Genomic DNA, 101,934 nt, shown 5'->3' with positions numbered 1-101,934 from the left:
TCCAGTGTTGCCCGGTTCGGACGGACCCCATCTCGGTCTTCGATCGTTCGGCTTGATCTGGTAGGTACCCCGAACGGCCGCCTCCCGGTCCAGCGCAGAACACCGTGAAAGGCGCTTCGCGCCTTTCGAACGACAGCGACCGACCGAAGGGAGGGAACGAGACGCGCAGGCGGTTGGGGAGGGTGAGGCTAAGGGCGGGACTGAAAGGGGCCGTGGCGCTCGACGCTGGCGCGGACCGACAAGCACCGCAGCCGAACGAGCCGCGCGAGTGAGGCGAGGAGCGTGGTTCGAGACGCCTTCGGCGTCTCGTCATCACGAAAGGCGCTTCACGCCTTTCGAACCACAGCGGCCGCACCGAGTCGAGCGCCACGGGGGCTTTCAAGGCATTCCGACCGTCCACAGAACCACAGCCTCCGACGACGACTCCGAACTCGAACACTCACGAACTCAGAACGGACAGAATCTCGGGCGCCTCGTACACCTTGTTCCGCTGCTTCCCGGTCGTCTCCAGGATGGTCCCCTCCGATTCCAGCGTGTCGATCGCGCCGTACACGGACGGCTTCGACCGGCCTGTCGCCTCCACCGCCCGCGGCCCCGTCAGGTACGGCTGCTCGAACAGGTAGTCGACCAGCTCCCGCGTCGTCGCCGACCCCGGGAACTTCCCCCGGTACTCCTCCCTCAGCCCCTTCAGCCGGACGCCGCAGTCGTAGCCGTCGATGGCCTGCTCGGCGATGGCGTTCAGCACGAACGTGATCCAGTCGTCCCACGCGCCGTCGGTGCTCACCGCGAGCAGCTTCTCGCGGTACTGCTGGCCGAACTGCTTGAAGTACGCGCTGAGGTAGAGGTACGGCCCCGGGAGCAGCCCGGCGTCGTACAGCTGGAGCATAATGAGCAGCCGCCCGAGTCGACCGTTGCCGTCCCGGAACGGGTGGATGGCCTCGAACTGGTAGTGACACAGCGCCACGTCCAGCAGCGGCGGGTACTCCCCCCGCCGGGCGTACGAGAACAGCTGTTCGAGCAGGAGCTCCACCAGGTCCGGTTTGGCGGGGATGAACGTCGCCGAGGTGGGGTCGCTCCCCCGCGCGCCGATGTAGACGGGGACGTCGCGGAGTTCGCCCGGTCGGTCCTCCTCGCCCCTGACGCCGCCGAGCAGCACCTCGTGGAGGTCGCGGACGAGGTCGATGTCGATGGGTTCACCGGCGTCGAGCCGGGCGAACCCCTGTTTCACGGCGTCGACGTAGTTGTACGCCTCGCGCACGTCTGCCCCCTCCGCGGCCGAGCGCGCCGGCGTCGAGCCGACCTCGTGCTGGTAGATGTCCGAGATGGTGACGTTCGTCCCCTCGACCTGCGAACTCATCGCGGCCTCGCGGTGGACGAACGGCGCGATGAGCAGGTTCGGGTTGTCCAGGTCGCGGTGCAGCGTCGTCAGCCGCCCCAGCGCGTACTGGGCGTCGCCGTACACCCGGAGCAGGTCGTCGCTGTACGCCAGCTCCGGCGGGAGGCTCGGCGGTCGGTAGCACGGTAGCCCGTCGTAGTCGTCGACGCTGCCCGGGCCGTTCGCGAAGTCCGCCGGATCCATGGTTAACGTAGCCTGGACCAGGCGCGCCATAAGTTAGGTGGTTCAAGTTTCTCCTAACTATGGCCCCGCCACAGATGGAGTAGGTAAGAGTAGAGGCGGTGAGTCTAACTGAACCGGGGCGGTTTCTGCGATAAGTAAGGCCGTTCTGCCATGTCCATCGGCCGAGCGGGACGTCCGAGCGCGTCACCTTCACCCCGTGACAGTTGTTTTCGTCGATCGCACCAGAGATTGTATCTACATTCCCCGGAACTGCTACGTGCAGCATGGGCCACCCGTTCGACATCGTGTCACGATCAGCCGAACCGACGACGAACGACACCTCGACCGCTCGCCGGGGCGTGCTCCGGGCGGGCGCGGGAGCGGCGGCGACGGCGGTGGGAATCGCGGCGTTCGGCGGGCTGGCAGCCGCCCACTTCCCCGCTGACCTCGACATCGACGTCGCGCCCGGGAGCGACGACGCCCCGATCAATCCCGACAGTCGCGGGCTGATTCCCGTCGCGGCGCTCGCGACCGACGAGTTCGACCCGACGACCGAGGACGTCCGCTACCGGTTCGGGGCACCCGACGTCGTCGGCGAGGGGGGCGGCGCGCGGCCGGCGCACGGCGGGCACGTCGAGGACGTGAACGGGGACGGGCGGGACGACCTCGTCCTCCACTTCCCGACGGGGGAGACCGGGTTCGACGGCGACGAGTCCGAGGCGAGACTCGAGTGGGAGCGCGATGAGGCCGGGGAACACGGACTCTCGGGGACGGACACCGTCACCATCGTCGGCCGGCGCTCGGACTGACCCCGGCCGACGCTCTCGCGACCCGACTCCCGCCCCCGACTCCCGATTCGGCTTCCCGCTGACTCACTCCTCCAGGCGTTCACGCCACTCCTGCACCGTCGCCATCAACTCGACCGGCGGCACCTCGTTCACGTCCGTCCCTTTCAGCTCCTCCAGCACCGACTCGGTGGCCGGGTCCAGGGGCTTCGCCCCTCCCCCATCCGCGCTCGCAGAACCCCGGAACTGCCCGCTCCCGAGGTCGAACACGGTCTGTTTCGTCACGCCGTCTCCCCTGTCGCTCCCGCCCGCCGATCCGCGCGCCTCGATCGCCTTCTCGTCGCGGAGTCGGTCGAGCACGTCGCCCGCGCGGTCGACCACCGGGCCGGGGACGCCCGCGAGGTCCGCCACGTGGACCCCGTAGCTCCGGTCCGTCGGGCCGTCGCGGACGCGCCGGAGGAAGGTGACGCCGCCGTCGCGCTCCTCGGCGGCGACGTGGACGTTCTCGACGCGGGGGAGGTGTTCGGCGAGCGCCGTGAGTTCGTGGTAGTGGGTCGCGAACAGCGTCTTCGCGCGCACCTCGTTGTGCAGGTACTCCGTCGCCGCCCAGGCGATGGAGATGCCGTCGTAGGTCGCGGTCCCGCGGCCGACCTCGTCGAGGATGACGAGCGATTCTTCGGTCGCCGAGTGGAGGATGTTCGACAGCTCCTGCATCTCGACCATGAACGTGGAGCGCCCCTGCGCGAGTTCGTCGAGCGCGCCGACGCGGGTGAACACGCCGTCGACGAGCGGGACGCGGGCGGCGTCGGCGGGCACGAAGCTCCCGACCTGCGCGAGCAGCACGATCAGCGCGCACTGGCGCATGTACGTGGACTTCCCGCTCATGTTCGGGCCGGTGACGACGAGGAACCCCCGGTCGCGGTCGAGTCGGAGGTCGTTCGGGACGAAGTCCGTCGTCCGCTCGACGACGGGGTGCCGACCGGCCTCGATGACGAGTTCGCCCCCGTCCGAGAGGTCGGGGCGGACCCAGTCGTTCGTGGCGGCGTGCTCCGCCAGCGATGCGAGCGCGTCGAGTTCGGCGAGCGTCCGCCCCACGTCCTGCAGGAGTTCGGCGTGCTCGACCACGCGCTCGCGGAGTTCCCGGAACAGTTCGTACTCCAGGTCGCCGCGGGCCTCCTCCAGCCTGAGGACCGTGCGCTCCCGGTCCTCCAGTTCGTCGGTGACGAACCGCTTCGAGTTCTTCAGCGTCTTGATCTCGCGGTAGTGTTCGGGCACCCCGTCGGCGACCGAGCGGCCGACCTGGATGTAGTAGCCGTCGGTGGTGTTCCGGTCGACCGTGACGTGCGAGAGGCCGTGCTGGCGCTTCTCCCGGTCCGCGAGCGTATCGAGCCACCGCTCCGCCTCCTCGTACTCCGCGACGAGTTCGTCGAGTTCCTCGTCGTAGCCGCGAGCGAGGATGCCGCCCTCGGTGACGGTCCCAGGCGGGTCGGCCGCGAGCGCCTCGTCGAGTTCGTCGTGGAGGCCGCGCGCGGCCGACTGGTCCGGCCGTGCGAGGACGTCCGCGACAGGCGAGTCGGCCAGTTCGGTGCCCTCGATGGCCGACGCGAGGCGGGGCAGGCGGCCGAGCGCGTCGCGGACGGCCGCGAGGTCGCGCGGGTCGGCGCTCCCGCTCGTTGCGCGCGCGGCCAGCCGTTCGAGGTCGGCGGCCCCGTCGAGTTCGTCGAGCAGGCGGTCGCGGGCGAGCGCGGCCGACGCGAACGCCGCGACGGCGTCGTGACGGCGTTCGATTTCCGCTCGGTCCCGACGCGGGCGGGTGACCCACTCGCGGAGCAGCCGCGACCCGGCGGCGGTCTCGGTGTGGTCGAGCGTGTCGAGCAGGGTTCCGTCGCGGTCGCCCCCCATCGTCTCGGTCAGTTCGAGGTTGCGCTGGGTGGTGGCGTCGAGCGCGACGCGGCCGCCGGGGTCGAGGGTGCCGAGGCGGGTCATCGACGCGAGCACGCCGACCCCGGTCTCGTCGACGTAGTGGAGGACCGCGCCGGCCGCGGCGACCGCGGCGTCGGCCACCAGCCCGACGGCGTCGAGCGTCTCGCGCCCGAACTGCTCGCGGAGGCGGTGGCGGGCGCGGCCCGGCGCGAACGCCTCCGTCTCGTGGAGCGTCAGGTGGGCGTCCGTGTCGTCCCGGAACGCGGCCAGCAGCGCGTCGTCCTCGCGCACGCCCGGCCCCGGGAGGATCTCGACCGGCGCGAAGCGGTGGAGTTCCGCGCGCACGTCGTCAGCGGAGTCGACCGCCGCCGCTCGGAAGCGGCCGGTCGTCACCTCGGCGAAGGCGACGCCGTACGCGCCGTCGACCTCCTCGACCGCCGCGAGGTAGCGGGCGGCCGAGCCGTCGGGGTCGACGACGGTTCCGGGCGAGACGACGCGTTCGATCCGGCGGGCGTGGCCGTCGTCGGTCTCGTACTGCTCGGCGACGGCGACGCGGAAGCCGCGCTCGACGAGCGCTTTCAGGTACGGGGTGAGCTCCGAGAGCGGGACGCCCGCCATCGGGTACGTGGAGCCGTGGGAGGACTTCTGGGACACCTTGAGGTCGAGTTCGTCGGCGACGAGTTCGGCGTCGTCCGCGAAGAACTCGTAGAAGTCGCCACACTGCATGGCGAGCACGTCGGCGTCGGTGGACGCCTTCAGCGAGAGGAACTCGCCCACGATGCCGCCCGGCTCGTTCGACATGGTGGAGAGTGGGGCCGTGGGTCGGTAAAACGCTACGGGTTGGTCGGCGGACGTAGTCCGTTCCCCGCCCGGCCGGTCACTCCGCGGGAACGACGCGGTGGAGGCCGCCGCCGTTCTCGCCGATCCCGAGCATGTACACCTCCCCGGCAGCGTCGCGGCCGAACGAGAGGATTCTGTCGAGTTTCTCGGCGTCGTCGTCGGTCACGGGGATCACCTCGGTCGACCACTGGCCGCCGTCGTCGGGGCGGGACGCGACGAACAGCCGACCCCCGGCCCCGAGGTCGCCGAAGACGTACCGCCCCTGCAGCCCCGGCATCGCGGATCCGCGGTAGATGTGGCCGCCGATCACGGAGACGCCGCTGACGCCGTCCCCGGAGTGGGGGTACTCGACGATGGGGTCGACGAGGGGTTCGCCGCCCCGGACGTCCCCCGGCGTCGCGTCCGGACAGGAGTCGGCCTCGAAGCAGTGGGTCCCCTCCTTCACGTTCCAGCCGTAGTTGCCGCCCGCCTCGACGAGGTTCACCTCCTCGTAGTGGTCCTGACCGACGTCGCCGACGAACAGGTCGTCGCCGTCGAAGGAAAACCTCCACGGGTTCCGGAGCCCCCAGGCGTAGTGCTCGTCGAGTCCCTCTCGCCCGACCAGCGGGTTGTCCTCGGGGACGGCGTACCCCTTCCCGTCCGACGCCTCGCCGTCCACGTCCATGCGGAGGATGCTCCCCAGGAGGTTCTCGGTCACGTCCTGGCCGTTCCCGCCGTCGACGCCGTCGTACCAGTCGTCGGCGTGGCCCGTTCCCCGGTCGCCGGCGCCGCCGCCGTCGCCGACGCCGACGTAGAGGTAGCCGTCGGGGCCGAACGCGAGCGACCCCGCGTTGTGGTTGCGCTGGGGTTCGGGGATCTCGAGCACGACGCGTTCCGAGTCCGCGGTCACGCCGCTCCCGTCGTCGGTCGCCGTGAACTCCGAGAGGACGAACGTGTGGCTGTAGGAGTCGGGCGTCCCCTCCCGCGACGGCGCGCTGTACCGGACGAACAACCGCCGGTTCTCCGCGAACTCCGGGTGCAACGCGATCCCCAGCAGCCCCTTCTCAGACCCGCCCTCCACGGAGTCACCGAGGTCGAGGAACGGCTCGTCGCGGAGCCCACCCGACTCGTGGACGTAGACGAAACCGGGCTGGTCCACGACGTACCGGCGGTCGGCGTCGGGCGCGAAGGCGATGTCGACGGGCGCCTCGAGGCCGGTGGCGAGCGTCTCGAGACCGACCGAGTCGGGCGGGTTGGCCGGGGACGGGGTGTCCGTGTCCTCGTCCATGACCGTGTCGGTCGGCGACGGGTCGGACGACCGGGGGGACGCTGTCGGGGACGGCTCGGTTCCGGAGGTCGCCTCCCCCCCGCACCCGGCCATCCCCGTCGCGCCGCCGGCGAACAGCGCGGCTACGACTCGCCGCCTGCTGGTCTCGTGGTCCATATCGGGACTATTCGAGCGCGAGACGGATATACGTGGATGCGAAGTTACGCCGCTCGAAAACACGTCCGGGCCGCCCCACCGACCGCTCGGTCGCATACGACGGTCGGCGACCGCCGCGCGGACGGGCGGGGGTCCCTACCCGGTAGCCGCCCTCCCGCGCGACGGTCGGTTCCCGCCGGCGTGGAGGCTTCTATGTTACGCTCGACCGGGGCCAACGATGGCTGCATCGGGACCGACCCCCGACGTCAGAGTCGAAAGAGCAGGCGTGCGACCCCCGCCCGGACGCCGGGGAACGCGGCGTTCTCGGGAACGAAGGCGACGACCGTCGATCGGTCGATGCCCGTCTCGGCGCCGGTCCAGTGGACGTCGCCGGTCGAGCCATCGGCCCTCCCGTCGTCGCCGGCGACGGCCCGGCCCTCCGGCGCGTGGAGCGCGACGGCGTCGGCGCCGAGGTAGATCGGCCCGGGGCCGCCCATCGCGAACGGCACGACCGGGCCGTTCTCGTGGAACGCGGTGAACAGCAGGACGCCCGTCTCGCGCTCGGTCGCGCCGTCGACGCGGTAGGAGACGACGAGCGTGTCGTCGTCCACCCTGCTCGCGACAGCACCCGGGTCCGCGACGGTGCGGCGGCGCGCGTCAGCCACCACCGCCTCGCGAAGCGAATCGTTCCGCAGCGCCTCGGCGCCCTGGGCGAGGGTCACGTGCGCGGTCCAGCGCGTCGAGCCGTTCTCCGCGACCCGGATCGTCAGATCCGAGCTCGCGCGTTCGAGCGCGACCCCGCGGTCGGCCGCGGCGTCGTCGAGCTGGTCGGTACACACCCCGCAGACGGCCTGGGCCGGCGCGCGGGCGTCGACGGCTGCGGGCACCGCGACGAGGGACGCGACGACGAGGAGGGCGAGCGCGAGTCGGGCGGTTTCGGTGGAGGGCGGCACGGGGCATAGCTCACAGCCGTCCGACAAGTACTTTCCTCCGTCGGGTGGGTTTTTCCCGGAGACGGGCGAAGGGCGGGGCATGAAGAAGCCGACGAGCGCTGTGCTGGGCGGCGCAGCGGGGAGCGCCGTCCTGTCCGTCGCGCTGTTGCTCATCGAGGTGGAGACGCGTTCGCGGATCGGGCTGTTCGAGGTCGCCGCGCGGTTCGTGGGGGTGCCGGGGAACCAGACGCTCGGGTTCGTGCTGTTCGTGGCGGCGGGGACGTTCGCCTGGCCGCTGCTGTTCGTCGCGCTGGAGGCGTACCTCCCGCTCGGCCCGGACCCCGCGATCCGGGGGATCGGGTTCTCGCTGCCGCTGTGGGTCGCGTTCGTCCTGCTCGGGCGGGGCGACCTCTCGGGCGCCATCCTCATCGTGTTCGGGGTGCTGACCCTGTTCGCCCACGTCGCATACGGCTTCACGCTCGGCGCCGTGTACGGCCGGCTGTCCGGGGAGACCGACGCGCGGCGCCCGATGCCGGCGTACCCGGAGGAGTGAGTCGACGGTGATGGGGACCCACTGTCACGGACCGGCGAGGCCTCGAACGGAAGGGGACCGCACGCCGAGATTCCGACCCGAAACGAGGGACGGCGCGACGACGCTGGGGACGGACGATCGGCCCCCACGGATAAGTCACGAGGGGGTGAACCCGTGAGCATGCTCCCTGCTTTTCCCGCTCCCCTCTCCGAGTCGGTCGGAGCCGCGGCCACGGCGGGCCTGTTGCTGCTCGGCGCGTGGTGGCTCTCCCACCGGGTCCGCCGTGATGCGCGTGGCTCGGGGCGACGCGTCCCCGATCGGACCGACGAAACCCGACCCGACGGCGGGACGCAAGCGTCCAGACTGACGCGACTTCGCGCCGCCCTCCCGTACGACCCGGTCAGGTGGCTGACGACCGTGAACCACCGCGACATCGGGATGCTGTACTTCGCGTTCGCCCTGGTCGCGGCGCTGTGGGGCGGGACGGACGCGCTGATGATCCGGACGGAGTTGATCACGCCCGGCGCGACCGTCTGGGACGAGGAGACGTACAACGCGCTGTTCACGACCCACGGGTTGACGATGCTGTTCTTCTTCGTGACGCCGGCGTTCACCGGCGTCGCGAACTACTTCCTCCCGCTGTTCGTGGGCGCCGACGAGATGGCGTTCCCCCGGGTGAACGCGCTCGCATTCTGGCTGCTGCCGCCGTCGCTGATGCTCGTCCGAGCTGGCCTCGTCACCGAGGTGTTCGGGAAGATGATCGAGGCGGTCGGCCCGCGTATCCCGGTGCTGTTCCTCCTCGAACCCCCCGCGACCGGGTGGACGCTGTACACGCCGCTGTCGATCGCGATCGAGAACCCGCAGATCGACCTCATGCTGCTCGGCCTCCACCTCTCGGGTATCGCGACCGTGCTCGGCGCCGTCAACATCATCGTGACCGTCTTCACCGAACGCGACCCCGACGTGACGTGGGCGAACCTCGACATCCTCACGTGGACGCTGTTCACCACCTCGGGCATCATCCTGTTCGCGTTCCCGATGCTCGGCAGCGCGCTCGTCATGCTGCTGCTCGACCGGAACTTCGGGACGACGTTCTTCCTCGTCGAGGGCGGTGGACCGCTCCTCTGGCAGCATCTGTTCTGGTTCTTCGGCCACCCTGAGGTGTACATCCTCGTCCTGCCGGCGTTCGGGCTGGTGAGCCTCATCCTCCCGAAGTTCGCCGGCCGGAAGCTGTTCGGGTTCAAGTTCATCGTCTACTCGACGCTGGCGATCGGGGTGCTCTCGTTCGGCGTCTGGGCCCACCACATGTTCGCGACGGGTATCGACCCACGCCTGCAGGCGTCGTTCATGGCCGTCTCGCTCGCCATCGCGGTTCCGAGCGCCGTGAAGACGTTCAACTGGATGACGACGATGTGGAACGGGAAGATCCGGCTCACCGCGCCGATGATCCTCTGTATCGGCGGTGTCGGCCTGTTCATCGTCGGCGGGGTGACGGGGGTCGTCCTCGCGTCGATCCCGGTGGACCGCGTGCTCCACGACACGTACTACGTCGTCGGCCACTTCCACTTCATCGTCATGGGCGTCATCGCGATGATGACGTTCGCGGCGTCGTACTACTGGTTCCCGCTCCTGACGCGCAGGATGTTCGACCAGCGCATGGCGCGTGTGCAGGCGTACACCCTCGTTCTCGGCGTCCTGGTCACGTTCTTCCCGATGATGTTCCTCGGCATGGACGGCCACCCCCGTCGTTGGGCATCCTACGCCATCGCAATGGACACGAACCCCCTGTGGATGTACCTCCACTGGGTCGCGACGGTCGGCGCCGCGATCATCGGGGTGAGCGTTACGCTCTGGCTGTTCAACCTGGTCCAGTCCGCCCGGATCGGTGCGCCGGTGACGACGGGGGACCCGTGGAACCTCAAGGAGACCGGACAGTTCTCCCGGGAGTGGGAGTGGTTCGAGGAGCAACTGGAGGAACGTCGTCGCAGGACGACGTCGGGCTTCGAGGACGAGTAGGGCTCGAGGCCGACTGGGGCCTCCGAACGATAGGGGGTGGGTCGTCGGTCGACGCGGGACTGTCAATCGTGTCCGATTGTCCCGCTCAGAGCCGCGGGATGCCGGTCGCGGAGAACCCGCCAACCCCGAGGCCCGCGAGCACCGAGAGGACGACCGCCGCCGCGATCCAGCCGACGAGCGCGATGCCTGCGGCCGTGAGCCACCCGCCGCGGTAGCGGGACTTGATGACCGCGAGGTAGGCGAGCCAGGTGAGGAGCCAGCCCACGACGCCGAGCCAGCCGAACAGCGCGTCGACGACGACCCAGACGAGCGCGCCGATCAGCGCGGTCCACACCGCGCGACCGTAGCTCCGCGACCCGGCCAGCAGGGCGGCGCCGACGTAGATGCCGAGCCCCCCGATGAGCGCGCTCACGACGAAGACGACGAGGCTATCGATGATCGCCATGGGAACCGGTTCCGCGAGCGCGGGGAAAAGGCTGGTCGCCAACTGGCGACCAAGCGGGAACGACGACCGGAGCTGGTCAGGGAGACTGTGAGGGTGGGACGGCTACTGCCGACGATTCCGTTCGACCGCCCCCTGCCGAACGTCCGCCTCGCGCTGGACGTCCTGGAGGGCGCGCTCCTGCTCGTCGCGGGTCAGCCCGCCCGACTCGACGTGCCGACCCGAGTACTGCCAGGACGGGATGGCGTTCCAGACCGAGCGGGTTCCGTCGCTCCCCCGCGACGAGCGGAGCTTCGACAGAACGGCGGCGACGACGACGACGATCACGGCCGCCAGCAAGGGCCGCCAGTAGAACAGCGCGATCGCCGAGGAGCCGAGGAGCAGGAACAGGGCGAGGACGACGAACGCCCGCGTCCACGCCGTTCCGGGGAGTCGTTCCCGTCCCATGATCGGTAAGATCGGCTACTCGCTGTTAATCGTTCGGCCCGAGTCCGTGGACGATGGCCAGGGGAACAGCGACGGGCGTCAGCCGACCCGTCGGCGGACGGTTCGAAGGGAAGCGGGAGGTCACCTCACTCGTCGTCGGCGTCGACCCGGAGGTCGTCCAGGTAGGCGTGCAGCGACTCCCTGATCGCCGCCGACGCGTCCGACCGATCCGTCGTCGCGCGGCCGAACATCCCGCCGGCGAGCGTCGCCTGGAGGTGCTTCGCCGTCCGCTCGAGGTCGACGTCCTCGACGACTCCCGCCTCGGCCGCCTCTTCGAGCAGGCCGCGAACGTGGGCGGCGAAGCGCTCGTCGCTCGCCGTCATCCGTTCTCGGAACGTCTCGTCGGTGACCGCCTGCATCCGCAGTTCGGTGATCGCGCGCTGCGCGTCCGCTTCCTCGCCGTCCAGTTCGGCCGGCAGCACCTTGTCCACCAGCCCGTGGAGCGACTCCATCGGATCGTCGCCGGTCTGCGCCTCGAGGTCCGCGAGGAAGTAGTCGATGGCGTACCCGAGGAACTCGGCGAGGAGGTCCTCCTTCGAGTCGTAGTGGTAGTACAGCAGCGACTTGCTCTTGTCGAACTCCTCGGCGATGTTCGCGATCGAGAGGTCCGCGTAGCCGTGCGTACACAGCGCACGGAACGTCGCGTCCATGATCTCCCGCTCCGTCTCCGAGGGGTTCGCCGCGGCCTCGTCCGTCACTCGACGCGCCCCCGCCGCTCGGTCTCGTCCTCCTCGTCCGGGGCGGCGAACTCCGTCGTACACCACTGACAGAACTCGAGTTCCTCGTCCACCTCGCGCCCGCAGTTCGGACAGACGACCGTGCCCTCGCCCGCGGCCGCCCGGAGCGCCTCGTCGCGCTCGGCGCGCGCGAGCAGATACGCGTCCGCGACGCTCCCGAGCGCGACGAGGAGCGGCGGGACGAACACCAGCGGGTCAACGGACGGCGGGAGCGTCGCCGATCCCCCGCGGATGCCTTGGGCAGCCACCTCGACGGCCTCCGACGGCACGAACAGCGCCAACGCCGCGTACACCAGTGCGAGCCAGGCGAACGCCCGGCCCCAGCGTCTGAGGTAGGCGTGGCCCAGGCCGGTCACGGCGAGCGCGAGCAGCGCCGCGAGCCACGGGCGCTTCGGGGAGCGTGTCTCGCCCATGGCCCTGACTGAACGGTCAGGTGTCAAAAGGTCGTCGGTCAGAGAACGTGTGGAGGTCGGGAGCGTGGGAACGGGGTATCGATAACGGATCCGACCGGCCGAAAACGGCGCTGTTCGGGACGTCGATCCGCCGTCGGAGGTATGTAAGATAGAAAGTAATTAAGCCATACCAGTCGAGCTCTGGACGGGTTGGTTCGGAATCATGTACTGGCCGCTGTATTGCGATTTTGCCGGTTCCGTACCTCATCGAAATCCGGTACTGTTTAATTCTCGGCTTTCGAGCATCTCGGACAGTCAACGCCAATGGCAATAGAATTCGCACACAGTCCGTTGTTGACGTTCGTCCTTGCGCTCGTGGCGGTGATCCTGTTGCTGGTCGTGCTGGACCTCCCTGCGTTCGTGGGGTTGATCATCGCCGCGTTCTTCGTCGGGATACTCAACGTCGCGTTCCTCCCGGACTTCGCCCCCCCGCAGGCGGCGGAGGAGGTAGCGGCCGCGTTCGGTGAGGGGATGGCGGGCATCGGCATCCCGATCCTGATGGCGGCGATCATCGGGAAGTCGATGCTCGAGAGCGGCGCGGCACAGCGGATCGTCCGGGCGTTCCAGAACCTCCTCGGCGAGGAGAACTCCGACATCGCGCTGTGGGGGAGCAGTTCCGTGCTGGCGATCCCGGTCTTCTTCGACAGCGTGTTCTACCTGATGGCGCCGCTCGCGCGGTCGATGCGCGCCCGCGTCGGTCGGGACTACACGCTGTTCATCGTCGTCGTCGGCGCCGGCGCAGCGACGACGCACGTGTTCGTGCCGCCGACGCCCGGCCCGCTCGCGGTCGCGACCGAACTCGGCGTCAACCTCGGCATGACGATCCTCGTCGGCATCGCCACGGCCATTCCCGCCGCGCTTGCCGCCGGACTCCTGTACGGTCGGTGGATCAACAAGCGGCTGGACATCCCGCTCCGTGACGCGATGGCGACTTCGACGGACGAACTGGAGGAGCTCGCCCAGCGGTCGACCGGGCAACTGCCGTCGGTCCTCGAGTCCGCGGCGCCCATCGTCCTTGCGGTCGTCCTCGTCGGCTCGCTGACCGCACTCGACACGTTCGAACAGGTGTACCCCTCGCTCGGGGTCGTCAGACCGTATATCAGCTTCCTCGGCGACAAGAACGTCGCGCTGACGATCGCCGCGCTGGCGGCCGCGTGGACGTTCTACCGCTACAGCGCCGAGGACCGCGAGGAGTGGACCGACGAACTGACCGAGGCGCTGAAGAGCGGCGGGAACATCGCGGCCATCACCGCGGCCGGCGGCGCGTTCGGCGCGCTTCTCGCGGCCTCGGGGATCGGCGACTACATCACCGGCGCGCTGAGCCAGGTCGGCATCCCGCTCATCGTCAGCGCGTGGCTGATCGCCGCCATCGTGCGGGTCGCGCAGGGGTCGGCGACGGCCGCGATGCTCACCACTGCGGGGATCATGGCGCCCCAGGTCCCGGAACTCGCCGTCCACCCGGCGTTCCTGGCGATGGCGATCGGCGCCGGCGGGAACATCTTCTCGTGGTACAACGACAGCGGGTTCTGGCTGGTGAAGGAGATCGGCGGGCTCACCCAGGCCGAGACGCTGAAGACCTGGACGGTCCTCACAACCATCATCTCGGTCACGGGCCTCATCGTGACGCTGGTCTACACGACGGTCCTCCCGATGGCCTGATCGGTCGGGTCGTCGGACCGAATCACTCGTTCTCTTCGTCCCTCGAAACGTACCGCGGAGTTACACCGACGCCCGCGTCAGGTCCCCTCGACCAGGCGTTCGAGGTGCTCCGGCGGAACCGCGCCGCGCGCGGCGTGATTGTCGTACACGAACGTCGGGACGCCCGTGACGCCCCGCTGCCGGGCCTCGGTGAACCGCTCACGTACCTCCTCGCGCAGGGTCTCGTCCTCGAGGGCCGAGCGGATCTCGTCCCCCTCCACCCCAGCCTCCTCCGCGAGTTCGACGAGCACGTCCACCTCGCCGATGTCCCGGCCGTCCTGCCACAGCGCCTCGAAGACGGCGACGTCGAACGTCAGCCACGTCTCGTACGGGTAGTGCTGGTCCACGTAGTACGACGCGACCTGCGCGGGAAGCGAGTCCACGTCTGTGGAGAGCTCCTGCGTCATCTCGGCGTCGTATCGCTCCCGGAGTCTGCGGACGTTCTCGGCGGCCTGCTCGTAGTAGCCGTCGTCCTTCCCGTCGTCGGCGTCGTGGTCGATGGTCCCGTCCGGACCTCGCTTCCCGGCGCGCAGGTCGAACGGCCGCCACTCGATGGCGAGCGGCTCCTCGCGCGTCTCCTGGTACCGACGGAGCGACTCGCGACCGAGATAGCAGAACGGGCACACGTAGTCCGAGTAGACCGTGATCGGGTCGGGTGAGGACTGACTCATTCGCGCTCCCGTTCGGACGGCGGGTACTTAAGGGGCCGATCGTCGTGAGCGCCGGGCGCACGACCGCGCCCGTCGAGAATCAGATCCGAGAAACGGACGCGTAGGTTCTTCCGTGGACCGGGCGAGGCCGCATCTATGAGCGCAAAGAAGGCGCGGGTTCGCCTCGGCTTCGCGACCGTCACCGTGCTCGGCGTGACGGCGACGGCCGCGATGGTGCTGGCGAGTATCGCGATCTAGGTCTCGGGGAGTTCCTCGCTCGGCGGGACGCCCTCGGCGGTCACCGTCTGGCCCGTGAGGTACGACGAGGCGTCGGCTGCGAGGAACTGCGCGACGTCAGCGATCTCCTCGCTCGTGCCGATGCGGCGATCCACGTCCCCCCTGTCGATGTTCTCGGCCGAGACGCCCATCTGCGACTCGACGCCCGGGGTCGCCACGTAGCCCGGCGCGATGCAGTTGACGCGCACGTCGCGGCCCGCCCACTCCACCGCGAGCGTCTTCGTGAAGTGCTCCAGCGCGGCCTTCGCCGCGCCGTAGTGGCTCATGTACGGCGCCGCACGCTGGCCGGCGACGGAGGCGACGTTGATGACGGTCCCGCCGTCCTCCGCGAGCGGTTCCGCGGCGGCCTGGGTGCAGTGGTAGGCGCCGTGGAGGTTGATGTCGACGATCGTCTTCCACCCGTTCTCGGAGATGTCCTCGAACGGCGCCATGAACGACGCGCCGGCGTTGTTGACGAGGACGTCCAGCCCCCCGAACTCCTCGACGGTCGCGTCAACGAGCGCGCCCACCGCGTCGGCGTCGGTCACGTCGCACTCGACCGCGAGACACCGGCCGGTGTCGCCGTGCTCGGCGTCCGCAAGGTCGAACGCCTCGCCGGAGTTGATCCCCTCGGCGACCGGGTCGACGTTCCCCTGCTCGCGCGAACACACCACGACGTCCGCGCCGCCGGCGGCGAACGTCTCCGCGATGACCCGCCCGATCCCGCTGGACGCGCCGGTGACGACGGCCGTCCGTCCCTCGACCGAGAACCTGTCGAGACTCACGCGCTCCACCTCGTCCGCCCGCGGTTCGATCGCAGTGACTCCATCGACCATGTGTGGGTCCGGGACCCATATCAAACCCAGGTGAGATTCCCGACGTGACTTTACAACGTTAACTTCTCCCCGTGGAGTTATGCCTGCGGTCGCCCATCGGTCGTGTATGCCGAGAGACGGGATCGACCACGTGACGGTTCTGGGCGCCGGGAACATGGGTCACGGGATCGCCGAGGTCGCCGCCATCGCCGGGTACGACGTGACGATGCGCGACATCGAGGAGGGTATCGTCACCGACGGGTACGGGGACATCGAGTGGAGCCTCGGGAAACTCGCGGAGAGCGGGGATATCGAGGAGTCCCCGGACGCCGTCCTCGATCGCATCGACACGACCGTCGATCTGGCCGAAGCCGTCGACGGCACGGACTTCGTCGTCGAGGCCGGACCCGAGCGGATGGACGTCAAGCGGGACATCTTCGGCGACCTGGACGAGTTCGCGCCCGCCGACGCCATCCTCGCGACGAACACCTCCAGCCTCTCCATCACGGATATCTCGGATGCGACCGACTCTCCGGAGCGGGTCGTCGGCACGCACTTCTTCAACCCGCCCGTGCGGATGGAGCTCGTCGAGGTGATCTACGGCGCGGAGACGAGCGACGAAACCGCGGAGACCGCCGCCGCGCTCGTGGAGTCGTTCGGCAAGACGACCATCTACGTCCGGAAGGACGTGAACGGGTTCGTCGTCAACAGCGTCCTCGGGCCGTACATGCAGGAACCGGCGTGGATGGTCTCGGCCGAGGAGGCGACGGTCCGGGGCGCGGACGCGACGCTGGTCCACGAGCGCGACTACCCGATGGGTCCGTTCGAACTCGGCGACCTCACGGGAATCGACATCGGCTACCACGTCCGGCGGGAGGCCGGGCGGCCGGTCCCGCCGATCATCGAGGAGAAGGTCGAGGCGGACGACCTCGGCCGGAAGACGGGGACGGGCTACTACGAGTACGAGGACTGTCCCGGGACCGACTACACCGCAGAGGACGCCGGGGAGTTCGACTGGTTCCGCGTCGAGGCCCGGATGGTCAACGAGGCGGCGAAGCTCGTCGGCGACGACGTCGCGGCCCCGGAGGCCGTCGACACCGGGATGCGACTCGGGACGGGCTTCCCCGAGGGGCCGTGTCGACGCGGCGACCGCCTCGGACTCGAGAGGGCCCTCGAGACGCTCCGCGCCCTCCACGGCGAGACGGGCGAGGACCGATACGAACCCGCCGACCACCTCGTCGAACTCGTCGAGTCGGGGAACACCGGGGAGGAGGCCGGCCGGGGGTTCCACGGCTACGACGGGGGGACGTAGGGCGGGATGACGTACGCGGACCGGACCGTCGGCGACTCGTGGGAGACGGCGGCGCGGACCGTCACCGAGGCCGACGTGGTGAACTTCGCGGGCGTCAGCGGCGACTTCAACGACCTCCACCTCGACGCCGAAGGGATGGCGAACTCCGAGTACGGCGAGCGCATCGCCCACGGCGCGCTCGTCTTCTCGGTGCTCACCGGACTCGTCTGGCAGGGCCGGCCCGACGCCGACCGCGAGGACCTCGTCGCCCTCTACGGCGTCGACGACCTCCGGTTCCGGTCCCCGGTGTTCGTCGGCGACACGGTCCACGTCGAACTGGAGGTGACCGACAAACGGCCGAATGACCACCCGATCGCCGAGGGCGTCGTCCACACCGACGCCGAGGTCGTGAAGGCCGACAGCACCGTCGCGCTCTCGTGTACCCTGCTCTCACTGGAGAAGTGACCACCCGCAGCGACGATACCCGGCCACTGGCTGACGACGACGACCGTCCATCCTTCGGGCGGGAATGAAAGGGGGCCGGGCGCTCGCGAGCCGCAGGCCGCGAGCGCCCGGGGGCTTTCGCGGTCGTCGCGGACAGGTCATCCGCACCGCTTCCCTCATCAAATCCGTCCTCGACGCGACCGGCGACTCAGCCCGACTCCTCCCGGAGCGTCCGGAATATCTCGGGGTCGGTCCGGAACTTGATGACGTTGTGGACGACGTGGTTCCGGAGGTTCGAGACGACCTTGCCGTGCTCCTTGTAGAACTCGTGGATCCACCGGGACTCCGACTCCCGCGTCGGGAACATCATCACCGACTTCCACTGGTACTCGCCGTCCGAGAGGAAGTAGAAGAGGGTGTGGGGGTCGTCGCGGATGTACGCCATCGCGTCGCGCCACTCCTCGGCGAAGTGGGTCGGGTCGAACTTGAACTCGAACAGTCCGAAGATGAAGTACTCCTCGTTCGGGACGATGGCGTCGCGGAACACGCCCTCCTCGCGCATCTTCCGGATCGTCTCCGAGACGGTGACGTGCGAGACGTCGATGCCGTACTGCGTCTCAAGGACGTCAGCCAGTTCGCGGGAGGAGATGCCGGGGTTGGCAGCGAGTTCCTCCAGGATGACGACGTCGCGCTCCGAGAACTCCCAGTCCGGGGCCGCTTCGTTCATACGAGTGAGGTCTGTCGGCCGAGTGGGGTGTCGGTTTCGGTTGTCCCGACTCAGCCGAGCAACTGGTCCGCGACGATGTTCTTCTGGATCTCGGAGGTCCCCTCGTAGATCTTCGTGATGCGGGCGTCGCGGAAGAACCGCTCGACGGGGTGGTCCGTGACGTAGCCGGCCCCGCCGTGGACCTGGATGGCGTCGTCCGCGACCTCGACGGCGCGCTCGGAGGCGAACAGTTTCGCCATCGAGGCGAACCGCGCGGCCGCCTCGTCCTCGCCCCCCTCGACGTGGGTTGCGGCCCGGTACGTCAGCGACCGCGCCGCCTCCACCTTCGTCGCCATCTCCGAGAGCATGTGACGGATCGCCTGGTACTCCGAGATGGGCTGGCCGCCCTGCTCGCGTTCCAGGGCGTACGCCTTCGCAGCGTCGAGCGCGCCCTGGGCGGAGCCGACGGCCTGCGCGGCGACCGAGGTGCGACCCTCCGCGAAGAACGCCATCAGCTGGTAGAACCCCTCGTCGATGCCGCCGACGACGTGGTCCTCGGGGATGCGCACGTCGTCGATCACGATCTCCGCGAGGTCCGACGCGCGGATGCCGAGCTTGTTGTCGATCTTCGTCGGCTCGAAGCCGTCGCGGTCCGTCTCGACGAGGAACGCGGTGATGCCGCGGTGGCCCTCGCCGGGCGACGTCTTCGCCATCACGACCGCGACGTCGGCCACGGTCCCGTTCGTGATCCACATCTTGTTCCCGTTCAGCACCCACTCGTTCCCGTCCCGCTCCGCGGTGGTCTCGATACCCGCGACCTCCGAACCGTGTCCCGGCTCGGAGATGCACGAGCAGGTGGCCGACTCGCCGGACGTGACGCGGGGGAGCCACTCCTCCTTCATCCACTCGTCCCCGAACGCCTCGATCATCGTCGACCCGAACCCCCGTGAGCCGATTGCGCTCCCGATGCCGCCGTCCGCCCGCCAGAGCTCCTCGGTGACGATCGAGGATGTGAGGAGGTCCATCCCCGCGCCGCCGTACTCCTCGGAGATGCTCGGCGCGACCAGGTCGTACCGGGCCGCCTGCTCGACGAGGTCGTGGGGGTACTCCCCGGCTTCGTCGTGTTCACGTGCGACCAGCCTAATTTCGTTCTCGCCGAACTCGCGGACCACGTCGCGGATCGCCTCCTGCTCGCTCGTAAGCTGGAACCTCATATCCCTCCGTTACTTTCCAATGCTAAGTAATCGTCGACGGCGCGGGTGACTGGCGCCGCCATGGTGTCCGCGAACCGCCCACGGATTCCGCCTCAGTCGGACAGGAAGTCGAGCAGGTGCTCGCGGTACGCCTCCGGTCTATCCTGCGTGACCCAGTGGTACGCCTCGTCGAGCGCGACCACCTCGCCGTCGCCCGCCGTCTCCGCTACCAGTCGCTCACCGTTCTCGGCCGGCTGGAGCACGTCCTCGCCGCCCCAGAGGCAGAGCAGGTCCGCCGTGATGTCGCCGTACTCGATCTCCGTGGTGTGGTTCGTGTTCGTCGATACCGCCGCCCGGGCGAGGGCCGTCCGTCCCCCGTCGCGCTTCCAGGGCGCCTTCATCCCCGCGAGCCACTCGGGGTCGGCCTCGTCGTAGGCGCCCTCCGCGAACAGGAAGTCAAGTTTGTCGTCCAGTTCCTCGTCGTCCCAGCCCTCGGTCTCGCCCGGCACGCCCAGCGAGTTGACGAACTCGACCGGCCAGGAATCGAAGCAGGCGGCGTTCGAGAGCACCATCCGCCCGACGGCCTCGGGTCGGGCGGCGGCGTATCGAAGCGCGACGGCGCCGCCGATGTCGTGGGCGACGAAGTCGACGTCGTTCCCCGGCCGCTCGGCGAGGAAGTCCGCGAGCGCGACCGTCTGTGCACGCACCGACCGGTCGAAGCCGTCGCGGTTAGACGAGTTTCCGTAGCCGACGAAGTCGGGTGCGAGGACGTGCCGGTGCTCGGCGAGCGCGGGGGCGGCGTCCCGCCAGAGGTACGACCACGTCGGGATGCCGTGGAGGAACACGACCGGCGGCCCGTCGTTGTCCGCCCCGGCCTCGTAGACGGCGTAGTCGAGGTCGTGTCGGTCCACCGCCACGGTCCTCTCGACCTGCGCGTCCGCCCAGTCGTGATGGTCCATACCACACCATCGACGGCGAGGGGCTTCAGCCCGGCGGCGGGCGGGGAACGCACGACGGTTTCTGGACGACGGGACCGCGGGTCAGCCGTCGTAGCGCGTGACGTTCGCCAGCTCGTCGGGATCGACGTCCGCGAACGCCTCGCGGGCGACGACCCGCCTGTGCACCTCGTCGGCGCCGTCGACCAGCCGGAACCGCCTGACGGCCTCGTAGAAGTCCGAGATGGGGAGGTCCTTCCCGATCCCGTTGGCGCCACACGCCTGGAGACACGTGTCCACCACGTCCTGGACGACGTTTGCGGCGAACGTCTTGCTCATCGAGACGTGGACGCGCGCCTCCTCGCCCCGGGCGATGCGGTCGGCCGCGTCGCGTACGGTCGTCCGGACGGCGTGGAGCCGCGTCTCCGCGTCGGCGACGTCGTACCGAAGTGACTGCTTCTCGGCCAGCGGGCCGTCGAACCCCTCGCGCTCGCTGGCGTACGCCGTCGCCACGTCGAGCGCGCGCTCGGCCATCCCGGAGTAGCGCATGCAGTGGGTGAGCCGCGCGGGGCCGAGCCGCTCTTGGGCGTGTCGGAACCCCTCGTTCAACTCGCCGAGGAGGTTCTCCTCGGGTACGCGCACGCCGTCGAACGTGATCTCCGCGTGGCCCGTTCCGGTGACGCCGCCCCCGAGGTGGGGGATGTCGCGCTCGACCGTGAGCCCGTCCGCGTCGGCGTCGACGAGCAGCAGCGAACAGCCCGCGTAGGGGTGCGCGTCCGGGTCGGTCCGAGCCATCACGATGAGGAAGTCCGCCTCCGTCCCGCCGGTCGTCCACCACTTGTGGCCGTCGATCACCCACTCGTCGCCCTCCGCTCTCGCCTCGGTCTTCAGCATCTTCGGATCGGAGCCGGCGCCCTGCATCGGCTCGGTCATCGAGAAACCCGAGGAGAGTTCGCCGGCGACCAGGGGGCGGAGGTACTCCTCCTGCTGGTCGTCGGTGCCGAGCAGCTCCAGCGTGTGCATGTTCCCCTCGTCGGGCGCGTCGACGCGGCAGGCGGCCGGGCCAAGCAGCGAGCGCCCGGCGACCTCGAACATCGGGAGCGCGTCGCGGAAGTCCACGCCCATGCCGCCGAACTCCTCGCCGATCTGCGGGCAGTAGACGTCGTACTCGCGGGCCACTGCGCGGAGGTCGGCCACCTGCTCGGCCGTGACCGGGTCGCCGCCGAGGACCTCGCGCTCGACGGGGATCACCTCCTCGTCGAGGAACTCCCGCGCCCTGTCGGCGAGTTCGCGGGCGGCCTCGCTGTCGTCGTAGCTGATGTCCATACGCCGGCCTCGGACGGGCCGGACAAAACGGTATCCCCGGACCGCGTCGGTCGAAACCGCGATCCGTTCCACGCCTGATCCCTTCGACCACGGACGCACCCCGGGCGTTTTTGCGGCCGCCCGCGGAACGAACCCACATGACCGACGAAGCGGACGGCCGCGACGACTACCTCGCCCGGCTCGTCGACCCCGAACGCCTCCGCGAGTTCCTCGATGCCGAACTCGGCCCCGCGGCGGAGTTCGCGGTCGAGCGCCACCCGAAGGGCCACTCGAACGAGACGCTGTTCGTGACCCACGGCGACCGCGACCTGGTGGTCCGCCGGCCGCCGCCGGGGGAGACGGCCGACACGGCCCACGACGTGCTCCGGGAGTACCGGGTCATGGACGCCCTGCAGGACACGCCGGTTCCCCTTCCGGAGACGGTGTGCGCCTGCGAGGACGAGTCGGTGCTCGGCGCGGAGTTCTTCGTGATGGCACGGAGCGAGGGCGACGTCCTGCGCGACGCGGAGCCGGAGCGGTTTGCGGCCCCCGAGCACCGCCGCCGAATCGGCGAGGAACTGGTCGACACCCTCGCGGCGATCCACTCGGTCGACCCCGAGTCGGTCGGCCTCGGCGACTTCGGCCGGCCGGCCGGGTTCACCGAGCGCCAGGCCGACCGCTGGTCGAAGCAGTTCCAGTGGGCGTTCGAGGTGACCGCCGACGAGCGCGAGGTGCCCGCCATCCACGAGACGACGACGTGGCTGAAGGAGCACGTCCCAGACACGCACCCGGAGACGCTGGTCCACGGCGACTACAAGCTCGACAACGTCATGTTCGGGCCCGGCACGCCACCGGAGCTGGTGGGCGTGTTCGACTGGGAGCTGTCGACGCTCGGGGACCCGCTGACGGACCTCGGCTGGATGCTGTCGTTCTGGCGCGACCCCGGCGATCCGGAGCCGGCGACCCCCGAACTGCGGTCGACGTTCATGGAGCGCGAGGGGTACCCCCGCCGGCGCGACCTGGTGGACCGCTACGAGGCCGCGACGGGGATCGAGTACGACCACGACCGCTTCTACCGGACGCTCGCGGTGTACAAGCTCGCGGCGCTCGGCGAGATGTTCTTCCGGCGGTACCTGGAGGGGAACAGCGACGACCCGGTGTACCCGAAGATGGAGGAGGGCGTTCCTGCGCTCGGTGAACGGTGTCTCCGGATCATCGACGGTGAGGAGGGTTTGTAGGTCGGCCTCTCACGCCCACACTTCGACGCTCCTTACCCAGTGAACCAGTAGCGGATAGCTGATCTCGTCAGTGGCCGTCGTCCGTTGCCGTCTCCGTCTCCGTCTCGTCGTCGTCCGTTGCCGTCTCCGTCTCACCGTCGTCCTCCTCGGACGAGTCGGAGACGATGAACTGGCTAGCCGCTTCGAGCACGGCGTCCCTGGGCAGGGGTTCGTCGAACGCGTCGGGGAACCCGATCTGTCCGCCGAGTTCGCGCACGAACGAGGCGTGGCGGGCCTCGACGCTGTGGATGCTGAGGGCTGGCGGGACGAGATCCTCGTCCTCGATCGATGGCGCGGCGCCCGCGTACGCGGCGACGCCGGTGTCCTCGAGCACTGCAGCGGTTCGGATGAACTCGACTGGCTCTTCGACTGCCGACCCGAAGTCGAACTCCGGTTCCTCGGCGGGTTCGCCACCGAGGTCGGTGATCACCTCGGTGAGGAACTCGACGTGGATCTCCTCGTGTTCCTGGATGACGGTGAGTTGCTCGAAGATCCGCTCTCGGACCGACTCGGGCAGTTCGTCGAGGCGGTCGGACAGCAGGTCGTTCCGGTTCAGATTGTCGAGGGCTCGTCGGTAGAAGGCCGCCTCCAGATACTCGAGGGTCAGTGCGTAGTTGAGGATGGCGACGTCGTCCTCGAACGCATCCTCCGTCTGTTCTTCGGTGTCAGTCCCGTGATCGTCGCCGCTAGCCAGCACCGATTGGGCGCCGAACGCGCTCCCGAGTGCCAGGGCACCGATCGCGCCTGCGGAACCGGTGAGAAATCGTCGACGGCCGTCGTCGGTTTCCGATCGTTGCGTCTGCTCGTGCTCGTCGTCTCGATTTTCGAGAGCCACACCGCATCTACCGGCTTAACCGGCTTTGTAATTAGACCGATACGCCGAATCGGTGGTTGGTTTATATACTGAAATTGAGGTATGACGATCGCCATAACCCCGTCGTGTGCGGCGGAGTTACCTCGTCTGGGACGACTAAGATGGGGTTAGGTCCGAGTAATGATACGCCAGATAGATGGTTGCCAGGGACACACGAGCCCGAGACGGCGTGAGGGTGGATAGTACAGGATCGACGACCGGAATCGCCGGAGGATTCGAACTTCGAAGGCAGCTATTCGTCCCTGTACGAAACGTCGTGTACGAGGGCAGGTATCCGGGAAGTCGACCGAACCTGTATCCCGGCCAGTCGCGAAGCAAGCACCACGGGAGCGAGGCGGAGTTCTCGTGAGCGATGCTCTCCCGGACGACGACGAGGTCCCCGACGCGATGGCCCCGAGGCTTTCAGGTACTCCTCGTTGGCGGAGTCCAGTGAGGAACGAGACCTCGGAAGAAAACCTCGAAGTCGAATCGCTCTAAACGTACGTGAACCAGTCGTCGTGCTCGTCCGTCCGGCGCTCCACGAGGTCGAAGAACGCCTGCTGGAGTTCCTCGGTCACCGGCCCGCGCGACCCGTTCCCGATCACGACGTTGTCCACCTGGCGGATCGGCGTGACCTCGGCCGCCGAGCCGGTGAAGAACAGTTCGTCCGCCGTGTTCAGTTCGCCCCGCGAGATGCTCGTGGTGTCGTTGACCTCGTAGCCGCGCTCCTCGGCGAGCGTGATGACCGTGTCGCGGGTGATGCCGTCAAGGATGGACTCGCTCAGGCCGGGCGTGTAGATGGTGTCGTCGCGCACGAGGAAGAGGTTCTCGCCGGGACCCTCCGCCACGTTGCCCTCCTTGTTCAGGACGATCGCCTCCGCGAAGCCGTTGCGGCGAGCCTCCTCGCCCGCGAGCATCGAGTTCACGTACAGCCCCGTCGTCTTCGCGTTCGTCGGGATCTGGCTGGAGGCGTGCTTGCGCCACGAGGAGACCATCACCTCGATGCCCTCCTCCAGCGCCTCCTCGCCGAGGTACGCGCCCCACGGCCACGCGGCGACGACGACGTCCGTCGGGCAGTCGCCCGGCGAGACGCCGAGGCTGTGGTAGCCGTAGAAGGCGATCGGCCGGACGTACGCCGACTCGAGGTCGTTCCGGCGGATCGTCGCCAGGGTGGCCTCGGTGAGTTCCTCGCGCGAGTACTCGATCTCCATGTCGTACGGCTTGGCCGACTGGTAGAAGCGGTCGAGGTGCTCGTCCCAGCGGAAGAGCGCGGTGCCCTGTTCGGTGTCGTACGCGCGGACACCCTCGAAGATACCCGTTCCGTAGTGGAGGCCGTGCGTGAGGACGTGGGTCGTCGCGTCGGCCCAGTCGACGAACTCGCCGTTCTGCCAGATGACCCCGTCCTCCGCCATCTCCTCGAAGACGGTCATACGCGAGGGTAGCCCCGTCCGGACTTAAAATCATGAGAAACGCGCGGGGTGGGACTGGCGGTGTCGGACGGGGGTCGAGGAGGCCGGGAGCCGGAGCACCGCGCCCGCATCGAAGTCGACCGGGGCGGCCTACGAGAGCGCCTCGACGAGTTCCTCGCCCTCGACGTAGGGGACGCCGGTTCGACGGGCGTACTCGCGGGCGGCGTCCGGGGAGAGCGCCGCGCCGCTCTCGTCGTCGAGCATCTCGCAGACGACGACGGCGGGCGCACGCCCCGCCTCCGCCGCGAGCGCCAGGCCGAGTTCGGTGTGGCCGACCCGGTCGGCGAGGAGGCCGGGCGCCCCCCGCAGGAGGTGGACGTGACCCGGCGAGCGGAACTCGGCGGCGAACTCCTCGGGACCGTAGTCGACGCCGGCGTCGACGGCGTCCGCCATCGAGGCGAGTTCCGTGATGGTGCGCGCGCGGTCCTCGTCGGTGATTCCGGTGTACGTGTCGCGGTGGTTCACCGGGAGCGAGAACGACGACCGGTCGTCGTAGCCGAGGTCGTGGTCGCCGGCCGCCGGGTGGTCGACCGCGTCGTCGAGGAAGGGGAGGTCGACCGCACGGGCGACCGCGTCCGAGAGCGCCAGGCAGACGAGGCCGCCGGCGTCGTTGCGCATTCGCGCCACGTCGGCCGGCGTGACGGCCTCGGCGGGGTAGACGATGTCGGTCTCGCCCTCCCGGTCCGCGAAGTCGTGGATCAACACGGGGTCGCCCGCGCGGAACGCCGCCAGCGCGCGGTCGAACTGCGCCGCCTGCTTGCGGCTCATTCGTGCGCCCCCGGGCCGGACGCGTCCGCCTCGTTCGTCGACGTCCCGGTCGACGACGCGCCGTCGGTCTCGTCCGCAAGGATGACGGTGAGTTCGTCACCGTCCTCGAGGTCGAGCTCCTCCCGGAGCTTCAGCGGCGCGATGATCTCCAGCTGCTCCTCGTCGTGGTGGGTCCGTTCGGGGACGATGACGTGGGTCGGCTCGAACGAGCCGTCGCCCGTCTCGACGCGCGCCGGGTAGCACGTCGCCGGGCCGAACGTCCGCTCCTCGTCCTCCCATCCGTCGATGTGGATGCCGTCCACCGAGCCGAGCCCCGCGACGGCCCGCACGGACGCCTCCGTCAGTTCGACGTTCAGCGTCCCCGGGAACGGCTCGTAGCCGAGGCGCTCGCGGAACTGACTCATGTACCCGTCGAGGGAGATGTAGTGGCGACCCTCGCCCATGCCGCCGGTGACCGAGCCGGTGAGCGTGAGGCCGGTACCGTCCTCGAACAGACGGCGGTAGTCGGCGTACTCGGTGCGTAACCGACGCTCGCCGCGGTCGGTCACGGAGACCCACTGGCCGTCGCTCACCACGTCGCGGTCGAGCAGGCCCGCCTCGTCGAGCCGCTGGAGGCGGCGGGAGGCGGTCTGGCTCGACGCGCCGAGTTGCTCGCCGAGCGCCGAACAGGAGACCTTGACGGGCTCGCGCAGCCCGCCGCGGAGGGCGACCGTCTTCAGGGCGGCCACCTCGTCGTGGCCGACGGTCCTCGCACTGGTTGCCATTACTCGAAATTCCGCCCCGACGGACTAAAGCGTATCGAAGGTGAGACGCGTTCCAGAATCGTTACGCACCGTCCCGGCTTCGTGAAGCGTACCGATACGGAGGCGCTCCGCCGTGAAAAGTCGCCGGGTCGCGGCGACCGGCGGACGACCGGACTAGTCGGGTCGGTCCGGGCGACGCGTTCGTCACGGTGGGCACAGGAAGCACGGTCGGCGGGGTCCCGGCAGTCGTCGCGGACGGCACGGTTCGGAAACCCCTTTATCGGCGGCCGCGGAAGCCCCGCGCATGTTCAGACAGTTCCGGTCGGCCGTCGAGGCGGCGCTGACGGAGGCGCTCGCCGACCTCGGGTACCCGACCGACGACCTCGGCATCGAGGAGCCGCCGGGCGACGTGGACGCGACGCTCGCCTCGAGCGTGGCGTTCCGCCTGGCCGAGGAGGCGGGCGCCCCGCCGCCCCGGGTCGCCGGTGAGGTGGCGGATGCGCTCGACGTTGAGGGCACGGAGTACCTCGCGCGCGTCGAACCCGCGGGGCCGTACCTCAACTTCTTCACCGACGACGCGTACCTCGCGGACACGCTTCTGGCCGCACGCGCCGACGACTTCGGTTCGCTCCCCGACCGGGGGGAGTCGGTCGTCGTCGAGCACACGTCCGCGAACCCGACCGGGCCCGTCCACGTCGGCCGCGCGCGCAACCCCATCGTCGGCGACGCGGTGGCGAACACCCTCGAGTACGCCGGGTACGACGTGGAGCGCCACTACTACGTGAACGACGCCGGCCGGCAGATGGCCGTGTTCACCTGGGCGTTCGAGACGTTCGACGAGTCCGACCTCCCCGACCCGGACCGCGACAAGCCCGACTACGACCTCGTGCGCTACTACCGCAAGGGGAACAGCTTCCTCGAGGAGGGCGACGAGGACGAGGTCACCGAGGCCGAGGCGGAGATCGAGACGATCATGCGTGGGCTCGAATCCGGCGAGGAGGACGCCCACGAGCGCGTAAGCGAGGTCGTCGACACGGTGCTCTCGGGGATGCGGGAGACGCTCTCGCGGCTCCCCGCGGAGTTCGACGAGTTCGTGAAGGAGACGCGGTTCATCCGCGACGGAAGCGCGGCCGAGGCGGTCGAGCGCCTCAAGGACAGCGAGTACGCCGAGATCGACGACGGCGCGTGGGTGCTCGACCTCTCCGAGTGGGACATCGACAAGGAGTTCGTCTTCCTCCGCTCGGACGGCACCTCGCTGTACACCACCCGCGACCTGGCCCACCACGAGTGGAAGTTCGACAACTACGACCGCGCGGTGACGGTGCTCGGCGAGGATCAGCGCCTGCACGCGAGCCAGCTCGAGGCCGCCCTCGAGGTCCTCGGCAACGATACGGACCGGCTCACCTCGATGTTCTACTCCTGGGTGAACCTCCCCGGGGGCGAGGGGATGAGCACCCGCCGCGGCACCGGCGTCGACCTCGACGACCTGCTGGACGAGGCGATCGACCGCGCCCGCGAGGAGGTCGAGACGCGGATGGACGACCGTATCCGCGACGACAACCTGTCCGAGGCCGACGTCGAGCGCATCGCGGAGCAGGTCGGCGTCGGCGCCGTGCGCTACGACATCGTCTCGAAGCAGCCGACCAAGACCATCACGTTCGAGTGGGACCACGCGCTCGACTTCGAGGCGCAGTCTGCACCGTACGTCCAGTACGTCCACGCGCGTTGTTGTGGCATCCTCGACGAGGCCGCGGCACAGGGCTCGACCCCGGCGGACGACGTAGACGCGTCCACGCTCTCGACGCCCGAGGAGCGGGCCCTGCTCGCGACGATCGCACGCCTCCCCGCCGTCGTCGAGGAGGCCGCCGAGGACCTCGAACCCCACCGCGTGGCGACGTACACCCGCGAGTTCGCGGAGACGTTCAACGCGTTCTACCGCGAGTGTCCGGTCCTCACCGCCGAGGACGAGGCGACCCGCGAGGCGCGCCTCGCGCTGGTCGCGGCCGCGCGGACGACGGTCGCGAACGCGCTCGACGTGCTCGGCGTCGCGGCTCCCGAGTCGATGTAGACTCCGATGGCGGCGTAGAACTGGGACCGTCCGGGCGGTTCAGGCGATGAGGGAACCGCCGGAGGACGTGATGGCGTACGCGCCGAGACCGAGCGCGAGCAGTACGAAGACGATGACCCACCACAGCGGAACGGAACCGTTCTGGGCGCGACTCATGGGTTCGGGTCGAGTCCGCGCGATGAAGAATGCCGCGGTTCGCCTCGGACGTGTTCGAGTCCCCTCGTTACGGCCGCCTCCTCAGCGGAACAGCCGACCGAGGATGCCACCGCGCTTCCCATTGTCGTCCTCGTCCACGTCGTCGTCGTCGCCCTCCTGCCCCTGCTTGGCCTGCTCGGAGCGCTCGCGGTTCTGCTCGGCGAAGGGGATGACGTCGTCGCCGATCTCGGCGGATTCGCCCGACTCGGCGTCCTCGACGGTGACCGGACCGTCGTCCTCGAACTCGTCGTCGCCGGGCACCGTTCGGCGCGCCGCCGCGGCGGCCCCCTCCTCGTCCGGCGTCTCGTTCTCGATGATGACCGCGTCGTCCGTCTCCGTCCCCCCCGTCTTATCCGCCTCCTCCTCGCCCGTCGCCTCCCGTTCCTCGGCATCCCCGTCACTGGTGGACTCGTCGACGTCGTCCTCGTCGGGAAGTTCCCCCACGTCCGTCGTGGGTTCGGCTTCGGTCACCTCGACTTCGCCGTCTTCATCGACGTCGTCCTCCTCGGCGTCGGCCGTCTCCGGTTCGTTCGCGTCGGCTTCGTCGTCTCCCGCGTCGTCCGCGTCGACCGCGGTCGCCTCCGCCTCGTCGATCTCGGCCCCGGCCGCTTCACCCTCGTCAACCTCGGCTTCGGCTGCTTCGTCCTCGCCCGCTTCAATCTCATCCCCTTCACCCTCGTCCGCTTCGACCTCGTCTTCCCCCGCGTCGGCTTCCGGTTCGACGGATTCTGCCTCCGTCTCGTCGGGCTTCGTCGGCTCCTGTTCACCCTCCTCGACCTCGTAGGAGAGCGGCGGGCGGATGGGCTCGCCGGTGAGCGAGGAGGCCAGCGAGCGGTACGCCGCCGCCGCGTCGCTGCCGGGGGCGTACTCCGTGAGCGGCTCCCGCGCCGCGACGGCCTCGGCGACGGCGGGGTCCTCGGGGATGCGCCCGAGCACAGGGACGTCGAACTCGTCGGGATCGATGTCCGCGGCGGCGAGCGCGGACGCGAGCCCGTCGTCCGGACCGACGCGGGTGAGCGTCAGGCCGGCCACCTCGCCGCCGAGTCGCTCGGTGAGCTGGAGCGTCTTCCCCGTGTCCACCAGGGCGTCGCGGGTCGGCGTCGAGACGAGCAGAACCTCGTCCGCGAGCGACAGCGGGAGCGCGCTCTCGTGGGTGAGTCCGGCGCCGGTGTCGACGACGACGTAGTCGGCGTTCGTGATGGAGCCGAGCACCTCGCGGATGCGGGAGGGGTCGGCGGACCGGAACGCCGAGAGCGACTGATCGCCGGGGACGACCGAGAGGCCGTGCGGGCCGGCGTACGTCGCGTCCTCCGGGCTAGCCTCGCCAGCGAGGACGTCGTGGAGCGTCGCTCCGTCCTCGGGCACCTCGACGCCGAGCGCCGGCGCCAGGTTCGCCGTCCCGACGTCGCCGTCGACGGCCACGGTCTCGAACCCCGCGGCCGCCAGCGTGGCCGCGAGGTTCGCGGCGGTCGTCGTCTTTCCGACTCCCCCCTTCGCGCTCGCGACGGCGTATGTGGTAGGCATTTGCGAGGAATCGGAGGCACGGCGTTATAAAGGTGGGTCCCACTGCCGGGCGGTCGCACGTCGGACGGCCAAAATCGACCGTTTCCGTGCCGAGTCGCCGGGACGGAAGTCGGCTGCCCCGCCGTCGACCCCTCACCGCGGTATTCAACAGTTACTTACACGCACACCGGCGATAATCAGGTAATGAGTAGCAACGCCGAGGACGGGAGCGACACGCCCTCAGAGGACCGACGGAAGTACGAGTTCCGGAAGGTCCTCGACGAGCTCGACGAGTACGAGGGCTCGGGAACCCAGCTCGTCACCATCTACATCCCCGAGGACAGACAGATCTCCGACGTGGTCGCCCACGTCACCCAGGAGCACAGCGAGGCGTCCAACATCAAGTCGAAGCAGACCCGGACGAACGTCCAGGACGCGCTCACCTCAATCAAGGACCGCCTCCGCTACTACGACGTCTTCCCGCCGAAGAACGGGATCGTCATCTTCTCGGGTGCGGTGAACTCGGGCGGCGGCCAGACCGACATGGTGACCGAGGTGCTGGAGTCGCCACCGGAGCCGGTGCAGTCGTTCCGGTACCACTGCGACTCGGACTTCCTGACCGAGCCGCTCGAGGACATGATGGCCGACAAGGGCCTGTTCGGGCTCGTCGTCCTCGACCGCCGGGAGGCGAACGTCGGCTGGCTGAAGGGGAAACGCGTCGAGCCGGTCAAGTCGGCCTCCTCGCTCGTCCCCGGCAAGCAGCGGAAGGGTGGCCAGTCCGCCCAGCGGTTCGCCCGCCTGCGGCTCGAGGCCATCGACAACTTCTACCAGGAGGTCGCGGGGATGGCGAACGAGCTGTTCGTCCCCAAGCGGCACGAACTCGACGGCGTGCTCGTCGGCGGTCCCTCCCCGACGAAGGACGAGTTCCTCGACGGCGGCTACCTCCACCACGAGCTCCAGGACAAGGTGCTCGGCAAGTTCGACGTGGCCTACACCGACGAGTCGGGCCTGCACGACATCGTCGACGCCGCACAGGAGGTGCTCGCCGACCAGGAGGTCGTCAAGGACAAACGGGAGATGGAGGAGTTCTTCGAGAAGCTCCACACGGGCGAGGAGGCCACCTACGGCTTCGACGAGACCCGCCGGAACCTCGTGATGGGGTCGGTCGACCGCCTGCTGCTCTCGGAGGACCTCCACCACGACGTCGTCCCGTTCGAGTGCCCGAACGGCCACGACGAGTACGAGGTTGTCGAGCGTCGCCACTCGACGCCCGAGCACACCTGCACGACCTGCGGCGAGGAGGCCGAACCGGGCGAGCGCGAGGACGTGGTCGAGCACCTGATGAACATCGCCGACCAGCGCGGCACCGAGACGAAGTTCATCTCCACCGACTTCGAGAAGGGCGATCAGCTCATGGACGCCTTCGGCGGCATCGCGGGTATCTTGCGCTACCAGACCGGCGTCTAAACGCGGACCGTTCTCCCCGACGCCAGGGGGCATAATCGCTCGACAGGCACTGCCACGTCCCGGTCAGGGGGTGTCGAGACTGACCGAGGTTCCGCGGGTTCCGACGGCGATGGTCCCGTTCCGACGGACGCTGACCTCGAACCCCAGGAGGGCGAACTCGAACATCACGTCGTCGCCGGACCCGCCGTCGCTCCTGACCGAATCCTCGACCGAGAAGGTGAGCGCCTCGATCGCCGGGGTACCGCCGGCGATCGCCGCGAACGCCTCGCCCGGCACGCCCCGAATCACCCCCTCGACGGTGAACGCGATCGCGCCGGGAGTCGCGTCACCCGGGTTCGGGGCGCCCTCCGCCGCCGAACCGATCGAATCCGCGCCCGGAACCAGATCGTCCGGATCGGGTGTTTCCACTCCCACGTCTACGGTCTCGAGCCGGAGCGATGCCCCGTTCGAGAGGTCCACGTCGACGGTCCGTGAACCGTCGACCGAGAGCGAGACCTCCCCGGGGGTCAGCGTCGTTCCCTCGAACGCCCCCAGCAACTCCTCGGTCATCGTGAGGGTTCCCTTGGCCGTGAACGCGATCGTATCCGGCAGCCGCGTCCCGACGACCTGCTCCGTGAGGCGGATGGTCCGGTCCTCGGCGACGTTCACGGTCACGCTCATCGGTGTAGTTCGTCCGCTAATTTCCAGAATTCGCCGGCATGAAACCTTATCTAACGGATGACGTTCGAACGGTGGCCGGATAGTGACCGGCAGAGCACGTCCCCCGATTACTCTCTCGCAGTCTGGACCAGCACGACGCCGGCGAGGATCAACCCCGTCCCGAGGAGCATCTCGGGCGTGATCACCTCGCCGAGGAACGCCGCGCCGAGCGCCACGGCGACTGCGGGTTCCACGGTCGAGACGACGCCCGTGCGGCTCGCGCCGACCCGTTTCAGCCCGGCGAAGAACGCGAAGATGGCGAGCGCGGTGGTGACGGTGCCGAGCGCGAGGACGACGCCCCACCCGAACGGTGTCGTCGGAAGGGAGAACGTCCCGGTAGCCGCGCCTACCGCACCCATCGACGCAGCCGCCGCGGGGGCGACGTAGGCGGTCAGCACGCGCTCGTCCGCGGTTCGGAGCGCGACCCGAGAGGCGGTGATGTAACAGGCGTAAAGGAGGGCGGCCGCGAGAGTCGCTCCGGCGCCGAGCGGGTCGAACGCGGCTGCCCCGGTCCAGGAGACGAGGCCCACGCCGGCGAACGTGAGCACGGCTGCGACGGCGGTCCTGCCGCCGACTCGCTCGTCGAGGAATGCCGCGGCGAGCGCGACGACGAACAGCGGGTACGTGTACAGCAACACCGCGGCGAGCCCCACCGACGTCCGTTCGACGCCGACGAAGAAGCCGTAGCTGACGCCGGCGTAGCCGACGGCGCCGAGCGCGACCGCGACGACCCCGTCTCGCGTCGGGAGCCGCAGCCGGGGGTGGGGTGGCGAGGTGAGCAACCGGTGGGTGCCGAGCGCCGCCCAGACGACGGCCCCGCCGACGAGGAACCGGAGGGCGAGCGCGGCCGGCACCGAGAGCCCCGCGCGGAAAGCGAGTTCGCCGAGCACGCCGAGCGTGGCGAAACAGACCGCCGAGACGAGGACCAACAGCGTGCCGACGGTCCGGCTGTCGAGGCGACCCATCCGTCGTCGGCGATGCGGGGACGACGTATATCGCCCCCGGTACCGACCCGACGTTCGCCCCCGGTGCGGCCCCGCGCTACCCGAGCAGCGAATCGAGCTGGCTGACGCGCCGGTCGAGTTCGAAGTGCGGCTCGACGTCGGCTCCGACGAGCCTGTCGAGCGTCAGCGCGACGTCGACTCCCGCGGACTCGGCGCGTTCGCGCAGTTCCGCGATCGACGGCTTCTCGAGGGTGAGCTTCGGGAGTTTCCCGAGTAGCAGCGCGAACGCGACGCCGCCCTCGCCCCGCGGGAACGCGTCGTCGACGCGCCCGAACGCGGCGTCGGTGTCGGCCCCCGCGTTGACTCCGTTGGCGTCCGCGGCCGTGACGCGGAGACAGCGCGGACAGATGGCAGCCGCCGCGGCGCCGTCGGGCGCGTGTTCGCGGAGCGACTCGGGGACGGCGAAGACGACGAGGTCGACCTCGCAGTGTGGACAGGTGGGCATACCCGACGCTGGAGGGCGGGACCGAAAAAGCGAGCGGGTGAGAACGGGAGGGCGGCCGAGGTGGGCGGTCGGAGTCGAGGGCGGCGAATCGAGATGGGAGGGGAACTGCCGGCGGTCAGTCGTCGGCGTTGACCTGGCCGGGTTCGAGAACCTCCTCGGGGTCGCGGGCGGCCTCCTCCGCGGCCTCTTCGGCCTCCTTCTCCTCCTTCTTGGCCTTGATCTTCTTCAGCCGGAAGATCTCCTCGCGCTCCTGCTCCTCGAGCTTCTGCTCGATGTACTCCTGGTTCTCGTACAGCGTGGGCAGCAGCGTGAACTCCAGCGCGTTCACGCGGCGCTTCGTCGTCTCGATCTCGGTGAGCATCTTCTTCATCGCCGTCTCCACCTCGGCGGCGAGGATGATGGACTCGAGGAGTTCCTCGTAGTCGTCGGCCGCCTCGTCGATCCGCGCGGAGGAGCCGAGCAGGCCGTAGCCGCGCTCTTCGAGGTTCTTCCTCACCTTCGAGGACTCAATCTGCGGGACGACGACGCCCATGATGTTCTTCGACTGCGTTGTGATCTCGGGGTGCTCTTTCAGCGCCGCCGCGGCGCCGCGAACGGCCACGTCGCCCTCCATCGCGCGGGCCTTGTTGATGGTGTTCTGGGCGGACTCGTAGTCGGTCTCCAGTTTCGAGCGGACGTCCTGTGCCTGGTCGAGGATGTCCATGAACTCCATGATGAGCCCGTCACGCTTCTGTTCGAGCGTGTCGTGGCCCCGCTCGGAGAGTTCGATGCGGTCCTCGATCTCCATCAGGTTCTTGCGAGTCGGTTTGACGTCCTCGGCCATGGCTCTTGGTGGAGGGTAGCCCGTGGAGGGTGTTAATGCTTGTTAGTCCGCCCGCGATTCGCCGCGCCGGACGGCACCGAGTTCACCGGTACTCGGTCGATGACGACCTGGAAAGGTCCCTCGTGAGCTGCCGAGCCGATCGCCCCGAACATATCTCGACGAGCATCCGAACGGTGGTTTTTCGGCGTGACACGGAGTTGCCACCACCGTGACCCCTCCACCCCGCCTGGTCCACCTCTCGGACCTGGAGACGCTGTTCGACCGGCCGGCCGACGTCGGCCGGGTGGCGAGCGCCGTCGAGGCGCTCCGCGACGAGCGCACCATCGTCGTCGGCACCGGTGATACCACCGCGCTCGGGTCGCTGGCGCTCGCGACCGAGGCGGGCCGCGGCCACGCCCGCCCTTTCCTCGACGCCGTCGAACCGGTGGCGGACACGTTCGGCAACCACGACTTCGACCCCGGAATCGAGTGGGCGGCCGACTGGGCGCGCGACACGCCCGGAACCCACCTCGCGGCGAACCTCGACGGGTTCGACACGGACGCGTTCGAACCGGGCATCGTCGTCGACGTCGGCGACGTGCGAGTCGGCCTCGTCGGCGTCGTCAACCCCGAGACGGCGACGATCTGCCACGCCGCCGGGGCGCTGACGTTCACGGACCCGGTCGCTGCCGTCCTGGAAGAGACGGCCGCACTCCGCCAGCGGGGCGCCGAGCGCGTCGTCGTGCTCTCACACTGCGGCGAGGCGGACGCGGACATCGCCCGTGAAACCGACGTAGACGCGGTACTCGGTGCTCACGACCACGGGCGGGTGAACGAGGTCGTCGCGGGCACGCTCGTCACCCGGACACGCGGCGGACAGGCCGGCGAGTTCGGGGTCGTGACGCTCGGCGAGGAACCGGCCGCGGAGGTCCGCGACGTCGTCGACGCTCCGCCAGACGGCGCGATCACGGCGGAGTACCGCGATCGCCGCGAGGCCGCCTGCATCGACGCGGAGTTGTGCTCGTTCCCCGCGCCGCTCCCGGAGGGGGAGACGGCCCGGGCGGTCGCCGAGGCGTACCGGTCCCGCGGAGACGCCGACGTGGGCGTCGTCCTCGCGGCGACGGTCCGGGGAGGCCTCCCGGCGACCTGCTCGGCGTCGTCCCCTTCCCCTCGCACCTCCAGACGCTCGAGGTCCGGGGGGAGGACCTCGCCGCCGCCGTCCGCGCCGGTCGGGAGCAGTTCGACGACACCCACGGCCGGCTGTTCGTCTCCGGAGCGGCCGTTCGGTGGGACGACCCGAACGGGACGGTCGCCGTCGACGGCGAGGCGGTCGACCCGGACCGGACGTATCGCGTCGCCTGTACGAGCTACCTCCCGTCCGTCGGCCTCCCCCCCGGGTTCGAGCAGGAGTCCGTCGTCGAGGACCGCGGCCCACAGCATGAACACCTCCTCACGCACGCACGCGACGGGGAGTTTGGCCCCGCTGGGGAGTGACGACACGGTCAACGACCGCAGAATACTCCGTAGTCCGGGAGCGACGCTCCACGTCCCATCCAGAGGGCGGGAATGGAAGGGGGCCACAGATGCCTCCAGGCCGTTCCTGTCGACGTCGTAACACCCCAGGAATCGAGCCGACCCGAAAAGAACCGAAGCGAAAAACCCGACTAGTCCGCTGAGACTTCCTCGGCCGACTCCTCGTCGCCCGGGACGTCCCGGCGGTAGTGCTCCTTGATGAGGTCCTCGTCGATGCGGTTGAGTTCCTCCTCCGGCAGCGTCGAGAGGAGGTCCCAGCCGATCTCGAGGGTCTCGTCGATGCTGCGGTTCGTGTCGTACCCCTGCTCGACGAACTCCTCCTCGAAGCGGTCCGCGAAGTCGAGGTACTTGTTGTCGCGCTCGGAGAGCGCCTCGCGACCGACGATGTTCACGAGGTCGCGCAGGTCCTCGCCCTCCGCGTACGCCGCGTACATCTGGTCGGAGACGTCGCCGTGGTCCTCACGGGTGAGGCCCTCGCCGATCCCGTCGTCCATCAGGCGCGACAGGCTCGGCAGCACCTGCACCGGGGGCTGGATGCCCTGGCTGTGCAGGTCGCGGTCGACGTAGATCTGTCCCTCCGTGATGTACCCCGTCAGGTCGGGGATCGGGTGGGTGTCATCGTCGCCCGGCATCGTCAGGATGGGGATCTGCGTCACCGAGCCCTCGCGGCCCTCGATGCGGCCCGCGCGCTCGTACAGCTGCGCCAGGTCGGTGTACATGTACCCGGGGTAGCCACGCCGGCCCGGGACCTCCTCGCGGGCCGCGCCGATCTCGCGGAGCGCCTCGCAGTAGTTGGTCATGTCCGTCAGGATGACGAGCACGTGGTACCCCTTGTCGAACGCGAGGTACTCGGCGGTCGTCAGGGCCATCCGCGGGGTGACCGTCCGCTCGACTGCGGGGTCGTCCGCGAGGTTCATGAAGACGACGGAGCGCTCCAGCGCGCCCGTGCGCTCGAAGTCGTCCATGAACTCGTTGGCCTCCTCCTGGGTGATGCCCATCGCGCCGAAGATGACGGCGAACTCGGACGCCTCCTCACCCTCCTCGGCGGCCTCCTCCGGCACGGTCGCCTGTCGCGCGATCTGCAGCGCCAGGTCGTTGTGCGGGAGCCCCGACGCCGAGAAGATGGGGAGCTTCTGGCCGCGCACCAGCGTGTTCATGCCGTCGATCGACGACACGCCGGTCTGGATGAACTCCTCGGGGTACTCCCGGGAGACGGGGTTGATGGCTGCGCCGACGATGTCGCGCCGCTCGTCCGGGACGATGTCCGGGCCGCCGTCGATCGGCTGGCCGGAACCGTCGAGAACCCGACCGAGGAGGTCCTCGGTGACGGGCATCTTCAGCGTCTCGCCCAGGAAGCGGACGGACGCGTTGCGGTCGATACCGGTGGTCCCCTCGAACACCTGGATGGCGACGATGCCCTCCTCGCTCTCGAGGACCTGGCCGCGCTTGGTGTCGCCGCCGGGGGTCTCGATCTCGACGATCTCGTCGTAGCCAACGGGTTCGTCGACCTCGGCGTACACCAGGGGGCCGCTGATCTCCGTGATTGTCTGGTACTCTTTCATTGGTCTAGTAGAGCGAGCGAAGCTCCTCCGTGATCTCGGCTTTCAGCTCCTCGACGTACTCCTCCCAGTTCCCCTGGGTGGCGATACGGTTCAGCCGGGGTGCCGCGTCGATGCTCTGGATGTCCTCGACCGGGACGCCGGCGTCGAGGGCGTCGAACGCCTCGTCGTTGAACGTCTGGATGGTGGTGAGGATGGCGTACGTCTTCTCGGGGGGACAGTACATGTCCTCGTCGACGAACGCGTTCTGCTGGAGGTAGCCCTCGCGGAGGTAGCGCGCCACCTCGAGGGTGAGCTGCTGGTCCTCCGGTAGGGCGTCCTTGCCGACGAGCTGGACGATCTCCTGCAGCTCGCCCTCCTCGTCGAGGGTGTCGACGGCCCACTGGCGCTTGTCCGGCCAGTCCTCCGCGACCTCCTCCTGGAACCACGGGTCGAGCTGGTCCTGGTACAGCGAGTAGGACTCGTTCCAGTTGATCGCCGGGAAGTGCCGGCGCTCGGCCAGGTCGGCGTCGAGCGCCCAGAACGTCTTCACGATGCGCAGCGTGTTCTGGGTGACCGGCTCGGAGAAGTCGCCGCCGGGCGGCGAGACGGCCCCGATGACCGACACCGACCCCTCCGTGCCGTTGATGTTCTCGAAGTAGCCGGCGCGCTCGTAGAACTCCGCGAGCCGAGCGGAGAGGTACGCGGGGTACCCCTCCTCGCCGGGCATCTCCTCCAGCCTGGAGGAGATCTCGCGCATCGCCTCGGCCCACCGCGAGGTGGAGTCGGCCATGAGCGCCACGTCGTAGCCCATGTCGCGGTAGTACTCCGCGATGGTGATGCCCGTGTACACGCACGACTCGCGCGCCGCGACGGGCATGTTCGACGTGTTCGCGATGAGGCTCGTCCGGGCCATCAGCGGGTTCCCGTTCGCCGGGTCCTCCAGCTCGGGGAAGTCCTCGATGACCTCGGTCATCTCGTTGCCGCGCTCGCCACAGCCGACGTAGACGATGATGTCCGCGTCGGCGAACTTGGCGAGGCTGTGCTGGGTGACCGTCTTGCCGGAGCCGAACGGCCCCGGAATCGCGGCCGTCCCGCCCTTCGCGATGGGGAACAGGCCGTCGAGGATGCGCTGGCCCGACACCAGCGGGGTGCGCGGGGTGCGCTTCTCGACGGACGGGCGCTTCTCGCGCACCGGCCACTCCTGGCGCATCGTGATCTCCTCGCCGTTCTCCAGGGTGACGACCGGATCCTCGACCGTGAGCGATCCGGACTCGGTGCGCTCGACGACGCCACCCTCGTAGTCCGGCGGCACCATGACCTTGTGGTCGATGGTGACCGTCTCGGGCACGACGCCGACGATGTCGCCGGGTTCGACGACGTCGCCCGCCTCGACCTCCGGAGTGAACTCCCACTCCTTCTCGAGGTCGATGCCGGGCGCGTCGACCCCGCGGTCGAGGAACGCGCTGCCCATCTTCTCTTCGAGCACGTCGAGCGGGCGCTGCACGCCGTCGTAGATGGCGTCCAGCATGCCAGGGCCGAGGTCGACCGACAGCGGCTCGCCGGTGTTCTCGACCGGCTCGCCTGGGGCGATCCCCGAGGTCTCCTCGTACACCTGGACGGTCGTGACGTCGCCCTCGATCTCGATGACCTCGCCCATCAGCCCCTCCTCGCCGACGTAGACGACGTCGTTCATCCGGGCGTCGAGGTCGACGGCGGTCACGACCGGACCACTCACGCTCCTGATCCGTCCCGTTGTCTCCGTGACTTCTCGTTCGGTTGCTTGACTCATTGTCTAGTTGTCTTCCTCGTCGTCCTCCGCCATCAAGTCGATTCCGATGGCGCGCTTGATCTGTTCGCGCAGGCCGCTCCCGGCGCCGCCGCCGAGCGTGACGAGCACGGGCTCGACGCTCCCCTCGGCGGACCGGCGGACGGTCCGCGAGAGGTGATCGAGGTCCTCGTCGCGCATCACGACGATGCCGACGTCGTCGTCCTCGAGCGTGCGCTCAACGGCGTCGTCGAGCCGCTCGTCCTTCTCGTCGTCCGCGACGTTCTCGCACTTGCGGACGCCGGCGAGCCGGAAGCCCGTCGTGAACTCGGGGCTGCCGATGACCGCGATCTCCTGACTCATAGGATCACCAGTTCGTCCTCAATCTCGTCCTCGGAGAGCCCGGCCTCCTTCCCGCGGGCGATGGCGCGGATGTTGTCGACCTCCCGCTCCTTCGCGAGGATGTACGACACCACGGGCGTCACCGACAGCGGGTAGACGTGGCCGAGCGAGTCCGCGTACTCCAGCAACGCGGCCTCCAGTGCGTGCTCGAAACCGATGAGGCTCTCGGCCTCCTCGAGCTCCGTCAACGCCGCCGACAGGTCCTCCCCGTAGCGGCTGTCGCGGACGCGCTGGACGAGTTCGTCGGGGTTGCTCGCGAGCACTCGTAGCTCCTCGGCCGAGAACAGGACGCCGCCCTCGATGTAGTACTCCGAGGGGTCGACGTCGGCGCCCGACCGGGCGAGCCGAAGCGCGTTGATGGCGTTCCGGAAGTCGATCTCCGACTCCAGGAACTCGCGGTACTCGGCGAGCGCCTCGCCGGAGAGGTCGCTCGTCGAGAGCAGTTCGTAGTACGCGCGGTCGACCGCGTTCTCGAGCGGGACCAGCACGTCGCTGGACTCGTAGTCGCTGTACGCGTCCTCGAGCCCGGGACCGAACGGGGTGTCCGACAGCACTTCGACGGCCTCCTCGATGGTGCCGACGTCGAGCAGTCGCCCGATCCGGGCTTCGTCGAACTCGCCGGCGCGGATGAGGTCGGCCTCGACCGACTCGCGCTCCGCGTCGGCGTACAGCCCGCGGAGCACCGTCTTCACGTTCCACGCGTCGAACTTGCGGAGGTAGCGGGCCACCTGATCGTACAGCCGACCCTCGCACCAGTCGAGGATGTCCTCGAACTGCTCCGCGAGGTTGCGGTTCAGCGCGTACTCGATGAGGTCGACGCCGGAGTACCGGGAGCCCAGCTCGTTGATCTGCTCCTCGTAGGCGGAGTCCTCCATGAAGCGGGCGATCTCCGCGGGGCTCATCCGGACCAGCTTGCGGTAGTCGTCGTTGTCGTACAGCGCGCCGCGTCGGGAACGGACGCGGGCGTTCACGTACTCCGGATTGGACGTCCCGGCGCTGCTACTCATCGTCGAACAGTCGGTCGCTCAGTTCCTTGAGGTTGTCCTCCCAGACGCCCTCGAGCACCGAGTCGAACGTGTTGTTGACCCGGACGCGGGACTCCTCGCTCTCGACGACGACGCCGCCGAGACAGTCCCGGTCGCCGGCGTAGGACCAGCCCTCGTACTCCGAGAGGATCCGGGTGAGCAGTTCCTCGTCCTCGGCCCGGCCGTAGACGGAGACGGTCTCGTCCCCGTCGAACTCCCCGGCCGCCTGGTCCAGCAGCTCGCGGGTCAGCTCCTCGCGCCGTTCGCCCTCGAGGGAGGCGATCGCGGCCTCGACCTCGTCGCGAACGGACTGGAGCGCGTCGCGGCGGGCCTCGAGGCGCTCCTGCTTGGCCTCGAGCTTCGCGCTGGAGAGCGCCTGTTCGCGCTCCTGGGCGATCTGCCGCTCGACGCTTGCCTCGCGCTCCTCGCGGATGCGCTCGGCCTCGGCCTCAGCCTCGGCGACGATCTCGTCGGCGCGGTCCTCGCCCTCTCCGCGGATTTCCTCCGCACGCGCGCGGGCTTCTTCTCGAATGTCCTCGACGACAGTATCCAAACTCATGGTAAAGGAGGTGGTCGGGAGTTACACCAGGAAGAAGGTGACCAGCGCGAGGATGACGAGAGTCTCCGGCAGGACCGTGAAGATCAGGCCCGTGACGAACAGGTTCTCGTCCTCCGCGACGGCACCCACCGCGGCGGAACCGATGCCGCGCTCGGCGTATCCCGCACCGAAGGCAGCGAGCCCGACTGCGAGGGCGGCTGCTGCGGTCGGCGGGATGGCTGCTGCTCCACTGTCCTGCAGTACGACGTTTGCCAACTCGGGAATAGTGTCAATCATTGGTTTGTTTTGGCGGTGTGCCTGTCTCCGGACAGTCGGAATTTGCACCTACGGAGGCCATAAAGCTTCCCAATCACGTCGACCGAGGCGGCCGAATACGGGGGTCTAGGAGCAGTTGCTGCCCGCACCTGCGACGGAAAACGTGTCCCCGATCGAAGTTATTCTTCGGCGGTGTGGCTCCGCTCGTGACCGAACGGTTCGTACGCGGTGCCGCCGCCGTCGAAGAACTTCGTGAAGAACTCGTAGTACTGGAGACGGACGGCCTGCAGGCCGGCGGACGTGACGCCCAGCGCCAGCACCAGCAGGTGGCCGATGACCAGGATGAGCAGCCCGCCGACGAGCGACGCGACGCCCCCGTGCATGAGCCCGGGGAACATGACGCTCGTCACCTCGTGACCGTGGTACATCTCCCCAGGGTGGTACATGTGGCTCGTGGCGAAGTGCCACTCAGCGTGGTCGCCCGTGCCGGTGACGAACACGCCGAAGAACAGGAGGTTGACGACGAACGCCATCCCCGCCTTGGCGAGCAGCACCGCGGCGATCCGGGTGTACGAGAGCACGTTGACGAGCACGTCGAAGATCTCCAGCAGCTCCGCGGGGGCGCCGAGACCGAGCAGCACGGCGCCGCCCAGGAACATCGCGAGGCCGACCCAGCCGACGACGGCCGGGAAGCCCGTGAAGCCGAGTTCGAACGCGGCGCCGCTCCCCTCGTTGAACACCTGGAAGATGAAGTCGGGCTTCCGGCTCGTGAACAGCCGGCTGAACACGAACAGCCAGAGGCCGTTCATGCTGAGCAGCCACGACCCCTTCTCGGTCAGGGCCGCCCAGAAGCCGTGGAACTCTAGCTCCTCGATGAAGCCGAAGACGTACCCGATGTTGAGGTGGATCAGCGCGAGCATGACGCTCACGACGAGCCACGTCTGGGCCCAGTAGATGTTCGCCGGCTGGAGGCCCTTGTGGATGGGCGCGCTGCCGCCCCAGACGTACTCCGCGATCAGGTGGAGCCCGAAGACCTCGCCGTAGAGGATCCCGAACAGCATTGTGAACAGGCCGGAGGCGATCGTGACCCCGCCCATGCTCTTGAACGCCTTCGAGTCGAAGTTGCTGTAGAGGTAGTACCCGATGAGGGTGTAGAGCGCCCCGTAGCCGAGGTCCCCGATCATGAACCCGAAGAACGCCGGGAACGTGAGGAACAGGATGACCGTCGGGTCGAACTCCCTGTACTGGGGCCGACCGACCGCCTGCACGAGCACCTCGAACGGCCGGACGATGCTGGGGTTGTCCTGCACCACCGGGGGCTGGTCGTTCCGCATCACGACCGCGCCGCCGGAGCCGTCGGCGACCGCTCGCTGCGGCTCCTCCTCGGCCTCGTCCTCCTGCTCCTCCGCGTGTTGCGGCTCGCCCGCTTCCGTCGGGACGTCCTCGCGCAGTTGGACCTCGCCGTCGGCGCCGAACGCGGCGCGTTCGAGCTCCTCGACCTCGGCGTGGCTGCCGACCGCGTCCTGGATCGCGCTCGCGAACTCGGTGTACCGCTCGGTCGGGATCCACCCCTCAGCGACGAACGAGTTGTCGGTCGTCGCGAACGAGAGGGGCGCCTCGGTCTTCTGGACCTCGATGGTGAGCTGTTCCTCGGCGGCGAGCAGGAAGCCGGCCGTGTCCCGCTTCACCGTCTCGAGTTCGCCCTCGACCTCCTCGAGGTCCGACTCGAGTTCGCGGCGGCGCGACTCGAGTTCCTCAAGGTGCGCCGCGGGACTGACGCGCTCGCCCGTCACCTCGGGCACCTCGACGGTCGCGAACTCCGCGCTCACCAGCGCGTCGGCCAGCGCGCCCTCGTCCGCGGACGGCGTGGTCCGGGCGAACACGGCGATGGTACCGTCGCCCTCGTACACCTCGAACTCGTCGATGGCGTCCGCCTCGAGCAGCGTGCGCTCGACGGCGTCCCGGTCGCCCTCGCCGACGGCGACCTGCAGCGTGTCGTACCCCTGCAGGAGGTCCAGGTCGATGTCGAGGTCGGCGAACGGCTCGACCGCCTCGACGCGCTCCTCCACGTCGCGGAGTTCGCCCTGGATGCGGTCGCGTCGATCGTCGAGTTCGTTCACGCGCTCGCGGACGTCCGCGAGTTCCGACTCGAGCGCCTCGTCGTCGAGGACGCGGGCCGGACCGGCCTCGTCCTCGTCCACGCCGAGGATCGACTCGAGCGAGCGGACGGTCACCAGCTTGTCGGCCGCCGCTTCCGCGCCCTCGACCGGGTTCCCGGGTCTGAAGCCCTGCCACGAGTCGTTGTAGTCGGTGACGTGCAGCAGGTTCAGCTCGTGTACGGCCTCGATGACGGACTCCATGACGCGTTTGGAGCCGGTCACCGAGACCTTGCTCATCCGCTCAGGTCTGAGCATGTACCGCCTCCTCGAACCGCTCGACCGCGAACGCGACGGCCCCCTCGGTGTTGTCCTCGGCCTCCGCGACGAGCTCGGCCCGCCGGCGGCGGCCCTCCTCGAGGACCTCCTCGCGCTCCCGTTCGATCTCCTCGCGAGCCGTCGCGAGGCGTTCAGCCTCCATCTCCTCGGCCTCGCGCTCGGCCTCGGAGACGATCGCGTCCGCCCGTTCCCGGGCGTCCGCGAGCCGTTCCTCCCGATCGGCCTCCGCCTCCGCCACGATGTCCTTGGCGTCGGCTTCGGCCTCTTTCACGCGTTCGAGAACTTCGGGTCTCGGCATAGGTATTCGTCGTTTGGGGATTGTACGACCTGCGTATAAGGTGTTTGCGGAACTCCCCCGGTGCCGTCCGGCGGGCGGACGCGAATCGACGGGGGAGGGGACCGGACGTCAGCCCCAGGAACCGCGGACGCGCTCGAACGCCTCGAGCACGCGGCCGCGCGCCAGCACGAGTTCGGCGACCAGCCACCCGAGCACCACGAGCGCGCCGAGTACCGCGGAGACGAACGCCCACGGACCCATCCACACCGGGCGGATCCACGGCGTGACGTGTGCCCACGTGGTGGCGAACTCGGACGCGACGCCCGAGAGCGGCGTGCCTGCGAAGGTGTTCCGGACCGCCGCCGAGAACGTCATCGAGTCGCCTGTTCCGGCGATCAGCCCCGCGCTCCCGTGGATGCGGTACTCGCCGGAGACACCCTGGTCGGACATCGTCGGGCCGTTCGACCCGCCGCCGTGGGCGACCCGTTCGGCGTCGTACGGGCCCCACGTGGCGTAGTACTCCCAGACGATCCGCCCCTCGGGCGTCACCTCGATGACGCGGTGGTTCAGCGAGTCCGTGATGAGCGTGTTACCGTTGGGGAGCCTGTCGGCGTCGCGCGGCCACGAGAGCTGATCCGTCCCGACCTCCCAGACGCGTTCCCACTCGTCGCCCCGCTTCTCGTACTCGACCACGCGGTCGTTCTCCGAGTCGGCGACGAGGATGACGGGGTTCCCCTCCTCGCTCAGCAGCCAGTCGGGGTTGTGCTGTTCGTTCATCACGGAGTGGTCGCCGTCGGAGCCGAGCTGGTAGTCGATCTCCTTCGTCGACCGGTTGATGACGATGGCCTGGTCGAAGTTGCGCGGCGAGACGAGGTACTGGCCCTCGGCGATGCGCTCCACGTCGTTGACGTGGGTCCAGTCCTCGCTGTAGCCGCCGTCGGTCGACTCGGGGTAGTGGTTACGGAACGTCCACTCCCAGTCGATCTCCTCGGTCGAGCGGTTGTACACGAACACGCGGTCGTCCGACCGGCCGGTCGACTCGTTCCACTGGCGCATGTTCGCCACGAGCAGGTCGCCGTTCGGGAGCTTCTCTACGTCGTGGGTGTCGTGGATGTCGAACGTCTCCGTCCAGGCGCGCTCGCGCGTCTCCGGGTCGAGTTCGAAGACGGTCGTGCCGCGGGGGTTCGTGGAGACGACGAGGAGGTTCCCGTTCGGCAGCGGGTCGACGTCGTAGAACCACACGGCTCCGCGGCTCGTGCCGTCGTACACCCACTCTGTCGAGCCGTTCGGGGCGACCGAGACGAGCCGCGCGGGCTTCTTCGTCGACCCCTGGCCCTCGAAGTGGAAGCCCTGGATGCCGACGACCGTCGAGCCGTTCGCCTCCGACTCGACGGTCCCCGGTTCGAGGCCGACGGTGCCCGGTGTCCCGGACTCCTCAGGGACGACCGCCTGGCCGAGCGCGGGGAGGAACAGTCCGAGAACGCAACAGAGCACGACGACTCGCACGAGATTACGGCGCGAGACCGAGCGGAGGTCCATCGATACCGGAAGGGCCGGCGTCGGATGAAACTCTTGTGCTTCCCGGTTAGACGGCCGACGTGAGGACGCCGCCCGTGCGGACGACGAAGTAGAGGACGAACGCGCCCGCGAGCACCCAGTGGCCGGGACGCGTCTCGTCCACGCGGCCCGCCGCGAGCTTCACGATGGGGTAGGAGATGATGCCCGCGGCGATGCCGTAGGCGATGGAGAACGTGAACGGCATGACGAGCACCGTCATCCCCGCCGGGATGGCGTGGGTGAGGTCCTCCCAAGCGACCTCGACGACGTTGCGCAGCATGACGACGCCGATGACGACGAGCGCGATGTGGCTCGCGTACAGCGGCACCGCGGAGGCGAGCGGGACGATGAGGAGCGAGGCGAGGAACAGCGCCGCGACGACGAGGGCGGTCATGCCGGTCCGACCGCCCTCCTCCACGCCGGAGGCGGACTCGATGTACGTCGTCACCGTCGAGGTGCCGAGCATGCCGCCGACGGTGGTCCCGATCGCGTCGGCCATCAGCGGCCGCTCGATGTCCGGGAGGTTCCCGTCCTCGTCGAGGAAGCCCGCGACCTGCGAGACGCCGGTGAGCGTCCCCGCCGTGTCGAAGAAGTCGACGAAGAAGAACGTGAACACGATGAGCGAGAAGGCGAACGCGTCGACGTTCGTCAGCCCGCCGACGAACGCGCCGGCCAGCGGCGTGATGTCGTAGGTCGCGCTCGCGGAGAGGTTCCCGACCAGTCCGGCGTCGGCCGCGACCGGCCCGAACGCGGTGACGGCGTAGCCGAACAACGTGGTCGCGATGATGCCGATGACGATGGAGCCCTTCACCCCGCGGGCGTACAGCCCGAAGGTGAGGAACAGCCCGACGACCGAGAGGATGGCGATCGGTTCGGAGGCGACGTTTCCGAGGGTGACGTACGTCGCGGGGTCGGAGACGACGATGTGCATCTCCTCCAGGCCGATGAGCGCGAGGAAGAGGCCGATACCGGTCCCGACCGCGAGCTTCACCGGTTCCGGGAACACCCGGATGATGTACTCGCGGGCGCCGACCACGGTGAGGACGATGAAGAGGAGCCCCTCGACGACGACAGCCGCGAGGGCCGTCTGCCACGGAACGCCGAGCGCGCCGACCACGGTGAACGCGAAGAAGGCGTTCAGTCCCAGCCCCGGCGCCTGGCCGAAGGGGCGCTTCGCGTACAGGGCCATCACGAACGTCGCAACGGCGGCGGCGATGAGGGTGACGACGGCGACCATCTGGACGGTCTCCGCGTAGGACGCGCCCTGGACGATGATGCCGGGCTTCGGCCCGCCTTCGGCGCCCTCCCGGATGCCGACGAGGATGCTCGGGTTCACCACGACGATGTAACTCATCGTCAGGAACGTCGTGATCCCCGCCACGACCTCCGTCCGGAGGTCCGTGCCGTTCTCAGCGAAGTCGAAGTACGACGACAGCGAATCTGACAACGCCATATTGCACGCTTGTGAACACCATTCTTAAGCGTTTAGGTCCGCACCGACCATCCTTGCACAGGTGTGAGCAAAATTACGGGATAGAGCGGGATGAATCCCCCATTACCCTCACGTTCGTGCCCAGAACCAGGCTATTCGAACCGGGTCAGCGCGCCGACCGGCGCGTCGGTCATCGCGGCCGCCCGCTCGGTCCCCTCGTCGCCGACGGCGATGAGCGCGAAGACGCCGGTCACGTTCGCGTCCGCCTGCGCGGCGATGTCCAGCAGGAGCTCCTGCGTCTCGCCCGAACGGATGAGGTCGTCGACGACGAGCACGCGATCGCCGGCGTCGATCGCGCCCGCGGGGAGGTAGTACGTGAGTTCGATGCCCGAGGCGAGCCGCTGGCGCGACTCGATGAACTCCTGGACCGCGGTCTCCTTCGACTTCTTCGCGTACGCGACGCGGGCGTCGAAGTGGGATGCCATCGCGGCGCCGAGCGTGATGCCGTCCGTGGCGGCCGTGAGCACGACGTCCGGGGCGTCGAACGCCAGCGACTCCGCGGCGACGGGGGCGACGAGGTCGAGGAACGGCTGGTCGAAGACGACGCCCGAGTTGTCCACGTACCCCTCGTCGTCGAAGGCGACCCGCGCCTCGAGTTCCTCGGCGAGCGTCTCGCGCCCGATGCCGCCGACGACCTCGCGGGCCCGCTCGGCGCCCGGGAGGACGTGGCCGTTGACGTAGCGGTTCAGGTCCCCCGCCGGAAGGCCCGTGACCGCGGCGAGTTCCTCGTACGTCCGCGTCTCCTTCAGCGTCCGCAGGACGGCGACCGCCTGTAGCTGGAGGGCGGCCTTCTCGGCTCTGTTCATGACGGTATGCTCGTTCGTGCAAGTATGAACACTTCGGATTCGAGCGTGTGGCCGATGCGCAGAAACGTGTAGGGCCTCGGCTCCCGTCAGGCAGCGGCGAGACGGCCACTCCCCGGCAGTGACGAGGCGGTCACTCCTCGGCGTCGGCGAGCAGCTCGGAGGCCGTGAGCAGCGCATCCAGTTCGACGTCGTGGTCCGCGAGCAGTTCGGTCGCGCCCTCCTTCCTGTCCACGACGACGAGGACCCGGTTCACGACGGCGCCCGCCTCCCGGAGCGCCTCGACGGCGTCCAGGGCGGACTGGCCGGTCGTGGCGATGTCCTCGACGACGACGACCTCCTCGCCCTCGGCGAGTTCCCCCTCGACCCGGTTGCCGGTGCCGTACTCCTTGGCGGCCTTCCGGGCGATGACGTACGGGAGGCCCGTCTCGACGGCCGTGGCCGCCGCGAGGGGGACGCCGCCGAGCGCGACGCCCGCGAGTTTCGTCCCGTCGACGCGCTCGGCGAACGCCTCGGCGACGAGCCGCAGGCAGCGCGGGTCGGTCTCGAACCGGTACTTGTCGACGTAGTAGTCGCTGGTGCCCCCGTGTGAGAGCTCGAACTCCCCGAACAGCACCGCGTCGGCGTCGCGCAGCGCGGCGAGCAAGGCCGCGTTGTCGGCGTCTGTCATGGGCGAACCGCGGACCGCTCGGGGCGAAAAGGTGCCGGTCCCGGGTCGTGCCGGGATCCCGGAGCGGGGGCGGTACGGGTCAGCCGGCCGCCTGACACCGTTCCACGACGCTCGCCGGGATGGGGGCGGTCACCTCGTAGCTGTCGACCGTCTCCGTGGCCCGCTGGCCCTCGTAGACGACGGTGATCGTCGTCCCTTGGCTCGGGCACGCGACCGCGGAACTGCCGGTGACCTCGGCGACGCCGGGGTCGGTCTCGAGTTCGGTCCACGGGACCTCCGTTCCGGCGTCGTCGACGACTGACACGCGGTCCGCGTTCGGAACGGGACCGTCCTCGTGCGTGATGACGATGGCCGCAGTGTCGCCGCCGCGGTCGACCGAGAACGCGAACCCGGTCGGCCCGTCGTACGGCGTCTCGCCGAACCCGGTCGCGACCGCGCCGCCGAGCGCCGCCACGCTGACCGCGGAGGCGAGCATGAACCCCAGCGCGAGGATCGGGAGGTTCGCCCGGGCGCGACCGCGGATCGTGCTGGGCGATCCGTCCTCGTCGTCCTCGTTCAAGTCCCACTCCACCATGTCTGTCGGGACGGGCGCCCGGCGGAGGGTAAAGCCCGTCGGCCCGCGTATCAGCCCTGAGAACTCACGGTCGGCTCGCCCGGAGGCTCACCACGGCTCGGCCTTCAGACCGGCCGCGTACGCGACGACGTTCGTGCCGACGTGGAGCAGCGGCGTGACGACGACGACGACGGCGATCCGGGCCAGCGAGAAGGTGTCCGCGAACCACACCGGGGCGAACAGCACGGCGAGCGCGAGCGCGCCGGCGACGAAGTCGAGCTGGTCGAGCACCGGGAACGAGGCGCCGCGGTCCCGGCCGGTCCGGCGCTTGAGGAACGACGCGGCGATGTCGCCGAGCATCGCGCCGAGCGCGAGCCCCAGCCCGGCCGCGATCGGGAACCCAGGGAGGCCGATGCCGAGCGAGGCGCCGATCGGCTCCGCGACGGCGTCGAGGAGGAGCGCGAGGGCGACGCCGGCGAGGACGCCGATGGCGGTGCCGCGCCACGTCTTCCCGTCGCCCAGGAGTCGTCGGCCTTCCCACGTCCGCCTGCCGTCGATGGGCCGGCCCCCGCCGGCAAGCACCGCGGCGTTGTTGGGGACGTAGGCGGGGAGCATCGCCCAGAGCGCGCCCACGACGAGTTCGAGCATACGCGTTCCGTCACCGCAGTTGGGTTTTGTCTCTTCGGTTTTTCGTGAGGGGTACTCGGACGTTCGAGTCGACGGGGACCGTGACCACCTCGAAACCCCCCCAACGACGAGAACCCCGATGTCTGTGAACCAAGCGGAGCGAGCGAGCAGGATCGTCTTCCGTAGCGCGGGAGCCGAGCGCCGGGGGGCTCTCGCGGTCGCTACTAGCGATACCCACGCTTGCACCGAGACGAAGGCGTCGACAGGAGACTCGCCACCTCGGGGCCCCACCGATCGGAACCGCCAACACTCAAGACCGGAGGGGGGCAAGCGTGCGACCAGATGATACCCCCGATCGCGAGCCGGTTCGTCGCGGGCGAGTCGCCGGCGACGGCGTTCGACCACGCGCGGCGGGCCAACGAGGACGGCGTCAACGTCATCCTCAACCTCCTCGGCGAGCACTACCGCGAGCGCGTCCCGGCCGACGAGGACACGGCCACCTACGAGTCCCTGATCGCCGACATCGGCGCCAGCGACCTCGACGTCTGCGTCTCGGTGAAGCCGTCCCAGCTCGGCCTCGACGTGGGCGAGGGCGTGTTCCGCGAGAACTTCCGCCGGGTCGTCGAGGCCGGGCGGGAGCACGGCGTGTTCGTCTGGTGCGACATGGAGGACGCCACCACCACCGACGCGACGCTCGACGCCTTCGAGGACCTGGCACGAGAGCACGGCGGCGGCGTGGGTCAGTGCCTCCAGGCGAACCTCCGGCGCACGCGCGAGGACCTCGACCGCCTCGACGACGTGCCAGGAAAGCTCCGGCTGGTGAAGGGGGCCTACGACGAGGACGAGTCGATCGCCTACACGGACAAGGCGAACGTCAACGAGGCGTTCCGGGAGGGGCTGGAGCTCCTGTTCAGCCGGCGGGATGGCGGCATCGCCGTGGGGAGCCACGACCCGACGATGATCTCCTACGCGAAGGAGCTCCACGCGGAGCACGGGGGCGACTACGAGGTCCAGATGCTCATGGGCGTCCGCGAGGAGGCCCAGCGCGAGCTGGCGGCTGAGGGCGTCGAGGTGTGGCAGTACGCCCCCTACGGCGACAAGTGGCTCTCGTACTTCTACCGGCGCGTGCGCGAGCGCAAGGAGAACCTCCTGTTCGCGATGCGGGCGGTCGCCGGCGTCTGAGCACCGAACGAGCCGGAACACGGAGTTCCGGAACGACCCACGAGTCGGGACGGGTTATCGGAGCGCGGCGAGCTGACGCTTCGATACGCGCTCTGCGCTCCGTGTAGAAGCGCTGATAAGCCCCCGCCCCGCAGGGGCAAGCAAGTACAACTATGTCTACGTGGAAGCGGGACTTCGCCAGCGGGCTCGTTGTCGTCGTTCCGTTGCTGGTCATCCTGTTCGTCGCGAACTGGCTCTACACGCAGCTCCTTGAGCTGCCGTTCGTGCCGACAGTCCACTGGGATTCACCGCCGCCGGGCATGGCCGACTGGCTCGTCGTGTTCGTCGTGAACCTCCTGCAGGTGTTCATCGTCCTCGTCGTGTTCGTCCTCGTCGTGTTCGCGGCGGGGTACATGATGCGGACGACCGCCGGGCGCTTCGCGGAGGGGTTCGTCGACGGCGCCATCAACCGCGTCCCCGTCCTCCGGGTGCTGTACAACGCCTCGAAGCTCGCGGTCGAGACTGCCCTGACGGGGACCGACGAGCTCCAGGCGCCCGTCCGCATCGAGCCCTGGGAGGGGATGCGCATGACCGCCTTCAAGACGGGCAAGCGGACGGAAGACGGTCGCGAGGTCCTGTTCATGCCGACCGCGCCGAACATCACCACTGGCTTCGTCCTCGAGGTCGAGTCCGAGAACGTCACCTACACCAACGAGCGCGTCGAGGAGGCGCTCACCCGCATCCTCTCGGCCGGCTTCGGGGAGGGCGACGGCGGGCCGGTGAGCGCGAGCGACCTCGGGGGGGCCGCCGCCGACGGCGAAGCGAGCGGGAACGGGACGGGCGACGCGGCGCGCGAGGACTGACGGGCCGGACCCGGCGCACTTCCGAACGGTGAAGTAGCGGCGCGGCCCGCGTTCCCACATGAGCGACGACGACCCGTTTCCCGAGCTGGACGCCGACCACGTCGACCTGCTGCAGTCGTTCATCGAGAGCCACGGCTTCCTCTCGTGGCTGAACCTCCGCGTCGAGGACCTCGACCGTGGCCGGATCGTCATGTCCGTGCCGTACGACGAGAAGCTCGTGAACCCCGGCTCGCCCGTCGGCTCCATCCACGGCGGCATCGCGGCGACGCTCGTCGACACCGCGTCCGGCTTCGCGCTCCGCTCGACGTTCGACGACCCGACGGACGGCTCGTTGGCGACGACAGACCTGAACGTCACCTACCTCCGCCCCGCCACCGACGACCTCCGCGTCGAGGCCGAGGTGCTGCGGGCCGGCGGCTCGATGGGCTACACCGACACCGTCGTCTCCAGCGTCGACCCCGAGGGCGAGGAGAAGGACGTCGCGGTCGGCCGGACGTCGTATCGGCTGTTCCGGGAGTAGTCGAAAATCGGCGGTGGACCAGACGGCGGCGCCGTCATCGTCTACACGCGTCGTCAGTCCTCGTCCGGCGTGTCGAAGTCGTGGACCGGTTCGCCTGCCTCGTCGCTCATGATCTGGAGGGCGGCCGCGCCGCCGTCGCCGGCGGAGACGACGGCCTCCCACTTCTGGTCGCGGATCATCGATCCGACCGCGAAGGCGTCCTCGACGCTCGTCCGCATGTTCAGGTCGACGTCGACGAGTCCGCCCTCCGTGAGCTCGCAGCCGAGCTCCTCGGGGAGTTCGGTGTCCGTGCCCGTCGCGAAGACGACGTACTCGGCGTCGTATTCGCCGTCGTCGGTCCGCACGGTGAACCCGGAGCCGTCCCGCTCGACGTCCGTCACCTCCTCGCCGACGCGGAGCTCGGCCTCGAAGCGTTCGACCTGGTCGCGCGCCCTCTCGATGAACTCGGTCCCCCCGATGTCGTCGATGGCGAGGTAGTTGTAGAGGTGGGCCTTGTGCATCCACGTCTCGTCGGTGTCAAAGACGACGGTGTCGAGGTCGTTCTTCGCGGTGAACAGCGCGGCGCTCAACCCGGCGGGACCCCCTCCAACGATGGCGACTTTCGGCATGGGCTCAGTTTCAGCGGCTGGACTTGTTAACGCTCGGCCCGCGTTCCATCCTGCCGGTTCGCGGCCACAGACGGGGGGCGACTCCGCGAGCGCCACCCGTCGCCGGAGGACGCAAGCAACCCTTTTCCACCCACCCGCCGAATCGATGGGCGAACGATGACCCGCGAGGAGCGCGTCGAGTACGAGCCGACCTCCGTGAAGGCCGTGCTGGCGGAGATGAAAGACACCGCGGAGCTGCTCATCGACCTCTCGTACTCGGCGGTCCTCCACGGGAGCGCCGACCTCGCAGGGGAGGTGCTGGAGCTCGAATCGCGGATGGACGAACTCCAGCTCCAGGCCCGGATGAGCGTGATGATGGCCGCACGCTCGCCCGAGGACGCAGAACAGCTCGCGCCGGTGCTCGGCGTCATCGGCGCCGCGGAGAAAATCAGCGACGCCGCGGGCGACATCGCGAAGGTCGTGCTCGAGGAGGTCGGCCTCCCCGACGCCATCCGCGCCGCGCTGCCCGAGGCCGTCGAAACGCTGGTCCGGGCGGAGCTGTCCGCCGACTCGACCTACGTCGGGCGGACGCTCGCCGAATCGAACGTCGAGACTGAGACCGGCGTCCGCATCATCGCCCTCCGTCGCGGGAGCGACTGGCTGCTCAACCCCGACGCGGGGACGACGCTCCGGGCCGACGACACGCTGTTCCTGCGCGGCGACGAGGACGGCCTCCGCGCCGTGTACCGGACCGCGACCGGCACCGCGTACGAACGCCCGGACCCGTCGGTGCCGAGCGTCGACGACCTCGAACGCGCCGTCGACTCGGTAGTGCTGATGAAGAACATGAGCGAGCTGGCGGTCGACCTCGCGTACGGGTCGGTGCTGTTCAACAGCGAGGCGGTCGCGAGCGAGGTCGACGAACTCGAGATGGAGGTGGACGCGCTGAAATCGCGGTTCGAGGCGTGGACCTTGCGCGCGGCCGCGCGCGTTGACGACCCGGTTTCGCTCCGCGGACTCGTCCACCTCGCGTCCGCGACGGAGGTCATCAGCGACGCGGCCCTTGAGATCAGCGAGGGCGTCCTCCGCGGCATCGACGCCCACCCGGTCATCGCGGAGGCGGTCGAGGCCTCCGACGAGGTCATCGTCCGCCTTGAGGTCGCCCCCGGCGCGGACCTCGCGGGGGAGACGCTCGGGGAGCGCCGGGTGAAACAGGAGACCGGTATGCGGGTCATCGCGGTCAGGCGACCGGCGGACGAGAGGGACGACGGGGAGTGGGTCATCTCGCCCGGTCCGGAGACGGAACTCCGGGTCGGCGACGTGGTGCTCGCGAAGGGGACCCGCGCGGGCGCCGAACGGCTCTCCCTGCGCCTGGGCGATCCGCGCGAGTTCGAGGACTGAGTCGGCGGCGGACTACACCTCGCGGCGTGCCAGCCGAACGGCCGAGACGACCGTGAGCGCCGTCGCGACGAGGAGCGCCGTCGCGCTCGCGAGCACGAACCCGAGCAGCAGGAAGTAGCCCTCCGGACCGAGCACCGGGTACTCGCGGGTGCCGAGGTTCGGTCCGAGGAGTTCGAACACCCGAACGAGGTAGACGACCACCGCGAGCGTCAACCCCACCACGCCGCCCGCGAGCGCGTTCCGCCGCACCGAGAGCGCCTCGAGGAACGCGGTCCGCGGGGGCCGGTCGGGTGTGCCGTCGGGAGCGCGCTCGGCGCTCGCGCCCGGGTTGTCCCCCGTCCCGGCTTCCGACGTGTCTCGCGTCACGGCCGGCGTTTGGCGGTGGGAGCCCAAAGCCCCATCGCACTTCGCCCGGCCTCCGGTTTTCGTCGATCGACGTTCTCACGTGACGCTCACGCGTAGGCGGCGAACTCCTCGCCGCGGACGAGGAAGTACCCCGTCCCCACGATCCCCACGACGGTCGCCGTCGCGAACGCGGCCGGCGGGGAGACGCCGTAGATGAGGCCGCCGGCCGCTGCGCTCGGGATCGTGACCGCGTTCCGCACGAGGTAGTACGTCCCCGTCACGCGCCCGCCCGCGTCCCGCTCGGCCGGGCCGACGATGAGCGCCTTGTGCGCGGGGAGCCCGGCGAACCGGAGCCCGGAGAAGGCGAAAAGGAGGGCGAGGACGACCGCGGGCGAGAGTTCGAGGACCCCGACGCCTGCCAGACCCGGAACGCTGACGACGAGGGGCTCGGCCGGTGCGGAGATGAGCAGGACCGGGAACACCGCGTACACCGCGAAGCCGATGGCGACGACGGGCTTGAGGCCGACACGCTCGGCCAGTCGGGCGACCGGGACCATCGTGAGCAGCGCGGCGGCCATCTCGATCCCGAGCAGGACGCCGAAGAACGCCGCCGGGGACAGTCGACCGACGACTGGGAACGTCGCGCCGACCGAGAGGAAGTCGACGACGACGATGACGAAGAACACGTACACCATCCCGTTGGCGAACCGGACCAGCGTGTCCGCGACGAGCAGCGGGCGGAGGGGCGAGGGGAGCGACCGGAGGTCGCTCACCACCGTCCCGAGCCCCTCGAACGACTTGCCGAACGAGTCGTTCGCGGCGTCGTAGAGGACGTACTGCGCGACGGTGGCGAGCGCGCCCGCGCCGGCGGCGACGAGGAGGAGGACGCGGAACCCCTCGGTGAACTCGAACAGCGAGAGCGCACCGGCGGCGAGCAGCGGGCCGAGCAGGAACGCGGTCCGGCGGAACGTCTCGGTCGCGGCGAACCCCGACGCCAGTTTGTCGTTCGGCACCGACTGCTTCACCACGGCGAACGTCGCGCCGAGTCCGAACGACTTCCACGCCTGCGAGAGGAACAGCCCGAGGAAGATCACGACGACCGCGAGGTTCGTCGGGCCGAACCGGACGGTCGACAGCGGGTCCGCCGCCCACCAGACGACGAAGCCGAGCGTAGACGCGACGCCGAACAGCGTGAGCGCCGAGCGGGAGCCGATGCGATCCGAGAGGGCGCCGCCGGGGTACGGGAAGACGGCCGAGATGAGGTTGCCGACGCTGCCGTACAGGCCGATGACGACGCTGCCCGCGCCGAGCACGGAGAGGTACTCCGGCAGGTAGCGCCCCGTCATCTGGAAGCCCAGGCTGAACGCGAACATCGCGAGCGAGAGGACGAGCACGTCGCCCGGGAGCGCGAGGAACTGCCGGAACGCGTCGAGTGGATCCGGCTCGGGTTCCCCCTCCGCCTCGGACGCGGCAGACATGGCCGAAAGCTCGGACGCGGTCGTGTAAACGATTCGGGTCCTCCCGGAGCCTGGCTGTGGAGTACCGGGTGATCGGGAGCCGAAACGGCAGAATCGGACGATGTAACGCTCAACTGCTCCCGATCACGTTCGGTAACGACGTTGCCGGCGGGAACGGGACGCCGGTACCGAGTCGCTGACCGGGTTTGCAATGGTCATAGAAGCCGCCTAAAACCGCATCGAACCTGAAGGACTTTATTCGTCCGGGGAGACGCGAGGTGTATGGGACTGTTCGACCGGCTGCGCGGGGCCGACAACCCGCGCGTCGCGTTTATCGGCATCGACGGCGTGCCGTACTCGCTGCTCGATGACCACCCGGAGGAGTTCCCCAACTTCGCAGCGCTGGCGAGGGAGGGCGCCGGCGGCGCCATCGACTCGATCGTGCCGCCCGAGTCCTCCGCCTGCTGGCCCGCGCTGACGACGGGCGTGAACCCGGGTGAGACGGGAGTGTACGGCTTCCAGGACCGCGAGGTGGGCTCGTACGACACGTACGTGCCGATGGGCAGGGACGTGCAGGCGACCCGCGTCTGGGACCGGGTCGCCGAGGAGGGACTCGACGCCACGGTGATGAACGTCCCCGTGACGTTCCCGCCCCAGCGCAACGTCCAGCGGATGGTCTCGGGGTTCCTCTCGCCGGGCGTCGACAAGGCGGCCTACCCCGACGAACTCCGCGAGTACCTCGAAGGGACCAACTACCGCATCGACACGAACCCCAAGCTCGGACACAAGGAGGACAAGTCCGAGTTCATCGAGAACGCCCACGAGACCGTCGACGCGCGGTTCGAGGCGTTCTCCCACTACATCGAGGAGGACGACTGGGACCTGTTCTTCGGCGTGTTCATGACGACCGACCGGGTGAACCACTTCCTGTTCAAGGACTACGCCGAGGAGGGGAAGAACTACGACGCGTTCATGGAGTTCTACAGGAAGATCGACGACTACATCGGTCGCATCCGCGCGGCGCTCGCGGACGACGTGACGCTCGTCGTCGCCTCCGACCACGGCTTCACCGTCCAGAACTACGAGGTCGAACTGAACCGATGGCTCCAGGACGAGGGCTGGCTCGAGTTCGAGGACGACGACCACGACAGCCTCGACGACATCGCCGAGGACGCGCGGGCGTACTCGCTCATCCCCGGCCGGTTCTACATCAACCTCGAGGGGCGCGAGCCCCGCGGGTCCGTGCCCGAGTCGGAGTACGAGGCGGTCCGTGACGAACTGAAGGCCGACCTCGAGGCGCTCGAGGGGCCGGACGGGAAGAAGGTCGCCGCCCGCGTCGTCGAGAAGGAGGAGGCGTTCCGCGGCGAGCACGACGACATCGCGCCGGACCTCGTCGTCATCCCGAACCACGGCTTCGACCTGAAGTCGAAGTTCAAGCCGCACGACGACGGCGTGTTCTCGCAGGGCCCCCGAAACGGCATGCACAGCTTCGAGAACGCGACGCTGTTCGTGGACGACCCCGAGGCGACCATCACGGACGCCGACCTGCTCGACATCGCGCCGACCGTCCTCGACCTGATGGGGATGGAGTACAGCAGGACGGATTTCGACGGCGCGTCGCTGGTGTAGGGTTCGTCGGTTCGGCAGCTTTTCGAAGCGGAGTCGGGCGGGAAGCTGGCTGTTGCGTGAAGCGTCTCCTAGTGACGACTGTGGGAGCCCCCGCGGCCCCTGCCATTCCCGCTCTGCTGGTTGGCCTGCCGACGGTCGGAGGGATGCGGCGGGCGCACCGCGAGCGACTGACGGGAGCGAGCCACGCCCGCCGGGGAGGCCCGGGGACCACCGCGATGACGGCTGACCGTCCCACGGGTGGGACTGAAAGGGGCCGGCTTCTCGACGAAGGCGCGGACCGACGAGCACCGCAGGCCGTGAGCGGAGCGAGCGGCCGAGGAGCGTGGTTCGAAAGGCGCAAAGCGCCTTTCGTCATTGCGGGAAATCAAATATTTCCCGTTAGCGGTCGGATTCGACAGAATCCGACAGCATCACGAGAGAGCGAAGCTCTCTCGAACGACAGCGGCCGCACCGAGTCGAGAAACCGGGGGCTTTCGAGGTCGTCTCGAACAACCCACCGAAACCCGAGACGCCCATACTAACACCAGCCTCCACCGATCCTAGCCGAAACTCTCGATCTTCGCGCCCTCGACGTCGCCCCCCGCGGCCACCAGCGCCTCCGAGGCGTCCTGGATGAAGTCGTCGAAGCCATAGACGAACGAGCGTTCACCCTCGTCGCCGGTGATCGCGTCGGCGACCGCGTCCTCGATACCCCCCTCCGTGACGACGACGCTCGCGCCGCGTTCCCGGAGCGCGTCGAGTCGTTCCTCGTGGGCCGGTTCGTCGTCGCGGTAGACGATCGCCGCCTCGTTGCCCGCGTCGAGCGCCGCCTCCGCGATCGCCACCGCGGGGCCGATGCCGGGGCCGCCGGCGAGGACGACGGCGCGCGCCTCACCTTCGTAGTACTCCTCGCCGAACGGGCCGGTCATCTCCACGTCGTCGCCCGCTTCGAGCGAAGCGAGGCGCTCGGAGAACTCGCCTCCGTCGAGGCCGACGGTGGTCTCGAAGCTCCCCTCGGTGTCCGGCGAGGAGATCGTGTAGAAGCGCGATTCGTCCTCGCCGTCGACCTCGGCCGTGAGCCTGACGAACTGACCCGGCTGCCCGTCGAAGTCGGCGGGCGAGTCGAAGACGACCGCGACGGTGTCCGGACCGACGTCGGCGACCGATCGGACGGTGATGGTCTCGTCCATGGGGCTTCATTCGGGGCGGGGGAAGGGAAAACTGTCGTTCGTTCCGCGAGGGTACGGACCTGCCTAACCGGAGGCACTCGGCGGGTAACGAACAGGGGCTGGTGTCGTCGCCCGGCTCACGGAGTCGGCCGTCCGCGGCGGGGTGGGTCGGTGTCGTTCTGACGGCGGGACGGCGCGACCTGTTCGCCCCAGATACGGACGAACGTCGAGTTCCCTGCCGACGAGGACGGGTTTGTTCGGTGAGCCCTGGACGATCGGGTCAATCGTCCGCATATTCGAGCGTTCTCCGGGTCTCCCCCTTTCAGAAGGCTTTTCCTCCGACCGCGGGTAGCACCGACTAGTATGCCAGCGGACTTCAACTGGGCCATCGGCGGCGAGGCCGGCGATGGGATCGACTCCACCGGGAAGATCTTCGCGCAGGCGCTCTCCCGAGCGGGTCGACACGTGTTCACATCGAAGGACTTCGCGTCCCGTATCCGCGGCGGGTACACCGCCTACAAGGTGCGCACGTCCGTCGAGGACATCCAGTCTGTGGTGGATCGGCTCGACGTGCTCATCGCGCTCACGCCCCGGACCATCGAGGAGAACCTCGACGAGCTCCACGAGGGCTCCGTCATCATCTACGACGGCGAGCGCACCACGATGCAGGACGTGGAGATCCCCGAGGGGATGGTGGGTCTAAACGTCCCACTGAAGGGGCTCGCAGAGGAGGCCGGCGGGGCCATCATGCGTAACGTCGTCGCGCTGGGCGCGGCGTGCGCGGTCACGAACTTCCCGATCGAGAACCTCGACTCCTCGCTGAAGAAGCGCTTCGGCGACAAGGGCCAGGCGATCGTCGACAACAACAAGAAGGCGGCCCGGAAGGGCCTCGAGTACGTCGAGGAGGAGTACGACGAGGAGGACCTCGACTACGACCTCGACACGACCGACAACGACTACGTCCTCCTGAACGGCGACGAGGCGATCGGGATGGGCGCCATCGCGGCCGGGTGCAAGTTCTACGCCGGCTACCCGATCACGCCCGCGACGGACGTGATGACGTACCTCACCGGCCGCATCGAGCGGTTCGGCGGCCACGTGGTGCAGGCCGAGGACGAACTCGCGGCCATCAACCTCGCGCTCGGCGCCGCACGCTCCGGCGCCCGCTCGATGACCGCGACCTCCGGACCCGGTATCGACCTGATGACCGAGACGTTCGGCCTCGTCGCGACGTCCGAGACGCCGCTGGTCATCTGCGACGTGATGCGCTCCGGTCCGTCGACCGGGATGCCGACCAAGCAGGAACAGGGCGACCTCAACACCCTGTTGCACGGCGGACACGGCGAGGTCCCACGGTTCATCCTCGCCCCGACGACCGTCGCGGAGTGCTTCTGGAAGACCGTCGAGGCGTTCAACCTCGCGGAGCAGTACCAGACGCCGGTGTACCTCACCTCGGACCTCGCGCTCGCGGTCACCGAACAGACGTTCGAGCCGGACGCGTTCGACATGGACGCGGTCGAGATAGAGCGCGGCAACGTCGTGGACGAGGAGTCCATCGGCGACCACCAGACCGAACAGGAGCAGTTCAAGCCGCACGAACTCACCGACGACGGCGTCAGCCCGCGCGCGTTCCCGGGGACGGCCGGCGGCGCGCACATGTCCACCGGCCTCGAGCACGACGAGCTCGGGCGACGGACCGAGGACACCGAGATGCGGGTGAAGCAGGTCGACAAGCGCGACCGGAAGGTCGAGACCGCCCGGGAGCGCGAGGACTGGAGCCCCCGAGAGTTCGGGAACTCCGACGCGGAGAACCTCGTCGTCTCCTGGGGTTCGAACGAGGGCGCCCTCGTCGAGGCGCTCGCGTTCCTCGAGGAGGACGGCGTCGACGTGCGGGTGCTCTCCGTTCCGTACATCTTCCCGCGACCCGACCTCTCCGAGGAGTTCGAGGCCGCGGAGGAGGTCGTCGTGGTCGAGTGCAACGCGACCGGGCAGTTCGCGGACGTGCTCGAACACGACACGCTTACCCGCGTGAAACGAATCAACAAGTACAACGGCGTCCGCTTCAAGGCGGACGAACTGGCGACGGACATCAAGGAGACCCTCAGCGCATGAGTTCCCAGGTCAGATTCACGGACTTCAAGTCCGACAAGCAGCCGACGTGGTGCCCCGGATGTGGGGACTTCGGCACGATGAACGGCATGATGAAGGCGCTCGCGGAGACGGGGAACGACCCCGACAACACCTTCGTCGTCGCCGGCATCGGCTGTTCCGGCAAGATCGGCACGTACATGCACAGCTACGCCATCCACGGCGTCCACGGCCGTGCGCTCCCGGTCGGCGCCGGCGTCAAGATGGCGAACCCGGAACTGGAAGTGATGGTCGCCGGCGGCGACGGCGACGGCTACTCCATCGGCGCGGGCCACTTCGTCCACGCCGTCCGCCGGAACGTCGACATGTCCTACGTCGTGATGGACAACCGAATCTACGGGCTGACGAAGGGCCAGGCGTCCCCGACCTCGCGCGAGGACTTCGAGACGGCGACGACGCCCGAAGGGCCGAAACAGCCCCCGGTCAACCCCCTCGCGCTCGCGCTCGCGTCCGGGGCGACGTTCATCGCCCAGTCGTTCTCCAGCGACGCGCTACGCCACCAGGAGATCGTCCAGAAGGCGATCGAGCACGACGGGTTCGGCTTCGTGAACGTGTTCTCGCCGTGCGTGACGTTCAACGACGTCGACACGTACGACTACTTCCGCGACTCGCTGGTCGACCTCGCGGACGAGGACTACGACCCGCACGACCGCGAGGCCGCGAAGGACCGCGTCCTCGACGCGGAGAAGGAGTACATGGGCGTGCTCTACCAGGACGAGGACTCCGTCTCCTACGAGTCCCAGCACGGCCTCGACTCGCCGATGCACGAGATCGACGATGGCGCCCCCGAGGGCGCGATGGACCTCGTTCGCGAGTTCTACTGAACCTCTTTTAGCGGGGGTCCTCCTCGCTCGCGCGCCTCCGGCGTGCTCGCTCGTCGAACCCCCGGAAAACCCGTTCATGCTGTGGGATTCCTTCGGAATCACACTGCTGACGGGAAATCTTCGATTTCCCGTAATGCTGCCAGAAACCGACGGTTTCTGGCCGCAAGACGAGCTTCGCTCGTCAGTGCCAAAATCCCGCTCGCTAGGGCGCCCCCTTCGGTCGCGCCTTCGCTCGCGGTAGGAAACTGCGTCGACCGATTCTTCGGTCGGATTCGTCGTTCGCGACTAGCGAGTCGCCCGGAGTCGCCGTAAGGCGCAGGCGGGGAACGGCACCTCGAGGTGACTCGTCCGGCCGTCGTCGCTGACGCGCCGGAGGACGCCGTCCTCGGCGAGTTCGTACAGGAACCGCGTGACCGTACCCTCGGCGAGGTCCGAGTTCGCGGCGACGGCCGCGGCGGCGTCCGCGATGGTCGGCTCGGGGTCCTCGAGCGCGATGAGCTCCTCGAGGACCCGCTTCCGGTTCTCCGGCAGGGCGAACACGCGGGCGAGGTGGATGCCGTCCCGGGGGACGGCGTCGAACGCGAACGCCACGTCCTCGTCGCGGATGCCGTCGGCTCCGTCGGCCTCGGCCCTCGTGGCGGCACAGCAGAGCGCGGCGAGCGCGTCGTGGGCGTTTCCGTCGGCCCACTCCGCGATGGACCGGGCGGCACCGTGGTCCAGCGCGTTCCCGGCGAGCCCGCGGGAGGCACGGTCGGTGATGACGTCGACCAGCGCGTGCGAACGGTAGGGTTCGACGGCGGTGGTGCGGCCCGCCCAGTCCATGGGGGCATCCCGCGCGACGACCCAGGGAACGACCGCGTCGCGGACGGGGGCGAGGTGGTCCTCGAGGTCGTCGATCGAGAGCGTGCCCGGTTCGTCGACGTGGTCGACGGCGACGACGGCGCGCCGGTCGCCGTCGAGTCGGGCGGCGAGTCGCGAGCGGAGGGTGTCGGTGCCGACGCCGCGCTCGGGGACGGGGTCGTCCGTGAGCGAGTTCAGGAGCGCGCGGTAGAACTTGAACGCGCTGTCGGTGCCACGAGCGTCGACGTAGACGAAGCGGGTCTCGCCGCCGACCTGGCTGCGGGTCGAGGTGCCGATGGCGGTCCGCTGGCGGCCGACGGTGGCGTCGAGCGTGTCGAACAGCGCGGTGACGACGGCGGACTTGCCGACGCCGAACGGGCCGATGACGGCGACGCTGGGCGGGAGTTCGTCGGCGAAGACGGGGGCGAGGTCGTCGAGGAGTCGCTCGAGGAGGGGACCGCGGTCGACCGGTTCGGCGACGTGTGACGTGGGATCGAACGCGAGCGGATCGACGATCAGGTCGGTCCCGTCCACGGTATCGCGTCGTCGCGCGATGCGTTCGCTCAGGTCCATCGACTGCACCCCTCAGCTACCCGCGGCCGTGCCCCGGTCGACGTCGAGCGCTGCGGCGATCACTTCCAGCGTGTGTCGGACGTCGTACCCCGTTCCGTGTTCCATCTGCATCGCGCAGGTCGGGCACTCCGTGAGGCCGACCTCTGCGTCCGCGTCCTCCATGTGCTCGAACATCTCCCGACCGATCTCCATAGATGTGTCGTAGTTCTCGGCCTTCCAGCCGTACGTGCCCGAGATCCCGGAGCAGGAGTCGCCGACGTCGTGCGCGTCGACGCCGTCGAGCCGGTCGACGACCTCGACGGCCTGGCCGTCGAGCCCCTGGTTCCGGGCGTGACAGGGCGCGTGGTACGCGAGGTCGGGGGAGTCCACGTCGTCCGCGTCGTCGAGCGCGCCGTCGAGGTCCTCGAAGACCCGGAGGTACTCGACTGCCTCGTACGTCGACGCGGCGACCTCGGCGGTTCCCTCGAACTCGAACAGCTCCGGGTACTCCTGGCGGAGCGCCATCGAGCACGACGTGCACGAGCAGACGACGTCGTAGCCGTCCTCGACGAGGTCGCGGAACGTCCCGACGTTGAACTTCGCTGCGCGGCGGGCGTCGTCCATCATGCCGTTCGCGAACATCGGCGTGCCCGAGCAGCGCTGCTCGGGCACGGCGACCTCGTAGCCGAAGTGCTCGAAGACGCGGACGAGCGACTTCGCGACCTCGGGCGTGTTGTGGTTCGCGTAGTCGCCGTGGAAGTACGCGACGCGCTTCTCGTCGCTCCGGACCTTCGCTCCCCCTCGCTTCTCCCACCAGCTCCGGAACGTCTGCTCGGCGAACGTCGGGAACTCGCGTTCCGCGCTGATGCCGAGGACCTTCTCGTTGATGGACTGGACGAGCGAGTTCCCCATGACGGCGTTCGTGAGTCCGGGGAACGCGCTCCCGAGTTTCGCGAGCCTCCCGTAGTTCGCGAGGACCCTGTTTCGCCAGTACTCCACCGAGAGCTTCGACACGTGGTCGTCGACGTACTCGGCGCGCGCCGTGTTGTGCATCTGGCTGAGGGGGACGTCGGAGGGACACGCCCCGTCACAGCGCATGCAGTTCGAGCACTTCATGACGGACTCGTCGACGTCGTGGTCGCCCTTGCGTTTGAGGCGCCACTGCTCGGGGCCCTGGAACTTCGGCCCGGGGAACTCGTCGTCGACCTCCGCGACCGGGCACGACGTGTCGCACGTCGAGCACTTGTAGCAGGAGTCCGCTCCCGGCCGGAGGTCCATGTCCTCCGATTCGGGGAACACCTGCACGGGGTCGAAGTCGTCGTGGCTGTCCGTCGCGTCTCCGTCGGCCGGATCGTCGGGTGGGGTCTGTGCGTCGCTCATGGTGATCAGTCGGTGGGGGTGTCGGCGCGCGTCGCCTCGCCGGCCCGCGTGCCGGCGGCGTGGCCGGTCGCCAGCGAGACGCCGGCACCGGACTTCTCGGCGGCGAAGTCGACGCCCGCGACCACGGCGCCGGCCGCGCGGAGGTTCTCGTACTCGGCGGTTCCGTCGGCGTCCGTCGGTCGGAGCGCGTCGTCCACGCGCACGCCGAAGCGCGCGAACGGGTGGTCGCCGAACGCCCCCTCGGCGAACCAGTCGTAGCGGTCGTCGGGGTGCGGGACGTGCAGGCCGAAGACTGGTTCGGCCACCCTCGAGCGGTCGGACCGGATTCCCTTCCCGACGAGGCCGCCCGTCGCGAGGACGACCTGGTTGGGTTCGTACGGGATTCGCGCGCCGTTTCGCTCGACGTACAGCGTCTCGACGCGCCCGTCCGCGGCGTCGAAGTCGACGACTGGATTTCCGGTGGCGACGCGGACGCCGGCGTCGTCCAGCGCCCCGCGCAGTCGGTAACGCAGTCGAAGGCCGGGGAGACTCGGCGGACCCGTCGGCACCTCGAACACGTCGACGCCCAGGTGGCCTTCGAGCGACTCGCGAACGTCGGTCGGGTGGTCCCGCCCCAGCAGAGCGGGGAAGCCGACGCGCCCGTGGCCGTCGAGGTGGGGTTCGACCGCGGCAGCAAGTTGGGCGCGAACGCCCACGTCGCCGGAACGGTCGTCCGATTCGACCGGTTCGTCGGCGTCGAGCGCGTGCGCGTACCGCGTGACCTTCGCGTCGTCACGGAGGTCGAGCGGGAAGGGGACGGTGACGCCGTCGACCTCGAACGGAACTCCCGCGTTCTCGAGGTGTGCGGCGGCGCGCTCGGCGTCGAAGTCGGTCGTCGCGGGGAAGCCGACGAGGAGCGCGTCGCGGTCGTCGCTCGCGAGGCCGGCGGCGGTCGTCCGCGGGTAGCGCGCTGTCGGCTTCACGGTCCCGCCGTGGGTGGGCACGAGCGCGTTCCGATCGGTGTGTCCGCCCGCGTACGCGTCTCCGACGACGTCGTCGAACAGCGCGAGGCCGTCGCGGATCGCCTCCTCGCCGACGACGCGGTACGGGTGGTCGTCGGGGAGCGCGTCGAGCGCGTCGAACGGGGTCGCGACCGGGGTGTCGTCGCCCGGGCGATAGCCGAGCACGTCGACGAGGCCGCTCGCGCTCTGGAGGGTGCTCTCCTTGTGTGAGAGCACGCGGACGCGTGCATCCGGGGCGGCGCGTGTGGCCGCGAGCGCGGAGACCATGCCCGCGAGGCCGCCGCCGACCACGAGGACGTCGTCACGAATCGCCACGTTCGCCTCCGGTCCGGCGCCCGTCGGTGTGGCTCGGCGCGTCGCTGCCGGGGTGGGTCGCCGTCCCCTCGCCGGCGTCGAACGCCGAGAAGTCCACGTCGGCGTCCATGTCCGCGGGGTCGCGGTCGCGGTTCATCGTCGTCGCGTGGAGCGCGTAGTTGAGCGCGGCCTGCGAGAGCTGTTCGCCCCAGAGCGCGTGGCGCTCGCCCTTCCAGCGCTCCTGGAGAAGTTCGTCCCATGACGCCCGGACGGTCGGTTCGTCGTAGTCGTCGGCGAGGACGTTCGCCATCCGGTGACAGCAGAAGCCGCCCTGGCAGTTGCCCATCGAGGCGCGCGTGCGGATTCGGACCGCGTTCAAGTCGGTGCCCGACTGCTCGACCGCGTCGGAGATCTCGGCGCGCGTGACGCCCTCGCAGTCGCAGACGACCGGGTTCGGGCCGTCGGTGTCGAGGACGTCGTCCGCGCGCGACCCGAGTCGCTGTCTGCTCCGGCGCGCGACCGGCGAGCGCAGGCCGTAGTCGTCCATCGCGTCCTCGAGCACGGATTCGTCCTCGCTCCCGGGGAGCGGGACGTCGGCCGTCTCGCACGAGGCGCGCACGCCGAGCTTCCCGCAGACGTGGTCGCTGATCTGCTCGGCCATCATGCGGTAGGTGGTGAACTTCCCGCCGACGATGCTCGTCAGCCCGCCGACGTCGTCGCGTTCACGGTGGTCGAGGAGGAAGAAGTCGCGCGTGATGTCCGTGGGGTCCTCGCTCCCGACGTCCGGCGGCTCGTACAGCGGGCGGACGCCCCAGAACGAGCGGACCGTCCGCGCCTCCGAGAGGATGGGGACGAGTTCGGAGAGGGTGTCGATCATCTCGTCGACCTCCCACCCCTCCTCGGGGTAGTCCTCGGGGTCCGCGACCTCCTCGTCGGTCGTCCCGAGGATGGCGGTGGTCTCGTGCGGGACGACGATGTCGGCGTCGCCCTTCGGACGGCAGCGGTTGACGACGGTGTCGACCTGCCTGACGTTCATCACGACCATCACGCCCTTCGAGGGCCGCACCTCGACGTCGACGTCCGCCATCGCGCCGAGCTGGCCCGCCCACGCGCCCGTCGCGTTCACGACGTACTCGGCGGTGATCTCCTCGGTCGTCCCGGGCGTTCCGTGCGTCCGGGGACCCTTGCCGGACTCGTGCCGGACGCGCGCGCCGGTGACGTCGCCGTCGTCGAGCAGGAGGTCCGTGACCTCGGCGTGGGTCTCGATGCGGGCGCCGTGGTTCTCCGCGCTGATCGCGTTCGCGACGCAGAGTCGGAAAGGGTCGACCGCGCCGTCGGGCACCCGTATCGCCTTCTCGACGTCCTTCGCGAGGTAGGGTTCGACCGCGCGCGCCTCCTCGCCCGAGAGTACCTCGGCCGGGATGTCGCACTCCCGACAGCCCCGGAGCTTCTCCTCGAAGTACTCCTCGGCGTCCTCCGGACGCTTGACGAACAGGCCGCCCGTCATCTCGACGCAGTGGCTCGCGATGTCCCGGAGGACGCGGTTCTCCTCGATGCACTCGGCAGCGCTCGCCTGGTCGGAGACCGCGTACCGACTGCCGCTGTGGAGCAACCCGTGCATGCGCCCCGTCGTGCCGTTCGTGAGGTTCCCCTTCTCGACGAGCGTGACGTCGACGCCTCGCATCGCGAGGTCGCGGGCGATGCCAGTGCCCGTCGACCCGCCGCCGACGACGAGTACCTCGGTGTCCTGTGCCATTCGTCGTCTCCGACGAGGAACCGCGCTCACTTTAACGTTACCGGCACTCGGCCTGTGGCAGTAACTCAGAATGGACGACAGGAACTCTCCGCTCCACCCCTCCCCCGGTTCGTCGTGAATCCCTCGATTTCGTGCCATAGAGCTGACCGGCGGGGGAATTTTTATAACGATAGTCCACACTGTTTACTGTCAACGCGCCCCCGACAGTAAACGGCGGGTTGCGCGGTCGGACGTGACGTCCGACTCGATCGAAATCACGGGAGAATCCATGACACAGGACACCTACGTTGGCGCGGTCGACCAGGGCACCACCGGAACCCGATTCATGGTCTTCGACCACGACGGGGCGGTCGTCGCCAACGCGTACGAGAAGCACGAACAGATCTACCCCGAACCCGGCTGGGTCGAGCACGACCCGATCGAGATCTGGGAGAACACGAAGTCCGTCATCTCGGAGGCGCTCCGTGAGGCCAGTCTCGACCCCGACCAGCTCGAGGGGATCGGGGTGACGAACCAGCGGGAGACGACGATGCTGTGGGACGCGGACTCCGGCAGGCCCGTCCACAACGCGCTCGTCTGGCAGGACCGCCGGACCACGAGGCGCGTCGAGGAACTCGAGGACGACGGACGCGTCGAGGAGATCCGCGAGAAGACCGGGCTCGAACCCGACGCGTACTTCTCCGCGACGAAGGCCGAGTGGCTGCTCGACAACGCGGACCCCATCAAGCTCCAGCGGTCGCGCCCGGAGGACATCCGCGACCGCGCGGCGAGCGGGGAGATCCTCTTCGGCACCATCGACTCGTGGATCGTCTGGAACCTCACGGGCAACCACATCACGGACGTCACGAACGCCTCGCGGACGATGCTGTACAACATCCGCGAGACTGAGTGGGACGACGACCTCCTCGCTGAGTTCGACGTCCCCCGGGAGATGCTGCCCGAGGTCCGCCCGTCCAGCGACGACGACTACTACGGCTACACCGACGCTGACGGCTTCCTCGGCGCCGAGGTCCCCGTCGCGGGCGCGCTCGGCGACCAGCAGGCGGCGCTGTTCGGGCAAACCTGCTTCGACGAGGGCGACGCGAAGAACACCTACGGCACGGGGTCGTTCTTCCTGATGAACACCGGCAACGAGGCCGTCAAGAGCGACCACGGCCTCCTCACGACCATCGGCTTCCAGCGCTCGGGCGAGCCGGTCCAGTACGCCCTCGAGGGCGCGATCTTCATCACGGGCGCGGCGATCGAGTGGCTGGAGGACGTCGATCTCATCGACAACCCCGCCCAGACCGCCGAACTCGCTCGGTCCGTCGACTCCACGGACGGCGTGTACCTCGTCCCCGCGTTCACGGGGCTCGGCGCGCCCCACTGGGACCAGCGCGCCCGCGGCACTATCGTCGGGATGACCCGCGGGACGGGCAAGGAACACATCGTCCGCGCGACCCTGGAGTCCATCGCGTACCAGACGCGCGACGTCGCCGAGGCGATGGAGGCGGACTCCGGCATCGAGATGGGGACGCTCCGCGTCGACGGCGGCGCGGTCAAGAACAACTTCCTCTGTCAGCTCCAGTCGAACATCATCGGCACGGACCTCGTCCGGCCGGTGGTCGACGAGACGACCGCGCTCGGTTCCGCGTACGCCGCCGGCCTCGCCGTCGGTTACTGGGAGACCGTCGACGAGCTCCGCGACAACTGGCAGGTCGACCGGGAGTTCACGCCCGAGATGGACGCCGAACGGGCGGACAGGATGTACAGCCGATGGGACGACGCCGTCGAGCGCGCCAAGGACTGGGCGCGCGACGAGGAGGAGTAGTATGGTCGCGGTCGCCCCCCTCCAGGTCGTCTTCGGACTGACGACCACGGACATCCTCGTCCTGCTCATCGCCTCGTTCGCCGGGGGCGCATTCGGCGCCTCGCTCGGCGCGCTGCCCGCGTTCATCTTCACCGGCTTCATGGTCATCGCCGGGGAGGCCGCGAACGTTCTGGCGGCCGAACTCGCGGGCGTCGGCGTCATCGACAGCACCGAGGCGCTCTCCGTCGGCATCACCGGCTCCGTCGGGTTCGGTCCCGTGTTCGGCCCCCACGTCGCCTTCGCGGGCGGCGTCGCCGCGGCCGCCTACGCGGCGAAGAAGGGCTACATGGACACCGGCTTCGACTACCACGAGTCGAAGAACATCGCCCATGCGCTCGGGACGAAACCGGACGTCCTCGCCGTCGGCGGCCTGTTCGGCATCGCCGGCATGCTCATCCGGCAGACCTCGGCCGGCCTCGGCGCGCCGTGGGACCCCATCGCCATGGGCGTCGTCCTCTCGGCGCTGTTGCACCGCGTCGTCTTCGGCTACTCCATCATCGGCTCCGTCCGGTCGGGCGGCATCATGGACCTCAGCCCGTTCGAGCGCGACGAGATGCGCCAGACCGCGGAGGGTGGCGAGGCCATCGCCGACGGCGGCGCGCGGACCGACGGGGGAACCGCCGTCAAGCAGCGCCTCGTGGTCGAGCCCTGGCTCCCCCACCAGTACAAGTGGTCCGGCGTCGCGATGATCGGCCTCGCGGTCGGCATCCTGGGCGCGTACATCGGGCTCGTCACGGGCAGCTACTTCCTCGGGTTCGGCATCAGCGCCGCGACGCTCGTGTTCCTGAACTGCGGCGTCGACCAGATCCCCGTCACGCACCACATCACCCTGCCCGCGAGCACGGCCGCGCTCGTCTGGGTCGGGCCGTCGAACCCCGAGGTCACCGTCGGCGCGCTCCTCGTCGGCACGGTGTTCGGCATCCTCGGGGCCCTGCTCGGCGAGGTGTACGAGCGCATCTTCTACGCGCACGGCGACACCCACTGGGACCCGCCCGCGACATCCATCGTTACGACCACGTTCGTCATCGCGCTCCTGTACTTCGCCGGCGTCTTCGCGACCGCCGGCTGGGTCCCGATTCCCTGACGTCGAGACCCCGAACTCCACCCTTCTCGCCCCCGGTACGACCCCGATTCTGCCACACCAGTCCATCCCGTCGACGCCGCACTTCGTCCGGGGAGCCTTCGAGGAGTCGCATTCGGTACCCTCTTTGGTCCCCCACCCCGACGGCGGTGTAATGGAGTACCTGGAGCGCCGGGTCGCGATGGTGGACGACCGGCTGGCGGAGGTGACGGGGTCGGTCGAGCCGGCGGAGCTCTCGGCGGAGCTCGAACACGTCGCGCTCGCGGGGGGCAAGCGCGTCCGCCCCACTGTCACGCTCCTCGTCTGCGAGACGGCCGGCGGCGACCCGGAGGACGCGGTCGACTTCGCGGTCGGCGCGGAACTCGTCCACAACGCCTCGCTCGTCGTCGACGACATCATCGACCGGTCGGACGTCCGCCGTGGGACCTCGAGCGCCTGGGCGGAGTTCGGCTACGGTCCCGCCATCGTCGCCTCCGACGGCATGCTCGGCGAGGCGTTCGGGCTGTTCTCGCGGGACGAGCGGGCGATGCAGGTCGTGGCGGAGGCCATGGTCGAACTCGGCGAGGGGGAGGCAACTGAACTGGTCGCCCGGCCCACCAACGAGGAGGAGTACATGGAACTCGCCCGCCGGAAGACGGGCGCGCTGTTCCGCGCGGCCGCCGAACTCGGGGCGGTCGCCGCCGACGCGGACGGCTTCACGGTGGAGTCGTTCGGCGAGTACGCCGAGCGCGTCGGGATCGCGTTCCAGATCCGCGACGACGTGCTCGACGCGACGGCGGATGCCGAGGAACTCGGCAAGCCGACCGGACAGGACGAGGCTGTGGACCGACCGTCGCTGCTGCAGGTGACCGATCTCACCCCGGAGGAGGCCGACGAGCGCGCCCGCACGGAGGCCGACCGCGCGCTGGAGGCCCTGGAGACGGCGACCATCGAGGACTCGGAGGCGTCCGAGTACCTGCGCGACCTGGCGGAGTTCGTCGTCGTTCGGGAGCGGTGAGCGGGAGGACGGACGTCGTCCTCCCGATCCTCACGAACGCTTTTCAGCCGACCCCGAGAGGGTGGCGTATGTGACGACGTGCCCTCCTCGCCGCCGTCGGGAGTTCGGCGGCCGCCCTCACCGGCTGTGCAGCTCTCTCCCCGGTAACGTCCGCCGACGGCGTGACGGTCACCCGGGACGGCTGTCCGCCACGACACTACGAGCGAGTCTCCGAACCGTCGGACGCTGGCGTCGCGTTCGGGTACGGCGCCTCGGAGGGCTCCGACGGCTAGCAGGAGTACGTGACCCTCCGCAACGACTCGCAGCGTCCGACGAACTTCTCCGGGTACCGCGTCGGATTCGACGAGTCGGGGGGCCACGTGTTCGGGGACCCTACGCTGATTCCCGGTGAGGCAGTCCACCTCGTGACGTACGGCAACCCCTCGGTCCCCGGTACGGCGGAGTCGTGCCCACGATACGGGCGACGATACGACTTCGACCTCGACGAGCCGGTACTCCGAGACGGGGCGACGACGGTGTCACTCGTCGCTCCGGACGGAGGCCACGTCGCCTCAAAGCGACTCGCGCTCTCGGGGGAGTCGTAACGGGGACACCGGCTTGGTACCGTGAGCGAGCCACGGATCGCTGAGCGAGCACGTGCCGCTCCCGCTCGGCTGCCCCGTTCAGTCAGAACTGCTCGGCCGTGTCGACGCCGATGACGACGCCGACCTCGTCCGCGGCGAACCGGTCGTCGCCGTCGACGGCGTCCGCGAACATGAGCCGCGCCTGTTCGGTGTGCGCCTGCCCGACCGCGGCCGCGACGTCCTCGTCGAACCCGAACCCGTCGAGCAACTCGCCCCACGTTCCCTCGTCGACGCGGTACGCCCGCACGCCGTCGACGGTCACGTACTCGGCGGACCGTTCGAGTTCGGCGTGCCGGCCGACCAGTTCCGCGTTCGTCTCGACGAGCGCGTTCGCGAGCGCGTCCGCGTCGACCGGCCGTTCCTCGACGACGCGCGCCGCGACGGCGCCGTCGATCGGTGCCTCGCCCGTCCCCGGTGTCGAGTCGTCGTCTCCCATCGGTGGTACGCGGGACGAGGGATGCCAGCGGTTTCGTGTTTCCGGCCGGTCGTCATCGGTTTGTCGGATTTTCTGGGTAACAGCCAGGACCCCGTGTTGCACCAGTGTCAGTACCGCGAGCGAGGCCGACGGCCTCGCTCGTGGAGTTTTGGCATTACGGGAAATCGAAGATTTCCCGTCAGCAGTGGGATTCCGAAGGAATCCCACAGCATGAACGGGTTTTTGGCGGGGGTCGACGAGCGAGCGAAGCGAGCGAGGAGGCCCCCGTGAAAAAGAGGTTCCTGGGAGAAGTTCCTCAGGAGAATTGCTCGATCAGCGCCGGCACTACGTCGAACAGGTCCCCGACGACGCCGTAGTCCGCGATGTCGAAGATGGGTGCGTTCGGGTCGGTGTTGACCGCGATGATGGTCTCCGCGCCCTTCATCCCCGCGACGTGCTGGACGGCCCCGGAGATACCGATTGCGAGGTAGACGTCGGGCGTCACCTGCTTGCCCGACTGGCCGACCTGGCGGTTCTTCGGGAGCCAGCCGTTGTCGACGATGGGGCGCGAGGAGGAGAGCGTGGCGCCCGTGATCTCGGCGAGTTCCTCGACGAGTTTGAGGTTCTCCTCCTCCTCGATGCCGCGGCCGATGGAGACGAGGAACTCCGCGTCGGAGATGTCGACGTCGCCGCCGCCGGCCTCCTCGAAGCCCTTGACGCGCGAACCCGCCGCGTCAGCGTCGAACTCGAACTCGAACGGCTCGATGGCCGCCTCGCCCGGCTCCTCCGTCGGGTTCCACTCGCCGCCGCGGATCGTGACGGCGAACGGCGTCTCCTCGACGGCGATGGTCGTCTCGACCTTCGAGGCGTACATCTCGCGAGTCGCCTCCAACCCGCCGTCGTAGTCGAAGTCGACGGCGTCGGAGACGTACGGGAGCCCCAGCGCGTTCGCGACCGCGGGAGCGTAATCGAGGCCGTTCACCGAGTTCGGCATGAGCAGCGCGGCCGGTTCGAGGTCCGCGAACAGCGCTTCGAGCGCGCCGTGGTACAGGTCGTGGTTGAACTCCGCACCGTCGGAGACGGTGTGGACGACGTCCACGCCCTCGCGGTTCAGTTTCTCCGCGAAGTCGTCCACGTTGCCGGCGATGACCGCGAGGTGGAGTTCGCCTCCGAGCGCGTCCGCGAGTTGGCGACCCGCCGAGATCACCTCGAAGCTCACGTCGCGGAGGTCGCCGCGACGGTGTTCGGCGACGGCGAGCACGTCGGCGCTCATTCGCCGACCACCCCCTTCTCCGTGAGCACGTCGGCCAACTGCGCGGCCTGCTCGTCGGCGTCGCCCTCGAAGTACACCGCGTCGGACTCCGACTCCGGCTCGTACATGCTCGTGCGCTCGATGGGCGAGGCGACCGCGTCGGCGTCGAGGCCGAGGTCGTCGAGCCCCTTCGCCGCGATCTCCTTCGACTGCGCCTGGCGGATGCCCCGCAGGCTCGCGTACCGGGGCTGGTTGAGGCCGGTCTGGATGGTGAGTACCGCCGGGAGGTCGACCTCGGTCACCTCGTCGACGCCGCCCTCCAGTTCGCGGTGGACGTGTGCCGTCGAGAGGTCCTCGGACATCTCGAGGTGGTTGACGACCGCGGCCCACTCGAAGCCGAGTTCGTCGGCGAGCGAGACGCCGGTGGCGCCGAAGCCGTCGTCGTTCGCCTGGACGCCGGTGAGGATCAGGTCGGGGTCCTCCTCCGCCGCGACCGCCGCGAGGAGTCGCGTCTTCGCCGCCACGTCGAGGTCGGCGGCGGCGACGTCGTCGTCCCAGACACGGACGGCGCGGTCGACGCCCTTCGCGAGCGCCATGCGGATCGTCTCCTCGCTGCGCTCGGGGCCGATAGTCGCCGAGACGACCTCGACGTCGTCGAACTCCTCGGAGAGCTGTACCCCGGCCTCGATGGCGTAGTCGTCCCACTCGTTGAGGTCGTACTCGAGGTACTGCTCCCCGATGTCCAGCCCGTCGATCTCGAAGTCGTCGGCGGCTTCCGCGACCTCCTTCACGGTCACGAGGATCTTCATCACACCCGAATTGCCGCGGTCGGCGGTAAATCCTTTCGAAACCCATCACCCGTCGTCCCGGATTTCTCGCGTCCCCGGGGACGGCGGACGCGATCGGCCGGAACACCCGATTCGCCGGGAGACCGCACCGGTCGACAGTCGTCAGCGATCGTCGCCGTCCGGGTCCCCGTCCTCGCCCTCCTCGTCGGGCAGCGAGATGAGGTTCTCGCGACCGAGCCGGAGTTTCTCGACCTCGCCGTCCTCCGCCATCGTCGAGAGCAGTTGTGACACCTTCGCGTCCGACCAGCCCGTCTCCTTCACGATGTCGGCCTGGCGCATCCGGCCCCCGTTGCGGTCGAGCAGGCGCTCGACGCGCTCCTCGTCAGAGAGGAGTTCGGGGGCGGGTTCGGGCGCCGGTTCGTCCGGGTCGTTCGCTCCGCTCCCACCCCCTCCCGTTCCGTCGCCCCCGTCGTTCCCGTCCGCACTCGCGGCGAGCGCGCTGGCTTCGCCCGGGGAGTCGCCGGGCGGGAGAACCTTGCTCGTCCCGCCGTGCTCTGTGTGACCGCGACCAACCCCGTTCCGCCGACGCGAAACGATGTACACGGCCGTCACGAGCAGGACGAGCAACCCCGCGGATCCGAGGAGGACCTGTGTGTCCTGCCAGAACGGCTGGGGCTGGCTCCCTGGCTCGTACGTGATCGCGATATCGCCGTCGGCGAACGTGTACGGGTCCGAGATGACGATATTCCGATTGACGATCCGGTTGCGCGCGTCGCCGACCGACACGTTGGTCGTGGTGTAGCCTGGCGGCGGCTGGATGACGACTCGCTGGCCGGCCCCGAGCGTCCGGAACCACGTCTCCTCCGACCCGCTGACGAACACGTCCCCGAGCACGTACTCCCCGGTCGATCGGCGCTCGAGGAAGTCCGTCCAGGTGAAGCGGAGGCGGAGGACGCCGGCCGTCTCGTTCCGCAGTTCGGCGGTCCGATTTACGCTCCGAACGGACATCTCGCGATTCGTCGTGTTCGAGGCCACGGAGGCGGCGTTCCGGAACACGTCCGCCGACGGTCCGGTGGAGGAGTCGCCGGACTCGTACTCCTCGGCGTACGTCTCGAAGGCGCTCTGGGCCTCCTCGTCCTCGAACCGGTAGAGGACGGCGACGGTCCAACGAGCATCGCCGTCGCTCTGGAGCGAGATGGTGAAGCTCGTCTCCGTGGCTTCGAACGGGGTCGCGACCGCCGGCCGCGGGGCGTCGTGGGCATCGCCGTCGGTGGCAGCGGACGCGCCGACGACTGTGAGTGGGGCGAGGAGGCAGAGGACCGCGAGGAGGAGGGCTACGTGCCGCATTCGTGGAATTGGTCACGGCGCCCCGGCAAAACGCTTTCCATGCCCAGAGAGGGACGAACGGGGTACGCGGTTTTTTAATGTTGGCGGTGAAAGCCGCGCCCGATGAGAGTCGCCCCCGTGGTCCTCGCCCTCCTCCTCGTCTGCTCCGCCGTCGCCGGTGCAGGGGTCGCCCCCACCCTCCAAGACGACGGTGCGGACGCGGAGACGACGCCTCCGACCGATTCACGGACCGTCGGCGTGACCGCCGTCACCGCGAACGCGACGAACGTCTCCGGCCAGCACCGCATCCTCTCGCTCCCCGAGTCGAACGTCTCGAACGCACGTATCGACGAGGCACGACTCGACGCCGGCGTCGCGGTCGACGTCGATGCCGGCGTCGCCGCAGAACGAATGGAGACCATCGCGCTCCGCCAGCGCGTCGAGGCGGCCGAGACGAACGACGAACGGCAGCGTCGCATCCTCGACGGGATGAACGAACTGGAAAAGCGGGCCGTCACGCTTCGGTCGAATCAGCGGACCGCCATCTCGGCGTACGCTGCGGGCAACATCGACGCCCGGACGCTCTACGTCCGACTGGCGCGAGTCCAGGCCGAAGCCGATGCGTTGGAACACCGACTCGAGGTACTCACCGCGCTCGCCGAGGATACCGAGGGGACCACGATCGACGGTGGTCGAACCGCGGCACTCAAACTTCAACTCCGCGAGTTCGACGGCCCAGTTCGCCAGCGTGCGAGCGGAGCGATCCGTGGCAACGAACCACCGACACGTGTCTACGCCGCCGCGAGCCGGAATAGCATCGTGTTGACGACCGTCATCGACGGCGAGTACGTGCGTGAAGTATATCGCGGCGACCTTCGGTCGCTGTCAAGCAGCACCATTCCGTACAACCTCCAGGAGAACATCACCTCGCGGAGCTACCCGGAGATCTGGGCCGAATCGGGCAGTTTGGATAGCACTGACTCCGGGGGAACAGCAGTCATCGATGTTCCGTTCGCGGCCGGACATCTCACGGCCTTCATCGATGGCGGAAGTGAACGCGTGTTCAAGGAGCACCAGCGCATTCACCTCGCGAACGTGTCGACGGGCGAGGTTCGGGAGCGGACCATCGACCTGACGCTCCGGGTCAACAGAACGTATGCGGGCGGTCCGCTCCGGATCGAGGTGCTCGACCCCGATACGGACGAACCGGTCGACGCTGCGATCCGGATCGCGACGAACGGGCAAGGGAGCACCAGGATCGGCGCGACCGGTGACGACGGGGTTCTCTGGACGGTCGCCCCGCGCGGGAACTTCGTCGTGACCGCCATCGACGAGGACTCGGACGACCTCTCGACGATCGAACTCTCGTCGGGCACTCCGCTCACCGTCGAGGACGCGTACCAGCCGAACGCGAGCGACGGCGTCTCGTAGGGAGGGCGAGCCCATTTCTACGATGACGGGGGCATGGTCCCCGTGTCGTCCGGTCGTGCCTCCGCGCCCGCCCTGGGCGTCGCACTGCTCCTGCTCGTCGCGGTGAGTCTCTCGGCCGCCGTCGGAGCCGCCGCGTTCGGTACGGTCGGAGCCACGACGTCCCCTCCGCCGACAGCGAGCATCGCGCTGGAGGTCGAGGACGGGACGCTCGCGTTCGCCCATCGCGGTGGCGACGCGCTCGACGTCCGAACCCTCCGGTTGGAGGTCGAAGTGGACGGAACAGCCCTCACCCACCAGCCGCCGGTACCGTTCTTCGCGGCGCGCGGGTTCGTCTCCGGACCGACCGGACCGTTCAACGCGGCCACGGACCCGATGTGGACCGCCGGCGAGCGTGCGACCGTGGAACCGGCGGGGACGAACGCGCCGGACATCGTGCGGGGCGCGACCGTGACGGTCGACGTCTACGCCGGCGATCACCGGCTGGTCAGGCTCACGGCGGTCGGCTGAGTGGGCGCAAGCGGACCCTGGACAGAAGGCGTGTGAGGGGCGAGCCAGTCAATCGTCGGCCGACGTGTCCGCCCGTTTCGCGCTATCTGCCTCGACGGACGGGTCGTCCTCCGGGACGGTCGCGACCGTCGTGATGGCCCGCGGTGTGCCGACGTGGCGCTGCTGGATGTAGTGGTTCATCTCCGCGAACCCCGCCTCGCGGAACATCCGCTCGGCCTCCTCAGCGTCGTAGAACAGCATGATAGCGTCGGCGAGCCGCTGGAACGGCCTCGTCTTCGGGTAGTCGGGACCGACGACGAGGACCGTGCCGCCTGGCTTCGTGACCCGACGGAACTCAGCAAGCGCGTCGACCGGGTTCGGCCAGTACTCGATGGAACCGGAGGACCACAGCTTGTCGAAACTGTCGTCCTTGAAGGGCAGCCGTTCGGCGTCGCCGCGGTAGAAGCGCACCTTCCCGTGTTTGCCGAACTTCGCGAACGCCTGCTCCATCTGCCCCATCGACTGGTCGAGGGCGTGGACCTCGTCGACGTGGTTGAGCAGGCCCTCGGTGGCGAAGCCGGTACCGGAGCCGACGTCAAGCACCCGGTCGTCGCGGTCGGCGTCGAACCACTCCAGCGCCCGATTGCGCATCCGGTCGTCCCAGACGTACGGGTTGACCGTGTCGTAGATCTTCGAGAAGTACTTGTAGAACAGGCGTGCCCTGGCCTTGTCCTCGAGGATTCCCATTGGCGGGAGTTCTCACCGGTCGGTCATAATGCCCACGGGTCGCGAGCGGCGTCCCCGGCCGGAGGGGGCGCGTGAATCCGAACGGTCGACACAGACGACCGCCGGGCTACAAGTCGGTCGGGGCCCCACGGCCGCCATGGAGCTGACCGAGGCGACCTGGACCGAGGTGCGAGCGGCCGCGCCCGACGCCGCGCTCCTCCCGGTCGGGAGCACCGAACAGCACGGTCCCCACGCGCCGCTCGGAACCGACTCGCTGACGGCCCAGGCCGTCGCCAACGCCGCCTCGGACCGTGCCGGAGACGGGGTCGTCGTCGCCCCGCCGGTCCACGTCGGCGTCGCCGAGGAGCACCGGGCGTTCGACGGGACCCTCTGGGTGTCGCCGGATACCTTCCGCGCGTACGTCCGCGAGACGGTGGAGAGCCTCGCGTACCACGGCATCGACCGGGTCGTGCTGGTGAACGGTCACGGGGGGAACCTCGAGGCACTGGCCGAGGTCGCCCGCCGCGTCTCGCGCGACGGGTCGACCGGCGCCTACGCGGTCTCGTTCACCTGGTTCAGGGCCGTCGGAGAGCACTCCGCGGAGATGGGCCACGGCGGGAAACTGGAGACCGCGATGCTCCGACACGTGGCGCCGGGACTTGTTCGCGAGGAACGGATCGACGAGGCGCGCGAGGGCGGGACGGATCGGTGGGGGAAGTGGGTCCGCGGCGTCAACCTCGCGCACGACAGCGACGAGTTCACCGGGAACGGCGTGGTCGGGGACCCGGGTGCGGGGGACGCGGCGCTCGGTGGCGAGCTGCTCGACCGGGCGAGCGACGCACTGACCGAGGTGCTCGCGGCGGTGCGAGAGCGGTAGACCGGACGTCGAGCGGCGCGGGGACTACGCCTCCGCCTCCTCCGCGTCGGCGTCGTCCGCCTCCGCGTCGGCGCCCTCGGCGTGCGCCTCCTCGAGCTGGCTCCGGAGTCCGGGGATGGTGCTCGTGAGTTCGCCCACCTGTTCGTGGGCGTCCTCGATGGTCCCGAGGAGCTCCGTCACGTCCTCGATCTCGGCCGCGAGTTCCTCGTCGTCCTCGAACGCGCCCGCGCGTTCGCCCATGACGTAGCTCTTCTTCGCCTGGCGGAGCTCCTCGGTGGCGTCGCCCGTGTCGAGGGCGGAGCGGAGCCCGTTCAGCGCGCCGAGAACGTTGTCGGCGTCGGTCTCCCACACCGCGTCGGCCGTGGGGAGCGCCGCCTTGGCGTTCCGGAGGTGCTCCTCGACGTCCGCGCGGGCCTCCTCGGTCGCCTCGCCGAACAGCTCGTCCTCGTCGAACGTGGTCTGTGCCATACACGCTATTCGGCCCGTTTCCGTTTAAACGGTCGCCCGAAAGTGAAAGTGAAGCGCGGCGGCTCAGGTCGTCTCTCCCCCGTCGCCGCCCTCGACGCCGATCAGTTTCATCAAGGGGTAGCCTTCCTCCATCTCCATGCGCGTGCGGACGGTCGTACCCCGATACCGGATGCGCATCTCGACCTCCATCAGGCGGCCCGTCAGCTCCGTGTATCCGTTCTCGTGGTCGATCGCGTCCGCGACGGCCACGTCGTCGATGCGGACGACGACCGACTCGCAGTGCGGCTGGTTCTCGATGGCCTCGGCCATCGCCCGCTCCAGCGACCTGGCGCTGTCGGGCGAGACGGGCGTCCCGGCGAACTGGTGGTACAGCGACCCGAACTTGATCCCCGCCTCGAAGCACGCCTGCTGGGCGTCCGTGACCATGGGTCGCCCTACGTATCGGGCGCCAAAGGCGTACCGGGCCGCCACGACGGACGACGCCGCATGCCGCGATGCCCGGTTCCGACTCCCGATAGCGACCGACCCATATTTACCCCCGCCCGACCCACTCCCGGCCGAATGGACGATCCGGTGCTTCTAACGGGTGCGGGCGGCCGCGTGGGGCAGGCCATCCTCGGGGGCATCGGCTCCGAGTACGACTGGCGACTGCTCGACCGCGAGCCCCTGGCCGAGGAGGACATCCCGGACGGCGTCTCCGACGACGACGTGGTGATCGGCGACGTGACCGACGAGGAGGCCGTCCGGGAGGCGGTCGACGGCGTCGGCGCGGTCATCCACCTCGCCGGCGACCCCCGCCCGACCGCCCCGTGGGACTCCGTCCTCCGGAACAACATCGACGGCGCGCACACGGTGTTCGACGCGGCCGCCGACTCCGGCGTCGAGCGCGTCGCGTTCGCGTCCTCGAACCACGCCGTCGGCGCCTACGAGACCGACGAGCGCACGCCGGACATGTACCGGGCGGACGACGAGTACCAACTGAACGGGAGCGAACTCCCGCGCCCGTCGAACCTCTACGGCGTCTCGAAGGCCTCGGGCGAGATCATCGGGCGGTTCTACCACGACGAGCACGGCATCTCCGTCGCCTGCGTCCGCATCGGGAACCTCACAAAGGGCCACCCGCCGAAGGAGTACGAGCGCGGGCAGGCGATGTGGCTCTCACACCGGGACTGCGCGCACCTGTTCGACCGCTGCCTCCGCGCGGAGTACGGCTACGAGATCGTCTTCGGCATCTCCGACAACGACCGGAAGTACTACTCCATCGACCGCGCCCGTGAAGTCCTCGGCTACGAGCCCCAGGACAACTCCGCCGAGTTCACCTTCGAGGGCGACCCGAAGGACGGCGTCTGAGTCAGCTTCTCCTGCGGAACGCCGCCCCGTCTCATGTTACACAACAGTTCGGCGGCCCGCCCACGAGCCCGCAGTCGTCTCCCGAGGCCTCGCTATCGCTCGGCCTCGCGCTCCTCGAACAGCCCGGCCACGTCCTCCTCCTCGCGCCGCTTCCGCTCCACGTGTTTCTCCAGCCGGTCGAACACGAACGCCCGCGTCGGCTCCCCGTCGAGGAAATCGAACAGCATCGCCGCGAACCGTGATCGGCCCGTTCCGAACTCCTCCCCGGCGTAGTCGACCGCGTCGGCGATCACCTCCTCGTCGAAGCCGTACTCCTCGGCGAGCACCTCCGCGGCGACGGACGCCGCCTCGAGATCCAGGTCGGCGTACGCCAGCGCCTCGCCCTCGTGGGTCAGGACGGGCGGCGGCGCGCGCTCGACGCGTTCCGGGTCGCGTTCCAGCGCTCCGAGGGACGTCCGAACGGCCGCCACGTCGACACCGCGGTACTCCGCGGGGAGGTCGGCGAGGTAGCCGAGGGCGCTCCCCGCGAGGCCGACGGCGCCGCTCCAGTTCCGTCCGTGTGCGTGGTGGAGCGCCGCCGTGAACTGGATGAGCCCGTGGAGCAGCCGCTCGTCGTCGGTCCCGGATTCGAGCGGCAGCCACGCCGACTCCCACGGGTCGTGTGCGGCGTGGAACTCCCCGGCGTCGTACAGCGCGACGCCGGCCCGGAGCGCGGCACGGAACTCGGTCACTGTGCGGAGTTCGGGTTTGTCCGGTAAAACGTGTGTCTCTCGTCGCGAGGACAGCGTCCGCTAGAACCTCAGTGTACGTCCGGCCGAACGGAGCAGACCTTCGCTCCGCTCGTCGAAGTTGCGGCGTCAGAAACGTCCCGACGGAGATTTGAACTCCGGTCACTGGCTCCGCAAGCCAATAGGATGGTCCACTACCCTACCGGGACTCATCAAAGCGTACAGCCGAACCACGTAAGACTGTTACGATACGCCGACCCCCCTGCGCCGGAGGCACAAACGGCACTTTGTGTCTACCCCGTTCTTTTCTTCCACCCACCCCATGGAATCGACATGGAAAGACGAGGGTTCCTCTCCGGACTCGTCGCGACGACCGGGCTCGGCGTCACGGCCGGCTGTCTCGGCGCGGGCGGCGGGGGTGGCGACGGAGGCGGCGACACCGACACGCCGACGGATGCACCGACCGACACGCGAAGCGAGACGCCCTCGGAGGACCCGGACGGGACGCCGAGCGGCACCGGGACGCCGGACGACACCACCGGGACGCCCGGATCGTCGCCCGTGCTCTCGGACAGTGCGTTCGAGACGACGGGTGACTGCGCCGCCGAGGAGGCCGGCACCGCCGGCATCTCCTTCGGCTCCGACGCCGTGACCTGCACCGGCTGTATCACGGGCAAGAACGGCTGCCAGCAGGCGACCCTGGCGAACGCGGAGTACGACGCTGGGGACGACCTCCTCACCATCGAGGTGACGACGACCGCCGGCGGGGACACGCCGGAGTCGTGCACCCAGCAGATCGTCCACCGCGGCTACGAATCGACCTTCACCTTCGAGGGCGGCCTCCCGACCGAGGTCAGCGTCGTCCACGAGTCGATGGGCGAGCAGAGCGAGGCCGCCCACGCCACGCGCGAGTGACGACAAGCGTGACGACAGCCCGGGGGACGAAGCCAGAGTTTATTGGCGAGGACGGGAGCAGGGCGTACCATGTTTCCCCTCCCTCGCGGTGGAGTGGTCCGCCGCGTCCGCGCTCGCGACCGGCCGGGCGCTCGACCGCGCCAACCGCCCGATAGTCCCGCCGTACCGACCGAACGACAACCCTTAAGCGACGCGTCCGCCGAGAACGCAACAGGATTATGGGCGTGATCGAGGACGTCTACGACGACGTGGAGACCGACGTCCCGTTCGAGGAGTTCGAGGCCGCGGTCGAGGACAAGGTGGAGCAGATGGGCGGACTCGCGGACGAGGAGACGGCCGCCATGCTCATCGCGCACGAACTCCGCGACGAGGAGGTGAACTCCGTCGCCGACATCAAGCCGGGGATGGACGACGTGAAGTTCCTCGCGAAGGTGATGAAGGTCGGCGAGGTCCGGACCTTCGAGCGCGACGGCGAGGACGAGGACGGGCACGTGCTCAACGTCGAGGTGGCCGACGAGTCCGGCCGGATCACCATCTCGATGTGGGACGGGATGGCCGTCGACGCCGCGGAGCGACTGTCCGCGGGCGACGTGCTCCGGATCATGGGTCGGCCGAAGGAGGGGTACAACGGCCTGGAGGTCGCCGTCGACAAGGCCGAACCGGACGACGACGCCGAGGTCGACGTGGAGGCGATCGAGGAGTACCGCGTCGAGGACCTGACGCTCGGGGCCTCCGACGTCAACCTCCTCGGGAAGGTGCTCGACACTGACTCCGTCCGGACCTTCTCGCGCGACGACGGCTCGGAGGGCCGCGTCGCGAACCTCACGCTCGGCGACGAGACGGGGCGCATCCGGGTCACCCTCTGGGACGAACAGACCGAGCGGGCGGAGGAGCTGGAGGCCGGCGACACGGTCGAGGTCGTCGACGGCTACGTCCGCGAGCGCGACGGCTCACTCGAACTCCACGTCGGCAATCGCGGCGCGGTCGAGGAGGTCGACGCCGACGTGGAGTACGTCCCCGAGACGACCGACATCGCGGCGCTCGAACTCGACGAAACGGTCGACATCGCGGGCGGCGTCATCGAGACGAACGAGAAGCGGACCTTCGACCGCGACGACGGCTCGGAGGGCCAGGTCCGGAACGTCCGCATCAAGGACGGGACGGGCGAGATCCGCGTCGCGCTCTGGGGTGAGAAGGCCGACAAGGACATCGACCTCGCGGACCGCGTCGTCTTCACCGACGTGGAGGTCCAGGAGGGCTGGCAGGACGACCTCGAAGCCTCCGCGGGCTGGCGCTCCACCGTCTCGGTGCTCGAGGGCGACGGGCCGACCGGATCGACCGGAACGGGGGCCGGCGACGGTTCCGACGAGCGCGACGCCGGACAGGGCGGCCTCTCGTCGTTCGGCGACGAGGCGGCTGCGGTAACGGCGGACGACGACGCGGGCGGCTCGACGGACGACCAGGACAGGTCAGATGCGGACGACGGCGGCGGCGTCGTGGAGTTCACCGGGACCGTCGTGCAGGCCGGCGATCCGATCATCCTCGACAACGGGACGGAGACCCGAAGCGTCGAGACCGGCGCGAAGCTCCGCCTCGGCGAGGAAGTGACGGTCCGAGGCGTCGAGCACGACGGCTCCATCGACGCCGACGACGTGTTCTGAGGGACCCGATTCGGAACGCTGTGGTCTGCAACGTCAGAATTAGGCGGATCGAGCCACGTGTGTCGGACCGGTCGGACCGCCCCACCCCGACCGAACGGACCTATCCCGGCAACGGAAAGCGTTATACAGCCCACAGACCGGCGTATGTGTATGAGTGTCGAGCTTCCGTTCGCGCCCGTGGACGAGGTCATCCGTCGGAATGCGGGCGACCTCCGGGTGAGCGCCGACGCCGCCGAGGAACTGGCCCGGCGCATCCAGATCCGCGGGGCGGAACTCGCAGCAGACGCCGCGGAACGGGCGGACGAGGACGGCCGCAAGACCCTGATGCCGTCGGACTTCGGGGTGGAGCAGCTGGTCGATCGGGCGGATCTCACGCTCCCGATCGCCCCGGTCGACCGCATCGCGCGCCTCGACATCGACGACACCTACCGCGTCTCGATGGACGCCCGGGTCGCGCTCGCGGACATCCTCGAGGACTACGCCGACAACGTCGCCCACGCGGCGGCCATCCTCGCGCACCACGCCGACCGACGCACCGTACAGGCCGAGGACATCGAGACGTACTTCGCCCTCTTCGAGTAGATGCGCTTCGGCTACAGCGAGACCTGTCTCGACCACGACACCGGTACCCGGCACCCGGAGAACCCCGACCGCCTCAGGGCGATCAAGGAGGGCCTCAAGCGCAAACACGGCGTCGAGTACGTCGAGGCCGACCCGGCCTCCCGCGAGGCGGTCGCCGCCGTCCACGACGACGACTACGTCGACGAGATCGAGTCGTTCTGCGAGTCCGGCGGCGGCAACTGGGACCCGGACACCGTCGCCAGCGACGGCACTTGGGCCGCCGCGCTGGCCGCCGCGGGGCAGGCCCAGTGGGCCGCGGAGCGCGCCCTCGCCGGCGAGGACGGCCGGGACACGCCGTTCGCACTCAGTCGCCCGCCGGGCCACCACGCCGTGGCCGACGACGCGATGGGCTTCTGCTTCGTGAACAACGCCGCCGTCGCGGCCCAGTCGGCCCTCGATTCGAGCGAGGACGACGGGCTCGGAGCGGACCGGGTCGCGATCTTCGACTGGGACGTCCACCACGGCAACGGCACGCAGGACATCTTCTACGAGCGCGGCGACGTGTTCTACGCGTCCGTCCACGAGGACGGCCTCTACCCCGGCACCGGCGACGCGGCCGAGACTGGACTCGGTGACGGCGCGGGCACCACCCTGAACGCCTCGCTGGGCGCTGGCGCCGGCGACGCCGACTACCTCGCCGTTCTGGAACGCGCCGTCTCGCCCGCCATCGAGCGCTTCGACCCCGACCTGGTGCTCGTGAGCGCCGGCTTCGACGCCCACCGCCACGACCCCATCTCGCGGATGCGCGTCTCGACCGAGGGGTACGCCCTCATGACCGACCGGATGCGAAGTCTCGCTGACCGGACCGACGCCGGCCTCGCGTTCGTCCTGGAGGGCGGCTACGGTCTCGACACGCTCTCCGAGGGCGTCGCGGTCGTCCACGAGACGTTCGACGGCCGGCCGCCGATCGAACCCGACGAGGACCCGAAGGACGACACCGTGGCGGTCGTCGACGACCTTCGCGACCGGTTCGACCTCTAGACGCGCGGCTCGAAGTACTCGCGCAGTTCCTCCCCGAAGCTCTCGGCCAGTTCCCCGACGTCCTCGCCGGCGAGCACCTCGTACCCCTCCCGGAGCGCGGTCTCCACCCGGGCACCCAGCGCGGCCTCGAACAGGAGGTCCGAGTCGAGCAGCGCCACCGCGTCGCGCTCCTCCCGTTCGCGCTCGACCACGTACCGGCCGTCGTCGACGAAGGGTCCGTAGGCGTCCGTCCCCGCGTACTTCCCGTAGAAGCCAGCGGCGTGGTCGTGGACGTGGACCGGCGGCCCCTCGTGGCGCTCGACGCCGGGGAGCGTGCGGTGGGACAGTTCGAGGAGGAGCGCCGCGCGGCGGCTCCGTCCGGAGTCGCCCGCGTCACCTCGCTCCCCGCCACCGCCGTCCTCGTCGCCGTTCGCGTCGGTCGCGGCGGTCGTCGACCTGAGTACTTCGAACCCCCGACCGGTGAGCGCGCGCTCAACCCCGTCGATCGAGCGTCGGAGCTGGGGGTACAGCTGGTCGTCGACGATGTCCGGCGCGTCGAAGGCGACGGCGACGGGCGCGGTGCCGCGCCGTCGGACGTGTTCGCGCACCTCGTCGGCGCCGATCGGCTTGGGCTCGGGCGGGAAGAACACGTCCGCTCGGGGCTCCGCGAGCAGATCGCGCGCGTGGTGCTGGAACCGTGCGAGGTTGTCCGCCGAGAGGACGGCGGCGACGTTTCGCTCCAGGTCCGTCGGGTCCACCACGACGAGCGGGTCGTCGAAGGAGCCCACACCGTGGTCCTCGGGGTCGAAGCGGACCTGCGGCGTCCACTCGGCGGCTGCCTCCATCGTCCCGCGGGCACTCCCGTGTTCCAGGACGAGTAACTCCGCGAGGTATCCCGAGAACCCCTCCGTCCGGAGGTCGCTCCCGTACACGCCCACCCCCTTCAGGAACCGCTTGAAGACCCGGACCTCGCCCGTGAGGTCGTCGTCCAGTCGGGCGTCGAGGTAGGCGTTGTGGAACGGCGTGCGGTCCACGGACGAGCGGATCGCCGTGGCGTCGGGCACGTCGTAGCAGGGGACGAGATCGACGTCGAACCCGTCGTATTCACCCTTCACGTACGGGTGCTCGGCGTACTCCTCCCGGCCGTCGGGGAGCGTAGCGTGGCCGACGCGGAGGCCGTACTCCTCAAGGTCCGCGTTGGAGAGCTCCGTCGGGAAGCGCACGAAGAGGTCGATGTCCCGGTCCCCGGCGAGCCACGTCCCGCGGGCGGTGGAGCCGACCTGCAACACGTCGGCCTCGTCGGCGGGTGCGGGGAGCTCCGCGACCGCGGCGGCGGCGCGTTCCGCGAGGTCGGTCGCCGCCGCCCGGAGCCGGTCGCGCTCGGCCGCGTCGGGCGTCACCCGCTCGCGAACGCGGGCGAGGAGCGCGTCGAGGTCCGTCTCGGTCATTGACCCCTCGTTCTGGCCGACCCGTAACGAGCGTGTCGGTCCCGTCGGGGGGAAACGAAAGCCCTATCAAATACAGTCCGGTATCCAGTACTGCGTGCCGAAGTAGCTCAGCTGGTAGAGCACCTCGCTGTTAACGAGGTTGTCCCAGGTTCGAGTCCTGGCTTCGGCGCTTCTCTACGGACCCTATCGTCCAGAGCCGTGCGGACGTATTGAAGAGGGTAAGGTACTTCACCGTCTCCGGGGAAACACCCGGCTGAGGGCCCTTAGCTCAGTCTGGTCCAGAGCGCCCTGCTCATAACGGGGTGGCCGAGGGTTCGAATCCCTCAGGGCCCAGTTCTCGCGACGCCACGGCGAGGAGTTTAGCGACGAGTCGGCGCCGCGTGATCGGGAGCGAGGGATTCGGAGCAGGGAGTGGAACGATCGAGGTTCGAATCCCTCAGGGCCCAGTTCTGACTGCGTCGCCCGGAACGATCAGCCCAGCGAGCCAGCCGGAAAGGAGGAGCATCCACGCGGCGGAGAGGGCGACGCCGGCCGCGACGAGGGCGACCTGGATCGCGAACGCGTCCTGCAGTGTCGGAACGGCGTTTCCGACGGCGTAGGTTCCGAGCACGACCAGCAACAGCGGCCACCCGATCACGACGCCGATGGCGCTCGCCAGCGCGTCGAACCAACCCGGGAGCGCGACCAGCGAACCGGCGACGATGTAGACGGCGAGCGCCAGCGAGACGGCGGTGAACGTCGCGAGCGCCCCGTTCGAGGGGCTGACCAGGGGGCGCACCCACGAGGGTACGGACTCGGACTCGATGTCGAGTGCCGCGTCCACGAGGATCGCGACGACGCCGCTCACGGCCAGCGCCACGGTGGCGAGCGCGACGACGCGGGGGAGGACGTCGGTCACCGGTCGACCGGCCGCGCCGATACCGGCCTCCCGCATCACGAACCACAGGAGCGGGAACGAGACGAGCACGAACGGGAGCGCGAGGGTACGTCGGGGCCGGAGGGAGGCGGGGAGACCCATGTAATCCAGTTGGGCGAGTGACCTATTCAAGATTTACGAGGTGGGCATCGGCTGGCTGGTACACGGGACCAGAGCCCTACCCGCCCAGGAACTGGGACGACGCGCTCGCCCTGGGCAACGCCTGCGCGTCCCGGTACGTGGCAACCGGCGCGACCGCCGGGCGCGAGATGCTCGTCGCCTGGATCGAGGCGGGAGCGTCAGCTCAGAAGTAGGTGTCCCGGACCGTCCGGGCCAGCAACCCGTCCTTCGCGAAGGCGACGTAGACGACGACGAACGCGCCGTCGGCGGGCCGGAGGACGAACACCTCGCGCTCGGGAGGGTCGTCGCCCTCGTCGTTCGCGGTCTCCCCGCTCCCGCTCTCCCCCTCCACGTCCCCGGTTTGCTCGTTCACCCGCTGGACGAGCGGTTCGACCGGGGTCGTTCCGTTCCGGAACTCGGCGAGGAGGTCCCGCGCCCCCGCGTCGGCGAAGACGTACAGGGCGCCGTTCGGCTCCCCGTCGGTGTCGTGCGTGACCCGCGAGGCCATCCCGTCGCCGGCCGCCCGGGCGTCCTGCCAGGTGTCGCGTGCGGCCTCGAAGAGGTTCTCGACGTCGTCGGCGAACAGGAACCGGCCACGCCGACGGACCGAGAGCGACGCGAACCGCGCGTCCCCCTCGGTCCAGGCGAGTTCCGCGTCGACGACGAACCCCGGTTCGAGTGCCGCGACCGCCTCGCCGAGTTCCCCCTCGTAGCCCTCGGCGGCCACGCGCATCGGTTCGTACGCGTCCGCCGGGTCCTCCGTGGGCGCGAGATCGACGAGCACGTACGCGTCCCCCTCGCGGGACAGGACCCGGAACCGCCCGTCGGTGGTCACCTCCATGTCCCCGAGGAGTAACCGGGGGCACAAGCCCGTGTCGCTTCCCTCGCCCCGGTCCACGGGTTGCACCGCCGGCTCCGCCGCCTCAGCGCGGGGTCCGTCACCGACCCCTCCGACGACTCGGCCCCCGGCGACATCCCTTAGCCCCTCGGGCGCCACTCGCGACCCGTGCCGACGTTCCGCTTTCGCGACCGCGCAGTCCACCTCCCGGAGGCGGATGCGCTCGTCTGTGCCGACCTCCACGTCGGTCGAGCCGAGGCCTCCGACGTCGAGTACCCGCTCGGCGAGGGCGCGGACCTGGAGGGGCGACTCCGCGCCCTGCTCGCGGAGTGGTCGCCGACCGAGGTGGTGTTCGCCGGCGACGTGCTCCACGAGTTCGGCCGTGTCTCACTCGCGAGCGACCGGTCGCTCGCCGGCCTCGCCGACGTCTGCCGCGACGAGGGAGCGACGCCCGTCGTCGTCGCCGGCAACCACGACACCCTGCTCTCGGAGGTGTGGGACGGGACGATCCACGACGCCTACGCGCTCGACGCGGGCGGGGAACGAGTCGTCGTCCGCCACGGCCACGAGGCGCCGCCGCGGGACGAGGACGCTGACTGCTACGTCGTCGGCCACGACCACCCGACAATCGACATCGAGGGGCAGCGCCGGCCGTGTTTCCTCTACGGGCCGGGTCAGTTCAGGGGGACCGACGTGCTGATGCTCCCGTCGTTCACCCGACTCGCCGCCGGCGTGACGGTGAACGGCATGGGGACGCGCGACTTCGACTCGCCGTTCGTGACCGACGCGAACGCGCTCCGCCCGGTCGTCCGCGACGACGACGCGGACGAGACGCTGGAGTTCCCGCCGCTGGGGGAGTTCCGACGGCTGCTCTGATCGAGGGCGTTCGACCGTTCCCCCGTTCGGCGGGAAACCGGCTGTCCGACCGGAACCGATACGCCGTTCGAGCGACACCTGCCCACATGACAGGTCGGGACGGAGCTGACGCGCCGGAGGACCGTAGAGCCGACACGTCAGGGCAGACGGCAGCCGACGCGGACGACCCGATGGGCGAGGTGTACCGCGTGCTCGACGCGGACGGGGTCCCGGTCCGCACCGTACCGGACATCGTGGACGGCGTTCTGCTCGACATCTACCGCGACATGCGGACGGCGCGGCGGTTCGACGAGCGGGCGGTGAGCCTCCAGCGCCAGGGCCGGATCGGGACGTTCGCCTCCATCGCCGGCCAGGAGGCCGTCTCCGTCGCAGCCACCCACGCGCTGCGCGAGGACGACCCGGTGTTCTACCAGTACCGCGAGCACGGCGCCGTCATCGCGCGGGGGTTCCCCCCGGGCTACCTCTCGTTCTGGATGGGTCACGAGGAGGGGACCGCCGCGCTCGCCGACATCGACGTGTTCCCGCTGGCCATCGGCATCGCGTCCCACATCCCGCACGCCGTCGGTGCGGCGATGGCCTTCGACTACCGGGGTGAGGACCGCGTCTCCGCGACGTTCTTCGGCGACGGCGCGACCTCCGAGGGCGACTTCCACGAGGCGCTCAACTTCGCGGGGGTGTTCGACACGCCGAGCGTCTTCTTCTGCACCAACAACCAGTGGGCCATCTCGGTCCCGAGCGACCGCCAGACCGCCTCGGAGTCGTACGCGGCGAAGGCCGAGGCGTACGGCTTCGAGGGCGTCCGCGTCGACGGGATGGACCCGCTGGCAGTGTACGACGCCGCTCGCCGGGCGGCGGCGAAGGCCCGTGAGGGCGGGACCCCCCACGAGGGAGCGGACGACGGCGTCGACCACCGGCCGACCCTGATCGAGACCGTGGCATACCGCTTCGGCGCCCACACGACCGCCGACGACCCGTCGGTGTACCGCGACGAGGCGGAACTCGAGCGGTGGCGGCGCTGGGACCCGCTTCCGCGGTTCGAGGCGTTCCTGCGCGGGCGGGGGTTGCTCGACGACGAACGGATCGACGCGATCGCCGACGAGGTCGAGGAACGTGTGGCCGAGGTGATCGAGGCGGGCGAGGGGGTCGAACCCGACCCCGCGTCGATGTTCGAGCACGTCTACGACCGGCCGACGCCGGAGCTCCGGGAGCAGCGGGACGCGCTGCTCGACTCCATCCAGCGACACGGCCACGAGGCGTTCGACCGCGAGGAGTGAGCAGGCGGCGGGAGCGACCGGAAAGCAAGCGGGAACGTTCCATGCGCGGGCGGCGGGGCCTCACGGCCGAACGGAAGCCACTATGCCCGCCGAGTCGAAGCCGCGGGCATGGAAACGACGGATGCGTTCCGCGGGCTCGGCTGTACGGGCTGTGGCGCGTCGTTCGACGCCGACGAACACGGCCGGTGTCCGGAGTGCGGGGGATCGCTCGACCCGGCGTACGACTACGACACGGTCGACGCCAGGGAGTTCACTGGCGACGGCGGAGGGGTCGGCCGCGCGGACGATCGGCCGGGCCACTGGCGCTTCGACGCGCTGCTCCCGTTTCCCGCCTCGGCGGGACTGTCGGCGAGCGAGGGCGACACGCCGCTCGTCCGGACCGACCGACTCGCCGGCGAACTCGGCGTCGCTGCCGCTTACGTGAAGGACGAGGGACGCAATCCCACCGGAACGTTCATCGACCGCGGAACGAGCCTCGCCGTGACCGCCGCCGCAGACCGGGGGGTCGAACCGCTCGCGCTCGCGGCCGCCGGCAACGCCGGCCAGTCGGCCGCCGCGTACGCCGGTCGGGCGGACCTCCGTTCGTACGCGTTCGTCCCGTCGCGGACGGCGTTCTCGAACAAGGCGATGGTCAACGTCCACGGCGGCGACATGCGCGTGGTTGGCGGCCGCTACGGCGACGCCGCGGCGGCGGTCGACGACCAGCTCCAGACGGAGTACTACTCGCTCCAGGAGTTCACCACGCCGTACCGGCACGAGGGCGCGAAGACCGTCGCGTTCGAACTGTTCGCGGACGTCGGTGTTCCCGACGCGGTCGTCGTTCCGGTCGGCACCGGCGAACTGCTCGTGGGGCTCGTGAAGGGGTTCGGGGAACTCCGGACGGTCGGGGCCGCGGACGCACTCCCCTCGGTGTACGCCGTCCAGCCGGAGGGGTGTGCGCCGATCGCCGCGGCGTGGCGGGCGGATGCCGACGCGGTTGAACCGTGGGAGGGTCCGGACACCATCGTCGGCGAACTGGAGATCGAGGACCCGGCTGGCGGTGACCGAGCGCTCGACGCGCTCGCGGAGGTGGACGGGGACGCGCTCACCGTCCCGGACGGCGACGCCCTGGAGAGCGCCGTGACCGTCTGCCAGTCCGAGGTGCTCGAAGTCGGCGGCCCGGGCGGCGTCGCGCTCGCGGGCGCGTGGGCGCTGGCCGAGGACAGCGAACTGGACGAGGACGACGAGGTCGTCGTCGTCAACCCCGACGCCGGCGCGAAGACGCCGGACGTGCTCCGGAGCCACCTCATGGGACAGGGGATCTGACCCGTTCGGTCCGCCAAGCATAAGGATTAGACGCAACTAATTCGGGACATGCTGAGCGACGTGATGGAGGACTACCTGAAGGCGATCTACGTCCTCCAGACCGAGGACGGTCCCCCCGTCTCAACCTCCGCTATCGCGGAACGGCTGGACAAGACGCCCCCGACCGTGACGAGCATGCTCGACACGCTCACGGAACGTGGCCTCGTCGAGCGCGAGAAGTACAAGGGCGCGGAGCTGACGCCGGAGGGGCGGACCGTCGCGCTGGAGGTCATCCGGCACCACCGACTGCTCGAGGCGTACCTCGCCGAGCAGCTCGACTACTCGTGGAGCGAGGTGCACGAGGAGGCCGACATCCTCGAACACCACATCAGCGAGGAGTTCGAGCGGCGCGTTGCCGAGGTGCTCGGAAACCCGACGATCGACCCCCACGGCGACCCCATTCCGGGCGCGGATCTCGAACCCCCGTCCGACTCGGACACCCGACCACTCACCGACTTCGAGGTGGGTGACGACATCGTCATCGCCCGCGTGAGCGACCGCGACGACGAGGAGCTCGAGTACCTCGAACGCGCGGGTATCACGCCCGGAACCGCCGCGACCATCGTCGACGTTGCGCCGTTCGGGATGGTTACCGTCCGGGTCGCCGGCGAGGAGCAGAGCCTTCCCGACTCGGTCGCCGCGTCCGTGCGCGTTCGGTCCGAGTCCGGCGACGAGGCCTCCCTGAAACCCAGCGACGCGTGACCGGCTACCTCGAACTCGTGGTCGTCGCGGCGGTCGCCCAGTTGGCCGTCCTCCCCGGTGAGAAGGTGCAGTTCATTATCGCCGGACTGTCCACCAGATACCGGCCGGCCATCGTCGTCGCCGCCGCCGGAACCGCGTTCGCGGGCTGGACGGCCGTCGAGATCACCTTCGGCGCGGCGATCCAGGGAGTCCTCTCGCAGTTCCTCCTCGACGCGTTCACCGCCGGGATGTTCCTCCTGTTCGCGGTCCTGCTACTCCACTCGACCCCGTCACCGGGTACGGACGGGCGCCCCGCCGAGACGGACGGCGGGACCTCGCTGCTCGGCGCCATCGACGGCGAGGTGACGCTGCTCGGAAAGGAGTTCTCCGGGCGGTTCGGGAGCTTCCTCTCGATCTTCGCGATGATGGCCGCGGGCGAGTTCGGCGACAAGACGCAGCTCGTCACCATCGGACTCGCCGCGCAGTACGGCGCCACGTCGGCCATCTGGGTCGGCGAGATGCTCGTCATCATCCCGGTGAGCCTCGCGAACGCCTACCTGTTCCACCGCTCGTCGCGGCGGTTCGACGTTCGCAAAGCCCACCTCGCTGGGGCCGCGCTGTTCGCGTTCTTCGGGCTCGACACGGTTCTGTCGATGGTCGTCGGCTTCTCCGTCTGGGAGAGTCTGGTCGGCGCCGCATCGCAGGTCGTCCTCGGCCTGTTCTGAGCGCGTGTCGCGCCGTTTAAGTCGGGTGTTCTCCTTCGCCGGGACGTGTCGGCGACCCTCCTCTCCCTGCTCGCCGGGATCCTCTTCGGCCTGGCGCTGGCAGCGCCGCCGGGGCCGATGAACGCCGTCATCGCCGAGGAGAGCGTCGTCCGCGGGTGGACCGCCGGCGCGAAGGCGGGCCTCGGCGCGGCGTCGGCGGACCTCGTCTTCTTCCTCCTCGCGCTCCTCGGCGTCGTAGGCGTCGTCGAGCGATATCCGCTGCTCCGCGGCGTCATGGTGGGCGTCGGCGGCGTGTTGATGTGCTACTACGCCGTGGGCGCGGCGCGGTCGCTCCGGACCTCCTTCGTCGCCGCCGACTCGGCGCCCGAGGAGTCGGCGGGGTTCCGGAAGGCGTTCGTGCTCGCCCTGACGAACCCCTACCAGGTCCTGTTCTGGCTCACCGTCGGCGTCGGGCTGCTCGAACCGGGAGCCGTGGACGTGTTCGCCGAGGCCGGCGTCGCGTCGCTCGCCGGGTCGGTCGTCGTGGAGACCGGGAGCCCGGCGCTCGTCGTCGGCTTCTTCGGCGGGATCGGGCTCTGGGTCACCGGCTTTCCCGCCGCACTGGTGGCCGCGCGCCGACGGGTCGAGACGCTCGCGCCGGTCGTCGCCGGGCTCTCGGCCCTGGTGCTCGCCGGGTTCGGCGTGGCCTTCCTCCTCGACGCGGCGGGGACGCTCGGTCGGTTCGCGGGCTGAGGGTCGCGGCGCGGCTGGGGAGTCACGGTTCTGGCTGGCAGGCGGCGGGGGTGCCGTCCCGGACGCGCCTCGGCCGCGCGATCGCTGGCGGCGCGTCCGGCGATTCTCAGGTCACGCGGCGTCTGGTCCCGGCTTCCCAGGTAAACGTTCGCCTCGACGGTGGATCCGATCCGAGACCCGTCGCGTGCGGTCACTGCTCGACGAGCCGCTCCTGCTCCGCGAGGACGCGTTCGTGTTCCTCGACGGCGTCCGCGTGCGCCCGATCGTCCCCCGCCTCGCGACCTGCCAGTTCCTGCAACCGGTCCTCTTTCCCGTAGAGGACGACGGTATCCCCGGGTTCGATCCGGGTGTCGGAGTCGGGCGCGCCGACGTATATGTCCCTGCGTACGATCCCGAGGATCAACACGCCCTCGTCGCCGAGACCCAGTCCACTCGGGGTCGCGTTCGCGAGCCAGTCACCCGAACGGACGTCGATCTCCGCGATCCGATACTCCCGCTGGAGCCCGATGATCTTCGTGTAATCCCTGATGCCGAGGTCGGTCGTTCGTCTGAGCGACCACGTGATCGCGGGCGTGACCAGTCGGTTGAACCACCGGCTGCGTGCGAGGAGGACGAGCAGGACTACCCCGCTGACGATGTATATCAGGTTCAGTAGGTTCGCTTCCCCGCCATCGTTGAACGACAGGACGATCGACGGGATGACGCTCACGAGTCCCACGCTGCCGAGGCGGATGAGGGTCTTGACCACCGCCCGTCGTTCGGGCGTCGATACGACGTGTTCGGCCTCCTCCGTGGTGTAGCCGGCCCCGGAAAACGCGGACGCCGACTGGAACGAGGCTACGTCGGGCGAGAGTCCGGTCAACTGCAGCGCCACCGATCCGATCCGGACGACGAGCATCGACAGCGCGAAGATCACTAGCAACGAGAGGACGGGATAAGTCGCGACCATGGCCCGGGAGGGTTCGTCCGGCAGCGCGTTAGTTCCATCGACAGTTCGTGGCCACGGGACGTCGTCGGCCGTCGACGCGCCGCAGGGGACGATGTCGCAGGGGCGACACGACACGGGAAACCCTTTGGCCCGGTGTCCCGAGATGCGCGGTATGTTCGGGAAATCGACGTGGATCAAGCTCCCGCGGAACGTGCTCGTCGGCCACGGCGTCGTGGACCAGGTGGGCGCGGCCGTCGAGGAGCTCTCGCTCGCCGGGCGCCCCCTGCTGGTGACGAGCCCCTCGCCGGATGACATCGCCGGCGACCGCGTCCGCGACCAGTTCGACGACGTCGCGACGACGACGGTGAGCGACGCGAGCTTCTCGGCGGTCGGCGAGGTGATCGAGGCGGCCGAGGCGGCCGAGGCGACGTTCCTCGTCGCGCTCGGCGGGGGCAAGCCCATCGACATCTCGAAGATGGCCGCCGACGAACTGGGGCTCGGCTTCGTCTCGGTTCCCACGGCGGCGAGCCACGACGGCATCGTCTCCGGGCGGTCCTCGATCCCCGAGGGCGACACCCGTCACTCGGTCGCCGCCGATCCGCCGCTCGCTGTCATCGCCGACACGGAGCTGATGGCGAACGCGCCGTGGGAGCTGACGACCGCGGGCTGTGCGGACATCATCTCGAACTACACCGCCGTGAAGGACTGGCGGCTCGCCCGTCGGCTGAAGAACGTCGAGTACTCCGAGTACGCCGGCGCGCTCTCGGAGATGACCGCGGAGATGCTCGTGGACAACGCGGGCTCCATCAAGCAGGGGCTCGAGGAGTCCGCCTGGATCGTCTCGAAGGCGCTCGTCTCCTCCGGCGTGGCGATGTCCATCGCCGACTCCTCCCGGCCCGCCTCGGGCGCGGAGCACCTCTTCTCGCACCAGCTGGACCGAATCGCCCCGGGCGAAGCACTCCACGGCCACCAGGTCGGCGTCGGCTCCATCATGACCGAGTACCTCCACACCGGCGAGAAGGGCGCCTGGCGCGACATCCGCGACGCGCTCCGGGCAATCGGCGCGCCGACGACGGCCGCCGGGCTCGGCATCGACGACGAGACCGTCGTCCAAGCGCTCACCACCGCTCACGAGATCCGCGACCGGTACACCATCCTCGCCGGGGGCGTCAGCGAGGAGGCCGCCCGTGAGGTCGCGTCCTTCACCGGCGTCGTCTGAGGGGCTCTGCCGCGGTCGAGTTCTCGATCGGTTCGGATCCCGTTCCCGCAACGTCGTGTTCGTCGAGGCGTTCGATCCGCGAGACGAGCGACGGGTGTCTGGAGAACCACCCGCCTTCGGTCACGTGCCCGGCGTCCGCCAGGGCGACGAGCGCGGCGGCGAGCGAGGGCCCCGACCCGGACGCGCGTGCGAATTGGTCCGCGTCGTGCTCGGTCCAGCGCGAGACGCGAACCGTGAGGAACGCGGCCGGGAGGACGAGCGCGGCGCCGACGAGGAACCCCGGGTCGGGCGAGAGCGTCGCGCCGACCGCCCAGGCGAGCGCGAACGCGACGGGGACGACGACGCGCACCGGGACGTGTCGGCGCGCGAGGTGACCGTACTCGTGACAGACCACGGCCGCGACCTCCTCCGGCGCGAGGTCCGCGACGAGTCGCTCGGAGACGAACACCCGGCCGCGGGTCGGCGAGAGCCCGGCCGCGAAGGCGACGGGGCCGCGACCGCCCGCTAACACTCGAACGCGCTCGGCCGGCACGCCGGCGCGCGCGACCGCCTCGGCGAGGGCGGGGTCGAGCGGCCGGGTCGATTCGGTTCGACCGACGACGGCGGGCGCAAGTCCGGTCCCGACGACGCCGGCGAGTACGACCGCCCAGAGCTCCCACCAGTCGAGCACCCATGCGGCGAGCGTGGCGTGGACCTCGCTCATCGGTGGAGGACGGAAGGGTGGAGGGGTCGACGGAACGGCACATGCGTGAGTCGCGCGAGGGTGGTTGTAGGTTTTTCCCCGGGACCTGCACGGTCGAACCGGTCCCCAACGGGGACGCGCGGCACGTGACTCGTCGCCGGGAGACCAGAACCCGAAGACGAAAGGCGCCCCGTTCCATACGCCCGCGTATGGCAACTTCCGACGTGGGTGGGCTCCGCGGGGCGGTCAAGTCCCACCCGCGCGCCTTCGTCGCCGCGGTGTCGGTCGTCGGGTACGGGCTGGTCATCGGGACGTTCGCCGGGGTCGTACCCCAGTCCGTGTTCCCGTCGCTCACCGAGGCGGAGGTGAACGTCCTCAGCCACGCCATCGCCGCCGTCAACACGGTGACGACAGCCCTCCTGCTCCTCGGCTGGAGGTGGATCCGGGCGGACGAAGTCCGCAAGCACGCCGCCGCGATGAGCGCCGCGTTCGGGCTCATCATGGTGTTCCTCGTCATGTACCTCTCGAAGGTGGGCGGCGGGCCGGGCGAGAAGCGCATCGTCGTCGAGTCGGGGATGTTCCTCGGCCAGTACGCGGGCGCCGTCGAACTGGGCTACCTCCTCATGCTCGTGGTCCACATCTTCCTCTCGGTCGTCTCCGTGCCGGTGGTGCTGTACGCCATCACGCTCGGGGTGACCCACACGCCGGCGGAACTCCGTCGGACGCCCCACGCCCGCGTCGGGCGGGTCGCCGCGACGGCGTGGATCCTCTCGCTCGTGCTCGGCGTCGTGACGTACTTCCTGCTCAACTGGGTGTACGGATACGAGTTCGTGCGCGTCTCCTATTAGGAATAAACGCCGGTCAGGCAGGAACTGTTAGGGGACACCGTCGATACATCCTGAGCCCGCGAACTCGAGCCGCACACACCCGAGATATGGGACTCTGATCTCGGCGGTGCCACGGATTCACTCCGGTTTGACTGGAGGGGCGAGTCCCGTCGCCTGGTCGTAGGCTCGATTGTCGTCCCCTTTCGTTACGAACCCCGAGTTCGGGGCCGCACAGTTCCGGAGTTCGGAACAGTTCTCGGCGTCCACGTACCCGGGGTCCGTCTTCCCGTACCAATTCTCACCCGCTTCGACCCAGAAACGCGACCGATGGATGATCGGGGACCCGCTGCGACCGGGTGGCTGGTAGACGATCACGGACCCATAGGAACCGAAGTTTCGAACCCCCATCCCCTTTGCCGTTCGATAGGTGCTGATTCCAGTCGAGCCGTACTCGGCATCCGAGGCGAATCTTCCGGGCTCGCTTATGACGACCAGGTCACCTCGCGTCATGTGCGGCTGCATACTCCCACTTTCGACGGCGACCATCGGGGGCCACACCCCCGTAACTGCGAGGAGAACCAGTCCGAAGAGCATCACGTACCCGACGCTGGTCGCGAACTCCTGACGAGAAGTAGCGGGCCAGCGTCCGCGGATTTGACCTCCTCGTACGCCCTCATGGACGTGTGGAGGACCACAGAATCGTCAGGCTCCGCGGATGGCTCTCTCGAAGCCTCCGACGTACGCTCCGCGTCCCCGGACGAGTCCTCGTCGGTCACAGTACCCACTCTCCACTGAGGCACTTGAACTGATGGATTAACCCCAAGTTGGTCAGAGAAAACGAAGTGGCAGCCGTTCTCCGCCTGTTTCACGGGAAGTTCCCTTCGCGGAGGACCACCGACACCGACCCGGACGAACGGACCGACTCCCGAAACGCTTTCTCCCGTGGCGCGGAGCCACACCCGATGACCGACCTCACGGAGCGGACCGACTGGATCGGCGAGACGTTCACCAGCACCGCGGGCTGGGACCTGCTGGAGGACCTCGTCGACATCGGGAACAGGATGGCCGGCCAACCCGGCGAGCGCGAGGCGCTCGAACGCGTCCGGGACGCGCTCGCGGAGGCCGGCTGCCGGAACGCCCGGATCGAGGAGTTCGACCTCCAGGGCTGGGTCCGGGGCTCCTCCCGGATCGACGCGCCGGGCGGCGAGCAGGACTGTATCGCGCTCCCGCGCTCGCCGTCGGGGACGGCGACGGGCGACCTGCTCGACCTCGGCTACGGGCTCCCGGAGGACTTCGAGAACGCGGACGTGGAGGGGGCCGTCGTAATGGTCTCCTCGACCGTGCCGGACCACTACGAGCGCTTCATCCACCGACGCGAGAAGTACTACTACGCGGTCCAGGAGGGGGCGGCTGGGTTCGTGTTCCGGAACCACGTCGAGGGGTGTCTCCCCCCGACGGGGTCGGTCGGGACCCCCGGGGCGCCGATCGGGGACATCCCGGCGGTCGGCGTCTCCGCGGAGGTCGGCGCACGACTCGCGCGGCGGGCCGAGGGCGACGAGATCACCGTCGAGGTCGAGTGCGAGACGCCCGACGCGACGAGCGGGAACACGATGGCCGAACTGGGTCCCGACACCGACGAGGAACTGCTCGTCACCTCCCACGCCGACGCCCACGACATCGCCGAGGGCGCGATGGACAACGGCGCCGGGACGGCCACGATCGTCGAGGTCGCCAACGCGCTCGCGGCGAACGAGGACGCGCTCGACACGCGGGTCAGGTTCGTCGCCTTCGGCGCCGAGGAGGTCGGCCTCGTCGGCTCCTCCGTCGAAGCTGACCGCACCGACCGCGACGCCGTGAAGGCGATCGTCAACGTCGACTCGAACGTCTTCGGTCGCACCCTCAAGCTCCACACCCACGGGTTCGAGGACCTCACAGCGGCGGCCGACCGGGTCGGCGAGCGGTTCGACCACCCCGTCGCGACCATCCCCGAGCAGAACCCCCACAGCGACCACTGGCCGTTCGTGCAGACCGGCGTGCCGGGGTACATGGTCTCGGGGAAGACCGAGGGCCGCGGGCGCGGCTGGGGCCACACCTTCGCCGACACGTTCGAGAAGCTCGAGGTCCGGAACCTCCGCGAGCAGGCCGTCCTCCTCGCGGCGCTCGTGGCGGACCTCGCGGACGACGACACCGACGTCGCCCGCCGGGACCCGGCCGACATCGCCGCCGCCGTCGAGGCACAGGACCTCGCCGAGGGGATGAAGGTGACCGGCGACTGGCCCTACGACGACGACGGAAACCTGGCGGAGTAGCGGCGACTCGACCACTAGGGCGACGTCGACTCGTCCATCCGCCGAACGACGCTCGGCCAGACAGCGCTCCGGGTGGGAATGGAAGGGGCCGATCGCTCGGCGAACCCCGGCGCCGTAAGCACGCGAGGGAGCGAAAGCGACCGAGCGCGCGCAACGAGCCGCGGGAGCCGAGCGATCGGGGGCTTCCACGGTGGTCCTCGCGGTCGCTGTCGTGAATGCAGTGCCGAAGGAAGCACCGAGCCTCCCGACGACCGATGATCGACCCACGCCGATTAAGTCCCGCCCCGTGAAACGACCGACGATGAGCGAACTCCGGGTCGCCACGGCGGGCGACGACGGGACGGTCGGCG

General features: G+C 69.4%; 98 protein-coding genes, 3 tRNA genes and 2 pseudogenes (1 of these 103 only partly in view). 43 read left to right on the top strand and 60 right to left on the bottom strand.

From position 1 onward, the window contains the following. Positions 1-439 precede the first annotated feature (439 nt). Positions 440-1,579: a Fic family protein gene (locus HUG10_RS18330; protein ID WP_179170942.1), complete on the bottom strand. Its 1,140-nt coding sequence runs from the start codon at positions 1,577-1,579 to the stop codon at positions 440-442. A 284-nt stretch (positions 1,580-1,863) separates the two neighbouring features. Here HUG10_RS18330 and HUG10_RS18325 point away from each other — a divergent pair, with 284 nt between their 5' ends. Continuing rightward, entirely contained in the window at positions 1,864-2,367 is a 504-nt protein-coding gene (locus HUG10_RS18325; protein ID WP_218780624.1) for a hypothetical protein, read from the top strand. Positions 2,368-2,430: 63 nt separating this feature from the next. On the opposite strand, the gene mutS is transcribed toward HUG10_RS18325, so the two are convergent. The 3 genes from mutS to HUG10_RS18310 all read right to left on the bottom strand — a co-directional run bounded on the left by mutS (position 2,431) and on the right by HUG10_RS18310 (position 7,461). After that, positions 2,431-5,067, bottom strand: coding sequence for a DNA mismatch repair protein MutS (gene mutS, locus HUG10_RS18320; protein WP_179170940.1), 2,637 nt, complete (start codon positions 5,065-5,067; stop codon positions 2,431-2,433). A gap of 76 nt (positions 5,068-5,143) precedes the next feature. Next, the gene (locus HUG10_RS18315) at positions 5,144-6,529 is read right to left on the bottom strand and encodes a PQQ-dependent sugar dehydrogenase (protein WP_179170939.1); all 1,386 of its coding nucleotides are present in this window, start codon (positions 6,527-6,529) and stop codon (positions 5,144-5,146) included. Positions 6,530-6,774: 245 nt separating this feature from the next. After that, complete coding sequence (locus HUG10_RS18310) at positions 6,775-7,461, bottom strand: hypothetical protein (RefSeq protein WP_179170938.1); 687 nt, start codon at positions 7,459-7,461, stop codon at positions 6,775-6,777. 79 nt (positions 7,462-7,540) lie between these two features. Here HUG10_RS18310 and HUG10_RS18305 point away from each other — a divergent pair, with 79 nt between their 5' ends. After that, positions 7,541-7,993 (top strand): DUF6789 family protein, encoded by a 453-nt coding sequence (locus HUG10_RS18305; RefSeq protein WP_179170937.1) that lies wholly within the window; start codon positions 7,541-7,543, stop codon positions 7,991-7,993. Positions 7,994-8,152: 159 nt separating this feature from the next. Beyond that, entirely contained in the window at positions 8,153-9,988 is a 1,836-nt protein-coding gene (locus HUG10_RS18300; RefSeq protein WP_179170936.1) for a cbb3-type cytochrome c oxidase subunit I, read from the top strand. An 85-nt stretch (positions 9,989-10,073) separates the two neighbouring features. On the opposite strand, the gene HUG10_RS18295 is transcribed toward HUG10_RS18300, so the two are convergent. The 4 genes from HUG10_RS18295 to HUG10_RS18280 all read right to left on the bottom strand — a co-directional run bounded on the left by HUG10_RS18295 (position 10,074) and on the right by HUG10_RS18280 (position 12,066). Next, positions 10,074-10,433 (bottom strand): hypothetical protein, encoded by a 360-nt coding sequence (locus tag HUG10_RS18295; protein ID WP_218780623.1) that lies wholly within the window; start codon positions 10,431-10,433, stop codon positions 10,074-10,076. A 102-nt stretch (positions 10,434-10,535) separates the two neighbouring features. Further along, positions 10,536-10,877, bottom strand: a complete 342-nt coding sequence (locus HUG10_RS18290) for a hypothetical protein (protein WP_179167597.1) — start codon at positions 10,875-10,877, stop codon at positions 10,536-10,538. 125 nt (positions 10,878-11,002) lie between these two features. Further along, positions 11,003-11,614: a TetR/AcrR family transcriptional regulator gene (locus HUG10_RS18285; protein WP_246310188.1), complete on the bottom strand. Its 612-nt coding sequence runs from the start codon at positions 11,612-11,614 to the stop codon at positions 11,003-11,005. Continuing rightward, positions 11,611-12,066, bottom strand: coding sequence for a zinc ribbon domain-containing protein (locus HUG10_RS18280; protein WP_179170935.1), 456 nt, complete (start codon positions 12,064-12,066; stop codon positions 11,611-11,613). The genes HUG10_RS18285 and HUG10_RS18280 overlap by 4 nt, the downstream gene beginning before the upstream one ends. Positions 12,067-12,369: 303 nt before the next feature. Here HUG10_RS18280 and HUG10_RS18275 point away from each other — a divergent pair, with 303 nt between their 5' ends. Continuing rightward, positions 12,370-13,764, top strand: a complete 1,395-nt coding sequence (locus HUG10_RS18275) for a GntP family permease (protein ID WP_179170934.1) — start codon at positions 12,370-12,372, stop codon at positions 13,762-13,764. 77 nt (positions 13,765-13,841) lie between these two features. Here HUG10_RS18275 and HUG10_RS18270 read toward each other — a convergent pair whose 3' ends face one another. Continuing rightward, a complete protein-coding gene (locus tag HUG10_RS18270) occupies positions 13,842-14,474 on the bottom strand; it encodes a DsbA family oxidoreductase (protein WP_179170933.1) in 633 nt (210 codons plus the stop codon). A 233-nt stretch (positions 14,475-14,707) separates the two neighbouring features. Continuing rightward, positions 14,708-15,514 carry an SDR family NAD(P)-dependent oxidoreductase gene (locus tag HUG10_RS18265; RefSeq protein WP_218780715.1) on the bottom strand — a complete coding sequence of 269 codons (807 nt, stop codon included), beginning with the start codon at positions 15,512-15,514 and terminating at the stop codon, positions 14,708-14,710. A 157-nt stretch (positions 15,515-15,671) separates the two neighbouring features. Between HUG10_RS18265 and HUG10_RS18260 the strand changes: the two are divergent. Continuing rightward, positions 15,672-16,850, top strand: a pseudogene (locus tag HUG10_RS18260) (3-hydroxyacyl-CoA dehydrogenase); the annotation flags it as partial. Between the two features lie 12 nt (positions 16,851-16,862). After that, positions 16,863-17,300 carry a MaoC/PaaZ C-terminal domain-containing protein gene (locus HUG10_RS18255; protein ID WP_179170930.1) on the top strand — a complete coding sequence of 146 codons (438 nt, stop codon included), beginning with the start codon at positions 16,863-16,865 and terminating at the stop codon, positions 17,298-17,300. Positions 17,301-17,487: 187 nt separating this feature from the next. On the opposite strand, the gene HUG10_RS18250 is transcribed toward HUG10_RS18255, so the two are convergent. The 4 genes from HUG10_RS18250 to HUG10_RS18235 form a co-directional block, all read right to left on the bottom strand. After that, on the bottom strand, positions 17,488-18,006 hold the full coding sequence (locus tag HUG10_RS18250) for an Lrp/AsnC family transcriptional regulator (RefSeq protein WP_179170929.1): 519 nt from the start codon (positions 18,004-18,006) through the stop codon (positions 17,488-17,490). A 50-nt stretch (positions 18,007-18,056) separates the two neighbouring features. Next, complete coding sequence (locus tag HUG10_RS18245; protein WP_179170928.1) at positions 18,057-19,199, bottom strand: acyl-CoA dehydrogenase family protein; 1,143 nt, start codon at positions 19,197-19,199, stop codon at positions 18,057-18,059. A gap of 92 nt (positions 19,200-19,291) precedes the next feature. Next, on the bottom strand, positions 19,292-20,137 hold the full coding sequence (locus tag HUG10_RS18240) for an alpha/beta fold hydrolase (protein ID WP_179170927.1): 846 nt from the start codon (positions 20,135-20,137) through the stop codon (positions 19,292-19,294). Positions 20,138-20,218: 81 nt separating this feature from the next. Continuing rightward, positions 20,219-21,433: an acyl-CoA dehydrogenase family protein gene (locus HUG10_RS18235; protein ID WP_179171141.1), complete on the bottom strand. Its 1,215-nt coding sequence runs from the start codon at positions 21,431-21,433 to the stop codon at positions 20,219-20,221. A gap of 143 nt (positions 21,434-21,576) precedes the next feature. Here HUG10_RS18235 and HUG10_RS18230 point away from each other — a divergent pair, with 143 nt between their 5' ends. Beyond that, positions 21,577-22,656: a phosphotransferase family protein gene (locus tag HUG10_RS18230; RefSeq protein ID WP_179170926.1), complete on the top strand. Its 1,080-nt coding sequence runs from the start codon at positions 21,577-21,579 to the stop codon at positions 22,654-22,656. Between the two features lie 67 nt (positions 22,657-22,723). Here the strand turns inward: HUG10_RS18230 and HUG10_RS18225 are convergent, their stop codons facing one another. The 4 genes from HUG10_RS18225 to HUG10_RS18210 form a co-directional block, all read right to left on the bottom strand. Then, positions 22,724-23,530, bottom strand: coding sequence for a ferritin-like domain-containing protein (locus HUG10_RS18225; RefSeq protein WP_179170925.1), 807 nt, complete (start codon positions 23,528-23,530; stop codon positions 22,724-22,726). A 512-nt stretch (positions 23,531-24,042) separates the two neighbouring features. Next, positions 24,043-24,978, bottom strand: coding sequence for a branched-chain amino acid transaminase (locus HUG10_RS18220; RefSeq protein ID WP_179170924.1), 936 nt, complete (start codon positions 24,976-24,978; stop codon positions 24,043-24,045). A 129-nt stretch (positions 24,979-25,107) separates the two neighbouring features. Next, entirely contained in the window at positions 25,108-25,785 is a 678-nt protein-coding gene (gene ribB, locus HUG10_RS18215; RefSeq protein ID WP_179170923.1) for a 3,4-dihydroxy-2-butanone-4-phosphate synthase, read from the bottom strand. Next, positions 25,782-26,549 carry a DUF120 domain-containing protein gene (locus tag HUG10_RS18210; protein ID WP_179170922.1) on the bottom strand — a complete coding sequence of 256 codons (768 nt, stop codon included), beginning with the start codon at positions 26,547-26,549 and terminating at the stop codon, positions 25,782-25,784. The genes ribB and HUG10_RS18210 overlap by 4 nt, the downstream gene beginning before the upstream one ends. A 283-nt stretch (positions 26,550-26,832) precedes the next feature. Between HUG10_RS18210 and argS the strand changes: the two genes are divergently transcribed. Further along, entirely contained in the window at positions 26,833-28,596 is a 1,764-nt protein-coding gene (gene argS, locus HUG10_RS18205; protein WP_179170921.1) for an arginine--tRNA ligase, read from the top strand. A gap of 237 nt (positions 28,597-28,833) precedes the next feature. Here the strand turns inward: argS and HUG10_RS18200 are convergent, their stop codons facing one another. Then, positions 28,834-30,315: a nucleotide-binding protein gene (locus tag HUG10_RS18200; RefSeq protein ID WP_179170920.1), complete on the bottom strand. Its 1,482-nt coding sequence runs from the start codon at positions 30,313-30,315 to the stop codon at positions 28,834-28,836. Positions 30,316-30,498: 183 nt separating this feature from the next. Here HUG10_RS18200 and prf1 point away from each other — a divergent pair, with 183 nt between their 5' ends. Then, positions 30,499-31,761, top strand: a complete 1,263-nt coding sequence (gene prf1, locus HUG10_RS18195; protein ID WP_179170919.1) for a peptide chain release factor aRF-1 — start codon at positions 30,499-30,501, stop codon at positions 31,759-31,761. A 63-nt stretch (positions 31,762-31,824) separates the two neighbouring features. Here prf1 and HUG10_RS18190 read toward each other — a convergent pair whose 3' ends face one another. From HUG10_RS18190 to HUG10_RS18175, 4 genes are all read right to left on the bottom strand, one after another. Then, entirely contained in the window at positions 31,825-32,421 is a 597-nt protein-coding gene (locus HUG10_RS18190; RefSeq protein WP_179170918.1) for a hypothetical protein, read from the bottom strand. Positions 32,422-32,528: 107 nt separating this feature from the next. Beyond that, positions 32,529-33,425: a DMT family transporter gene (locus HUG10_RS18185; protein ID WP_179170917.1), complete on the bottom strand. Its 897-nt coding sequence runs from the start codon at positions 33,423-33,425 to the stop codon at positions 32,529-32,531. A gap of 76 nt (positions 33,426-33,501) precedes the next feature. After that, a complete protein-coding gene (locus HUG10_RS18180; RefSeq protein ID WP_179170916.1) occupies positions 33,502-33,909 on the bottom strand; it encodes a DUF6276 family protein in 408 nt (135 codons plus the stop codon). A 115-nt stretch (positions 33,910-34,024) separates the two neighbouring features. Continuing rightward, positions 34,025-34,732: a V-type ATP synthase subunit D gene (locus HUG10_RS18175; protein ID WP_179170915.1), complete on the bottom strand. Its 708-nt coding sequence runs from the start codon at positions 34,730-34,732 to the stop codon at positions 34,025-34,027. A 208-nt stretch (positions 34,733-34,940) separates the two neighbouring features. On the opposite strand from HUG10_RS18175, the pseudogene HUG10_RS22225 reads away from it, so the two are divergent. Together HUG10_RS22225 and HUG10_RS22220 are read left to right on the top strand one after the other, a co-directional pair. Beyond that, positions 34,941-35,525, top strand: a pseudogene (locus tag HUG10_RS22225) (bifunctional metallophosphatase/5'-nucleotidase); the annotation flags it as partial. Positions 35,526-35,728: 203 nt separating this feature from the next. Then, positions 35,729-36,205, top strand: coding sequence for a 5'-nucleotidase C-terminal domain-containing protein (locus tag HUG10_RS22220; RefSeq protein WP_179170913.1), 477 nt, complete (start codon positions 35,729-35,731; stop codon positions 36,203-36,205). A 170-nt stretch (positions 36,206-36,375) separates the two neighbouring features. Here the strand turns inward: HUG10_RS22220 and HUG10_RS18160 are convergent, their stop codons facing one another. The 14 genes from HUG10_RS18160 to HUG10_RS18095 form a co-directional block, all read right to left on the bottom strand. Then, positions 36,376-37,806, bottom strand: coding sequence for an ATP synthase subunit B (locus HUG10_RS18160; RefSeq protein ID WP_179170912.1), 1,431 nt, complete (start codon positions 37,804-37,806; stop codon positions 36,376-36,378). A 4-nt stretch (positions 37,807-37,810) separates the two neighbouring features. Continuing rightward, positions 37,811-39,574: an ATP synthase subunit A gene (locus HUG10_RS18155; protein ID WP_179170911.1), complete on the bottom strand. Its 1,764-nt coding sequence runs from the start codon at positions 39,572-39,574 to the stop codon at positions 37,811-37,813. Positions 39,575-39,577: 3 nt separating this feature from the next. Then, a complete protein-coding gene (locus tag HUG10_RS18150; protein ID WP_179170910.1) occupies positions 39,578-39,913 on the bottom strand; it encodes a V-type ATP synthase subunit F in 336 nt (111 codons plus the stop codon). Next, a complete protein-coding gene (locus HUG10_RS18145; RefSeq protein WP_179170909.1) occupies positions 39,910-40,959 on the bottom strand; it encodes a V-type ATP synthase subunit C in 1,050 nt (349 codons plus the stop codon). Before HUG10_RS18145 ends, HUG10_RS18150 begins: the two co-directional genes overlap by 4 nt. Beyond that, positions 40,952-41,536, bottom strand: a complete 585-nt coding sequence (locus HUG10_RS18140) for a V-type ATP synthase subunit E (RefSeq protein ID WP_179170908.1) — start codon at positions 41,534-41,536, stop codon at positions 40,952-40,954. Before HUG10_RS18140 ends, HUG10_RS18145 begins: the two co-directional genes overlap by 8 nt. 21 nt (positions 41,537-41,557) lie before the next feature. Then, positions 41,558-41,812 carry a hypothetical protein gene (locus HUG10_RS18135; protein WP_179170907.1) on the bottom strand — a complete coding sequence of 85 codons (255 nt, stop codon included), beginning with the start codon at positions 41,810-41,812 and terminating at the stop codon, positions 41,558-41,560. Positions 41,813-41,970: 158 nt separating this feature from the next. Beyond that, entirely contained in the window at positions 41,971-44,205 is a 2,235-nt protein-coding gene (locus HUG10_RS18130) for a V-type ATP synthase subunit I (protein ID WP_179170906.1), read from the bottom strand. Then, on the bottom strand, positions 44,192-44,524 hold the full coding sequence (ahaH, locus tag HUG10_RS18125) for an ATP synthase archaeal subunit H (RefSeq protein ID WP_179170905.1): 333 nt from the start codon (positions 44,522-44,524) through the stop codon (positions 44,192-44,194). The genes HUG10_RS18130 and ahaH overlap by 14 nt, the downstream gene beginning before the upstream one ends. Before the next feature lie 108 nt (positions 44,525-44,632). After that, on the bottom strand, positions 44,633-46,042 hold the full coding sequence (locus HUG10_RS18120) for an arylsulfotransferase family protein (protein ID WP_179170904.1): 1,410 nt from the start codon (positions 46,040-46,042) through the stop codon (positions 44,633-44,635). A 46-nt stretch (positions 46,043-46,088) separates the two neighbouring features. Beyond that, positions 46,089-47,513 (bottom strand): NCS2 family permease, encoded by a 1,425-nt coding sequence (locus HUG10_RS18115; RefSeq protein ID WP_179170903.1) that lies wholly within the window; start codon positions 47,511-47,513, stop codon positions 46,089-46,091. 131 nt (positions 47,514-47,644) lie between these two features. Continuing rightward, entirely contained in the window at positions 47,645-48,358 is a 714-nt protein-coding gene (locus tag HUG10_RS18110) for a phosphoribosyltransferase family protein (RefSeq protein ID WP_179170902.1), read from the bottom strand. Between the two features lie 130 nt (positions 48,359-48,488). After that, a complete protein-coding gene (gene pyrE, locus HUG10_RS18105; protein ID WP_179170901.1) occupies positions 48,489-49,025 on the bottom strand; it encodes an orotate phosphoribosyltransferase in 537 nt (178 codons plus the stop codon). Between the two features lie 79 nt (positions 49,026-49,104). Further along, positions 49,105-49,599 (bottom strand): hypothetical protein, encoded by a 495-nt coding sequence (locus HUG10_RS18100; RefSeq protein ID WP_179170900.1) that lies wholly within the window; start codon positions 49,597-49,599, stop codon positions 49,105-49,107. Between the two features lie 87 nt (positions 49,600-49,686). Beyond that, a complete protein-coding gene (locus HUG10_RS18095; RefSeq protein ID WP_179170899.1) occupies positions 49,687-50,226 on the bottom strand; it encodes a CDP-2,3-bis-(O-geranylgeranyl)-sn-glycerol synthase in 540 nt (179 codons plus the stop codon). A gap of 321 nt (positions 50,227-50,547) precedes the next feature. On the opposite strand from HUG10_RS18095, the gene HUG10_RS18090 reads away from it, so the two are divergent. The 3 genes from HUG10_RS18090 to HUG10_RS18080 all read left to right on the top strand — a co-directional run bounded on the left by HUG10_RS18090 (position 50,548) and on the right by HUG10_RS18080 (position 52,749). Then, entirely contained in the window at positions 50,548-51,387 is an 840-nt protein-coding gene (locus HUG10_RS18090; RefSeq protein WP_179170898.1) for a proline dehydrogenase family protein, read from the top strand. Positions 51,388-51,539: 152 nt separating this feature from the next. Beyond that, positions 51,540-52,229, top strand: coding sequence for a DUF502 domain-containing protein (locus HUG10_RS18085; protein WP_179170897.1), 690 nt, complete (start codon positions 51,540-51,542; stop codon positions 52,227-52,229). A gap of 58 nt (positions 52,230-52,287) precedes the next feature. After that, on the top strand, positions 52,288-52,749 hold the full coding sequence (locus HUG10_RS18080) for a PaaI family thioesterase (protein ID WP_179170896.1): 462 nt from the start codon (positions 52,288-52,290) through the stop codon (positions 52,747-52,749). Positions 52,750-52,802: 53 nt separating this feature from the next. Here the strand turns inward: HUG10_RS18080 and HUG10_RS18075 are convergent, their stop codons facing one another. Then, a complete protein-coding gene (locus tag HUG10_RS18075) occupies positions 52,803-53,357 on the bottom strand; it encodes an NAD(P)/FAD-dependent oxidoreductase (RefSeq protein ID WP_179170895.1) in 555 nt (184 codons plus the stop codon). A gap of 156 nt (positions 53,358-53,513) precedes the next feature. Between HUG10_RS18075 and HUG10_RS18070 the strand changes: the two genes are divergently transcribed. Next, positions 53,514-54,737 (top strand): potassium channel family protein, encoded by a 1,224-nt coding sequence (locus HUG10_RS18070; RefSeq protein ID WP_179170894.1) that lies wholly within the window; start codon positions 53,514-53,516, stop codon positions 54,735-54,737. 12 nt (positions 54,738-54,749) lie between these two features. On the opposite strand, the gene HUG10_RS18065 is transcribed toward HUG10_RS18070, so the two are convergent. Both HUG10_RS18065 and HUG10_RS18060 read right to left on the bottom strand, forming a co-directional pair. Beyond that, positions 54,750-55,103 carry a DUF7536 family protein gene (locus tag HUG10_RS18065; protein WP_449272353.1) on the bottom strand — a complete coding sequence of 118 codons (354 nt, stop codon included), beginning with the start codon at positions 55,101-55,103 and terminating at the stop codon, positions 54,750-54,752. A gap of 86 nt (positions 55,104-55,189) precedes the next feature. Next, positions 55,190-56,560 carry an MFS transporter gene (locus HUG10_RS18060; protein WP_179170893.1) on the bottom strand — a complete coding sequence of 457 codons (1,371 nt, stop codon included), beginning with the start codon at positions 56,558-56,560 and terminating at the stop codon, positions 55,190-55,192. 261 nt (positions 56,561-56,821) lie between these two features. Here HUG10_RS18060 and HUG10_RS18055 point away from each other — a divergent pair, with 261 nt between their 5' ends. Then, positions 56,822-58,168: an alkaline phosphatase family protein gene (locus HUG10_RS18055; protein WP_179170892.1), complete on the top strand. Its 1,347-nt coding sequence runs from the start codon at positions 56,822-56,824 to the stop codon at positions 58,166-58,168. A 539-nt stretch (positions 58,169-58,707) separates the two neighbouring features. Here HUG10_RS18055 and HUG10_RS18050 read toward each other — a convergent pair. Continuing rightward, positions 58,708-59,337, bottom strand: coding sequence for an FAD-dependent oxidoreductase (locus HUG10_RS18050; protein WP_179170891.1), 630 nt, complete (start codon positions 59,335-59,337; stop codon positions 58,708-58,710). A 342-nt stretch (positions 59,338-59,679) separates the two neighbouring features. Between HUG10_RS18050 and HUG10_RS18045 the strand changes: the two genes are divergently transcribed. Further along, positions 59,680-61,428 carry a 2-oxoacid:acceptor oxidoreductase subunit alpha gene (locus tag HUG10_RS18045; RefSeq protein ID WP_179170890.1) on the top strand — a complete coding sequence of 583 codons (1,749 nt, stop codon included), beginning with the start codon at positions 59,680-59,682 and terminating at the stop codon, positions 61,426-61,428. Further along, on the top strand, positions 61,425-62,288 hold the full coding sequence (locus HUG10_RS18040) for a 2-oxoacid:ferredoxin oxidoreductase subunit beta (protein WP_179170889.1): 864 nt from the start codon (positions 61,425-61,427) through the stop codon (positions 62,286-62,288). The genes HUG10_RS18045 and HUG10_RS18040 overlap by 4 nt, the downstream gene beginning before the upstream one ends. Positions 62,289-62,573: 285 nt before the next feature. On the opposite strand, the gene HUG10_RS18035 is transcribed toward HUG10_RS18040, so the two are convergent. From HUG10_RS18035 to glpA, 4 genes are read right to left on the bottom strand one after another with little or no spacing between them, the layout of a single operon-like run. Further along, on the bottom strand, positions 62,574-63,701 hold the full coding sequence (locus HUG10_RS18035; protein WP_179170888.1) for a Cdc6/Cdc18 family protein: 1,128 nt from the start codon (positions 63,699-63,701) through the stop codon (positions 62,574-62,576). A gap of 12 nt (positions 63,702-63,713) precedes the next feature. Beyond that, a complete protein-coding gene (locus HUG10_RS18030; protein WP_179170887.1) occupies positions 63,714-65,060 on the bottom strand; it encodes an anaerobic glycerol-3-phosphate dehydrogenase subunit C in 1,347 nt (448 codons plus the stop codon). Between the two features lie 5 nt (positions 65,061-65,065). Beyond that, positions 65,066-66,376, bottom strand: coding sequence for a glycerol-3-phosphate dehydrogenase subunit GlpB (gene glpB / locus HUG10_RS18025; RefSeq protein ID WP_179170886.1), 1,311 nt, complete (start codon positions 66,374-66,376; stop codon positions 65,066-65,068). After that, entirely contained in the window at positions 66,363-68,111 is a 1,749-nt protein-coding gene (gene glpA, locus HUG10_RS18020) for an anaerobic glycerol-3-phosphate dehydrogenase subunit GlpA (protein ID WP_179170885.1), read from the bottom strand. The genes glpB and glpA overlap by 14 nt, the downstream gene beginning before the upstream one ends. Positions 68,112-68,379: 268 nt before the next feature. Here glpA and glpK point away from each other — a divergent pair, with 268 nt between their 5' ends. The 4 genes from glpK to HUG10_RS18000 all read left to right on the top strand — a co-directional run bounded on the left by glpK (position 68,380) and on the right by HUG10_RS18000 (position 72,622). After that, entirely contained in the window at positions 68,380-69,921 is a 1,542-nt protein-coding gene (glpK, locus tag HUG10_RS18015; RefSeq protein ID WP_179170884.1) for a glycerol kinase GlpK, read from the top strand. A gap of 1 nt (position 69,922) precedes the next feature. Beyond that, positions 69,923-71,044: a hypothetical protein gene (locus tag HUG10_RS18010; protein ID WP_179170883.1), complete on the top strand. Its 1,122-nt coding sequence runs from the start codon at positions 69,923-69,925 to the stop codon at positions 71,042-71,044. Positions 71,045-71,195: 151 nt separating this feature from the next. Then, entirely contained in the window at positions 71,196-72,038 is an 843-nt protein-coding gene (locus HUG10_RS18005; RefSeq protein WP_179170882.1) for a polyprenyl synthetase family protein, read from the top strand. 281 nt (positions 72,039-72,319) lie between these two features. Continuing rightward, positions 72,320-72,622 carry a hypothetical protein gene (locus tag HUG10_RS18000; RefSeq protein ID WP_179170881.1) on the top strand — a complete coding sequence of 101 codons (303 nt, stop codon included), beginning with the start codon at positions 72,320-72,322 and terminating at the stop codon, positions 72,620-72,622. Between the two features lie 82 nt (positions 72,623-72,704). On the opposite strand, the gene HUG10_RS17995 is transcribed toward HUG10_RS18000, so the two are convergent. The 4 genes from HUG10_RS17995 to HUG10_RS17980 all read right to left on the bottom strand — a co-directional run bounded on the left by HUG10_RS17995 (position 72,705) and on the right by HUG10_RS17980 (position 76,463). Further along, positions 72,705-73,097 carry a hypothetical protein gene (locus tag HUG10_RS17995; RefSeq protein WP_179170880.1) on the bottom strand — a complete coding sequence of 131 codons (393 nt, stop codon included), beginning with the start codon at positions 73,095-73,097 and terminating at the stop codon, positions 72,705-72,707. Positions 73,098-73,392: 295 nt separating this feature from the next. Next, positions 73,393-74,349 carry an electron transfer flavoprotein subunit alpha/FixB family protein gene (locus HUG10_RS17990; RefSeq protein ID WP_179170879.1) on the bottom strand — a complete coding sequence of 319 codons (957 nt, stop codon included), beginning with the start codon at positions 74,347-74,349 and terminating at the stop codon, positions 73,393-73,395. Then, entirely contained in the window at positions 74,346-75,137 is a 792-nt protein-coding gene (locus HUG10_RS17985) for an electron transfer flavoprotein subunit beta/FixA family protein (protein ID WP_179170878.1), read from the bottom strand. The genes HUG10_RS17990 and HUG10_RS17985 overlap by 4 nt, the downstream gene beginning before the upstream one ends. A gap of 141 nt (positions 75,138-75,278) precedes the next feature. Continuing rightward, on the bottom strand, positions 75,279-76,463 hold the full coding sequence (locus tag HUG10_RS17980) for a helix-turn-helix transcriptional regulator (RefSeq protein ID WP_179170877.1): 1,185 nt from the start codon (positions 76,461-76,463) through the stop codon (positions 75,279-75,281). Positions 76,464-76,565: 102 nt separating this feature from the next. Between HUG10_RS17980 and HUG10_RS17975 the strand changes: the two genes are divergently transcribed. Then, positions 76,566-77,873 carry a DUF7096 domain-containing protein gene (locus HUG10_RS17975; protein WP_179170876.1) on the top strand — a complete coding sequence of 436 codons (1,308 nt, stop codon included), beginning with the start codon at positions 76,566-76,568 and terminating at the stop codon, positions 77,871-77,873. Between the two features lie 42 nt (positions 77,874-77,915). Then, the gene (locus HUG10_RS17970; protein WP_246310186.1) at positions 77,916-78,380 is read left to right on the top strand and encodes a type IV pilin; all 465 of its coding nucleotides are present in this window, start codon (positions 77,916-77,918) and stop codon (positions 78,378-78,380) included. A gap of 48 nt (positions 78,381-78,428) precedes the next feature. Here HUG10_RS17970 and HUG10_RS17965 read toward each other — a convergent pair whose 3' ends face one another. Beyond that, positions 78,429-79,106 (bottom strand): methyltransferase domain-containing protein, encoded by a 678-nt coding sequence (locus tag HUG10_RS17965; protein ID WP_179170874.1) that lies wholly within the window; start codon positions 79,104-79,106, stop codon positions 78,429-78,431. A 136-nt stretch (positions 79,107-79,242) separates the two neighbouring features. On the opposite strand from HUG10_RS17965, the gene HUG10_RS17960 reads away from it, so the two are divergent. Further along, positions 79,243-79,962: a creatininase family protein gene (locus HUG10_RS17960; protein WP_179170873.1), complete on the top strand. Its 720-nt coding sequence runs from the start codon at positions 79,243-79,245 to the stop codon at positions 79,960-79,962. Between the two features lie 24 nt (positions 79,963-79,986). On the opposite strand, the gene HUG10_RS17955 is transcribed toward HUG10_RS17960, so the two are convergent. Further along, positions 79,987-80,430, bottom strand: a complete 444-nt coding sequence (locus HUG10_RS17955; RefSeq protein WP_179170872.1) for a DUF5790 family protein — start codon at positions 80,428-80,430, stop codon at positions 79,987-79,989. Positions 80,431-80,493: 63 nt separating this feature from the next. Continuing rightward, on the bottom strand, positions 80,494-80,856 hold the full coding sequence (locus HUG10_RS17950) for a dihydroneopterin aldolase family protein (RefSeq protein WP_179170871.1): 363 nt from the start codon (positions 80,854-80,856) through the stop codon (positions 80,494-80,496). A gap of 135 nt (positions 80,857-80,991) precedes the next feature. On the opposite strand from HUG10_RS17950, the gene azf reads away from it, so the two are divergent. Then, on the top strand, positions 80,992-81,780 hold the full coding sequence (gene azf / locus HUG10_RS17945; RefSeq protein ID WP_179170870.1) for an NAD-dependent glucose-6-phosphate dehydrogenase Azf: 789 nt from the start codon (positions 80,992-80,994) through the stop codon (positions 81,778-81,780). A 92-nt stretch (positions 81,781-81,872) separates the two neighbouring features. Here azf and HUG10_RS17940 read toward each other — a convergent pair whose 3' ends face one another. Further along, positions 81,873-82,511, bottom strand: a complete 639-nt coding sequence (locus HUG10_RS17940) for a DUF309 domain-containing protein (protein ID WP_179170869.1) — start codon at positions 82,509-82,511, stop codon at positions 81,873-81,875. A gap of 133 nt (positions 82,512-82,644) precedes the next feature. Beyond that, positions 82,645-82,717: transfer RNA gene (locus HUG10_RS17935), tRNA-Arg, on the bottom strand. A gap of 124 nt (positions 82,718-82,841) precedes the next feature. Between HUG10_RS17935 and HUG10_RS17930 the strand changes: the two genes are divergently transcribed. The 4 genes from HUG10_RS17930 (at position 82,842) to HUG10_RS17915 (ending at position 86,686) form a co-directional block, all read left to right on the top strand. Beyond that, a complete protein-coding gene (locus HUG10_RS17930) occupies positions 82,842-83,423 on the top strand; it encodes a hypothetical protein (RefSeq protein WP_179170868.1) in 582 nt (193 codons plus the stop codon). Between the two features lie 218 nt (positions 83,424-83,641). Continuing rightward, on the top strand, positions 83,642-85,084 hold the full coding sequence (locus HUG10_RS17925; RefSeq protein ID WP_179170867.1) for a single-stranded DNA binding protein: 1,443 nt from the start codon (positions 83,642-83,644) through the stop codon (positions 85,082-85,084). Positions 85,085-85,234: 150 nt separating this feature from the next. Next, complete coding sequence (locus tag HUG10_RS17920; protein ID WP_179170866.1) at positions 85,235-85,666, top strand: histone family protein; 432 nt, start codon at positions 85,235-85,237, stop codon at positions 85,664-85,666. After that, complete coding sequence (locus HUG10_RS17915; RefSeq protein WP_179170865.1) at positions 85,667-86,686, top strand: histone deacetylase family protein; 1,020 nt, start codon at positions 85,667-85,669, stop codon at positions 86,684-86,686. Here the strand turns inward: HUG10_RS17915 and cca are convergent. Beyond that, positions 86,683-88,113 (bottom strand): CCA tRNA nucleotidyltransferase, encoded by a 1,431-nt coding sequence (gene cca / locus HUG10_RS17910; protein ID WP_179170864.1) that lies wholly within the window; start codon positions 88,111-88,113, stop codon positions 86,683-86,685. The two genes, HUG10_RS17915 and cca, sit on opposite strands and share 4 nt — an antisense overlap. Positions 88,114-88,209: 96 nt before the next feature. Between cca and HUG10_RS17905 the strand changes: the two genes are divergently transcribed. Next, positions 88,210-88,282 (top strand) — tRNA-Asn (locus HUG10_RS17905). A gap of 88 nt (positions 88,283-88,370) precedes the next feature. Continuing rightward, positions 88,371-88,446: transfer RNA gene (locus HUG10_RS17900), tRNA-Ile, on the top strand. 103 nt (positions 88,447-88,549) lie between these two features. Here the strand turns inward: HUG10_RS17900 and HUG10_RS17895 are convergent. Then, entirely contained in the window at positions 88,550-89,131 is a 582-nt protein-coding gene (locus HUG10_RS17895; protein ID WP_179170863.1) for a hypothetical protein, read from the bottom strand. 17 nt (positions 89,132-89,148) lie between these two features. Here HUG10_RS17895 and HUG10_RS17890 point away from each other — a divergent pair, with 17 nt between their 5' ends. After that, positions 89,149-89,343 carry a hypothetical protein gene (locus HUG10_RS17890; protein WP_179170862.1) on the top strand — a complete coding sequence of 65 codons (195 nt, stop codon included), beginning with the start codon at positions 89,149-89,151 and terminating at the stop codon, positions 89,341-89,343. Here HUG10_RS17890 and HUG10_RS17885 read toward each other — a convergent pair. Next, complete coding sequence (locus tag HUG10_RS17885) at positions 89,334-89,990, bottom strand: DUF6663 family protein (protein WP_179170861.1); 657 nt, start codon at positions 89,988-89,990, stop codon at positions 89,334-89,336. The two genes, HUG10_RS17890 and HUG10_RS17885, sit on opposite strands and share 10 nt — an antisense overlap. Positions 89,991-90,155: 165 nt before the next feature. Between HUG10_RS17885 and HUG10_RS17880 the strand changes: the two genes are divergently transcribed. From HUG10_RS17880 to HUG10_RS17855, 6 genes are all read left to right on the top strand, one after another. After that, positions 90,156-90,863 (top strand): metallophosphoesterase, encoded by a 708-nt coding sequence (locus HUG10_RS17880; RefSeq protein WP_179170860.1) that lies wholly within the window; start codon positions 90,156-90,158, stop codon positions 90,861-90,863. A gap of 86 nt (positions 90,864-90,949) precedes the next feature. Next, positions 90,950-92,137, top strand: a complete 1,188-nt coding sequence (locus HUG10_RS17875) for a thiamine pyrophosphate-dependent dehydrogenase E1 component subunit alpha (RefSeq protein ID WP_179170859.1) — start codon at positions 90,950-90,952, stop codon at positions 92,135-92,137. Between the two features lie 108 nt (positions 92,138-92,245). Further along, positions 92,246-93,442, top strand: a complete 1,197-nt coding sequence (locus HUG10_RS17870) for a threonine synthase (protein ID WP_179170858.1) — start codon at positions 92,246-92,248, stop codon at positions 93,440-93,442. Between the two features lie 48 nt (positions 93,443-93,490). After that, positions 93,491-94,183: a metal-dependent transcriptional regulator gene (locus HUG10_RS17865; protein ID WP_179170857.1), complete on the top strand. Its 693-nt coding sequence runs from the start codon at positions 93,491-93,493 to the stop codon at positions 94,181-94,183. Further along, positions 94,180-94,887, top strand: coding sequence for a TMEM165/GDT1 family protein (locus HUG10_RS17860; protein WP_179170856.1), 708 nt, complete (start codon positions 94,180-94,182; stop codon positions 94,885-94,887). The genes HUG10_RS17865 and HUG10_RS17860 overlap by 4 nt, the downstream gene beginning before the upstream one ends. A 45-nt stretch (positions 94,888-94,932) precedes the next feature. Next, positions 94,933-95,619 carry a LysE family translocator gene (locus HUG10_RS17855; protein WP_179170855.1) on the top strand — a complete coding sequence of 229 codons (687 nt, stop codon included), beginning with the start codon at positions 94,933-94,935 and terminating at the stop codon, positions 95,617-95,619. A 190-nt stretch (positions 95,620-95,809) separates the two neighbouring features. Here HUG10_RS17855 and HUG10_RS17850 read toward each other — a convergent pair whose 3' ends face one another. Then, positions 95,810-96,682, bottom strand: a complete 873-nt coding sequence (locus HUG10_RS17850; protein ID WP_246310185.1) for a TrkA C-terminal domain-containing protein — start codon at positions 96,680-96,682, stop codon at positions 95,810-95,812. 37 nt (positions 96,683-96,719) lie between these two features. Between HUG10_RS17850 and HUG10_RS17845 the strand changes: the two genes are divergently transcribed. Then, positions 96,720-97,766 (top strand): NAD(P)-dependent glycerol-1-phosphate dehydrogenase, encoded by a 1,047-nt coding sequence (locus HUG10_RS17845; RefSeq protein ID WP_179170854.1) that lies wholly within the window; start codon positions 96,720-96,722, stop codon positions 97,764-97,766. Here HUG10_RS17845 and HUG10_RS17840 read toward each other — a convergent pair. Beyond that, positions 97,750-98,469, bottom strand: a complete 720-nt coding sequence (locus HUG10_RS17840) for a M48 family metallopeptidase (RefSeq protein ID WP_179170853.1) — start codon at positions 98,467-98,469, stop codon at positions 97,750-97,752. The two genes, HUG10_RS17845 and HUG10_RS17840, sit on opposite strands and share 17 nt — an antisense overlap. Positions 98,470-98,657: 188 nt before the next feature. Here HUG10_RS17840 and HUG10_RS17835 point away from each other — a divergent pair, with 188 nt between their 5' ends. Next, complete coding sequence (locus HUG10_RS17835; RefSeq protein WP_179170852.1) at positions 98,658-99,296, top strand: DUF420 domain-containing protein; 639 nt, start codon at positions 98,658-98,660, stop codon at positions 99,294-99,296. Positions 99,297-99,413: 117 nt separating this feature from the next. Here the strand turns inward: HUG10_RS17835 and HUG10_RS17830 are convergent, their stop codons facing one another. Continuing rightward, complete coding sequence (locus HUG10_RS17830; RefSeq protein WP_179170851.1) at positions 99,414-99,821, bottom strand: S26 family signal peptidase; 408 nt, start codon at positions 99,819-99,821, stop codon at positions 99,414-99,416. A 416-nt stretch (positions 99,822-100,237) separates the two neighbouring features. Between HUG10_RS17830 and HUG10_RS17825 the strand changes: the two genes are divergently transcribed. Further along, the gene (locus HUG10_RS17825) at positions 100,238-101,584 is read left to right on the top strand and encodes a M28 family peptidase (RefSeq protein ID WP_179170850.1); all 1,347 of its coding nucleotides are present in this window, start codon (positions 100,238-100,240) and stop codon (positions 101,582-101,584) included. Between the two features lie 301 nt (positions 101,585-101,885). After that, positions 101,886-101,934, top strand: partial view of an NAD(+)/NADH kinase gene (locus HUG10_RS17820; protein ID WP_179170849.1) — the 5' end (the start) only. 656 nt of this gene lie beyond the right edge of the window; only the first 49 of its 705 coding nucleotides appear in the window; the start codon lies at positions 101,886-101,888; its stop codon lies beyond the right edge, outside the window.

This window comes from Halorarum halophilum, from assembly GCF_013401515.1.
GTDB lineage: Archaea > Halobacteriota > Halobacteria > Halobacteriales > Haloferacaceae > Halorarum > Halorarum halophilum.
The sequence above is the reverse complement of the archived record's forward strand: the minus strand, read 5'-3'. Positions and strand labels throughout refer to the sequence as shown.

Excerpts from the sequence above, each read along its gene's own strand:
- HUG10_RS18330 (WP_179170942.1), bottom strand. The coding sequence starts at position 1,579 with ATGGATCCGGCGGACTTCGCGAACGGCCCGGGCAGCGTCGACGACTAC.
- mutS (WP_179170940.1), bottom strand. The coding sequence starts at position 5,067 with ATGTCGAACGAGCCGGGCGGCATCGTGGGCGAGTTCCTCTCGCTGAAG.
- HUG10_RS18315 (WP_179170939.1), bottom strand. The coding sequence starts at position 6,529 with ATGGACCACGAGACCAGCAGGCGGCGAGTCGTAGCCGCGCTGTTCGCC.
- HUG10_RS18305 (WP_179170937.1), top strand. The coding sequence starts at position 7,541 with ATGAAGAAGCCGACGAGCGCTGTGCTGGGCGGCGCAGCGGGGAGCGCC.
- HUG10_RS18300 (WP_179170936.1), top strand. The coding sequence starts at position 8,153 with ATGCTCCCTGCTTTTCCCGCTCCCCTCTCCGAGTCGGTCGGAGCCGCG.
- HUG10_RS18295 (WP_218780623.1), bottom strand. The coding sequence starts at position 10,433 with ATGGCGATCATCGATAGCCTCGTCGTCTTCGTCGTGAGCGCGCTCATC.
- HUG10_RS18290 (WP_179167597.1), bottom strand. The coding sequence starts at position 10,877 with ATGGGACGGGAACGACTCCCCGGAACGGCGTGGACGCGGGCGTTCGTC.
- HUG10_RS18280 (WP_179170935.1), bottom strand. The coding sequence starts at position 12,066 with ATGGGCGAGACACGCTCCCCGAAGCGCCCGTGGCTCGCGGCGCTGCTC.
- HUG10_RS18275 (WP_179170934.1), top strand. The coding sequence starts at position 12,370 with ATGGCAATAGAATTCGCACACAGTCCGTTGTTGACGTTCGTCCTTGCG.
- HUG10_RS18270 (WP_179170933.1), bottom strand. The coding sequence starts at position 14,474 with ATGAGTCAGTCCTCACCCGACCCGATCACGGTCTACTCGGACTACGTG.
- HUG10_RS18255 (WP_179170930.1), top strand. The coding sequence starts at position 16,863 with ATGACGTACGCGGACCGGACCGTCGGCGACTCGTGGGAGACGGCGGCG.
- HUG10_RS18250 (WP_179170929.1), bottom strand. The coding sequence starts at position 18,006 with ATGAACGAAGCGGCCCCGGACTGGGAGTTCTCGGAGCGCGACGTCGTC.
- HUG10_RS18245 (WP_179170928.1), bottom strand. The coding sequence starts at position 19,199 with ATGAGGTTCCAGCTTACGAGCGAGCAGGAGGCGATCCGCGACGTGGTC.
- HUG10_RS18240 (WP_179170927.1), bottom strand. The coding sequence starts at position 20,137 with ATGGACCATCACGACTGGGCGGACGCGCAGGTCGAGAGGACCGTGGCG.
- HUG10_RS18230 (WP_179170926.1), top strand. The coding sequence starts at position 21,577 with ATGACCGACGAAGCGGACGGCCGCGACGACTACCTCGCCCGGCTCGTC.
- HUG10_RS18220 (WP_179170924.1), bottom strand. The coding sequence starts at position 24,978 with ATGACCGTCTTCGAGGAGATGGCGGAGGACGGGGTCATCTGGCAGAAC.
- ribB (WP_179170923.1), bottom strand. The coding sequence starts at position 25,785 with ATGAGCCGCAAGCAGGCGGCGCAGTTCGACCGCGCGCTGGCGGCGTTC.
- HUG10_RS18210 (WP_179170922.1), bottom strand. The coding sequence starts at position 26,549 with ATGGCAACCAGTGCGAGGACCGTCGGCCACGACGAGGTGGCCGCCCTG.
- argS (WP_179170921.1), top strand. The coding sequence starts at position 26,833 with ATGTTCAGACAGTTCCGGTCGGCCGTCGAGGCGGCGCTGACGGAGGCG.
- HUG10_RS18200 (WP_179170920.1), bottom strand. The coding sequence starts at position 30,315 with ATGCCTACCACATACGCCGTCGCGAGCGCGAAGGGGGGAGTCGGAAAG.
- prf1 (WP_179170919.1), top strand. The coding sequence starts at position 30,499 with ATGAGTAGCAACGCCGAGGACGGGAGCGACACGCCCTCAGAGGACCGA.
- HUG10_RS18190 (WP_179170918.1), bottom strand. The coding sequence starts at position 32,421 with ATGAGCGTGACCGTGAACGTCGCCGAGGACCGGACCATCCGCCTCACG.
- HUG10_RS18185 (WP_179170917.1), bottom strand. The coding sequence starts at position 33,425 with ATGGGTCGCCTCGACAGCCGGACCGTCGGCACGCTGTTGGTCCTCGTC.
- HUG10_RS18180 (WP_179170916.1), bottom strand. The coding sequence starts at position 33,909 with ATGCCCACCTGTCCACACTGCGAGGTCGACCTCGTCGTCTTCGCCGTC.
- HUG10_RS18175 (WP_179170915.1), bottom strand. The coding sequence starts at position 34,732 with ATGGCCGAGGACGTCAAACCGACTCGCAAGAACCTGATGGAGATCGAG.
- HUG10_RS18160 (WP_179170912.1), bottom strand. The coding sequence starts at position 37,806 with ATGAAAGAGTACCAGACAATCACGGAGATCAGCGGCCCCCTGGTGTAC.
- HUG10_RS18155 (WP_179170911.1), bottom strand. The coding sequence starts at position 39,574 with ATGAGTCAAGCAACCGAACGAGAAGTCACGGAGACAACGGGACGGATC.
- HUG10_RS18150 (WP_179170910.1), bottom strand. The coding sequence starts at position 39,913 with ATGAGTCAGGAGATCGCGGTCATCGGCAGCCCCGAGTTCACGACGGGC.
- HUG10_RS18145 (WP_179170909.1), bottom strand. The coding sequence starts at position 40,959 with ATGAGTAGCAGCGCCGGGACGTCCAATCCGGAGTACGTGAACGCCCGC.
- HUG10_RS18140 (WP_179170908.1), bottom strand. The coding sequence starts at position 41,536 with ATGAGTTTGGATACTGTCGTCGAGGACATTCGAGAAGAAGCCCGCGCG.
- HUG10_RS18135 (WP_179170907.1), bottom strand. The coding sequence starts at position 41,812 with ATGATTGACACTATTCCCGAGTTGGCAAACGTCGTACTGCAGGACAGT.
- HUG10_RS18130 (WP_179170906.1), bottom strand. The coding sequence starts at position 44,205 with ATGCTCAGACCTGAGCGGATGAGCAAGGTCTCGGTGACCGGCTCCAAA.
- ahaH (WP_179170905.1), bottom strand. The coding sequence starts at position 44,524 with ATGCCGAGACCCGAAGTTCTCGAACGCGTGAAAGAGGCCGAAGCCGAC.
- HUG10_RS18120 (WP_179170904.1), bottom strand. The coding sequence starts at position 46,042 with ATGGACCTCCGCTCGGTCTCGCGCCGTAATCTCGTGCGAGTCGTCGTG.
- HUG10_RS18115 (WP_179170903.1), bottom strand. The coding sequence starts at position 47,513 with ATGGCGTTGTCAGATTCGCTGTCGTCGTACTTCGACTTCGCTGAGAAC.
- HUG10_RS18110 (WP_179170902.1), bottom strand. The coding sequence starts at position 48,358 with ATGAACAGAGCCGAGAAGGCCGCCCTCCAGCTACAGGCGGTCGCCGTC.
- pyrE (WP_179170901.1), bottom strand. The coding sequence starts at position 49,025 with ATGACAGACGCCGACAACGCGGCCTTGCTCGCCGCGCTGCGCGACGCC.
- HUG10_RS18100 (WP_179170900.1), bottom strand. The coding sequence starts at position 49,599 with ATGGTGGAGTGGGACTTGAACGAGGACGACGAGGACGGATCGCCCAGC.
- HUG10_RS18095 (WP_179170899.1), bottom strand. The coding sequence starts at position 50,226 with ATGCTCGAACTCGTCGTGGGCGCGCTCTGGGCGATGCTCCCCGCCTAC.
- HUG10_RS18090 (WP_179170898.1), top strand. The coding sequence starts at position 50,548 with ATGATACCCCCGATCGCGAGCCGGTTCGTCGCGGGCGAGTCGCCGGCG.
- HUG10_RS18085 (WP_179170897.1), top strand. The coding sequence starts at position 51,540 with ATGTCTACGTGGAAGCGGGACTTCGCCAGCGGGCTCGTTGTCGTCGTT.
- HUG10_RS18080 (WP_179170896.1), top strand. The coding sequence starts at position 52,288 with ATGAGCGACGACGACCCGTTTCCCGAGCTGGACGCCGACCACGTCGAC.
- HUG10_RS18075 (WP_179170895.1), bottom strand. The coding sequence starts at position 53,357 with ATGCCGAAAGTCGCCATCGTTGGAGGGGGTCCCGCCGGGTTGAGCGCC.
- HUG10_RS18070 (WP_179170894.1), top strand. The coding sequence starts at position 53,514 with ATGACCCGCGAGGAGCGCGTCGAGTACGAGCCGACCTCCGTGAAGGCC.
- HUG10_RS18060 (WP_179170893.1), bottom strand. The coding sequence starts at position 56,560 with ATGTCTGCCGCGTCCGAGGCGGAGGGGGAACCCGAGCCGGATCCACTC.
- HUG10_RS18055 (WP_179170892.1), top strand. The coding sequence starts at position 56,822 with ATGGGACTGTTCGACCGGCTGCGCGGGGCCGACAACCCGCGCGTCGCG.
- HUG10_RS18050 (WP_179170891.1), bottom strand. The coding sequence starts at position 59,337 with ATGGACGAGACCATCACCGTCCGATCGGTCGCCGACGTCGGTCCGGAC.
- HUG10_RS18045 (WP_179170890.1), top strand. The coding sequence starts at position 59,680 with ATGCCAGCGGACTTCAACTGGGCCATCGGCGGCGAGGCCGGCGATGGG.
- HUG10_RS18040 (WP_179170889.1), top strand. The coding sequence starts at position 61,425 with ATGAGTTCCCAGGTCAGATTCACGGACTTCAAGTCCGACAAGCAGCCG.
- HUG10_RS18035 (WP_179170888.1), bottom strand. The coding sequence starts at position 63,701 with ATGGACCTGAGCGAACGCATCGCGCGACGACGCGATACCGTGGACGGG.
- HUG10_RS18030 (WP_179170887.1), bottom strand. The coding sequence starts at position 65,060 with ATGAGCGACGCACAGACCCCACCCGACGATCCGGCCGACGGAGACGCG.
- glpA (WP_179170885.1), bottom strand. The coding sequence starts at position 68,111 with ATGGCACAGGACACCGAGGTACTCGTCGTCGGCGGCGGGTCGACGGGC.
- glpK (WP_179170884.1), top strand. The coding sequence starts at position 68,380 with ATGACACAGGACACCTACGTTGGCGCGGTCGACCAGGGCACCACCGGA.
- HUG10_RS18010 (WP_179170883.1), top strand. The coding sequence starts at position 69,923 with ATGGTCGCGGTCGCCCCCCTCCAGGTCGTCTTCGGACTGACGACCACG.
- HUG10_RS18005 (WP_179170882.1), top strand. The coding sequence starts at position 71,196 with ATGGAGTACCTGGAGCGCCGGGTCGCGATGGTGGACGACCGGCTGGCG.
- HUG10_RS17995 (WP_179170880.1), bottom strand. The coding sequence starts at position 73,097 with ATGGGAGACGACGACTCGACACCGGGGACGGGCGAGGCACCGATCGAC.
- HUG10_RS17990 (WP_179170879.1), bottom strand. The coding sequence starts at position 74,349 with ATGAGCGCCGACGTGCTCGCCGTCGCCGAACACCGTCGCGGCGACCTC.
- HUG10_RS17985 (WP_179170878.1), bottom strand. The coding sequence starts at position 75,137 with ATGAAGATCCTCGTGACCGTGAAGGAGGTCGCGGAAGCCGCCGACGAC.
- HUG10_RS17980 (WP_179170877.1), bottom strand. The coding sequence starts at position 76,463 with ATGCGGCACGTAGCCCTCCTCCTCGCGGTCCTCTGCCTCCTCGCCCCA.
- HUG10_RS17975 (WP_179170876.1), top strand. The coding sequence starts at position 76,566 with ATGAGAGTCGCCCCCGTGGTCCTCGCCCTCCTCCTCGTCTGCTCCGCC.
- HUG10_RS17965 (WP_179170874.1), bottom strand. The coding sequence starts at position 79,106 with ATGGGAATCCTCGAGGACAAGGCCAGGGCACGCCTGTTCTACAAGTAC.
- HUG10_RS17960 (WP_179170873.1), top strand. The coding sequence starts at position 79,243 with ATGGAGCTGACCGAGGCGACCTGGACCGAGGTGCGAGCGGCCGCGCCC.
- HUG10_RS17955 (WP_179170872.1), bottom strand. The coding sequence starts at position 80,430 with ATGGCACAGACCACGTTCGACGAGGACGAGCTGTTCGGCGAGGCGACC.
- HUG10_RS17950 (WP_179170871.1), bottom strand. The coding sequence starts at position 80,856 with ATGGTCACGGACGCCCAGCAGGCGTGCTTCGAGGCGGGGATCAAGTTC.
- azf (WP_179170870.1), top strand. The coding sequence starts at position 80,992 with ATGGACGATCCGGTGCTTCTAACGGGTGCGGGCGGCCGCGTGGGGCAG.
- HUG10_RS17930 (WP_179170868.1), top strand. The coding sequence starts at position 82,842 with ATGGAAAGACGAGGGTTCCTCTCCGGACTCGTCGCGACGACCGGGCTC.
- HUG10_RS17925 (WP_179170867.1), top strand. The coding sequence starts at position 83,642 with ATGGGCGTGATCGAGGACGTCTACGACGACGTGGAGACCGACGTCCCG.
- HUG10_RS17920 (WP_179170866.1), top strand. The coding sequence starts at position 85,235 with ATGAGTGTCGAGCTTCCGTTCGCGCCCGTGGACGAGGTCATCCGTCGG.
- HUG10_RS17915 (WP_179170865.1), top strand. The coding sequence starts at position 85,667 with ATGCGCTTCGGCTACAGCGAGACCTGTCTCGACCACGACACCGGTACC.
- cca (WP_179170864.1), bottom strand. The coding sequence starts at position 88,113 with ATGACCGAGACGGACCTCGACGCGCTCCTCGCCCGCGTTCGCGAGCGG.
- HUG10_RS17895 (WP_179170863.1), bottom strand. The coding sequence starts at position 89,131 with ATGGGTCTCCCCGCCTCCCTCCGGCCCCGACGTACCCTCGCGCTCCCG.
- HUG10_RS17885 (WP_179170861.1), bottom strand. The coding sequence starts at position 89,990 with ATGGAGGTGACCACCGACGGGCGGTTCCGGGTCCTGTCCCGCGAGGGG.
- HUG10_RS17875 (WP_179170859.1), top strand. The coding sequence starts at position 90,950 with ATGACAGGTCGGGACGGAGCTGACGCGCCGGAGGACCGTAGAGCCGAC.
- HUG10_RS17870 (WP_179170858.1), top strand. The coding sequence starts at position 92,246 with ATGGAAACGACGGATGCGTTCCGCGGGCTCGGCTGTACGGGCTGTGGC.
- HUG10_RS17865 (WP_179170857.1), top strand. The coding sequence starts at position 93,491 with ATGCTGAGCGACGTGATGGAGGACTACCTGAAGGCGATCTACGTCCTC.
- HUG10_RS17845 (WP_179170854.1), top strand. The coding sequence starts at position 96,720 with ATGTTCGGGAAATCGACGTGGATCAAGCTCCCGCGGAACGTGCTCGTC.
- HUG10_RS17840 (WP_179170853.1), bottom strand. The coding sequence starts at position 98,469 with ATGAGCGAGGTCCACGCCACGCTCGCCGCATGGGTGCTCGACTGGTGG.
- HUG10_RS17835 (WP_179170852.1), top strand. The coding sequence starts at position 98,658 with ATGGCAACTTCCGACGTGGGTGGGCTCCGCGGGGCGGTCAAGTCCCAC.
- HUG10_RS17830 (WP_179170851.1), bottom strand. The coding sequence starts at position 99,821 with ATGGTCGCCGTCGAAAGTGGGAGTATGCAGCCGCACATGACGCGAGGT.
- HUG10_RS17825 (WP_179170850.1), top strand. The coding sequence starts at position 100,238 with ATGACCGACCTCACGGAGCGGACCGACTGGATCGGCGAGACGTTCACC.